Annotated in this window: 82 protein-coding genes, 2 tRNA genes, 1 pseudogene and 1 CRISPR repeat array; of the genes and pseudogenes, 36 read left to right on the top strand and 49 right to left on the bottom strand. The window is 38.7% G+C overall.

From position 1 onward, the window contains the following. Positions 1 to 84 precede the first annotated feature (84 nt). The 20 genes from CDH51_RS17615 to CDH51_RS17520 form a co-directional block, all read right to left on the bottom strand. Positions 85 to 1920, bottom strand: a complete 1836-nt coding sequence (locus tag CDH51_RS17615; protein WP_100629850.1) for a 5-methylcytosine-specific restriction endonuclease subunit McrB — start codon at positions 1918 to 1920, stop codon at positions 85 to 87. A gap of 62 nt (positions 1921 to 1982) precedes the next feature. After that, entirely contained in the window at positions 1983 to 4019 is a 2037-nt protein-coding gene (gene brxL, locus CDH51_RS17610; protein ID WP_100629849.1) for a BREX system Lon protease-like protein BrxL, read from the bottom strand. Between the two features lies 1 nt (position 4020). Further along, positions 4021 to 6441, bottom strand: a complete 2421-nt coding sequence (pglZ, locus tag CDH51_RS17605; RefSeq protein WP_157807161.1) for a BREX-1 system phosphatase PglZ type A — start codon at positions 6439 to 6441, stop codon at positions 4021 to 4023. 212 nt (positions 6442 to 6653) lie between these two features. Continuing rightward, the gene (locus CDH51_RS20215; protein ID WP_198514336.1) at positions 6654 to 7394 is read right to left on the bottom strand and encodes an HNH endonuclease; all 741 of its coding nucleotides are present in this window, start codon (positions 7392 to 7394) and stop codon (positions 6654 to 6656) included. Positions 7395 to 7486: 92 nt separating this feature from the next. Further along, entirely contained in the window at positions 7487 to 10894 is a 3408-nt protein-coding gene (locus CDH51_RS17595; protein ID WP_100629847.1) for a cold-shock protein, read from the bottom strand. A 114-nt stretch (positions 10895 to 11008) separates the two neighbouring features. Further along, positions 11009 to 11488, bottom strand: a complete 480-nt coding sequence (locus CDH51_RS17590; RefSeq protein WP_100629846.1) for a type II toxin-antitoxin system VapC family toxin — start codon at positions 11486 to 11488, stop codon at positions 11009 to 11011. Further along, entirely contained in the window at positions 11481 to 12260 is a 780-nt protein-coding gene (locus CDH51_RS17585) for a hypothetical protein (RefSeq protein ID WP_100629845.1), read from the bottom strand. Before CDH51_RS17585 ends, CDH51_RS17590 begins: the two co-directional genes overlap by 8 nt. 165 nt (positions 12261 to 12425) lie before the next feature. Next, positions 12426 to 13229, bottom strand: a complete 804-nt coding sequence (locus CDH51_RS17580; RefSeq protein WP_100629844.1) for a hypothetical protein — start codon at positions 13227 to 13229, stop codon at positions 12426 to 12428. A 21-nt stretch (positions 13230 to 13250) separates the two neighbouring features. Then, a complete protein-coding gene (locus CDH51_RS17575) occupies positions 13251 to 14267 on the bottom strand; it encodes a PD-(D/E)XK nuclease family protein (RefSeq protein ID WP_100629843.1) in 1017 nt (338 codons plus the stop codon). A gap of 48 nt (positions 14268 to 14315) precedes the next feature. Further along, positions 14316 to 15062 carry a hypothetical protein gene (locus tag CDH51_RS17570; RefSeq protein WP_100629842.1) on the bottom strand — a complete coding sequence of 249 codons (747 nt, stop codon included), beginning with the start codon at positions 15060 to 15062 and terminating at the stop codon, positions 14316 to 14318. Between the two features lie 24 nt (positions 15063 to 15086). Beyond that, entirely contained in the window at positions 15087 to 16055 is a 969-nt protein-coding gene (locus CDH51_RS17565; RefSeq protein WP_100629841.1) for a hypothetical protein, read from the bottom strand. Positions 16056 to 16409: 354 nt separating this feature from the next. Beyond that, positions 16410 to 17336, bottom strand: a complete 927-nt coding sequence (locus CDH51_RS17560) for a hypothetical protein (protein WP_100629840.1) — start codon at positions 17334 to 17336, stop codon at positions 16410 to 16412. Further along, positions 17333 to 17539, bottom strand: coding sequence for a hypothetical protein (locus CDH51_RS20210; RefSeq protein WP_198514335.1), 207 nt, complete (start codon positions 17537 to 17539; stop codon positions 17333 to 17335). The genes CDH51_RS17560 and CDH51_RS20210 overlap by 4 nt, the downstream gene beginning before the upstream one ends. 357 nt (positions 17540 to 17896) lie before the next feature. Further along, on the bottom strand, positions 17897 to 18592 hold the full coding sequence (locus CDH51_RS17550) for a hypothetical protein (protein WP_100629838.1): 696 nt from the start codon (positions 18590 to 18592) through the stop codon (positions 17897 to 17899). Positions 18593 to 18646: 54 nt separating this feature from the next. Beyond that, positions 18647 to 19318: an endonuclease NucS domain-containing protein gene (locus CDH51_RS17545; protein ID WP_100629837.1), complete on the bottom strand. Its 672-nt coding sequence runs from the start codon at positions 19316 to 19318 to the stop codon at positions 18647 to 18649. A 24-nt stretch (positions 19319 to 19342) separates the two neighbouring features. Next, on the bottom strand, positions 19343 to 22888 hold the full coding sequence (pglX, locus tag CDH51_RS17540) for a BREX-1 system adenine-specific DNA-methyltransferase PglX (RefSeq protein WP_100629836.1): 3546 nt from the start codon (positions 22886 to 22888) through the stop codon (positions 19343 to 19345). Between the two features lie 9 nt (positions 22889 to 22897). Next, a complete protein-coding gene (locus CDH51_RS17535; protein WP_100629835.1) occupies positions 22898 to 24529 on the bottom strand; it encodes a hypothetical protein in 1632 nt (543 codons plus the stop codon). Positions 24530 to 24772: 243 nt separating this feature from the next. Next, positions 24773 to 26434 carry a BREX system P-loop protein BrxC gene (gene brxC / locus CDH51_RS17530; RefSeq protein WP_100629834.1) on the bottom strand — a complete coding sequence of 554 codons (1662 nt, stop codon included), beginning with the start codon at positions 26432 to 26434 and terminating at the stop codon, positions 24773 to 24775. Beyond that, entirely contained in the window at positions 26427 to 27017 is a 591-nt protein-coding gene (locus tag CDH51_RS17525; protein WP_100629833.1) for a BREX protein BrxB domain-containing protein, read from the bottom strand. The genes brxC and CDH51_RS17525 overlap by 8 nt, the downstream gene beginning before the upstream one ends. Next, entirely contained in the window at positions 27014 to 27625 is a 612-nt protein-coding gene (locus tag CDH51_RS17520; RefSeq protein ID WP_100629832.1) for a BrxA family protein, read from the bottom strand. Before CDH51_RS17520 ends, CDH51_RS17525 begins: the two co-directional genes overlap by 4 nt. Positions 27626 to 27785: 160 nt before the next feature. Here CDH51_RS17520 and CDH51_RS17515 point away from each other — a divergent pair, with 160 nt between their 5' ends. Together CDH51_RS17515 and CDH51_RS17510 are read left to right on the top strand one after the other, a co-directional pair. Further along, the gene (locus tag CDH51_RS17515) at positions 27786 to 29438 is read left to right on the top strand and encodes a DUF3696 domain-containing protein (protein WP_100629831.1); all 1653 of its coding nucleotides are present in this window, start codon (positions 27786 to 27788) and stop codon (positions 29436 to 29438) included. Continuing rightward, on the top strand, positions 29438 to 30430 hold the full coding sequence (locus tag CDH51_RS17510) for a hypothetical protein (protein ID WP_100629830.1): 993 nt from the start codon (positions 29438 to 29440) through the stop codon (positions 30428 to 30430). The genes CDH51_RS17515 and CDH51_RS17510 overlap by 1 nt, the downstream gene beginning before the upstream one ends. 538 nt (positions 30431 to 30968) lie before the next feature. Here CDH51_RS17510 and CDH51_RS17500 read toward each other — a convergent pair. Then, positions 30969 to 31166: a hypothetical protein gene (locus CDH51_RS17500; RefSeq protein WP_100629828.1), complete on the bottom strand. Its 198-nt coding sequence runs from the start codon at positions 31164 to 31166 to the stop codon at positions 30969 to 30971. A 19-nt stretch (positions 31167 to 31185) separates the two neighbouring features. Beyond that, on the bottom strand, positions 31186 to 31587 hold the full coding sequence (locus tag CDH51_RS17495) for a hypothetical protein (RefSeq protein ID WP_157807160.1): 402 nt from the start codon (positions 31585 to 31587) through the stop codon (positions 31186 to 31188). 403 nt (positions 31588 to 31990) lie between these two features. Between CDH51_RS17495 and CDH51_RS17490 the strand changes: the two genes are divergently transcribed. The 3 genes from CDH51_RS17490 (at position 31991) to CDH51_RS17480 (ending at position 34164) form a co-directional block, all read left to right on the top strand. After that, positions 31991 to 32194, top strand: a complete 204-nt coding sequence (locus CDH51_RS17490; protein WP_100629826.1) for a hypothetical protein — start codon at positions 31991 to 31993, stop codon at positions 32192 to 32194. Positions 32195 to 32491: 297 nt separating this feature from the next. Then, a complete protein-coding gene (locus CDH51_RS17485; RefSeq protein WP_100629825.1) occupies positions 32492 to 33478 on the top strand; it encodes a hypothetical protein in 987 nt (328 codons plus the stop codon). 41 nt (positions 33479 to 33519) lie between these two features. Continuing rightward, the gene (locus CDH51_RS17480) at positions 33520 to 34164 is read left to right on the top strand and encodes an FtsZ/tubulin family protein (RefSeq protein WP_100629824.1); all 645 of its coding nucleotides are present in this window, start codon (positions 33520 to 33522) and stop codon (positions 34162 to 34164) included. A gap of 109 nt (positions 34165 to 34273) precedes the next feature. Here CDH51_RS17480 and CDH51_RS17475 read toward each other — a convergent pair whose 3' ends face one another. Further along, a complete protein-coding gene (locus CDH51_RS17475; RefSeq protein ID WP_100629823.1) occupies positions 34274 to 34711 on the bottom strand; it encodes a hypothetical protein in 438 nt (145 codons plus the stop codon). 231 nt (positions 34712 to 34942) lie between these two features. On the opposite strand from CDH51_RS17475, the gene CDH51_RS17470 reads away from it, so the two are divergent. Further along, positions 34943 to 36271, top strand: coding sequence for an AAA family ATPase (locus CDH51_RS17470; protein WP_198514334.1), 1329 nt, complete (start codon positions 34943 to 34945; stop codon positions 36269 to 36271). Between the two features lie 119 nt (positions 36272 to 36390). Here CDH51_RS17470 and CDH51_RS17465 read toward each other — a convergent pair whose 3' ends face one another. The 4 genes from CDH51_RS17465 to CDH51_RS17450 all read right to left on the bottom strand — a co-directional run bounded on the left by CDH51_RS17465 (position 36391) and on the right by CDH51_RS17450 (position 39984). Next, positions 36391 to 37020 (bottom strand): hypothetical protein, encoded by a 630-nt coding sequence (locus CDH51_RS17465; RefSeq protein WP_100629821.1) that lies wholly within the window; start codon positions 37018 to 37020, stop codon positions 36391 to 36393. A gap of 833 nt (positions 37021 to 37853) precedes the next feature. Next, on the bottom strand, positions 37854 to 39422 hold the full coding sequence (locus CDH51_RS17460) for an AAA family ATPase (RefSeq protein WP_100629820.1): 1569 nt from the start codon (positions 39420 to 39422) through the stop codon (positions 37854 to 37856). Then, on the bottom strand, positions 39419 to 39712 hold the full coding sequence (locus CDH51_RS17455) for a CHC2 zinc finger domain-containing protein (RefSeq protein WP_100629819.1): 294 nt from the start codon (positions 39710 to 39712) through the stop codon (positions 39419 to 39421). The genes CDH51_RS17460 and CDH51_RS17455 overlap by 4 nt, the downstream gene beginning before the upstream one ends. Continuing rightward, positions 39709 to 39984 carry a helix-turn-helix domain-containing protein gene (locus tag CDH51_RS17450; protein ID WP_100629818.1) on the bottom strand — a complete coding sequence of 92 codons (276 nt, stop codon included), beginning with the start codon at positions 39982 to 39984 and terminating at the stop codon, positions 39709 to 39711. Before CDH51_RS17450 ends, CDH51_RS17455 begins: the two co-directional genes overlap by 4 nt. A 233-nt stretch (positions 39985 to 40217) precedes the next feature. Between CDH51_RS17450 and CDH51_RS20475 the strand changes: the two are divergent. After that, positions 40218 to 41447, top strand: a pseudogene (locus CDH51_RS20475) (IS256 family transposase). A gap of 53 nt (positions 41448 to 41500) precedes the next feature. On the opposite strand, the gene CDH51_RS17430 reads toward CDH51_RS20475, so the two are convergent. The 9 genes from CDH51_RS17430 to trxA all read right to left on the bottom strand — a co-directional run bounded on the left by CDH51_RS17430 (position 41501) and on the right by trxA (position 49177). Beyond that, positions 41501 to 42424 carry a hypothetical protein gene (locus CDH51_RS17430; RefSeq protein ID WP_100629814.1) on the bottom strand — a complete coding sequence of 308 codons (924 nt, stop codon included), beginning with the start codon at positions 42422 to 42424 and terminating at the stop codon, positions 41501 to 41503. 36 nt (positions 42425 to 42460) lie between these two features. Next, entirely contained in the window at positions 42461 to 42991 is a 531-nt protein-coding gene (locus tag CDH51_RS17425) for a hypothetical protein (RefSeq protein ID WP_100629813.1), read from the bottom strand. After that, complete coding sequence (locus tag CDH51_RS17420) at positions 42988 to 44208, bottom strand: site-specific integrase (protein WP_100629812.1); 1221 nt, start codon at positions 44206 to 44208, stop codon at positions 42988 to 42990. Before CDH51_RS17420 ends, CDH51_RS17425 begins: the two co-directional genes overlap by 4 nt. A 232-nt stretch (positions 44209 to 44440) precedes the next feature. Further along, a tRNA-Ser gene (locus CDH51_RS17415) sits at positions 44441 to 44525 on the bottom strand. A 202-nt stretch (positions 44526 to 44727) separates the two neighbouring features. Next, entirely contained in the window at positions 44728 to 45219 is a 492-nt protein-coding gene (locus tag CDH51_RS17410; protein WP_100629870.1) for a DUF6691 family protein, read from the bottom strand. 10 nt (positions 45220 to 45229) lie between these two features. Further along, the gene (locus tag CDH51_RS17405) at positions 45230 to 45811 is read right to left on the bottom strand and encodes a YeeE/YedE family protein (protein WP_100629811.1); all 582 of its coding nucleotides are present in this window, start codon (positions 45809 to 45811) and stop codon (positions 45230 to 45232) included. Positions 45812 to 45834: 23 nt separating this feature from the next. Further along, the gene (locus CDH51_RS17400; RefSeq protein WP_100629810.1) at positions 45835 to 47241 is read right to left on the bottom strand and encodes a hypothetical protein; all 1407 of its coding nucleotides are present in this window, start codon (positions 47239 to 47241) and stop codon (positions 45835 to 45837) included. 107 nt (positions 47242 to 47348) lie between these two features. Continuing rightward, positions 47349 to 48770: an MBL fold metallo-hydrolase gene (locus CDH51_RS17395; RefSeq protein ID WP_100629809.1), complete on the bottom strand. Its 1422-nt coding sequence runs from the start codon at positions 48768 to 48770 to the stop codon at positions 47349 to 47351. A gap of 86 nt (positions 48771 to 48856) precedes the next feature. After that, the gene (gene trxA, locus CDH51_RS17390) at positions 48857 to 49177 is read right to left on the bottom strand and encodes a thioredoxin (RefSeq protein ID WP_026947358.1); all 321 of its coding nucleotides are present in this window, start codon (positions 49175 to 49177) and stop codon (positions 48857 to 48859) included. Positions 49178 to 49342: 165 nt separating this feature from the next. Here trxA and CDH51_RS17385 point away from each other — a divergent pair, with 165 nt between their 5' ends. After that, positions 49343 to 52324: a glycosyltransferase family 117 protein gene (locus tag CDH51_RS17385; RefSeq protein ID WP_100629808.1), complete on the top strand. Its 2982-nt coding sequence runs from the start codon at positions 49343 to 49345 to the stop codon at positions 52322 to 52324. Between the two features lie 39 nt (positions 52325 to 52363). Here CDH51_RS17385 and CDH51_RS17380 read toward each other — a convergent pair whose 3' ends face one another. Next, positions 52364 to 53146, bottom strand: coding sequence for a class I SAM-dependent methyltransferase (locus tag CDH51_RS17380; protein WP_100629869.1), 783 nt, complete (start codon positions 53144 to 53146; stop codon positions 52364 to 52366). A 61-nt stretch (positions 53147 to 53207) separates the two neighbouring features. Between CDH51_RS17380 and CDH51_RS17375 the strand changes: the two genes are divergently transcribed. Both CDH51_RS17375 and rlmB read left to right on the top strand, forming a co-directional pair. Then, on the top strand, positions 53208 to 54443 hold the full coding sequence (locus tag CDH51_RS17375; RefSeq protein WP_100629807.1) for a GWxTD domain-containing protein: 1236 nt from the start codon (positions 53208 to 53210) through the stop codon (positions 54441 to 54443). After that, positions 54416 to 55192, top strand: coding sequence for a 23S rRNA (guanosine(2251)-2'-O)-methyltransferase RlmB (rlmB, locus tag CDH51_RS17370; RefSeq protein ID WP_024282956.1), 777 nt, complete (start codon positions 54416 to 54418; stop codon positions 55190 to 55192). Before CDH51_RS17375 ends, rlmB begins: the two co-directional genes overlap by 28 nt. Here the strand turns inward: rlmB and CDH51_RS17365 are convergent. Together CDH51_RS17365 and CDH51_RS17360 are read right to left on the bottom strand one after the other, a co-directional pair. Beyond that, complete coding sequence (locus CDH51_RS17365) at positions 55189 to 56262, bottom strand: mannose-1-phosphate guanylyltransferase (protein ID WP_100629806.1); 1074 nt, start codon at positions 56260 to 56262, stop codon at positions 55189 to 55191. The genes rlmB and CDH51_RS17365 overlap by 4 nt on opposite strands. 8 nt (positions 56263 to 56270) lie before the next feature. Next, positions 56271 to 57239, bottom strand: a complete 969-nt coding sequence (locus tag CDH51_RS17360) for a KpsF/GutQ family sugar-phosphate isomerase (RefSeq protein ID WP_100629805.1) — start codon at positions 57237 to 57239, stop codon at positions 56271 to 56273. Between the two features lie 89 nt (positions 57240 to 57328). On the opposite strand from CDH51_RS17360, the gene recQ reads away from it, so the two are divergent. The 4 genes from recQ (at position 57329) to CDH51_RS17340 (ending at position 62697) form a co-directional block, all read left to right on the top strand. Next, entirely contained in the window at positions 57329 to 59509 is a 2181-nt protein-coding gene (gene recQ / locus CDH51_RS17355) for a DNA helicase RecQ (protein WP_100629804.1), read from the top strand. Positions 59510 to 59524: 15 nt separating this feature from the next. Further along, positions 59525 to 60814, top strand: coding sequence for a phosphoribosylamine--glycine ligase (gene purD, locus CDH51_RS17350; protein WP_100629803.1), 1290 nt, complete (start codon positions 59525 to 59527; stop codon positions 60812 to 60814). Positions 60815 to 60944: 130 nt separating this feature from the next. After that, complete coding sequence (locus CDH51_RS17345; protein ID WP_100629802.1) at positions 60945 to 62255, top strand: PSP1 domain-containing protein; 1311 nt, start codon at positions 60945 to 60947, stop codon at positions 62253 to 62255. After that, on the top strand, positions 62248 to 62697 hold the full coding sequence (locus CDH51_RS17340; protein ID WP_232724849.1) for a gliding motility lipoprotein GldH: 450 nt from the start codon (positions 62248 to 62250) through the stop codon (positions 62695 to 62697). The genes CDH51_RS17345 and CDH51_RS17340 overlap by 8 nt, the downstream gene beginning before the upstream one ends. 3 nt (positions 62698 to 62700) lie before the next feature. Here the strand turns inward: CDH51_RS17340 and pgi are convergent, their stop codons facing one another. Then, the gene (pgi, locus tag CDH51_RS17335) at positions 62701 to 64347 is read right to left on the bottom strand and encodes a glucose-6-phosphate isomerase (RefSeq protein ID WP_100629800.1); all 1647 of its coding nucleotides are present in this window, start codon (positions 64345 to 64347) and stop codon (positions 62701 to 62703) included. A 149-nt stretch (positions 64348 to 64496) separates the two neighbouring features. Between pgi and CDH51_RS17330 the strand changes: the two genes are divergently transcribed. After that, positions 64497 to 65516: an endonuclease/exonuclease/phosphatase family protein gene (locus CDH51_RS17330; protein ID WP_232724848.1), complete on the top strand. Its 1020-nt coding sequence runs from the start codon at positions 64497 to 64499 to the stop codon at positions 65514 to 65516. Between the two features lie 17 nt (positions 65517 to 65533). Here the strand turns inward: CDH51_RS17330 and CDH51_RS17325 are convergent, their stop codons facing one another. The 4 genes from CDH51_RS17325 to CDH51_RS17305 all read right to left on the bottom strand — a co-directional run bounded on the left by CDH51_RS17325 (position 65534) and on the right by CDH51_RS17305 (position 68838). Next, positions 65534 to 66517 carry an MlaD family protein gene (locus CDH51_RS17325; protein WP_100629798.1) on the bottom strand — a complete coding sequence of 328 codons (984 nt, stop codon included), beginning with the start codon at positions 66515 to 66517 and terminating at the stop codon, positions 65534 to 65536. Further along, on the bottom strand, positions 66514 to 67266 hold the full coding sequence (locus CDH51_RS17320; RefSeq protein ID WP_100629797.1) for an ABC transporter ATP-binding protein: 753 nt from the start codon (positions 67264 to 67266) through the stop codon (positions 66514 to 66516). Before CDH51_RS17320 ends, CDH51_RS17325 begins: the two co-directional genes overlap by 4 nt. 2 nt (positions 67267 to 67268) lie before the next feature. Then, positions 67269 to 68066, bottom strand: a complete 798-nt coding sequence (locus tag CDH51_RS17315) for an MlaE family ABC transporter permease (protein WP_100629796.1) — start codon at positions 68064 to 68066, stop codon at positions 67269 to 67271. 409 nt (positions 68067 to 68475) lie between these two features. Beyond that, positions 68476 to 68838 carry a response regulator gene (locus tag CDH51_RS17305; protein WP_024282968.1) on the bottom strand — a complete coding sequence of 121 codons (363 nt, stop codon included), beginning with the start codon at positions 68836 to 68838 and terminating at the stop codon, positions 68476 to 68478. Positions 68839 to 69210: 372 nt separating this feature from the next. Between CDH51_RS17305 and CDH51_RS17300 the strand changes: the two genes are divergently transcribed. Both CDH51_RS17300 and CDH51_RS17295 read left to right on the top strand, forming a co-directional pair. Beyond that, on the top strand, positions 69211 to 70587 hold the full coding sequence (locus CDH51_RS17300) for a TIGR00341 family protein (protein ID WP_100629794.1): 1377 nt from the start codon (positions 69211 to 69213) through the stop codon (positions 70585 to 70587). A gap of 12 nt (positions 70588 to 70599) precedes the next feature. Beyond that, positions 70600 to 71055, top strand: a complete 456-nt coding sequence (locus tag CDH51_RS17295) for a YciI family protein (protein WP_100629793.1) — start codon at positions 70600 to 70602, stop codon at positions 71053 to 71055. Positions 71056 to 71072: 17 nt separating this feature from the next. On the opposite strand, the gene CDH51_RS17290 is transcribed toward CDH51_RS17295, so the two are convergent. After that, complete coding sequence (locus CDH51_RS17290; RefSeq protein ID WP_100629792.1) at positions 71073 to 71987, bottom strand: glutaminase; 915 nt, start codon at positions 71985 to 71987, stop codon at positions 71073 to 71075. A 511-nt stretch (positions 71988 to 72498) separates the two neighbouring features. On the opposite strand from CDH51_RS17290, the gene CDH51_RS17285 reads away from it, so the two are divergent. The 5 genes from CDH51_RS17285 (at position 72499) to CDH51_RS17265 (ending at position 76335) form a co-directional block, all read left to right on the top strand. Beyond that, on the top strand, positions 72499 to 73626 hold the full coding sequence (locus CDH51_RS17285) for a 6-bladed beta-propeller (protein WP_157807157.1): 1128 nt from the start codon (positions 72499 to 72501) through the stop codon (positions 73624 to 73626). A gap of 350 nt (positions 73627 to 73976) precedes the next feature. After that, entirely contained in the window at positions 73977 to 74324 is a 348-nt protein-coding gene (locus tag CDH51_RS17280; protein ID WP_100629790.1) for a PadR family transcriptional regulator, read from the top strand. A gap of 12 nt (positions 74325 to 74336) precedes the next feature. Further along, positions 74337 to 75029 carry a hypothetical protein gene (locus CDH51_RS17275; RefSeq protein ID WP_100629789.1) on the top strand — a complete coding sequence of 231 codons (693 nt, stop codon included), beginning with the start codon at positions 74337 to 74339 and terminating at the stop codon, positions 75027 to 75029. After that, on the top strand, positions 75026 to 75649 hold the full coding sequence (locus CDH51_RS17270; protein WP_100629788.1) for a hypothetical protein: 624 nt from the start codon (positions 75026 to 75028) through the stop codon (positions 75647 to 75649). The genes CDH51_RS17275 and CDH51_RS17270 overlap by 4 nt, the downstream gene beginning before the upstream one ends. Beyond that, positions 75646 to 76335, top strand: coding sequence for a hypothetical protein (locus tag CDH51_RS17265; protein ID WP_100629787.1), 690 nt, complete (start codon positions 75646 to 75648; stop codon positions 76333 to 76335). Before CDH51_RS17270 ends, CDH51_RS17265 begins: the two co-directional genes overlap by 4 nt. A gap of 251 nt (positions 76336 to 76586) precedes the next feature. On the opposite strand, the gene ctlX is transcribed toward CDH51_RS17265, so the two are convergent. Together ctlX and CDH51_RS17255 are read right to left on the bottom strand one after the other, a co-directional pair. Continuing rightward, complete coding sequence (ctlX, locus tag CDH51_RS17260; protein WP_232724847.1) at positions 76587 to 77516, bottom strand: citrulline utilization hydrolase CtlX; 930 nt, start codon at positions 77514 to 77516, stop codon at positions 76587 to 76589. Position 77517: 1 nt separating this feature from the next. Continuing rightward, positions 77518 to 78390 carry a hypothetical protein gene (locus CDH51_RS17255; protein ID WP_157807156.1) on the bottom strand — a complete coding sequence of 291 codons (873 nt, stop codon included), beginning with the start codon at positions 78388 to 78390 and terminating at the stop codon, positions 77518 to 77520. A 64-nt stretch (positions 78391 to 78454) separates the two neighbouring features. On the opposite strand from CDH51_RS17255, the gene CDH51_RS17250 reads away from it, so the two are divergent. The 3 genes from CDH51_RS17250 (at position 78455) to CDH51_RS17240 (ending at position 80032) form a co-directional block, all read left to right on the top strand. Continuing rightward, entirely contained in the window at positions 78455 to 78877 is a 423-nt protein-coding gene (locus CDH51_RS17250; RefSeq protein ID WP_100629785.1) for a hypothetical protein, read from the top strand. An 81-nt stretch (positions 78878 to 78958) separates the two neighbouring features. Further along, positions 78959 to 79816: a hypothetical protein gene (locus tag CDH51_RS17245; RefSeq protein ID WP_100629784.1), complete on the top strand. Its 858-nt coding sequence runs from the start codon at positions 78959 to 78961 to the stop codon at positions 79814 to 79816. Between the two features lie 139 nt (positions 79817 to 79955). After that, a tRNA-Asn gene (locus CDH51_RS17240) sits at positions 79956 to 80032 on the top strand. A 249-nt stretch (positions 80033 to 80281) separates the two neighbouring features. Here the strand turns inward: CDH51_RS17240 and CDH51_RS17235 are convergent. Together CDH51_RS17235 and CDH51_RS17225 are read right to left on the bottom strand one after the other, a co-directional pair. Beyond that, a complete protein-coding gene (locus tag CDH51_RS17235; RefSeq protein WP_157807155.1) occupies positions 80282 to 81394 on the bottom strand; it encodes a hypothetical protein in 1113 nt (370 codons plus the stop codon). Between the two features lie 773 nt (positions 81395 to 82167). Next, positions 82168 to 83043, bottom strand: coding sequence for a DnaB-like helicase C-terminal domain-containing protein (locus tag CDH51_RS17225; RefSeq protein WP_157807154.1), 876 nt, complete (start codon positions 83041 to 83043; stop codon positions 82168 to 82170). Between the two features lie 386 nt (positions 83044 to 83429). Between CDH51_RS17225 and CDH51_RS17220 the strand changes: the two genes are divergently transcribed. From CDH51_RS17220 to CDH51_RS17170, 11 genes are all read left to right on the top strand, one after another. Beyond that, on the top strand, positions 83430 to 84104 hold the full coding sequence (locus tag CDH51_RS17220; protein ID WP_100629780.1) for a CRISPR-associated endonuclease Cas6: 675 nt from the start codon (positions 83430 to 83432) through the stop codon (positions 84102 to 84104). Between the two features lie 131 nt (positions 84105 to 84235). After that, on the top strand, positions 84236 to 85642 hold the full coding sequence (locus CDH51_RS17215; RefSeq protein WP_157807153.1) for a Cas10/Cmr2 second palm domain-containing protein: 1407 nt from the start codon (positions 84236 to 84238) through the stop codon (positions 85640 to 85642). A 10-nt stretch (positions 85643 to 85652) separates the two neighbouring features. Then, positions 85653 to 86204: an RAMP superfamily CRISPR-associated protein gene (locus CDH51_RS17210; protein ID WP_100629778.1), complete on the top strand. Its 552-nt coding sequence runs from the start codon at positions 85653 to 85655 to the stop codon at positions 86202 to 86204. 14 nt (positions 86205 to 86218) lie between these two features. After that, a complete protein-coding gene (locus CDH51_RS17205) occupies positions 86219 to 87670 on the top strand; it encodes a hypothetical protein (RefSeq protein WP_100629777.1) in 1452 nt (483 codons plus the stop codon). 2 nt (positions 87671 to 87672) lie between these two features. Beyond that, the gene (locus tag CDH51_RS17200; protein WP_100629776.1) at positions 87673 to 89226 is read left to right on the top strand and encodes an RAMP superfamily CRISPR-associated protein; all 1554 of its coding nucleotides are present in this window, start codon (positions 87673 to 87675) and stop codon (positions 89224 to 89226) included. Continuing rightward, positions 89223 to 89624 carry a TIGR04423 family type III CRISPR-associated protein gene (locus tag CDH51_RS17195; RefSeq protein WP_100629775.1) on the top strand — a complete coding sequence of 134 codons (402 nt, stop codon included), beginning with the start codon at positions 89223 to 89225 and terminating at the stop codon, positions 89622 to 89624. The genes CDH51_RS17200 and CDH51_RS17195 overlap by 4 nt, the downstream gene beginning before the upstream one ends. Before the next feature lie 19 nt (positions 89625 to 89643). Then, positions 89644 to 92043, top strand: coding sequence for a TIGR03986 family type III CRISPR-associated RAMP protein (locus CDH51_RS17190; RefSeq protein WP_100629774.1), 2400 nt, complete (start codon positions 89644 to 89646; stop codon positions 92041 to 92043). Positions 92044 to 92058: 15 nt separating this feature from the next. Further along, complete coding sequence (locus tag CDH51_RS17185; protein ID WP_100629773.1) at positions 92059 to 93132, top strand: Card1-like endonuclease domain-containing protein; 1074 nt, start codon at positions 92059 to 92061, stop codon at positions 93130 to 93132. 3 nt (positions 93133 to 93135) lie between these two features. Beyond that, positions 93136 to 94293: a Card1-like endonuclease domain-containing protein gene (locus CDH51_RS17180; protein ID WP_100629772.1), complete on the top strand. Its 1158-nt coding sequence runs from the start codon at positions 93136 to 93138 to the stop codon at positions 94291 to 94293. Between the two features lie 6 nt (positions 94294 to 94299). After that, positions 94300 to 94650: a CRISPR-associated protein gene (locus tag CDH51_RS17175; protein WP_100629771.1), complete on the top strand. Its 351-nt coding sequence runs from the start codon at positions 94300 to 94302 to the stop codon at positions 94648 to 94650. Between the two features lie 2 nt (positions 94651 to 94652). Then, positions 94653 to 96065: an ATP-dependent DNA helicase gene (locus tag CDH51_RS17170; protein WP_100629770.1), complete on the top strand. Its 1413-nt coding sequence runs from the start codon at positions 94653 to 94655 to the stop codon at positions 96063 to 96065. Positions 96066 to 96388: 323 nt separating this feature from the next. Continuing rightward, positions 96389 to 97362: direct repeats of the CRISPR family, unit length 37 nt; unit sequence CTCAGAGTACTGCATCCACTAAAACAAGGATTAAGAC. Positions 97363 to 97795 lie beyond the last annotated feature (433 nt).

Raw genomic sequence — 97795 nt, 5'->3', positions numbered from 1 at the left:
TTTTGTTGTGAGGTCAGTAGCTTACGGCCACTGGATGAAAGTCGTGCGTTTTTAATTAAGTCTTCGATCATTTTGTTCCTAAGTTTAGGCAACAAAACTGGTCCAGTTATTTAAGCGGTTAAGAACACATTTTGATTTAATTTCTTCCAAAGTATTATTCGTGAAATCAATCTCCCTTGTAAACCCTAAGGCAATTTTATTCTCACGAATACAGAAATCATAGATATCTGAATCCGCTTTTTTACTCGTATCACCGAGAGATATTTTCCAAAAACTCGCCTGCTTGAATGATTCCTTTGGCCAGTTCAGCATTCCTTCATTCTCTATTTTTGTAGATACCTGATCGGATTCTGCTAATTCACAGATAATTTTAAAAATCCCATCTTCAATAACATACTTTAGGGATTCAGATTTTTCTCCACTTAGCTCTGGTTTTATCCCTTCTACAAAATCTTCATAGCTAAAAGACTGATGAAATGTACAGAATGCTATTTGACCCTGAGGGTTTTGTAAATCCTTTAATAAAAGTGAGTTGAATCTTGACTTTATCTTATCTCTATCTCTATAATTGGATTGATAAAATTCAGGATCTGCAATTTTTACCGCCTCAGAAATGGTTGAAAAAGTTTTACCTGTTCCAGGAGGTCCAAAAAATATCTGATTGAGTTCGGGAAAAGTCATATCAATAGAGTTTTGGGCTGGTTTATTTATTGCTCGATTAGGCCGATTGATCTCTTTAAATTCAAGAAATTTTGATCGATAAATGGGTTCAAATGCGGCCTTTCTAAATGCTGCATTGTCGTAATTTTTTTCCTTTGCATGATTATCCCTGTCAATTTCAACCTGAACTGCATTAGCTATCTCAGGATAATAATCAAGCAAAATTTCACCTGAAGTTTCTTTAACAAAGCCTGCTTTTGGAGATCCATCAAATGAGGAATTCAAACTCTCGGGAACTTCAAACCCTTCAGGTACAATAAAATAGAAGCCCTTTTTATCCAAAACCAGGCAATACCTTTTCCCTACATGGAAACTTAATTGCTTAGAACCAGTGCTAAAAACCAAGTTTTCCAGATCTGCTAATTCAAGATCACTTATTAACCAGTCCAAGACATTGAAAAAAATATTTACATCCTTATCAGAGAAGGATTTAATACGTTTAGACAATTCATTTTCTTCCTGCTGAAGAGAGAAATCAATCTTGGAATTCAATTCCTTCCACTTTGGTATCAAACCTCCCAAGGCATTAAGGTATTCATCCCAAGACTCAAATTGTTCAGGTTCTTTTCTAAAAGGAATGTTAGTGATTTTATGTCCAGGATAAATTCCTCCCAAAACTCCATCTGCATTAAAACTGAAAAAAATTTGAAAAGCATGTTGTACGCTTTGAGCACTTGAGGGGATTACTGCACCCCAAGAAATGTCAGACCCATAGTTTTGAGGGCCATCAAACCCTACTGCATGAACTTGAGCATTTTCAAGGGAATATTTTTGGATAATCTCATTTCCACACTCTTTTAGTTTGTGGATAACCTCTTGTTTTTCTTCATTAGAATAAAAGAATTGATATAAAATTGGAAAGGGCTCTCTCCATTGAGGAAACATCCCCTTATCACTGGTTTTATAATCATTTAAGTTTTTTAAAAATAACTCAGAAGCTTCTGGATAAATTTCCAAAACCCTTCGATTTTGAATGGAAATTTTTAATTCTTCTAACTTATCTCTCGAGATTTTTTCACCCTTTTGAAGTAACCAAGCAACGAGGTATCTTAAGAAGTTGACTGGTCTAAAGATGTCTTGATGATCGAATCTTTGAACCAACTCATCAAGTGTACTTTTATTAAGATTATTGATAGCAGAAAAAAGGTTGTCGTCTGCTTGCAATTGGTTTAGTTCCTTTGCTTTTGTGATTAAGTCCATTTTCAAAACTTGGGTTAATTGTAAAAGAATGATTTTGGATTTGCCAGAAAAAAAATTCTTTCTTAAATCCTCAAATAAGTAACATCACAACCTTTGCACTTTCGCTTTGTCTGATCAAGGTCAGCAGCGTTAAATTTCCCTTCAACTCGATCAAAAATATCTAATCCTCTGCCAAGGCTGATTTTCCAGCCATTATCTGCTAAAATCGACCGGTCATGTACATCTGCAAACTCATAAGTTAGGATAATTCCAAGCTCTGCAACACTTTCTTGAAGATCCTCGAAATTGTGAATGGAGTCCTCTCGATGTTCAGGTGTATTATTTGTGATTACATGAAGACTAACTTCCTCCTCAGGTGACTTAATTTGACTGAGCATTAAACAGAATTCTAAGAGATTTTTGAACTGGTAATATAGCCGGATATAAGGGTCCTGAAGTTGAATCTTAGTTGCTCCTTTGAGGTAATCTCCGAATAAAGCCTCATATGAAACCCCTGTTTGATTATCCTTTAAGCTTATCTGGTGAGGTTCAAGAGTTAGAGTTTTTTGTTCCTCAACTTGATCAGAATTACTGTTTTGGGGATTTTCAGATTGGATAGAAGAAGTGATCGCTTCTGGTTGCTTTAAAACAGCTGCTTTGAAATTTATATTTTCAAGTGCTTCAGGTTCAATCTCTTTCCCAGAAGACTTAACTCGATATTTAAAACTTACTGGCTCATTTCGAAAAGTTTCATCAATTATATAAAGTTGGTCTTTAACTCTTTTTCTTCCTTCTATAGCAAAGTCAATGAGTTCCAACACCTCTGATTCACTAAGCTCCTGATGAGGGTATAAAAGTTTTGCAAGCCCTGAAAAAGATTTCCGGATTGCGGTTTTATCCCGGGTTGTAAGTGATCCATCTAATTCGATATAACGGTCCATTAGACCGCTGTAATCTGATTTCCTAAGCTCTTTTAATATCTCAGCCAAATAATCCACTATGAAGCCAAATTCCTTTGTGAATACTGAGCTTTTCAAAATTCTGACCTCCCATCCCGGAATATACATGTGCATCCTATCCAAAAAGGCCCCTTTAATATATCCTTCTGGAATCGACTCAAAAAGATGGGAGTTTTTTAGCATATATGGAACCGTATGCTTTGTATTTCCTACAAATGCCATAGATGCAGTTGCTTGGTAGGTATCTTTACCGCGGTTAAAAGATTGATTGGCCATGTAGTTTTGCATGATTTTCACCAAATCACCATCTACCTTTTTACCGCCTTTCTCTTGCTCAAACTCATCTAAGGCTACTACATCCCAATAGCCAACTAACCCTATCCGATTCCCTGTGTTATTTACAAAAAGACGGGCTTTGGACACATCCCCCCCAGAAACTAATACACCGTGGGGCGATAACTCTGAAAATATATGTGACTTTCCTGTCCCCTTTGGCCCAAGCTCGATGAAATTGAAGTTGTTTTCAACGTGGGTTATCAGCCTTGATATCTGGATCAATTTCCCTCGTTTATTAAAAAACTCAGGATTCAATCCTATGCTGTGCATCAATAAGTCGAGCCATTCTTCAGAAGAAAAACCCTTCCTTGCTTCCAAGTACTCATCTAATCGCACATTAGCTACTTGAATTGGTTTTATATCCTCTATTATCCATCGAACATCTGCCTCAGCTGCATGGGAATAACCCATGGTTAAAATGCACCAAACCCCTCCCCCACTTAGAAGTTTCTTATGATCCATTACCATCGCATCTGAAATCGGGACTTTTTTTATTCCGAGATTTGCAAATTCAGCTTCATAGATATTTGCCTTATCATTTAAAGAGACATTGATCTTGTCTATAATCTTGTATTGGCCAGTATCTCTAATTTTTGATTTGACGATTTCTGAATCCGATCGATGGACGTAATTGTTCTTAATAACATTTTTAACTTTCTCAATTCCTGCTTCTATGATTTCTTCATCATTAATAGCACAATATTGACCGAGAAGATATTCGAGCACATAGGTCGGAACAACCGCATTCCCCTTTACTTTCGCTGTTAGATCCTTTCGAACAACCTTTCCTTCAAAGTGCTGAAGGATTTTTTCTTGAAGCTCCATATTAAAAATCTGTTGGAATTATGGTTTGATTTTGGACTCTAATCTCAAAAATCGGATTTAGTCTTTCTTCTGAATCAAACCCTTTTAATTTCAAAATACTTTCATTTATTGCAGAACTATTCAATATCAACTCCACTTTTCTTGTCCTGTCAGTTGGTGACTCAGACACAGAGTTGAGTTCTATAGAAAGTTCATTACTAACCAAGTCATTTTCCTTATACAAGCCAATAATCAAAGTCAGTTCCTTTTCGGTTCTTGATACTTTTTTCTCCTGAAGAATACTGACTCTTAGAATATTTGAAACTATTCGAAGTTGGGCCTCATTGGTGACAATTGGCCTTACTTTTTTTGCGATAGCTTGAGTTTTCCTATAGCTATTAATTACTGGAGTTAATACCTCTTGTAATGTTCCTCCGCCATGAACAAATTGATGACCCACCCCTTGTTTTCGATATCGATTTATTGATTCAGGAATAGTAACAAAGACCTCTTTACCATCCTCAAACTTGGTTGTAGCACTTAATGGAAAGCAATACCCTAACTTAAGTTTCTGCTTGGAAGTCGAAAGCTCGTATCGGTTATGGTTACCGATGTCACCATTACCAGGAGCCGGCTCTTTATCTTTTTCTTCAATCTCTTGATCCTGATAGACAAACCCATGATCTGATGTAACAAAGACACGCGTAACATTGAAGGTATGATGAAGCTTATTGACAAACTTTCCTAATTCCTGAACTGCTTCATTAACTGCATTGAAGGTTCCACGTTCACTGGTCTTTTTGTCTCCCCTTGCATCGATAATATCATGATAGACATAGACCACAGGAGCCTTGAATAACTCGCGTGCCTCTTTTAAAGGCATACTCATTACCTTATTGAAAGAAATTGCCACTGCCCCATCCCTATTAGATTCGAGGATTTGTTGACGATTGGACACCCCTTCTGTGGAAATTCCATTTATTGTGATCGTTCCTTTATTAAATGTGATAGACTTATTTGGAAGCAATTGCGCCATCCCAATGCTTGTCTTTGAAGGCATAGATGCTAATTGATAACCTATCTCCGCAATATTTTTATCGTCGCCATGCATGACACCAAGAAGTTCCTTTGCTGCCTCAAATCGGAGTGCATCAGAAATTATCACAACGGTCTTTACATCTGAATCAGCTATTTCTCTAAAGTAAAAATCATATTGTTTCGGAGCTTTTATCGTCTGATAATCGAAATTTTTCTCAGAAAGACATTTGAGCCATTCTCTATTCGAATTCTCTAAAAACGTATCATACCATTTATTTAGAAGCAAATAATACCTGTCAAGATCAAAATCATCCGGTATACTTTGAATATTTCGATACGATTCAATAGCTCTTCTGTAGTATGAATCAATTTTATACCAGTCAATAGTATAGGCAATTAGGTAATCTTCTGGGGTGTTGAGAGTGTAAGAGGAAATGGAATTGATTTGGAATATCATCTCACCCAACCGGATAAAAAAGTCATATGCATTACGCACACCCTCATCTAATTCATGACTTATCAGGATTTTTTCCAAATGTTGAATCGTCCTGTTTGGAGCGAAACCCAAATTCTCACAATGTCCAGCAAGAAGTATCCAAGCCATATCTGTACTTACGAACCCATAATTAGCCTCAACCCCATACAGATCTATAATCTTAGACCCGTGGATTGTTTTTCCTACCCATGCTAAAGCTTTTTCCAAGCGCTCCCCGATTTGAGGATGATTAGAAGCTTCTTGAAGAAGCTGAAACATGGAAGTCAGCTGCCTTTTATCTTTTATCTTGAGGCTCTTATAAGGATCATCTCTATGAGCTTCTTGGATAAAATGTGTTATTTGATTATACCGTACTTTTTGAAGTAAGTGGGTCAAATACTCCTGGTTTATTTCATTGGGTTTTTCGCCGAAATAATAAAAAAGCTTACCAGCTAATACGTCTCTTAATCCATTATCAGTGAGTTTTTTCCAGAATCGCTTCCAGTCTGACTCCTTTTCAAGAAAGGCCAAAAGAAGCATCTTTGCAATGATATTTTCCCAACTGGTAACCTTGCTAAATTTCAGAAAGGCAGAGATTAGACCAACCTGAAGTGATAATTCGTCCAACTTATCAGCTGCCAATATGGGGCTACAAACTTCTTGAATAGATGAATACTGAAGCTCTTTAATGTATTTCTTTACAATATTTTTCTGGGCTCGATTTAGTCCAAACTCCTCTATAAACGCTTCCTCATCATCCATTACCAACTCCATATTAGCTTCTAACAAATCAAGAAGGGGAAACTCTAAGAATTTCTTACTTTGATGGGGAGATGGGATCTGGAAATAAATTAAAACTTTTTCGGTAGACCAATCAGAGAAAAGTTTATTCTTAAGGCCAAAAAAGTTGTTTTGAAACTTAACTTTCATGAAGTCAGAGGATTGAAGCCCAGCGAACTCTTCTTCAAAATTACCATTTGGGTCAAACAAAAAAAGGACTCTGACAGCAGGGTTTTTTTCGAAGGATCTTTCAACCTTATTCTTTAGCATTTCCTGATTTCACTTGTTTTAATTCCTAATCTATTGTTCAAAATGCCTATAAGAAGACGGATAAGCAAGAATAACTTCGTGATTCTATACCTTTATTTTATCAAAATTGAAGTTAAGTCAGACTTTGGGATAGGGTGCGGTAGACGATGAACCATCCTGTGACAATTTGAGCAAAGCAAAGCAATATCCTCGGGGTTTGTATTTTTATTTTTAGTTCTTTTGCTCAGGGGTTCGATATGATGACCTTCGATAAAGTTTTTACCCAGGTCCCCATAAACCTTGTAAAAGTCAAAACCGCAGGCCTCACAGAATAACTTTCCGTACTTCTTTAAAAAATTTTCTTTTGCCAATTTCACAACTTTTGGGTTTCTTTCTCTAATCAGATGTGTTCTTAGTGAAAGTTGGCCTTCTTCAAATTTTTGTAAATAAGCAACTTCATGAAGTTCTAAATTTGTGTCCCAGAATTTTCTCTGATTTCCATGAGAACCAGTTTTGTTAGGTTCTATATTAATTTTAGAACAGTATTCAAGGTACATCTTTTCCAATTTCTTATTTGGCTTTGGAGCATAGCCCAATATCCTGTTTATAGCCAGGTTGGTTTTGCCTCCATGTAAACTATTGTTCAAATGCTTCTTTTTAGAATTGTTGGAATAACCAACAAACCGGCTTGGAGCAAAAAAGTATTGATCTTCAACCTTATAGGCAAAGAAACATTTTCCTCTTTTTATCAATCCAGCACTGAATTCAAATTCCTCATCAGTCCCTTCAAATAGATAATATTCTAAGGTTTGGAGGTTTTCTTTAAGGTTTTCATAAGACTGGATTAATTTCATGCTCATTTTCTTTATTAAAATGAATCTTCATTGCTTTGCCTTAATCTGAAAGTTAAAATACCTAATCAGAAACCACTTTTCATAAAGGCAATTTATTTCGGCTTTCTAAGATGCTTATGCTCCCTTTTGAAATTATATTTTTCAGTGTGATAATAAACATTACAAGGCTGACAATGAAAAGTCTCTTCTTCAATTTCACTCATCTCTGATCCACACTTGTAGCAGAAATATTCGGCTCTCTCCAAGTGCCCCAATTTTTCATTTACTATTCTTCTCAATTGAGGGTGAACATATCCTCCTACTTCCTCAAGGGCGGATAACCTCCTGGCCATTTGATTATGAGAGCAGCAGCTTCCGCACTTTTCACAAATAAATAAATCATGTGGGCATTTTTTGGACCGTCGACTGTCTATGATGGCATTACATTTTCCATTAAGGCAGTGGTTTAAATAAATTTCGTCCCCTTTGCAGCTGCAATTAGAATTTACACAATGAAAACGAACTACAGTCCTTGATGCATAATGAGAGGTATCAACCGGATGTAGAATCTCGCCGCATTCCTCGCAATAAAGCCTCTCAAGCATTCTATTAAATCGATTTACTAAGGAAATAAAACGATAGTATATCCCATTTGGGATAAAGTCACCCATCCGGTTCGTTTCATCTAAGTTATAGCCCAATATTTTGCAAAAATCCAGGAGTTTGTAATTCCTCCATTGCTCTGGACTATGAATTTTTTCACATCTCTGAAAACATTTGTCTCCAGCACACCAAAAAAATTCTTTATTGAGATAGTTGTCAAGTTTATTTGCAACTCTTCCTTCGCAATATTGAATGCCATCTGGAATATCTTCTCGAGTATATTCTACAAAGTGAGGGTTATTTTTATAGTTGCTGCCTTCAAAATCCAAAAAGAATTTTTCCCGTTTGGCAAACTCAATTACTTCGATTTCATATTTGCTTGGAACACCCCAATGTTCAGCCTCTGGATTCCATTTTCTTCCAGGAAGTCTTTTAACTTTTTCGACTAATTCTTTGAAACTTGAATTCCACTCCTCTCTTCCATGTGAATTAGATAAAATCCTTGGAAAAGAAATTGAAAAATAAAATTGGTTTTGGCCAAATGGAATTTTTTGAATTTTTCCTTCTGACTGTTTCCAATTGAATTCTCCAACCATTCTTCCTCCACATTCTTCAAAATATTTTTCAAACTTGAATCTCTTTGACCTATTAAACTTTAAATCATTTAGAACCATAGAAAGAATTTCTGATTGACTGATTATTTCGCTTTTAGAATCTAATGATTCCAAAATTTGGATAACCAGATCTGTAGAAATATCTACCGGAACATCTTTGTGATGAAGGATGTGAGTTTCAAAAAGATCCAAATCGAAGCGATTGATTTCTTTTAGATCCTTAATGGTTATTTTAACTTTTGATTTTGCTATTTCAGAGAAAAGTTTTTTAAACAATAAAGCCTGATCTTCAGGGTTGAAATAGATGAATTTTTGTTTGAACACTTCTAAGTTAAAGGTGTCAAAATCCTTATGATACCAAAGAAGAAGGTTGTAAAATGGGATTTGAAGTTTTTCAATTTCAGTGGCTTTTTCTGGATCCAGTTCTAAAATTGCCCAAAAGCAATTTGTCGCAAACAAGAATTCATGGAAAGTGGAAATATTGCTCCTTTGGACAAGTAATTTCAGGAGAACCTTAACAGTCCCTTTCTTAGGCGATGAAGAGTATTTTACACTTGAGATTAGTTGTTCGAAGCTTTCATGTGTTTCATTTAAAGATTCAATAATATTTTTTTCAGGAGTTATTTTAACATGACCTTTTTTCCAAAGTTCAAAATAATCATTACCATTTAACTCTTCTCTTAAATTTTGATCAACTTCTTTGAAGTTTTCTTCATCCAAAACGGATAGTGTGATAGAAATCAATTCACTTAACGATTTGTTATCAATTCTTTTTAAAATATTAAACCATTCTTTGATTAGTTCGGGTGAGTCTTTAAATTGAATAAAAATATTTCTTATCAATTCGTAAGAGAAAGATTCAATATTATTTCTAACATAATTCTCTGAAATAGTTGGATAAAAACCCTTGATATACAAGAGGTCTTTTTCCCTTTGTTCTACATTTTTTTCAATGAAATCATTAAAATTTTTAAGCAATATTTTAGCGTTTTCATTTAAGTTGATTTTTGCCAAATATTCTTTATTGAATAAAAAATCCTTTGGTTTATTATAACCAATACTGTTATTTATTTTATTTAAATAATTTATTAAAAGAGTATAAGCTTTTTCAGAACCTTCCTTTTCATAGAACATTTTCAGGAATTCATCCTGTTCCTCAAAATCAATCCTAATAAATATTTTCAATACTTCATTTGAATCCTTTGAGAAATCCAATAAATATTTAAATATCTCTTGTGAAATTGGTTTATCTACCAACCCTTCAAACCAACTGTATATTCTCAATTCTATATCAATACTTTCATTTACTTTCCCATAAGCATATTTCTCAATTTCTTTCATTAAAGGTTTTGGGGTCGACTTTAATCCATATTTCAGAAAATCACTTAGATCACGTAATCTATATTCAGCTCCCTTTTTCTCTTCAATAATATTATTAATATCTTTTTCAAAATGACTAATGTAAATCGGGGTTAATTTCCCAATTAGCAATTCTTTTAATTCTGGGTTCACTTGTACTAATATCTCAAATATCTTGGGTAAATCTGAAAACTCCCTGTTTTCAAGATTACCTAATTGAAAGTCAATGTATTTTTTCTTTAAATCTTCATAAAAGTCAAACTCATTTTCAATTCTCTTTAATTCTTCAACTGAAAACTCTTCAAAATATCTCTCAAATAAATTCTGAGTAAGAGGAAGATCTTTGGGATTAAAGGTATTTAACCATTCATAAGTTTTAGACTTCCATACTTGAAAAACAATTTCTTCAGTTTGATTTTTTTGAAAAAAAGAGTAAAGTTCATTTAAATATACTTCTGCATCATCCTTTTCAACATTTTTAATCACTACATTGATAACAGAACAATAATTATTAAAAAAAACCTCTGTTGGGGCTTCATGAAAAGTATCTTTAATGAATTTCAGAAATACTTCCCTTCCTACAGATCTGTAAATTTGGATACCAGTTTTACCTCTTAAATAACCTTTATATTTATTTCTTTTCCCGATATAATTATCCGATTTTTCGTATATAATTGTATCGTCTAATCCAAAAAAATTCCAAATGAGTTTGATATCCTCAATCTGGTTAGCCAATCTACAGTTCTTAGCTTCGGTTCGTTTTTTATCTTGATTATAATCAGTCTCAAAAACAACAGGTTCCCCTCCAGCAAGAATAGCTACTCCTCTTATTTTGCTTCCATGAATGAATATTTCTCCTTTCTTCAAAGTCGCTATCACTCCAAATCCCTTCTCCTGATCAAACCATTTAACTAAACCTAATTCATTTCTCTCATTTGTGTTCATTTGTAATAATCTGATTTTTTAAAATCTTGGTAGAAAACTCTATCAACGGTATGAAATTATAGATTGTTGTTTCCTTGTCAATCAATTGGTGGGTGATTTGAAAAAGACTTTAAATCAAAGATCCAAAATCCCAAATGCTTCGTGATAAGGTATATTTAAATCAATGAAGGCAAAATTAACTATACCATTTTTTTGTAGGAGATGATAAATTTTTTTGGACTCTGAATCGGAAGTTAGATAGAAGGCAATTCCTTTTTCTTGATTGGCTTGGGCAAAAAGCTTGGTGTCGTTTGGAATGATGGCTCTTTGGATTATCTCCATTTTCCCTTTTTCTTTAAAAATTATCTCGGCGAAAATTCCGGACCTTCGTGCATGTTCCAAATTGAAGGGTAGGACCCTTAAGTTTTTCAGTGGAAGTTCATCGATTTCTCCTCGGACACAGTATTCTGCGATCGCAATCGTGCTGATAAAAAGTTCATAGTCATTTTCCAAAAAGTACTTGAAATATCCTAAAGCATTAAGGTGTAATGGATCGCGCTCGTCCATAAGTCTGATAAAAAAACTGGTATCCAATAAAACCCCTTGCTTAGTCATAGCTACCTCTTATTTCTCTAAGCCACTGATCTTTGTCTTTCACATTTGACCACGTTAGGGATGCCTTAGAAATCAACTTATTGAGATATGATTCATCGAATTTTGGCTGATAATCTACCAACTCCATGAATTTCAGTGAACTGGTGTCAATTTCACCGGTTTCGGAATGCTGTTTTCCAGCAGCGCGAATCCCAAAGCTTTTATACAGTAAATTGTCCTCGTACTCTTTTAGAAATTCAATAGGAGTTTGGATTCTGATTGTCCCCATTTCATCGGTGGTTAAGTGCAGATTGGCTTTATCTTTACCTCCAGCATTAGTCACCTTACCATAGAAATAGAACTCTGCATCAACCCACACCGGCTCTGATCTCTTAAATTGACTGGATCTGGTGATGGTCAATTCATGGGTTTTAGCCATAGAGGTCTTTAGGGAAAAAGAATAATCATGCTTGAGTGCAAGTTCCTGAAGGCTCTCAAATGCTTTGGCAGAGTTTAGTTCCAAGAAATCGATACGACCTAAACTACCGATCTCTCCCAGAAGTGCATTGAATCCAATGACATATTGCATGGAAGTTTTGAAGAGATGGCGAACTGAGCCTTCTTTCATTTCATAGCTGACTATGGGGCGATCTTTTTTACCTTCTGGGAAAAGAAGTTTCTCAGCCGTTTCAAGTACCTCCTTGAGCTCTCGAATATCATAGGTATCCGGAGAAAGATCAAGATTGCCTTTCTTTCCTTGAATTCGGATTTCTATGTAGCCTATGTTTTCCACTTCGTAAATCTATAAATTTTCTGACAGGATGTTTTCGATATTTTACGAGGAAAAACTTAAAGACACTATTTGGGGAAGTATCTTTCACGGTTTTATGAAAAGGTCATTATAAATGTTGGTTTAATCTGCCCCATTAATTATTAAGTTTTTATCAATTCACTCGAATCAAAAATTCTCCGGATTGACTCCCTTACTTCTTAGCCAATCGTGATCCAGATGTCCATATCCAGGTCGATTTATTGGAATTTGATGTTCCAGACTATTCCAAACCCAGCAATGAGTTAAACTCCAAGGTTTTTTATTGAATGGAGCCCCGAGATTTAGGCCGAAGCCATTTCCTGTGGGAGTAAATATCGAAGCAGAACTAACATCTTTTCTGATTTCATTTTGAATTTCCTTAAGCTTTATTTTCAACCATTCTCCAGATTTAAAAGTGAAGTAAACATGCTTAATCGATGGAGTCTGGTTTAAATACTGAACGATTGCTTCTACATTATCATCAAGCCATCCCTCTTTTCCCATAAAATCCAAATGACCATCTGAGTAGGCTCCAAAATCTGTTTTCTTCCTTTTTTTACCGCCCCAGCGGTACTGATTATTGACTAAAACATGTTTTTCATTTTTAATTTCCTGAGCTGGTATTTCATTCTTGATACCTTTTACGATGTCAGCAAATACAATTTTGCCTTTCTTGCAAATCTCAAAAATCTCTTCCTTTGTCGGTTTGTTGTTATTTGCGTTTCTGGTTTTGGTCAAATGATTTTTACCATGAATGAAAAGATTGGCAAGAATCGTCCACATATACATGTCTCTGCCATAGTAAAAATCTGACTGGTTCCAGGACCAACCGTGATTATTGGTACCGATAAAGATTACTTCCGGCTCATAGGGAACAATATCCAAGATGGAATGATGGGTCTCAAATCCGTTTCCAAAATTGTGTTGCTGGTATTTGTGTAAAAATGGCATTTATCGAAATGAATTAACCTTTTAAATAATAACACTTAATAAGAAGCTTTTATAAAACATCAGGTTTTCTAATACTTTTTCTTTGTTAATTAATTCATCATTCTTTCCAAGCCAGTTTTCTCCTTCAACAATTGCAACGGTCATATATTTTCCATTACCATATCGGTTAGGGCGCTTTATCGAAGAAATGTTTTTCTCTCTGGCAGATTTTAAAATTAACTCACTAAGCTCATTCCTGACTTCTTTTCGATTCACATTGGCAAACATACTATCCTCAGCTGGATCCGTAGACAGCTTGAAGCATAACTTGTATTGTTCGGTCTGTAAGTATGCTGGGTAATTGCCCCAATAGCTCCAATTTATTACTGCGTTCCAAAACCCTCCATTTGGATTGTTGACATATTTCCAATCAATTAAATCAATTTGTTTTTCCAAATATTGATAAAATCCCTGCCAATCACTTCCATTCCAATCTTGGATGAGCTTTTCTTCCCAATCATTATTTGCTTCCTCTATTCTACTCAACCTTTCTTTGAAATCATTAAATATTTCATTTTTAATGGAATAATTGTTTATCAAGGTTAGCAAATCTTGTCTTTTAAAAATCTCGAAACCATCCTTGACAACTGATTTAAGGCTATTAAGGCTTTCGTTTCCAGTCTTGAGATAAATACAAATTGGAGGAAAATATAGAGGAGTTTGTTTTTTGCACCAGGCTTCTGCTAACTGCTTATACTTCGGCAACTGACCAGAATGCTTTTCTGTATTGGTCTTGTCTTCTATGATTATCAGATATTTGGAATTGACCTTAGCTAAGACATCAATGTTGTTCCACTGCCTATTCACAGAGACGGTTTTGATCTTTTCGTTAAAATTGGAGTATTTCTTCTTTATCATTTGGGTGATGAAATCCGTACCACATTTGTTGAGTTCAAAATCATAATCCTTATTTTTCTCGTCTGCCCACATCAGTAACCAAGTTAAAAAAGCGTCTTGGCTTAATTCTTTTGTAGAAATGTCAAAAATGTTTGGTTTCATATTTACTGTTTTTCGTATTAAAATATTCAATCTTCTTTTAGTTACTTTTCAGATTTCATTAAAAGAGCTCAATTTGATGAACTTTGCAGAGGGTATTTTTTCATATACTCTGCCTTCAGCAAAAATGTATGGCTCCAACTCACCAGTCATAGTATTGATTCCAAAATTGATTAGCTCATCTGTCAAATGTGAGATTTGATAAGATGCGATATGCTTTAATTTCACTGGAAACTCAAGTAGATATGGTTCTCCAACTTTTTTGAGAAAAGGCAGATATTCTGGCAGCTCACTTTCGATCACTTTTCTTAAGGCTTCTCCACCAAAAAAATCAAAAAATTCTCTACAACCGATATCTGACCACATTTCTCGATTTAGAAGAAACCAGAGTTGGTTACTTCTGCCATCAAAGAGGCCAGATCTGTTATGCTTATCGATTTTCTTGAGGATCAGGTCTTGCTCTTTGACAGAGAAAATATGACTTAAATCAAACTTGATAAGTTCCTTAATCAACTTCACCGAAAATGGACGTAATCCCTCTGACCTGATCCTTTCCGGATTAACCAACTTAGTACAATGCCAAGCCAGAGCTGAAGAGCCGATTAGAAGCTCTTCAATCTCTGACTTTACCCTATCAAAAGTTGGCATAGGAATAATATTGTAGTGGGCTTTCCCGGCAAGAATATTCTCCCAATCTGCTTTTTTCTCCGAAGAGATCTCCTCCGAAAAATCAAATACAAGTCGCTTGAGGTTATCTGGCCAAGTTTCGATTATTCCAAAGTCAATATGCTTTTTCAATTTCAGTTACTCTAAATAGCTTGTTCACTCAATAAATTCTATTTCGTATTCGTATCTTCTACGTACAATTGCTTTAAGTTCTTCAAATTCTCGAAGATCACAGTAAGCTCCTTTCTCGATCCTAAATAACTTAAATTTTATCACAGGATTCTCAAAAGGGACAATTACATAGGATTGACCGTTATCGTGTTTTTTTAAATCAAATTTATGAGTGTCATTGATTCTATCATGGATAAATCTGTACTCATCCTCAAAGTCTAATAACCCTGAAATGTAAAAAGCACCTGCTTTTGAAATTTTATATAGCCTCAAAGTCGTTCCGAATTCATTTTTTACAGCTTCAGAAAGATCCTTGAGTAGTTTGATTTTTTCTTTTGGTTTTGAATAACGAATTTTTCTGAATGCAAACGACTCACTTTCAACTTTGAAAAAAAGCTTTACTCCTTTGTACCCATTACCGAAGCTTTCCCACATCGCTTCTGAATTATTGTTCTCAGAAGTAAAGCTTAATGAGAAAATCGACTTTCTGTTATCTTCATAGCTTGTTTTTAAACCAATGAATTCTTTCTGTTCTCTAAACCCAAAGAGTCCATGGTCTTCATAAAATTTTTGGTATTCAGCTTCTGCATTTTTCGCAAGATTGAATACCCAAAATGATTTTGAACCTACTATGCTTTTTGCAGTGTCAACCGATGTGAAATGCGCAAATTCAATCTGCTGAGGCTTAGGAAAAACGTGGTTGAAAAATATTTCTGTAAGTTTTTTGTCTTCCTTCCCACAATAGTTATTTCCAACAGCATTCGGCTCAAAGTTGATGTGTGCTGAATTAATACTTTCTGGAATATTATTTTCTTCTAATACAGAATTGACACAATCGACTAACTGATTGATCTGAGTCCTGTTTTTTTCATTAGCCACTCTTTTGGCTTCATCAAATTCTTTTTGTTTGGCTTCATTTTCCTGGATTAATAAAATTATTTGATCTTCATCCATAGTTATCTTTTATTATAAATACTTGTTGATGGATAAAAAAATCATTGAAACCAAGAATTTTTCAACTTTTTTTCACGCTTACTATACCTTCCCCTTACTCCCTCAAGTAGCGTATAATTCTTCATCACTCGATCTTCAAATTCAAAGGCGATTTGATTGTCTATTACGCTTTTGATTATCCGGTTGTGGACTTCGGTAAATAAAACTTGGATCTTTTTGCACTACTCAAATGTTTTTTCGTATCTCAATTGAAGCTAATCCAAGAGATATTAAAAAAGATCATTTTATGATCCATGTAAATGGATTAATTGAGAAGGGGATTTGTGGTTAAAAAAGGGAAAATTCCAAAATCCATCAATTTCCTTTTTCGGGGATTTTTTTTGAGTCAATTAATTTTTCAATTTTTTTATCAATTTCTGATTTTGAGGTGGGTTTTACATTTTCTTTGGAATAATCAAAAATTGGTAAAATGGAAGTCGATATTCCGATGGCTATACCCACTGTCCGAGGAAAATAATTATTGAAATTAGACTTTTTTATTGCCTCTTTTAAGAAACCTTTCGGAAGAGAAGTGTCCAATGAAGATGTGCCCACTTTTATAGCAGAGGTTTTTAAATAATTATTTAGTTCTAACCCTTCTCTATATGAAATTTTCTTGGGTAATCCCGGATTCAATGAACAGTCTCCTGATAAGCAACTTAAATGAGTGATTCTACTGTTTTTCGAATCTAAATCCTGAATTGAAATTTTTCCATCTACCAATTTATATCCTCTTAATTTAGAATTGGATCCGTGTCCCATTTTTTCACTATGACCAATGATATTTATTGGATAATTTTTATTGTCATTAATAAAATTCTCCAGTTCTTCAACTGTTTTTACTGAATGGATCTCACTCTTTTCGACCAAATTCCTAATTTGAGTTATCTCGTTTTTCTTTGATGTAGTGATTTCGAATCCAAATATCTCTTTAAAATCCTGATCTGAATCCGGAAATATTATTACGGGTTTGATATTAGAATTTACTGGTAAGTTATTTGAGTAGATACTTAAAATCTGTTTTGTTGTGTATCCGCTTACAGTCCCAGCAATTCCGCCTTTGAGTAAATAATCTTTTTTGATAAAACCATTTTCATCGAATTTTGACGCCTTTTGATTCATAATTGAATCAACTTTAGAATATTTTTTAACCTCCTGTGGTGGTACTTGGGCCAAAGAAGAAGAGGTAGCAGTAAAAATTAATAGCCAAAGAATCAAAAATACTTTCTGCCAGCATTTCATGAGAGATAAGAATTTAGAACTTCCCTAAAAGACATTTTTTCATCGGTTGCTCCCAATTCGGTATCCGGATTTGGAATTATTTTTTTAATTATCATGGGCAAAGCCATTCCTGTGATGAATGGGATTTTTGCCCTAAGTTCTCCTTGAAGAAATTCTTCTTCAAGTAAAAAATAGGTTACCGGACCTGATGCTAAAATGAACAAAAGGGTGATAATCCAATACCCTTTAGAGCGAAGCAGTTTCTGGTATTTAGACTGCGGTAGGAAATTGCGCAAATGAAACCAATGAAGAAGTTCTTGAAAGAATGATCCAAAACATCCAACTAAGATGACGTTAAATAAATTTTCCATATTTCAGCTATTAAAAAACAAGTGAAAATACACTTAATAATCACATTATCAAACATTTTCGAATTTTTATTCAATTAATTTCATAATTCTAAAAAATCATGGCTCTTTTTTCTTTATCAATTTAACCAAGCCCTACTTGCTACCGATGTTTAGCCGTCGACTATAAGCTTTACCCTAAAATGAACATCTGAAGTCAATCCAAATAACACTTCAAAACAAGTTGATCATCCTACCCGTGGACTTATGAGGAAACAACTTCTCAAGCTGGTCTTTTTTTGAACAAGAAAAATGTTCAACTTCCTTTGGAGTAAGGACGTTTAGTTCTTCAGGAAGATCTTTCATTTCTACCCATTTTTGTTGGGAAATCCCTCGGTTTACATATCCTTTCTCTTCCAAAATTTGAATACCTTTTCTCGCACCAGCATGCAGATAGACTTTTTCAGGTTCGATACTCAAGAAGGAAGATATTCTTAGTGATGTATCATAAATGGAAAGCTCGCCAAAGCCCTTAACCTTGCACTCAGTTACAATCTCAAAAATCTGATCAAATGAGTCGGAGTTCATTATCTCCTGAATCCGTTTGACAAGATTATTTCTAACTGCTTTTGTGATTTCTGGAGACACTCCTCTTTGGTTGCCTTCTTTATCTATAAAAACTTCCTGATGACTATGTCTGATAAAATGCTGAACTCCTTGATTGGTGAGCTTAAAAACCCCATCAGAAGCCATCACAATTACTTCTGTCAAATCATCTAAGGTTTTATAAAAACCTAAATATTTATCTAAATAATCCTTATGCGTTTCAAAAACGAAATGTGTCTTTATCTCCTTTCCTTCGCGATCCCTGTATTTGAAAAACTGATATTCCTCTGTTTGGTATTCTTGGATGATTTGATCTAAAGTCATGTTTTAAATAGGTTTAATTGAAAAGCTTTGAAAAAAATTGAATTTCTTTAATGATTAAACATCCTCAAAATCAATCTTAACCGAATATTTTTTAAATCGAACTTGGTTAACTTGATCTATTGTTTTTTTCACTTTTTCATCAATAGCTGGCGCTACTAACAGGCCTCTCACTCTTGAACCAGTCTCGATCACCAAATCGGCAATAATTGTATTTAATACTATAAGGTCATCAATTTTTGCTTTCTCTGTTTTTATTTTCACAGGAATAAGTGATCCTTGATGATCCTTGCAAAGGATATCAACTTTAAAACCACTTTTTACTGATCTCTCCAGACTTAGTATTTGCAACCCTTCTTCTAAAGCTTCAATATTCAATTTTAAGGCCTTGATTAAATCTTCCTTGTTACTTATTTCTAATGGAGCTTCCGAAAAATATTCTACTAATTGATCTAATTCTTTCTCAAACTCCTCCCCGAATTCCTCTTTTTCAAATAATGAATTGGCATAGCTTGTATCACCGTTCTCATCTGGTTTCACTCCATAAACATTTCCATTGAAATCAACCTTTTGCCAGCCCAATTGCAATACTTTTCTAAATGGTGAATGTGTATTTGGTGTTTGAATTGGAGGGTTAAACAAATTTTGATTTGCTCGAATCCAAACAAGAAAAGGGCTAACCACCGGGTTACCTTCTTCGTTTTTAACTACTGCATAATACTTGGCCATATCTGTAGCTTTAAATAATTAAGATCACTTCACCTTCTTCACCACTCCCTCAAATAACTCATAGTTCTTTTTCACTCCGTCATCCAAATCAAAGCTGATCTGCTTATCTGCAACATCCTTAAGTTGGAGATCATAGGCCTCGCATTCGGTCAAGGCTTTCTGAAGTCGGTCAAGGGTACGCGGATCTTCCTTGCTGGATTCAAGTCGGTCGATTTGGGTGCGAAGGTGTTTTAAGTGAGGCATCAGGTAATTACTTCGGATCTTCTCAACCGTGAAGGCATTCATCCGGTGCATGTAGGTCAGTACCTGGAAGGCTCCCTTTTCGGAGCTGAAGAGCCAGTAGATCGGCTTTTTCTTATAGGTCTTGCAGTGATCCGCCCAGAACTTCTTCACCAGATAGGATTCCAGATCTTCGTCCAGGCATTCCTGCAGGAAGTTTAGATTCTGGGTCAGGGTATCGGCACCCCAGATGACTTCGAGGAAGTACTTCACCCGCTGCAGGGCATCGTCGGCGAAGGTGCTGGCCGATCCCATGATCGGGATGATAGCATCCTCATCGATCTCGATACGATAACCATCAAAGGTATAGGATGCAAGCTCCTCGGGGGTAGGATCGGGATGGGCGATATGTAATCCCGGAAGATCTAATCGATAGCGCCCCATACTAACACCGATCAGGTAGGAGATCAACTGTTTCATTACCACATCCCGCTTGATCGGTAACTTCAAACTTCTTAAATCTTCCGTCTCCAGTCTTCGGTCTTCCAGCTTCTGCAACTTCTTCTCATCTAACTCCTCCTGCAGGATGGTGATCTCGGTCAGCGGTACTTCTGGAGTCAACTCTTCCTCCAAACCATAGATCTCGATAAAGATCCTGTTCAGTTCTTCCTCATTCCGGTGTAGGGCAAAGAAATCAGCAGTTACTTTTTCCTCCCATGCCTGGTAAGCTGACTTAAGGTTTCTTTCCCTTATGAGCGGAGAACCTTCAAAATCCCAGGAGGTTTCTCGGGAGTTCCAATCAGATTTTCCTATTTGGATTGCCGATTGCGAAAGTTTTTGAATTTCACTACTATTGGAAAAATTTTTTACTGGTACTTTTTTTACATCCCCGATTTGATAGTGTAGTGTGGGATTTGTGAGCTTTAGAAAAAACCTTGATACCGTTGAATTAAAGAAACCAACATCCGAACTGGAAATTTTTGGATCTACAATAGCCGGAGAAACATCATCAAACCAAACGAATTCATCACTTATACGAAAGGTTGGGTCACCTGAACCAAGTCCACTCCAAACCAAATGCGGTTTTGAGAAGAACTTCATTGCTCCTAAGCCAGAACCACTAAATGATTTTAATTCCGATCCTTCATTTTTCCAATTGATGACGTGATTCGCTAAACCAAACCATTTTCTTTGTCCTCCGGCTTTATCATACTTTTTCCAGTATTTATGTTTTTTTCCGACTTCATGCCATATTCTTAAAAATCTCGAGTTATCGCCTGTAAAAACCCCTTTAGTTATCCTGAAATATTTTGATTCAGCATTGTCACATTCGCTATAAATATCAATTATGTTTTGACTTACCCAGTATGCAATAGGATTACCTGGGATTTTGGAAAAGTTGGTTTGGAAGATTTGAGGGTAGTAAAGACGAATGCCGGTAGGCGTTCCTTTTTCAGGTATTTCGGTGATTCCTTCTTCTCCTCGGTATTGTCCAAAGTCATATCGATAGCCAACATTTCCTTTGCTATACAGGAAAAGCTTCTCAATGTCTTCGTAGTAGATATGCTGGAAGTTCCGCTCGTGCAATCGGAAGTAGGTTCCTTTCGCTTCTGGATTTTTTCTTTTTGCAATGCTGAAGGTCACCGAACCAAAGTCTATCCCAAAGATTCCTCTTCCCATATGAAGAAGGGAATCAAACTGGTACTTGGAGATGTAGGATTTTCTGAGTTTTTCGAAGGAAGAAAGGAAAAGCCAGGAAGGAAGATTGATCATGGCAAATTTTCCGGACTCCTTGACGATCGCCGGAATTACTTCCATAAACACGGTCATTAGATCCGACTTGGCTTCCGGGTAAAATTTAGCTACGTAGGAGCTAAGTGTTCCATTCATATTCCCACTCCCCATATAGGGAGGATTGGCAGCGACTGCTTCATATTGATCAGTCAGTACCGCCATCACCTGGATATAAGGTCGGATTCGATTCAGGACGGATTGCAGCCCAAGGTCGGTTTGGGCCAGTTTTTCGAGTTCTTGGATTCTTTGGATCAGGAATTTTCTTCCTTCCTTGTTCAGGTCGATGATCATGGTCGAGCCCAGGTTTTGGGCATCCCGCATCAGTTTCAGGGCATCGGTCAGTTCTTCCTCATAGTCGAGTCCCTCTCGGCCCAGGAAGTCCAGGATCTCCTGTCGGGTAAAGAAGTACGGCTCAGGCATGGCATAGATTCTCGGCATCCAGCCTTTTTTCAGGACCTCAGGATAGTACTTGGCAGCCTTCAGCAGCAGGGCGAAGCGGGCCAGTTGCACCGCCCGGGTGTCGATATCCAGCCCGAAGAGGTTCTGTGATAGGATCGCCTGCACGGCATCCTCAGGGGTATAATACTCCTCCTGATACATGGCATAGAGCAGGTCGAAGCCCTCGACCAAGATATGACCGGATCCTACTGCCGGATCGAGGAGCTTGAGTTGGGCCGCCTCGGAGATGATGGGAGGCTGCTTTTGCTCTGGATCATCAATCAGGTACTTCATCTCTCCCCGAATCGCAGAGTCAGGATTCAGATCCAGCCAAAGCTTTCCGGCGGTATTTTGCACCATGTACTTCACGATCCAGTTAGGCGTGAAGATCTGCGTGGCAGCAGGAATATCCTTGGCTTCCGCTTTCTTATTCTTCTTGAAGGATGCAAAGACCTCATCTTTTTTCTCCGAGATGTAGAATTGGTAGAGCCAGCCGATCAGTTCCACCTTCCGGTAGTCCTCATCGGAGATGGCATCCGTAGTATTGAGCAGCTGAATCAGTCCGCCTTCTTCTAAGATATCATCCGGGAGTAGCAGCTCAGTGTAGTCATCCAAGCGTCCAAATACTGCACTAAGCAACTCATGATGCTCACAATAGCCACAAAGCAGGATTGCAAATGATTCCTTGTCTTTACTATAATCCGTCAGCGTTTTTTGAAGACGGTTTTTTTCTGCGGTAGATAAAAAATCGAGCTGACCCCGTCTTGCTCGCGCAAGTAGGGTTGGTGTTTTGCTTTCTCCCTCATATTCAAGTTGAGGCCGATCGTAGCCATTTTTTGCCAAGATTCGGATCGCCATGATTCGGTTAAACCAAGTATAGGCTGCCTCCTCGACCACTGTTTCTATTCCTTTTCGGGAAACTGCCTCTTTTAGGGCTTTCCATTTACCGGGAACTGTCGGATCATCATAAGATTCCCCCCGGAGAAAATACCCTCCTTCTACGGCTTGTGGTTCGTCCAGCACATTTCCTTTCGGATCAAATCCCCAAAACAGTAATTTTTGGGCTACTCCTTGAAGGAGAATTCTTCGCGCTTGCTGAGAAAAAGTCTTTAAATTCATAAAAAAAGGCTATTTGATAATGATGGTTTTGTTGTTTCGGATCAGGTCCAGCATATCTTTTTTCACTTGCTCCAGGTAAGCCTCGAGCTCCTCCTCCGTAGAAATGGTAGCCTTGACTCGCGTCAGATAATATTCTTTGGGTTCATTGACCTTTTGACCTACTCCCGAACTGCTCTGCTTTTTACTGGCAAATCGGATGGTTTTCTCCAATTCATCAGCCTTGAATGCATTCGCTTGAGATTGTCGGAGCTTCAGTTGAGTAATGGAGGAGATTTTTCGGATTTGAGCAAGATGTGTATCCCGATCAGCGTAGACAGCAGATTCGGTGATGCCCATAGATTGAGCCTTTTCTTCCAGCTCCTCAAAGATTCCTTCATAGAGCTGCACCACTTCATTCCGCAATTGATCCATCCAAGCATTCAACTCATCCTTCAGCTCGCGATAGGCCTTGATAATATGACGCAAGTCATGCCGGGGATCATCGCTTCGTAGAAAGTCTGCGATTTTTTCCCCTTTCTCCATTGCCTCGGGAGACAGCTCTCGGATATTTTCCTGATTGTTCTTATGAAATTCCCGAATTGCATCGTAGTCCCCTTTAGCCCGTGACATCAGTTCGGCCATTCCTTTGGCCAGATCAAAAGCTTGTTTCAGATCTTCTTTTTGATCCTCCAGGCGTTTGAACAGCGTCTTAGGTTCTCGGGAAGTTTTCAGATCCTCCAGCTTTTTTCGTAGCTGATGAAAAACAACCCCAAAAGGATATGCTCCATAGAAGGTGTCCTCGTCCTTTTCGTAGGAAATATAAATTCTATCCAGCTCTGCTTTGAGGTAATCAAATAGCTCTCCTCCATTAGTACTCCGTGTTAGGTCTTTGTTAAAGACATATTTGAAATGATCCTGTACTGCATCGAGGGTACTTTGGGGAATTTCCTCGCCAGCCCGAACGATACAAACCGCTCGCTCGGAGGTTTTCATGGCATGCTCAATAAAGTCTCTGGACGGATAGCGGGGACTGTTTTGGTAGACGAACTCCCGTTTCTTCTTGGCCTCCAATTGGAATAGCGCCTGAAGCACTGCTTCAAACTTCCATCCAAAAGGCGCTTTTTCGAAGTGCTTAATGATATCTTCAACGCTGAGCTCATCCCCTCTCGCTGTGATAAAGTCGTTGACCTCCTGCTCGGCGGCATCAAGTTCCAGACTACTCTGAACCCCACGCTTCATCAGGTCACGGAGCTCACTTTGGTTTCTGACGTAGTTTTGAGTCAGGTGATTCTTACTGTATACCCGCTCCAGGTGTTTGGTGATCGCATTTTTCAGCCGTTCCTGAGGAGAGGTTCCGTTGATTTCGGAGGGGTCTACCACTCGTTGTCCCAAAATAAATTCAGTATCAGGGAATAGCGCATTGATCCGATTCTCTATCTTAATTCGAAGGGCATCATTGCGAACCTTAAAATTATCTATGGTTTTGGCTCGTTCGCCAGTTGCCGAGTCAGAATTGAATGCAAAGAACTTCTTGGTTCGCACGTACCATTCGAAGTCACGCTGCAACTCCTTGTCGGCCATAAACCAAATACTTACTCCCACCATCATATCATTTTGGGAGTTGATCAGAGCTTTGGAATGGTAGTCAGCTTTATCCGTCAAAAGGACCTTGAGTTGGAAATCCCCATTACGGAAGATCTCCTTATCATCGATCCAATAGGAAAGTTTGTAGTCACTTTGCCCAAAGCTAATCTTATTGGAAAGATTGGTAATTCGACGGAAAATCGTGTCAAATTCTGACCATCGATCTTCTAAGCTGAGACTTTGGTTTTTGATGTAGTTCTGTACATCGATTTCATCCTCATTGAAAAAGAAGAAGGCGCTTTTTTCCTCTCTTATAATGCTTTATTCTACCAAACGGTCTAACACCTCCTTGATTTTAGTCTGGAGCTGAAGTTTATTCTGATCCAGTGTATCCATCATCAAGATGGCAAGATTGTCCACATTGGAAGGGAAAGTCAGCTTGATCGAGTCAGGAAGATTAGAGATCATAAAGAGCGTCTTCACTACTCGCTGAGCAAAATCATTTTGCTGCACATAGGGTAACTGAAGTGCGGTTCCGATCGCTCTAAGACCTCGTTGAGTCAGATTTTGCTCCAGTTGCTGATTGAAAAATTTATCAAAAGGAATGAATTCACCTACCGGAAGCTTTTGGTTTTGTCTGACTGTAAAATGAGTGATACCTAATAGGGAACGCTCGTTATCCTTGACCTGCTTGATTACATAGCCCAGATTTTGGAATGCCTCGAAGACATGAGAGATCAGCTTGAACTGATAAGGAACAAAAGGATAAGCAAGCTCAAAGGACTTAAGATCGACGTAACCTTTGTAAAGTTCATGTTGAACTTTAAACTGATTGTGGATATAATCGGTATTGTCGCGATAGATCTTTCCCAGGACTTCGATCCCTTTTGCGTTCTTATCCAATATCCGCTTTTGGGTAATGTATGAAGCATCATTGCTCTGCAAAGAAATCCGGGTATCAAATCGGCCCAGGATTTTACCAAATTCATCTTTAGTATCCTCAACTCCATCAATGCTCTCTGATACCTCTTCCAAAGTCTGCTGAGCAGTACAAGCTATCCAGACTTGGTTATTTAAGTCTTGGCTAACCCGCTCAATGATATTTTGAAAATTCAATAAGATCTCCTTATTACTTCCGATGTACTGGGAAATCTCATCCACCAAGAATAGAAGTCTATACTGAGGACCTTTATCTTTGAGGTATTCCTTGAGCTCAGGAATCAAGACACCTTCTATGTCTATTTTGAAAGCTTCAGGATCGGTCAATCGATGATGCAGGGAGACAGTATCCATTTCCGGAACCAATCTTTTCCCCAGTTCTAAAATGGACTCCAATTCAAAAGAAGCAATGCTTGCCGCCTCTGATGTCCAGTCCTCATGTCCGAGTTCTTCCGCTACCAAGAATTTGAACTCATCCAGTTTGCCCTTTTTATCCAGGTATTTTTCGAATAAAACTGCAAGCTTGATATCATTCGCATTATAGCCACGGGCTTTATTGAGCATATCGAGAAATACACGAGTCAATCGCTGCTTGTATTGATCATCAGAGGTGACATCTTCTACGTTGAACAGGATATCCTCAACCTCTATGCTTTGGATCTTTTTCTCGAGAAGCTTGATGTTACTGACCGTGATGTCCTCCTGCTTTCCGGCCTGAGTGGTGTCATACTTTTTTGCTGCTTCTGCAAAGTGAGCAAATGCATCTTCGGAAGTCTCGGAATTCAAACAATAGTGGGCGTATTTAATAAAGTGCGACTTACCTGAGCCATAGTATCCATTGATCCAAATGCCTGTTTTTCCCAATCGCCTATTTACAACAGTATCGAGCAGTAGGTAAAGTTTTTCTAAAATTTCATCAGTGAAAATGTACTCCCGAATTTCCTGGTTGACAGTTTCGGCGTTTTGGTTACTGACGACTACAGCGGAGTTGATTTCCCGGTCAATCGACTTTTCAAAAATCTCATTGATAATCATATCACTCATTGATTAAAGTGGTGGCCCGGTAGAGATTTTCATCGTCTACCAGTCCGAAAAGATTATAGCGTGGTTTCACTTTTCCGGGGTAAAAGACGATGATCTTATACTTCCCGACATTTTTTTCAAAATTGTTCAAAAACTTACTGGTACGGAGATAAGGGAAAATTGCCCCCCAACCGTAAATAAAGACGTAGGCTACTTCAAACTTTTCAGAAGCTTCCAAGTGAGCTGTAATCCTTTTATGAATCCAATCTAAAAATTTGGAATCATTTGCATCTTTCAAAAGAGCCTGGTGAACCTTATCCGGTTTGCTTGATTCAATTTCCAGATAGAATTCTAATTTGTTCTTTTTCCCAAACTTCTCACTATCCAAAAAGGCTAAAAACTCCTCGAATATATCCAGAGTAAGGACATTCAGATAATTGTTTGGTCGATGAAGTCGATCCCTGATATCCAAAATTTCCTGGCGTATTTTATACTCGTCCTTTGGATCATAGCCATACATATAAACCGGCCAGAAAAGCTTGGCTGTATTGTAGTCTTGAAAGTCCTTGTTAGAAAGCTTTTCGTAAAGTTCGGCTACAGTCATCTGATCAGTTCACGTTCATTTTTTGATAATAAGCATGCATCAAGAAACCAAGCTTCACCGATTTGGATGAAGAATTCCCAAAATCCAGAGGATTGGGCTGGTAATTTTTGAAGTTTGCCTCTATTTAAAATTCCAACTTCTCGCAAGCATCTCAAAAAGACAGTAATTACTTTCAACCGAGTAGAATCCGACCATTCCATAATATCTTCTTCAACAGATGCCAAAACATCCAGTCTCATTTGCAGATCAAAGGTATCCAAGGTCGTTTCCAATCTTTTCCACTTAGCAAGCACTACTTCAAATTGAAAATCCTTTGTGATTTCATAGTTCTTAAGTACGATGAAAAATAACAAAATATTTCGTTGGTCAAAAGTAGCAGTTTCGTAAAATGACCAAAACCCTGATGGTAGGTTAGCAATCCGGCGCTTGATTTCAGTGATGATTCTTTTGCGAGCAGATTCAGTTTTGATTCGCATAAACTGATTAGCCTTAGATTCTTGGTTAAGGAGTTCTATTTGGTTTTCCTGCTCAAGAATTGGAATCAGCTGTTCGAACTCATTGAAAAGCAGCGCTCCAGAGGTAAGGGCTATGTATTTTGGAGTTTTCATGGGTGGATTGAGTCTTAAAAATAGAATTTCTAAAGGGAAAAGGAAGGCTAAACTCTACTTCATTTTCAAACGATTTGACATTTCGGATAAGAATGCATTTTGCCAATTCTTAAAAAGGCAGTAGTTTTCACTTTCAAAATTTTATAACCACGAATCAAAAATGCCCTACCTCCATACTATCGGATTAGAAAACTTTCGACTTTTTAAAGAAAAGACTGTTTTTGAATTAGCCCCAATTACGATATTGACAGGGATCAACAACTCCGGGAAAAGCAGCCTAATTAAGGCTTTGCAATTAATGCAAAGTAGCTTAGAGTCCACTAAAGAGTTGAATGAATTAAACTTTGTTGGAGGAAGGCATAATTTGGGGACCTTTTCACAAACAAAAAATATTGATTCAGCGGATAATTCAATTCGACTCATTTTTGATTTTGATTTACGAAGCATTGATTTTCAAACACTATTAGAACTTGAGTATTCGGTTACAAAAAACGAACAAGAATCGGGGGTACTTACAGGTTTAAGGGTTTTGGTTGAAGGGGAAACCCCAATCATTTCAATGAAATTTGACCTATTGGATGTGAAATGGAAAGTGAAATTGGATCTGGAGTATCTAATTGGCTACTTTTCTGAGAAATTCAATCAGCAATACTTTTCTGATAAAAGAAAAAGTGAGGAAGAGCTTCAAGATGAAGAATCAATTTTATCTAATTTATTTCCAAACCCAAACGAAGAAAGAGCCAATATTTTCGAATCATTTTATTCAAACAACCATAAATCAACATATTTTCCATATGAGGAATTTTCTTCAAAAGAATTGATTAGAGGGTTTTCCTCATTAAATGAAGATGTCAAAAATGCAATTCTTGAAAGAATAAAAGGAATGAGAGAAATTGGAAATTCTCTTGATATGGCAGGGGTAATTGGGACAGATTTAAAATTTATTGAAGTTGCTGAAATGCTACTTAATGATCTTGACCAATGGTTTTTATTGTATGACAAAAAATTAAACTTGGAATTAAGCACTCTTGGGGAATTCATTTTTAAAGATTTTTTGAAAAAAGAATTGATCACCTCATTGAGTAACTTCAATGAGAAATTCAAATTTGTGAATTCACTTTCATCAATAAGAGCTAATTCAGAAAGGCTTTATGCCAATAATTCCTCGATAGTCGACATTAATTCTTTATTAATTAATTACTCCAAAATTGATTTCGATAATACTCCAGACATTAAAAGGTTTGTAAAAAGGTCTCTGGAACATTTCAAAATTGGTGAAGGTTTAGAGGTGAAGAGACATCAAGGAGTTGCAACTGAGATTTTTATTTTAAAAAATGGCCAAAAAGTTTTGTTGGCTGATTTAGGTTTTGGATTTACCCAACTGGTTCCCATAATTGTAAAAATCGCATTAATAGCACATCAGTGCAGGGGATTGGATTTGCCTTGGGAAGATAAAATTGAAAACACCTTTCTTTTGGAAGAACCTGAAAGTAATCTCCATCCTTCATATCAGTCCAAACTGGCTGAACTAATTATTGATGCAGCAAGGACTTTTAATATCCAGTTCATTATTGAAACGCATAGCGAATACATGATTAGAAATTTCCAATATTTGACAGCTACCAAGAAGATCCCATCGAATGCAACCAAAATTTATTATTTCAATCAACCTGGTACAGAAGATTTTGAGGAGGCTCCTTATCGGGAAATTGAGATCATGAGAGATGGCAGGCTTTCGAATGAATTCGGTGAAGGATTCTTTGATGAGATTCCGCGGTTATTGGCATTTTTGTATAATTCAAATTCCAATTGATGAACACTATACCAAGTCACGTAATCATCAATGAAAAGGACTTTTCAAACCTGGAAGAAATGTATAAACACGGTCTTTCGGATGATGAAATTGCTTTATTACGAATTGAATTCACGAAGTTTCTCAAAGGTGCCTATGCAACGATTGAAGGCTTAAACGTGGAAGTGAATAAAGAGGATATTGAGAAAAGCTTCTTTTTACGTTTAGTTTTAGACAAGTATGCCACTCAGGGTTTTAGAACAAGGAAAATATCCGATTTGAACCAAATTTCAAATGATCCTTGGGACAGAAAAATACATTTTCATTTAAGTCTCGATTCATCCTTGAAACCAAAATCAGAAAAACCATTTTTTAGCCTTTCAAAACTACCCGGTGACTGGAAAAAACTATCTAATCAGAAAAGAACCATCTATAAGGTAGGTGGTCCTGGATCAGATTTTTCAGGTTGGAAAGGTCTTAACCTACAAAAAATTCCGATCAAAAATATACTAATAGTGGATCCATACTTTTTGGAGAGATTGGATCAATCAAAACTAAATTTGACCAGAATAATCGAAGGTCTGATAGATCCTAAAATGGCAGCTGAAGTTTCTTTGATGTTATTTGTGAGATACGATCAAGAAACTAAAGATTATTCCAAGAAGAAGGTAAAAGATTCAACAGAGATTCAGAGCATATTGGGGGCTAAATTTCCAAAAATTCGATTTCGCACCTCAATTGCCTACATAAGAAAAACCTTTACACATGATCGGTATCTTTTTACCGATTTCTACTATATGAGTTGCCAAGGCGGATTTAATTTTTACAATTTATCGGAAAAGCTGGATGGGAATAGATCAATAGATTTGAATATTTACTTTCTATCGGATCTGGATGTCGCAAAGGCCTATTCAAAGCGTTTAATTGAGATTCAAAGTTGGCTTAAATCAAGCCGTTCCTTATTTGATTCTGTGGGTGAGCTGGAGAATGGCCTTTTTGAAATTGAATACTAAATTTTATTTTTTAAATGAATTAGATATTATGATTTTCAAATGAATGATATCGAAAATACTGAACATCAAACCAGAATAACGTTTAGCTACAGCGCTTCAGCTACAAGTAGCAAAATCCTTATTTTATTATCTCAATTAATTGAAAAATCAAATCATATCATTTACAGGTTAGATTCCACTGATCCGAAATTTGAGATGGTTGTTCAGGGAAAAGTCGAAGGCAAGAATGAATTAACACCAATTCTAAAAAAAATATTTGGTAAGCATTGGCAAGCCGTCTACAAATACATTTCTATTCAGTACGAGGTCTTAGACAATACTGAGAACATTCATGGATCAATCAAAACAAAATCAAGTATTCGGACAATTTACACTCCTATGAAGGGCTAAGCATCATATTCATCCTCTATAAATAGGGGTTTTTTCTGAAGTGAAGTTTGAATTCAATTTCGCGCCGAGTTTAGTCTGGAAATAAAAAGTTGTGTTAGTATTTCTTCTAATAAGAAACTGTTTAAATAATTAAAATTCCGGAGCTTTATTAGATTTCAGATAGCCTCTCAGCAAGTCTTTCTTTCATTTTCTGATACCTTTCTTTTCCGTACATTTTCTCAAAAAAACTTTCATCGACAACGGGTATATGCTCGTCGTATTCAGGCGAGAGAAAGGAATTGATGTAAGCTCTACGATACTCCTTGTCTAATTGCTCTTTTAGAGACGGTTCTACTTTTTTGGTCATGGTTTCATAGTTTAGTTGATTACTTCTTTCCTTGCTTCTTGGCATTTTCTACAGCTCTCACTCTTTCTTGCATTCGTTTTTCTTCCCTTCTCCAATACCATCCACCCGTGACTGCAGGATTATAACCTCGACTTTTCCAGTCGTCATAATTATTCTGCCAAATTAAATCAAATGCACACCAAAGCTTCCAGTGTGGGTCATAGTCCAACTCTTCCTTGTTTTCAGGATTGACAATTTGTCCAAGTTCTTCAACCTGTTCTTCAGTTGGACCGACATCATAAAAATGATTCAACCATTCCCAGAGCTGATCCTCAGTCAAATCCCCAATCAGGTTATCCATCCAATAGAAGACAGGCCCAAGTAAAGGGCTTTTTACCAATTGGGTTTTGCCGTCATTAAATGTCAGGTCGCGGATGTTCATGAATGATTTGGTTTTTATCTTAAGGATCTCTTTATCTCCTACTCTCTCTTTGTAATAAGTAGATACCGGCAATGATCAAACCGATCCCGTAAATCACAGCTAAAAGTCCCATATGATATAATTTTCTGATGAACTGATTGATTCTCAAAAGTCATTTTGGCCTGCCCTTGTTCGATACTTCTTGTGAGGAAATTTTTAATCTGAGATCAAGATCGAACGAAATAAATAGAAATCCGAGTAAGAATAAGGAAGGTCTGACAGTTTGCGTCAGTCATTTCATCGGTTAGGAATGATTTACTTTTTTTAAGGTGTTTTAGGAAATGAAATAGATCATTTTACCGCCAGTTCCTATTGGGAAATAGCATGAATTTTAATCATAATGTAAAGTTTAAACATTGAAGAAATGAAAGATCAAAAATTAGGTGATGATGGATTTCACCTACAAGAAACGGCTAAGTCAGAAAGATATTCAACGTATTTTGCGATTAGAACCCTTATCAAAGAGTGTGGATTCACAGTAGAGAAAGCTCGCAAAACCTATGATGTAGATGAAGGAGAATACAAATCCTTACTTGAAGAATTCGAATCAATAGCGAAAGATGAATAGCCGCTGGCTTTAATCAGTAAAGAGAGAAGCCAGCATCAATAATCCAAAAATAATGAGCAACAAGAATTGAATGGATTTGAGTCTTTGCTAATCAAATAACTTATCCCGCGTAAATAATTCTTTATTGGCAAGTTTGAAAATTTCAAGTTTAAAAAGCAAGAATGTTAGTTTGCTCATAAATGTGTATTGTTTGAAAAACGGGTGCCTCGACCAAATCAAAACTGGGGTAAAAACTAATTAAAATTTTATCCACCCCCACCCCCTGAATTCACATTCAGGTGGTTTAGATTATATTTTATGAAAGCAAAAGAGATTGATCCGGTTTTTGAGCTCCTCCAACGAGCCACTGCGAAAATTTATCCCAACTACAGCCTTTTTCTGGAGGAGTTTTTAGAAAAGCTAAAGCCCTTCATCTATAATGAGCAGTCAAAAGCCAAAGCTCATTTTATTCATTTAGTAGGATTTGAGCAAAGAAAGAGGGCAAGAAAAATAATAACCGATGTTTTGGAGCTGCTACAGTGGCAGAACGAAACGATTTTCCTTTGGGAAAGTCAAGACCTAAATGGACCTTCCTTAGTATCTCAAGCTGTGGCTATGCAAAACACCTATGCCGAATTTCCAAAGGTGATTGTAACAGATGGACTTTATGAATTCTTTTATGAATTGCAATATGAGAATCTAAGACTATGCGAAGAAGGAAAGCCTGTGATCAATTTTCTCCAAGAAAGAGAATCATTGAATTTTCCTTCGTCCAAGTCAAATCCTCTTCGAGCGAACGGAAATTTGATAATCAGTTTCATCCCAAGCTTTGAAATGTTTGAAGCTGAGTATATCGGAGGGATGTTCAATTTTCTTTGGGAGAACCCTGCTAATAACTTTGAAAACTTCCGAAGAAGTTATTTTCCTAATGAATTGAAAAATTTGGTCGAGAAAGGTTTACTGAACCAGAAAGAGTTGATTTTTTTCTCAAAGGATGAGAGTATAACCATTCAGACAGTAATGAATGTAATTTCCCTCAAACCAATCATCGAATCACAAGGAAGGCAAATCTTAGCCACACAAGTAGAGATAACCTCTCGTACCTTATCCTATTTTCACCTATATGTGATATATAAAAAACTAAGCTACCCCAAGCTAAAAAAAGAAGCTCTTGCTTTTTTTGATCCGGTTTTTAGACAATACCCAAGATTGGCCAGCAACCTTCCAAAATTGGAAAAGCCAGAAAAAGTAAAACTCGATTTTATCGGAGGATGGAGGTTTTCAGTTGAAGGAGAATTGCTATAAAAAAATTAAAATCTCTAACGGTTATTAATTCTATTGATTCAATGGAAAGAAGAAAATTTCTTAAAACACTCTCCTTGGCAGCAGGGTCCACATTCGCGATAACGCATTCTTTGGCAAAAAGTGAAAAAGAATCACGTCATTTAATCGCGTTGGGAACAGCCGCCTGCCATTTCGCAGCAAAGAACATAAAAGAGCTTCCTTTTCAATCCGTTACGCTTATGGATGGGGAAAGACCAACATTCCATAATCAAGAAGGAGAATTCATCGAGTTTTCGCCTCCAGATTCTCTTTTCGAGTCAATTGGTTCAATGAAAATTCTAAAAAACGGAAACCTTCCCATTTTGCCTATTTCATCGGAAATCGATGACCATTTAAGGAGTCTGCAAGGTGATTTGGTCTTTTTGGCTGGTTTGGGGAAAGCTACTGGAACATTGCTGTTTCAGTCGATTGGATTGTACTATCAAAACCCAAAGCAAAATTTAGAATGGATAGGAACTTTACCCTTTGAATTTGAAGGAAGTAGGAAAAGTGCCCATGCCGATCTTGCTATACACCTTTTGGCAGAAAATGGCAAGGAACCTTCGGTAATCTATAGTGAAGAAATCAGAAAAACTTTTGGAAATATCTCTATCCGAAAGGCTTATGAAATGTTAGATCAGCGGGTTTATAAACTATTCAAAGGTTAATATTTCGTCCTGAATCCAATTTGATCTTTTTGAAGGGTTGATCGATGCCAGTGAGCTGTCAGAAACCGATTTTCATAGATATTTTTTGAATTTAGAAAATCAGCAAGGCCTAATACAAAAAGTCATCAGCTTCATTTTTCCAATCCAGATCTTTAACTGCTTCCTCTATGATTTGAGGTATTGAACGATCTTGTATTGAATCTTCAAACCAGTGCACTACGAGTTCTGAACCATCCGCAAATGGATCTCCTGCCAGTATATCGCTGGTCAAATATGCGTAGCATGAAAATAAAGGTAATAGAGAGTTGATCCCATCTTCTTTCGCTGAAATACTGAAGAGTTTCCGATCACCCCAGTTTTTTGGCACTCGTATCTCATCTTGGATAAATTCAAAAACACTTTCTTTTAAAGGATTTCCCTCCATCAGCCCTCCATAGGTGAAGGCCAAATGAAAGCCCTTTAGGGTTAGCTCAAGTCCTGAATCCAAAGTAACCTGAACAGGGTGAAAATTGTAATCCTCTTTATTATCGTCGAAGTCGAATGTCATGGTGAGTTTGGGTTCGAAAGAAGAAAGAATCTGATAGAATCAATTGTTTCAATCATACAAAATTCATTTTGATAATTTATTCTTTTCTCCAATCTGTATACGACAATTAGTGTCCCGTTGAGATTAAAAATAAACCCTAAAAAATTTTGAGCAACTCATAGCAATTAGCAAAATGATTCGGCTTTCTTTAAATGAAACGGTTTAAATGAGATCGCCATGAAGAAAAATGAGATGACAAAAAAAACTGGTCAATTAACTGAAATCAGATACAAACTTGCTGAAGAGTTTCCATGGTCCAGGAACATTCCAAGAGAGTTTATCAATCGGCTTCAATCGTGGTATTGTTTACCAGAAAGCAAGGCTAAGCCAACTATCATCAACCTTTGGGGTATGACTGGTGTGGGTAAGACAACTTTTGCCCGAGAACTTGTCAACATGCTTGAAATGAAAAAGTGCTTTTTTGAATTCGACGCAAGGCAAAGCAATATCCATTCTGATTTGATTTCAACAATCAAAAGCTTAGCAACGATAAGTCAGCCTGTTCGAGGAATATTTTTAATAGATAACTTTCATTACTTTTTGAAGAACCAGACTCCCCCACCCTTTGAATCTCCATCATCAAAAAGTCCTATTTGGAGAATTTTTGATGATGGCAAATTGACTTTGCAATACTCTGAAATTGGCTACAGGAAAATTAGAGAAGTCTATGATGAGTTTATGTATTGGTTCAAGAAAGGTATTTTGATCGAAAAAGGCTTGGTTTCAGATGCCTGTAAAGACTTCTTCATTGAAAAGCAGATTCCAACAGAAGCCAAACCCAAAAGCTTTCAACTTGCAAATATCGCTGAAGACCAACCGCCGCAATTTATTTTCTCCCGTTATGAGGCCAAAACTCTTTATAACTCAAAGCTACACGATTGCCACTCCTATCACGAATTCCTTTCCAAGATACGAACCATGGATGGTGATCAAATAAAGGCATTTTTAGATGAAATGATGATGAACGTATTGGAGCCAGAAACTATAGAGCTTTCTCAATGCTTATTTATTTTGGTTGGATCATTGGATGAGTTAGCGAATGAAGAAAGTCATCTGGATTTTGAAGAAATGACAGAAGAATTTGAATCTTCCTCAAAAAAAATCACTCAAAAGGATATTCAAAGGTTTCTTACCAAGTCAATAGGAAATCATCAACTATCCAGATTAGGATCGCATTACCTTTTCTTCCCTTCTCTTCCTACCATGGCATATTATAAAGTCATTGACAAAGAGCTAAGTAAAATTTCTACATACTTTGAGAAAAAGACACAAATACCGTTAAGGTTTGAAAATGGAGTTTTAGAGCTAATCTTTGAAAAAGGTGTTGAACCCTCGCTTGGACTACGACCATTATTGTCAACCATAGACCATTTGATTGGAAATTTTATTCCCACCATAATTATGTCACTGGAAATCTACAATTCAATCAAGAGTATTGAAGTTTACAACTCGGATAATGGTCTTGAAGCACACTTCATCATTGAAGGAAAGAACCCCATAAAGCTGTTTTACCCTATTTAGGTTTCTCCAGTAAAGTCAAAGAACAATTGTAGTCTAATCTCATTTTCTTTGATGTAGTTCTTCTCTGGCTACCGGAAACTTGCTAATCAAAGAGGTCCTGCAGGAAAAATCAGGGAAGTCTAAACTGACTTCCCTCTAAAGACCCAAGCATCGGTTAAGTTATTCTTGAAAATCCTCGGTTCAGGTTCTGGATGGATAATCTGATACGTTTCTACAAGATATTTCATTACCTCATGCTGGAATACACTGCCATCAAATAGATAAATCTTCTTATCTCCTCTTAAATTATGCCTAAATACATAAGAAAGATTGAAGTGGTCTTTTGGCATTTCAGGATCACCTAATGGTAACTTGCCTTTAAACTTTTCAGAGGCCTTGTACTCATGAGTATAGAGACTTCTGAAATGAATTATTGCACTTCGGTAATATGCATAGACTTTCATACCCAAAGCAATCCCAAGAGATTTTTTTTCATGATCCGTATCGCTCCCCTTTAATGACTCAGACATGAGCTCACAGTATGACGGAAAGAAACAATTCAAAATCCCTCTGATTTCGTCTTTAATCATGTATTCATGATTTTTATGATCATAAGCCCTGAGGTGATACTCCTCATTGCCCTTTCTAACTATTAGACAGGACAGATTTAAATCCGGATAACATTTTATAACCCTTGCAGAGTCAAGGAAAACATAGTTTCCATTTGGTGCTTCAAAGTCTAATTCGAAACCTTTGTTGTTGATCGACATAATTTTCTAATGGTATAGTTTGGAATTGTTTACTGGAAAAATTGGAGAAAATACCGAGAACAGAAACCTGGCTTTTTGAAGATCTGAACCTTCAGGTTCAATTTCCTTTTTTGAAATTCAACTAAAATCAGACAAATCACTTTTTCGGGTATTAATTCCCATTTCCAAACCATAGGGGGGTATACTGATCCATGCTCTCCCGTTCAGCCTTTACATCCAAGAAAAAGGGCATGGGGGGCCTTATTATTTCGGGTGGGATATTGTATTTTCTTTTTCTGCTAATCCTTGGCTTTAGTCCATTTTTTTAATGAGGTCTTACCAGGGGGTTAGTGATGGATAACTATTAATTGACTTGCTCCTAAAGAAAATAGAAAATGACAGAATTAGGCACCTAAAATACTCAGAGTATTGACTAATTCACGAACGTTTCTGTGTGATGGAGCTAAGGCATATCGCCCAGATAATTTTATAGAAAAGGTTTAAAAAAGTATTAATCAGTTCCAATGCAAAAGACCGGATTTTATTAAAAGATCATGTCAATTCTGAATATTGTTTTCGATTTAATTAAAGCGTGATTGACTAGGAAAGGCTTTGATCTTTTAAAAAGCTCCTAAACGTTCAATCTTTTTTTCTTTCTATTTGAATTTTGTTTATCGAATTTGAATTTTCCCATTTCCCCCTCCTAAGGGAGGGGGAGGGAAAATAAATTCGAATTGATTTCAAAACTTGAATTAGTTTTTTTCAAGTAGTTAAAAATCAATAATGTAGCTTCTATTATTTCACAGTAATATCAGAACCTAAGAAAGGATGAATTTCCCCAGTTTTGATTGGTTTTAGGCTGCTGTCCCGTTCGCACTGCCCTTATCAATTTTTGGATGCCTGTAAATTCCATGACTAACCTTGAAGCTACTCAATTGGTATTCTATTAATTTTCGGGAATGTTGTTCACATAAATCGTATTCTGCCTCCAGCCGTTTAAGTATTTCCTTTGCTTTCATTTCTCTGTTTTCGCCAAAGACCAATCCCCAATCAATTTCACGCTTGGACAATGAATTTGGGCTTTCAATTTCGATTTTTTCGAAACAAAGAGTATCTTTATTTAATTGGATTTTAAGGGTCCTGGATGAAGATTTATAGTGTTCATCCACATCATTGCCTTTAACGATTCCGATTTCGGTGTAGGAAGGAATTCCACTGGATCTCTTCTTCATTTCAATCATTAGCCTTGATTTTGCCTCTATAGCTTGACTTCCTAGGGAATTAGATTTGTTCAATTTCCCAGACTCTTCAGATGTTTTCGTAATGTGATGACAGAATATTACGGCAACCCCATATTTTGTAGAAGCTTTTTTAAGAACCTGCATTTGCTGTCTAATAGAAGTCGAACTATTAATGTCCGCTCCATTTAATATCTCTGTAAGTGGATCTATGATTATTAACCCAGTATCAGAGTGTGCTTCCATATGGTTCTCTATTTTTTGTTCTATATCCTCAGGATCAAACTCAAACAGAAGATTTTCGCCAATTTGATTTTTTGAATCTGGTGATAAACAACTCAGCATTTTTCTTAATCGGCCTTTGAGTGAGTTACAATCATCTTCGAAAGAAAAGTATAGCACTTTCTTATTACCCACAACGGTTAAGCCAAGAAAAGGCTTGTTCAAAATATAACTGATACCGAACTGAAGTAGAAAAAGAGATTTACCACTATCAGACCCTCCAATCAATGCACACAAGTTTGATTTTGACAAAATTCCTTCAACGATAAATTCCAAAGTGCTATTGGAATCCAATACTTCTTTGGCCGTCATGAAAGTCTTGTTATCTACATGATTTTTTATAGAGTAATCAATAAGTTCCATCAATTCCTCTTTGGTTCTTCCTTGAGAGTGAAAGTCATAAATATCTTTTCCGTTTAAATCATCCGGTAGTTCAATTCGAGGTATACCAAATATCTTTTCCCACTTCTTTGAAACCTTCGCACCGGTTTCATCGAGATCATAGCAAATCAATACATGCTTAAACCTTTTCTTTAAATCTGTGATTAATTCTGGTGGTATTGTAGCATTTTCACTTTGCATTGATATAGCAGGTATGTTAAACATATCAAATGCAAGCACATCTTTTTCTCCTCCAGTAAATACGACAATATCTCCTTGCAAAGGGAGTTGCAAAAATCCAAAAGGAGGTTTTGGCCCTTTAGCATTGCCACTCCAATTCCATTTTGGTAAAGACCCCAGCCTTCGCTCTTTGAATCTTCCATCACCGTAGGGATAGCGTATTAGGATTGGATCTTTTTCGGTTCTAATACATTCCACCCCATATTTGATCAAGGTCTCAACAACTATATGGTAATCCTGAAATTGTCCTTCTGATACCTCTTGTCTAATGTCAATTTTCATTTTAGAATATCAATTATAGTTTTTACCGCGTCCTGATAGTTTGTATTCTTTATCCTCATCACGAAAGTGATAACTGAACCCCTATCTCCTGTAGCATAGTCATTAAATAAATAACTACCATCCTTAGCTTTGAATACATTGAAGGAAGGCGTTCTCTGCAAATGGGATAGAAATGGGTTTGAAATGTTTTTTCCTGGAATCAGCTTCCCTTTTGGGTATTTGCTCGCAAGAAAGTGTTCAAATACCCTAAGAGAATTCCGAGAGATCTCCTCTGATAGCTTTCCTCTCATCTTCCTGAATAGTTTTCTTCCACAAGTGAATTAATATCTTCCAGTTTGTAGTAGATTGTACCTGCAACTTTTGAAAAAGGAAGCGTCCCATTACTTCTTAAAGTTGCAAGAGTACTGTCTTTGATTTTGAGGATCTTTTTTACCTCCGAGGTTCGCAATAGGATTGGTAGACCTTCCGTACTTTTTTCTTGAAGTACCTTCTCGATTTGGATTAATTTGGCCTGAATTTGATCAAGCTTTTCGCTTTCGATCAGAATGAATTGATTCATCATAATATTTGATTTAATTATGATGCAAATGAAAAATATACGGTTTACTTATTTCGAGAATAATTGGTGGTTAAATTGGTTATTAATTAAGTTTCTGATAATCAATAGCTAACTCATAGAAAAAAAAGGGCTGAAAATCACAGCAAAAAAAAGAGGTACATTTCAATTTTAATGAATATGGCTCATTGAGACTGTTCAATTAACTGTGTCAAAATTTAACTTACTAAATTTTGATTATGAAAGATGACAAAGAAAAGTTTGACTTCAAGGCTTTTGCCAAACAGGCGGGAGATGCACTCCGTTCAGGCAAGCCTTTGGCGGGTAAAGACGGAGTTTTTACCCCATTGTTGAAGATGATTATAGAATCTGACCTTGAAGGAGAGCTGGATGATCATCTCTATGAAACCCAAAAAATGAATAGGAATAGGCGGAATGGATATGGAGCCAAAAACCTTCAAAGCTCGCTGGGCGGCTTTGAAGTTTTGGCTCCCCGTGACCGCAATTCCAGTTTTGAGCCGCAGATTGTAGGCAAACGTCAGCATAAGATCAGTTCGGATATAGATCAGCAGATCATTGCCTTATTCGGTGGGGGGGATGAGTTACCGTGACATCCAGAGCCATGTCGGGGAGATGTATGGTATAGAGGTTTCAGAAGGGACCCTGACTGCTATTACTGACAGAATTTTCCCATAGATTCTCGCCTGGCAAAACCGCCCGTTGGAGAGTTTATATCCAGTCATCTGGTTGGATGCCATGCATTTCAAAGTCAGAGAAGATGGAGCAGTAAGAACCAAGGCTGTTTACTCCATTCTGGGAATGACTACCCGGGGAGAAAAGGAGGTGGTCGGGGTTTATTTTGGCGATCATGAATCCAGTAAATTCTGGCGTCAAGTACTCCACGAATTCAAACAGAGGGCATTGAAGAAATTCTGATAGCCTGTATCGATAATTTAAATCGCTTTGCAGATGCTATAGAGGATGTTTTTCCACAAACTGATGTCCAACTTTGCTTGGTCCATCAAACGCGCAACTCCATGAAATGTATCAGTGAAAAGGACATGAAACCTATGGTAAGCGACCTAAAAAAAATTTATAAAGCAGACAATGAAAAGCTGGCCTTTCACCTGCTTGAGGAGGCTGAGTCCATCTGGGGAAGCAAATACAAAGTGGTTTTCAGATCCTGGCATCGAAACTGGGAAAGATTGACCAACTTCTATAAATATCCTCCCCAGCTAAGAAGGTTGATTTATACCACCAACCCAATCGAAAGTTACCATCGAATGGTCAGGAAAGTCACCAAAACCAAAGGGGCTTTCAGTTCAGAAAATGCTATCCTAAAACAAATTTATCTGGCTACAATGAATGCCCAGACCAAATAGCAAGGAAGTATATTCGCTTGGCCGTCTATTCGAAAAGATCTAATCGCTTACTTTGATGAACGTTTTAACCAGACTGACACAGTATAATGAATACTCCTGGCTCATTTAAAGAATGAAGTTTTTTTACTTTTACTTAATCCTTAAGATTTATTTAATCTTTTATTTTTCATTTTGCCTTTCTTCTTCTCTTGAAGGAATTTTTTCATTTCTTCAAATTCTTCTATCATTTCAGTTAAATCAATGATAAGCCCTTCTAAATCAGAATCATTCACCTCTTCTAATATTCTTTCCTTTAGCTTACTTTTGATTGTGCCACTATTAATTTTAGTTTCTACAACTTTCTTATCTTTAATTTTAACATTGTAAAATGTATTCGAGATTATTTCAGCAAATTTTTCCTTTGATATGGCTTTTGATTTTAATTCTTTAGAAATTTCATCGCCATATTTTTCATAGAACACATGATCAAAATCCTCATTAGCCAAAAGAAATTTATGTTTAATTAAAAGTCCAAAAATACCTGCCGTCTTATTTATAGATCCCCAAGTTGGGATTTTATTGATATTGGAATAATTAGGCTTAAATGGCGGTGTCCCTTCTTTTTCTTTGTAGTATTTCAGGTTTATCACCAGTTCTTCTTTAAAAATGATGACTTTCTCTAATTGCTTTTGGTGTCCAATGAAAAGGTCAAAAAAATTATTGCAGTTAGAATCCTCAATTTTCCAATCTTGACCAAAGATATCAATCCGCTGAATGGGATAAGTCCACGTCTCTTCATTTAGAATGCCTATTTCATCAGAAATCGTTTTCTTATTGATGTCTAACCCCGACTTCCAAGGATAATTTTGAAGCTTGTCTTTAAAAAAATCAAGTTCCTCTAAAATTACTGAAACAAGATCTTCAGAAGAGGCTAAAAGAAAGTCCAGGTCTTTTACCCAAACACGGTCACTTTCCTTTAGCCAATCTTCTATAAACTCACTTTTTTTGTAATGTAATGAGATATCCAAATTTCTGGATTCCTCAAAACTCTGAAGAGAAATTAAAGCTTTATTGTAATGGGTCATTTTTTTTCTTCAAAAAAAACAGACCTATATCAAAGATCAAAGCTTTGGAGGGACTGAATATTCTGCAACTGTCAAATCCTCTAAATTAAAACCAGAATATCGGAATTCTTCAGGGTGACTCAAGAATTCCAAGATGTCCATTTTATCTTCTTCCAAAAATTTAAAATTAAAATAACCAGTGTAATCAAAATAGTTGATGTCACCAGTGAAGGTTTGATTAAATCCTAAAAGAACGCAAGGATAGTCATATTCGTCGTTCATTGTCCCAAGAGGAACAGGAATACGATTCGCCTTATAAAATTGGAACCAAAGGGTACTTTCCCTAACTATGAATGAGTCTGCATTACACCTTTCATCGATTAAGTCAATTTTTTCGAAATCTCTGGAATTAACCTCTATCATCGAATATGGAGTTGTTTTAATTCGAAGAAAATCTTGATCCAAGTATTTGGATTTATTTTTTACCCAGTCCATGATTTGTTCTTTTGTCCACCAAAGTTTAACAGGTTTAGCGATACCAGCTATTGACAATTCTCCTCTGAAGACAGTAAATGAATTATTTTTCATAATACTTTTTTGTTTAAGTTGATTTCCAATTTTTCAAATTCTTCTCTTATCCTGTCATTTTGCAAATCAGCATAAGACTCTTGAGTGATGCGGATATTGCTATGTCCTAAAGCTTTACTGACGACCTCCATGCTCATTCCGTTTCTAAGGGCTATAGTTGTAGCAAAGGTTTTTCTTGCCGTATGTGTAGTAATTGGTTTTTCTATTTTAGCCAGTATAGCCAGTTCTTTGAGGTAAGCATTGAAATTTTGATTTGCAGGAATAGGAAATAGTTTTTTCTCAATTATCCTCTTTGGGTGATTTTCATATTTCGAAACCAATTCCAAGGCAAAAGGAAGCAGAGGTATCTCCGGTATGTTTTTATTGGTTTTTTGGCGGGTCATTACTATCCCGTATCCTCCAGAGATCTTTTTGGAAAGATTTTCTTCTTTGAGCCTCTGAATCTCATTAAAGGCTAACCCGGTGTAACACATAAATAAAAATGCATCCCTGATGATTTCTAATCGCTCCACAGTCCTAATCGACTGAAGCCGATTAATCTCTTCCTGAGTAAGAAAAATGATTTCCTTCTTCTGCTTTTTGGTCTTGTACTTTTTGCTCAAGTCCTTTTCACAGTAATCCATATTATATGCCCACTTAAGCATAGCCTTTACCCGTTCGATTTTTTTACAGACTGTATTGTGTTGATTTTGCTTTTTCTTCTTCAGAAATTGCTCAAACCTCAAAAAGTGTTGGTTATTAAATTCTTCCAGGTTTAGCTGAGCCTTACCTTCGAGTTTTAAGAACTCGACCAAATGGTCAAAAGTAGTTTTGTTGATTTCCAAAGAAGCTGCAGAGTAATCTGTTCCAAGTCGGCTTTCTAAATTTTCAATAAAAAGTTTGTATACCTGAACAACAGAATGGCTTTGGAAAAGCTTCCCAGACAATCCAAGTTTCAAGTTATTGGCAGTAATATCGTAGCGCTGGATTTTGACCTGCTCTAATACTTCATAGACTTTTAATTTAAAGTCTTGTAATTGCTGGTTCAACCTGATTGTTATTGGCTCTTTCCCTCGGATCAATTCCTTCTTGGAATCCCATTTAGAGGGTGGGACAGCTATCTTGGTAGATACTTCCGATCGGGTACCATTGATGGTGATTCTTAGATAGATCGGTGCCTTCCCATCCTTTTTAATCTTTTTTTCCTGTAGCAGGAAGGTAAGTGTTGGTATGTTCATAGCTCATCGTTTGATTGATGACAAAGCTATTTGGGTTAACCCACAGAGCCCAGCGAATTTCCATAATCACCAAAAAGGTCACCAAAAAATAGGTCTCGATTGGAATTGCAATAGGTCTCGATATTTCCGTAAGAAATCAGAATATTATGATTAAAAACGAGGCAAGTGAAAAATAAAAAAGCCCCAAACTGATAAAATTTGGGGCTTTTCGAAAGATTTGATTAACTAAAAGCAGAGGAGGAGGGATTCGAACCCCCGGTACCTCGCGGTACAACGGTTTTCAAGACCGCCGCAATCGACCACTCTGCCACTCCTCTATTCAACCGAGACAAATATCTCTGTTTCGGTTTGCAAAAGTAAGACCTTTCTCAATTTTGCAAAAGGCTTTTGCACATTTTTAATCAGGAAATTTTAGGGTCATCAAAGCTTACTTTTTGAGAAAAACCCTATCCCCTTGATTACTTGGACAAAAGGAGGCTGTTGCCCTGCTAGCAACAGCCTTCTAATCTTGAAATATTTTTAATTCGGAAGCTTATGAGCGAATTTCCCATAAACCCAAGTTCCCGCCAAGGCAGAAATCAAAGTCACCAAGATCACGGTATATCCACTACCAATCTGAGCAAACAATGGTCCTGGACACGCTCCGGTCAAAGCCCAGCCTAATCCGAAGATAAATCCTCCGATCACCTGCCCTTTTCTAAATTCCTTATTTGGAATATTGATAGTCTCACCATGGATGGTTTTAATATTAAACCGCTTGATGATTTGAATCGAGATAATCCCCGTTATCACTGCAGACCCAATCACTCCATACATGTGGAAAGATTGAAGTCTAAACATTTCCTGAATTCGAAACCAGGAAATAATCTCTGCTTTGACAAAGACGATTCCGAAAAGAACACCCAAAATCAAGTATTTCAGCAATTCTAGTCCTTTGTCTTCGTGCTTTCGCAAGTTGGGAGCCTCACAATGAGGATCCTGTATCGTTGTTGGCTTTTCTGCTACTTTCATCATTTATCTATTAAAATCCTACCAATTTCATTAAAGGCTCAAGCAAAACGTGCGTCATCAGGAAACCACCGATCATAAAGAAAACTGTGGCTAGCACTGACTGCCATTGCAGGGAGCTGATTCCCATGATTGCATGGCCTGAAGTACATCCACCCGCATAGCGAGTTCCAAAACCTACCAAAAATCCTCCAATCACGAAGAACAGAAGCCCTTTGGCAGTAAATAGATTCTCCCAAGAGAAAATGTCAGCCGGCAATAAGTTGCCAAAATCAGTAACACCTAATGCTTTCAAATCTGCCTGAGTTGCTTCTGAGACAATAATTGAATCAGGGTTGGCCAGGAAGTTGGTTGCTACAAAGCCTCCTATCAACACACCGAGTACAAAGAGAAGATTCCACATTTCCTTCTTCCAGTTGTAGGAAAAGAAGGGTATCCCTGCTGGCACACAGGCCGCGCAGACGTGTCTAAGTGAAGAGGAAATACCAAAGGTTTTATTTCCTAAGATCAATAGCGCCGGCACTGTCAGTCCGATCAAAGGACCAGCCACATACCAGGGCCAAGGTTGAGTAATCCATTCCATAAGTTGATTCATTTTTATTTATTCGTTTTTCTTTTTTAAAATCTGTAATCTAAAATCAATGAGGTATTTACCATGTTCACCCGATTGATTACGTATTCAATAGGCGTGATTTGATTGGCATATTGCCTTTTCCCCACCACCAATAATTGTAAGTCCAATCCCTTGAAGAATCCATCAAACCGATAATCGATCAATCCGCTGAAGTGATAATAGTTTGGAATTCCATATTTATTCAACCTTACATCTTCAAAATCAGCAGTATCCGTATGGGAAGCCCCTACGCTTACCTTTAATTTGTCATGGATAAAGGTATGATCATACTGTACCATAAAGGAGTTTCCTCCACCCAGGCCTTCAAATCGCTCTCGCTGAAGGCTTACAAAGAACTGCTCTCTTCCCCATTCCCTTGGAAATAGAAACCGTCCGTGGTCGGATATTCCCATGTAATTAAAAGTAAGAAGTGCATGTGGCCATTTCAACCCTGCCCTTAAACCCATTCCAAATGACTTTTCATTTGGGAGAATGTAAGCTTTTTCTGGTTCTGGATTTCCACCATTTCCAAGAGCTGTTTGAGCAAAACCTTGAACACCCCAAACCCAATCAGTAGCTCCAGAGCTTTTTGCAGAACCAGTGGCTTGCAAAAAGGAAATTCCAAAGACACCTTCAGCAAGGTAATTCCAAGATTGGATATGTAATGAATTATTTAAATACTCCACTCCAAACACCCCTATTCCCTTAGACTCGATATGATGCTTGTACGAATCATCCGAACCAAGAGGATTTCTTCCTGTACTGTAGAATCCAAAGGACTCCTCCACCGGCAACCACTCTAAGGAACCTCGGGATATCACATGGGAAAACCAAGCTCCATTGAAATGGAATTTACCTGGAGTATAATCAACAGACAGTCCACTAAATAAATTTGGACGCAATCTATTGTCTGAGGCATTCAGAAGGGGACTCTCAAAGTGATGTCTCCCTACCCAGACTGAGAGATCTTCTTTCTGATAAGAGAGAAATAATTCCTCCAATCGATCCATGTCCTTATGGTTTTCAGGATGATGAACATCATAAAGCAGGATTTCATAGCGATTTCCTACTCCGGTAATCGGATCTAGCTTTTGAATATTATTTTCATAATGTCTGAAAACAAAGAATCCACTGAAGCCCAATCCAAAACCTTTCCATCTTGGACTAAAGTAACCTAGTCCTGCACCCGTTCCCCAGGTGCTGTAATCCATCAAGTCCCCTTGATTGACGGTACTCATAAAGAAAGAACGAAGGTGGAACTCGAATGAACCCTCACGAAGGACTTTTCCGAATAATTTCTGATCTGAAGGAGATTCTACCTCCTCTGCATGACCATGCTGAGCTGCCACATCAGTAACTCCATATCCTATACCAACTAGGCTCAGCAAAAGCACTGCAAAATTGCGTTTCATTCTTGACATAAAATTGTGACTTTGATCACATCAGATCGGGTGATATCAAAAATGGCAAGCCTTTCGGCCTGCCATTTTGGGATTAAGCAACTTTTCTACACTTATCTTTAGAGTAAAGTAGTTGGGCAGACATAGTCAGAAACTTTCAATTTTCCTGACTCTTTGATTGCAGTAAAACCGCCTGCCACATCAATCAAATTATCATAACCTCTCGCCTTCAAAATTGAATTGAAGATCATGGAGCGGTAGCCTCCTGCACAGTGTACATAGTAGGTTTCATCCTTCTTCACTTTGAGCATGGAATCATTGATGTAGTCCAAAGGAGCATTTTCAGCATCAATTACATGCTCTGACATGAATTCAGAGTTCTTTCTCACATCTAGAATGTGGATACCAGGATCTCCTTCCTTGATTTTCGCCAATTCGTCTACAGAGATAGACGTGATGGAATCTACTTCCTGACCACTTTCTTTCCATGCTTTGAATCCTCCCTGGAGGTATCCAATGGCAAAGTCATATCCTACTCGTGCCAATCTGGTAATTACTTCCTCTTCACGGCCTTCTTCTGCGACTACAAGAATCTCTTGCTTCAGGTCAGGAATCATCGCTCCAACCCATACAGCAAAACTTCCGTCGATTCCGATATTAATGGAATTAGGGATAAATCCTTTAGCAAAAACCTGAGCATCTCGAGTATCCAAAATCATCGCTCCCGTCTCATTTGCAGCAGCTTCAAATTCATTTGGACTCAATGGTCTGATACCTCGCTCCAATACCTCATCAATACTGTCATAGCCTTGAATATTCATCAGAACGTTTTGAGGGAAATAAGCCGGAGGAGGAGTCAATCCAGTCAATACTTCTTTGATAAACTCTTCTTTGGTCATCTCCTGAAGCGCATAATTGGTCTTCTTTTGATTGCCCAAAGTATCAGAAGTCTCCTTACTCATATTTTTACCACAGGCAGATCCTGCACCATGTGCCGGATAGACGATCAAGTCATCTGAAAGAGGCATAATTTTATTTCTCAAGGAGTCATAAAGATGAGCTGCCAGTTTCTCTTGCGTCAGGTCTTTTACGACTTTCTGAGCTAAATCCGGACGGCCAACATCTCCGATAAATAAGGTATCACCCGTAAACAAAGCTTCTTCTTTGCCATCTTCATTGATAAGAAGGTAGCAAACGGACTCCATTGTATGTCCTGGAGTGTGAATGACTTTGATTTTAGCCTTACCTAGTTCGAAAACCTGATTGTCCTCAGCTACAATGGCGTCAAAACCCATTTTCATTCCTGTAGGACCATAAACGATCTTGGCACCTGTCTTTTCGGCCAAGTCTTGGTGACCAGAAACAAAGTCTGCATGGAAGTGAGTCTCCAATACATACTTGATTTTTGCGCCTCGGCGCTCAGCTTTTTCAATGTAAGGTTGTACCTCTCTTAGGGGGTCAATTACGGCTGCTTCGCCGTCTGACTCGATGTAGTAGGCTCCTTGAGCCAAGCATCCGGTATAGATTTGTTCGATCTTCATAGGTTCTGTTTATTAAGTTTCTATCAAATAATAATCAAATTTAAGAAGTGATTAAAGCCTATTAAATGACTTTTGTCACATCAGAATCAAGCATTTACCATCAATTGGGATTCGATGACTTTAACCAATTGATGAGCAGGCACCACACCTGACTCTCTCCAAAGGACTTTTCCCTTTTGGAATAAGATCAAAGTTGGTACTCCTCGTACTTGGAAAGTGGAAGCAGCTAAAGGATTTCTATCCACATCTACTTTGACAATTTTGATCCTGTCACCCAATTGACGGGATGTATCTTCGAGAATCGGCTGCATCATTTTGCAGGGACCGCACCAAGTGGCAAAGAAGTCTACTAATACAGGAGTGTCCCCGTTTATCAGTTCTTGAAAGGTTTTTGGTTGTGCGCTCATAAGACTGCTTGTTTTTAAATTACTCTACAAAAGTAAAGGCAGGTCAAAAGCAAATCAGTAATATTTATCACAGGAGCAGTTCCCCTTCATTTTTTTAAAAAGTGCTAAAAAAAATTCTCTTGGGAATAAATTTCCTATTTTCGTCCGTCTAAAATTACCGTATTGATGCTCAATTTTAAGCAACTCAACAACATCACCGGCTGGGTGGTGTTTGTGATAGCGACATTAGTCTATATTCTTTCAGTAGAACAAACGGCCAGTTTTTGGGATCCGGGAGAATTCATCGCCGTTTCCTATAAGCTCCAAGTACCCCACCCTCCCGGTGCGCCTTTCTTTTTGTTGGTGTATCGGATGTTTAGCTTTATGGCCTTTGGCAATGAACTGGAGATCGCTTATTGGATGAATGTGGGATCTGCAGTTTTCTCCGGATTGACCATTTTATTTTTGTTTTGGTCCATCACTCTTTTTGGAAGAAAGCTCTTTGGGGTCGTTCCGGGTGAAGAAAGCAAAGGACAGACCATCAGCCTTTTGGGAGCGGGGATCGTTGGTTCCCTGATTTACACCTTCTCAGATAGCTTTTGGTTTTCAGCTGTTGAGGCGGAAGTTTACGCCATGTCATCTTTCTTTACGGCCATTGTCATTTGGGCTTTCCTCAAGTGGGATGTCATCAAGGACCCTAGAGAGGAAAATAAGTGGATGATCTTCATCGCCTATTTGGTAGGTCTTTCCATCGGTGTTCACTTGCTCAACTTGGTAGCTTTGCCCGCATTGGCACTGATTTATTATTTCAAAAAATATCCTAATCCAAATCTCAAAGGTGCTGCAATAGCATTTGTGCTTGGAGGAGTGGCTTTGGTCATTATCAATAATATCATTATCCCTGGTCTTCCAAGTCTAGCCGGCTCGACGGAGATATTTTTTGTCAATAGCCTTGGTCTTCCCTTCGGATCTGGAATTATTTTCTTTATCGCTGCATTCTTCACTGCCCTGTATTTTGGGTATCGCTATTCTTATAAGAAAGAGATGGCGGGACTGAATACCATCCTGCTTTCCTTGATCTTCATCCTGATCGGTTACAGTTCTTATACACTGATCGTTGTTCGGGCAAATCAAGATCCTGTTATCAACGAAAATGCACCTAAGGACATTATTAGCTATGTCTCTTACCTGAAGCGTGAGCAATATGGCTACCGCCCCCTACTCCATGGGCAGTATTTCACCGCCAAGCTCACAGATCAGGTAGAAGGTGATCCCATTTACCGAAAGGGAAAAGACAAATACGAGATTGCTGACTATCAACTCGTAAATACTTACGAAAAAGAGAAAACGACCATTCTTCCTCGAGTCTATTCTACTCAGGAAAATCATAAGCGGATTTACCGACAAAAATTAGGACTTCGGGAAGGACAGGATCCAACCTTTGGTGACAACCTGCGCTTTATGTTCAGCCATCAGCTGGGACATATGTATTGGCGCTACTTTATGTGGAATTTTTCTGGACGAGAAAGTGACTTTACCGATGCTCCTTGGATAGGGATAACCGATGCTTTTTCGGATAAATTTCCGGACTATATCAAAGAAAATAAAGGGCACAACAATTACCTGATGCTTCCCCTACTTTTGGGAATCATCGGCTTGTTTTTCCAAGCCAAAGTCGATCCCAAATCCTTTTATGTGAATCTAATGCTCTTCCTAATGATGGGAGTGGTCTTGGTACTTTACCTGAATTCACCTCCGGTCGAACCTCGGGAGCGAGACTACATTTACGTGGGTAGTTTCTATGCTTTCGCTATTTGGGCTGGCATGGGTGTCTTAGCTATTGCACATGGTTTGGGAAAAGTCACCAAAAACTTGGCAACAGCTGGAATCATTGCTACTCTCCTTACTTTGCCGGTAGCGGGTCTGATGGCAGCTGAAAACTGGAATGATCACAATCGAAAAGACCGCTATTTCTCAGTCGATGCAGCGAGAAACTTTCTTGCATCCTGTGCTCCGAATGCTATCCTTTTCACGGGTGGCGATAATGACACTTTCCCGCTTTGGTATGTGCAGGAAGTAGAAGGTTTCCGTACGGATGTACGGGTGATTGTACTCAGCTATTTTGATACGGACTGGTACGTCGATCAGATGACTCGACCAGCCAATGAATCTGAGCCACTTCCCTTCTCACTTTCCCCTGAGCGTTACCAAAAAGGAACCAATGATGTCTTGTATGTCATGGAAAGAGAAGGCCTCGATGCGATTTCAGCCCGAGAATATATTAAACTCCTCAACTCCGGTTCCAATCTGCTCAAAATGCAGACGGGAGGAAAAAGCGAGATCAATATGGTGCCGTCCAGAAATCTGATTTTGGAAGTGGATAGTGCGGCTGTGTTCCAAAAAGGAATCATTCCTGAGGAATTCGAACCGCTATTTACCCCGCAAATCAACTTGCAAATCAAAGGTCAGTATGTGACAAAAGGAACCATGATGTTGATCGACTTAATCGCCACCAATAATTGGGAGCGTCCGATCTACTTCAACAATACTTCCCTAGCCACTATTGGAATCAACGTATCCGATCACGTGGTGATGGAAGGGTTGACTTACCGACTGCTACCCATCCGCAAGCCATCTTTCATACGGGAAGAACTGGTGAATGCAGACTTGGCCTATGAAAATTTCATGGAGAAATTTGCCTTCCGTGGCATGGACAATCCAGACGCTTACTTAGATGAAGAGTATCGTAGATTCGCCTCCAACCATCGAAGTGCGGTCAACAGCATTGCTATGGCACTACTCGACCGTGACCAAATTGACCGGGCAGCTGAGGTGCTAAACAAAGGGCTCGAAGTCATGCCGGATGAGGCTATCCCATACGACCTTTCCAGTGGGCAGTCTGTACCGCTTTTCTTTGAAGTAGGTGAAGACGACAAGGCATTGGATATCGTGGATAAAGTTTCCAAGCGCTCATTGGATATGATCGAGTTTTATCTGGAAGAAAACCGCGATTATGACCGAGATATGATGATCTCGATCGAAATGATTCGCTACTTCATCCCACTTTTGGAAGAGCGGGGATACACCGAAAAAGCAGAAGAATTACAACTCAGAATGGACTCCTTATTAGGCCCCCAAGAATCAGGAGGCTTACGTCCGACGAGATAAAAAAAGAGGCTGGGTTATAAATCCAGCCTCTTTTGTATTTTACTTTTCCTTCTTCCAAAGCACATAAAACAAATCCAATCCCTCAGAAGCATTTTCGACCAATGGATAGTCTTCATGGGTGATTTGCACGACTGAATCCCCTTGTTGCTGATGAAGTTTATTTCGGTTCATCCGATTGAGGATTTCATAAGGCATACGGAGAATCCAGGCAGGAAGTCTATGCTGTAAGTCCAGGACATCGAATCGCATGATTTTCTGAACCGACTTCCGATTGGCCTCATGATAATTCCATACTTTTTCATTGCCACCGATTCCTTTGGCTTCCACCCGGTCAAAAATACTCCCTGCCAAATCTATGAGCTCCTGAGGGACATATTCCCGGACATGCCAGGGGTTTCGGGAAAGGGTATGTTTATTATTCGGAGTAGAAATAACTGCCTTGCCACCGGGCTTTAGCATCCGATAGATTTCCTGAAGAAAAAGTCGGTCATCCTGAATATGCTCAATCACCTGAAAGCTCACAATCGTATCGAAGCTTTCATCCCCAAAGCCTTCAAAAGGCGGTATCACAGCCTGTCGAAAATCCACTCCCGGAAAGCGCTGACGCAAGTCTGAGATCACTTCTCCGATTTTATCAATCCCAACATAAGAGTTTGCCAGAGGCAATAAAGTCTCCACTCCTCGTCCTTCTCCGCAGCCGATTTCGAGCAAATCTCCCTTAATCCAGGGCTTGGCTGCAATGTATGCTTTGAGTAGTCGTTGATGAATAGGATTGTCGCTCACCAACTTATCTGAGGCGATTTCCGTTGTGTAGGTAGCCATGTAAAATTTTACTATTTTGGCAAAAGTAAGTTTAATTTTTAAAACCCTAGAATTTGAACCCATGATGCAGAAAAACCTCCTTGTTCGGATATTTTTTCTACTGATTATCTCTCTCCCATTTCAATCGCTAGCGCAAAAGTCCCTCAGCAATATCAACCAAGCTCTTCGATATTCCCGCTATTCCCGTTTGGGCTTGAAAATCATTCCTGTACAGATGAGTGAGACGCAATTCAAAGTGCAGTTTATCGCTGAGAAAATTGAAGAAAATCCCGAATACAATGCCTACAGCTTTTCCTATGCGCTTTTGGATAGCTATGACATCCCCATTGAGCCAGAGGATACGCAGCTTTTCGGTCCGGCTGATTTGGTCTATGACACAGACCGGCATTGGGTTTTTGAGAAAACCATTACAATCGAGGAGGGAAAAGAGCAACTCATGGTGCTTTTTACGGCCTTAGACACGCGGCAAGGTGATGAATATCATTATCATATTGATCTGAAAAGTGCTTTTGTTGAATCCCATCCAACCTTCGGGGCCTACTATGCAAATGAAGTCCCTTTTGACCAAAATTACCTGAATGCCGGAGAGGCCCTACTTTTCAAAACCACCCAAGGACCTACTCTTCATTCCTTTTATTATCCCATGAATTTCGATGTACCCTACCCTCCTATGGAAACCAAACCAGCACCTGTGCCAAAGGAATTGGAAGTAGTGGATCAGGGAGATTTTCTGGAAAATATCCCCAAGCAACTCGACCAATTGGGTTATTATTTCTTTCAGCAGGACACAGCTGAGGCTTCAGGCCTTTTGCTTAAAACTACGCATGAAGCCTTTCCGAAAGTGAAGGATTGGGATGAAATGGTAGAGATGGTCACTTACATTTCGACAAGAAAGGAACACGAAGATTTACTGGCAGCTTCCGACAAAAAGAAAGCTCTTGACGAATATTGGCTTAAGCTTACTAGAAACCCAGAAACGGCCAAAGAATTGATTCGGGAGTATTTTCGTCAGGTGGAATTTGCAAATATTCTCTTCACCGATTTCAAGGAAGGGTGGAAAACTGACAAAGGAATGGTCTATATCATCATGGGGCCTCCACAGGAAGTTACTTTTTCTTTGGATCGAGAAATCTGGAGCTATCAGGGAATCGGTGAAAGTTCGAAAATTCGCTTTACCTTTGCCCGGGTAAAAAATATACTCACCCCACACTATTACACGCTGAACCGATCCCGTGCCTACCAGCCAGTTTGGTTCAAAAATATATCCCAATGGAGAAGCGGAAAGATGGCTTTTTGATCGAAAAAGGCGAACACGATAAAGATTTTATTTTTGGAACTCGAGCTGTGATGGAGGCAATCCATGCAGGGCGGGAAATCGACAAGATACTCGTTCAGAAAGAGTCCAATAATGACCTGATCAAAGAGCTTTTGAAAGAAAGTAAGCAAGCAGGAATCCCGATCGTCCGAGTACCTGAGGGTAAGCTAAACCGCATCACCCGAAAAAACCATCAGGGAGTAATTGCTCATCTCTCTTCGATCACCTACGCCTCCCTGGATCATGTCATTGACAATTGCTATGCAGTAGGAAAGTCTCCCCTGCTATTGGTATTGGATCAAATTACCGATGTTCGAAACTTTGGAGCTATAGCCCGGACAGCCGAATGTGCTGGAGTCGATGCTTTGGTTATTCCTGAGAAAGGTAGCGCCCAAATCAATGCTGAGGCGGTCAAAACTTCTGCAGGAGCTTTAAATTTCCTTCCGGTGGCACGAGTTAAAAACCTTTTCTTTGCTTGCCGTGACCTTCAAAAAATGGGACTTTCGCTGGTGGCCGTCACAGAAAAGTCTGAAAAGGAAATGTATGAAGCGGATTTTTCAGGACCGGTTGCAATGATTCTTGGCTCTGAAGAAAACGGAATTTCAGAAGAGATTCTGAATATCGTAGATGAGCGAGTCAAAATACCGATGAGTGGGAATATTGACAGCTTGAACGTGTCCGTATCTGCGGGAGTAGCGATCTACGAGGTCATCCGTCAGCGCAAAGGCTAAACGTAATCTTCGCCTTTTTTCCGGGCATTACTTACAAACTGACGGAAGCGCTTTTCCCCATCTAGCGGACAAATCAATAGCACATTATCTGTATCGCTAACTAGGTAATTTTCAAGACCTTCGACTACAATTAGTTTTCCGGAGTCAGACTTGATGTAGCTCTTTTTAGTACCGTAAAGCATGACGTTGCCTTCGATGACATTTTCGTCCTCATCCTGCTCTCTAACCTCGTGCAGGCTTTGCCAGGAACCCAAATCTGACCACAAAAAATCGCCGAGAATCACGTAGACATCTGACGATTTTTCCATCAAACCATAGTCTACCGAGATATTTTTAAACTGCAAGTAGGCCTTGGTGATAAAGTCTGCTTCACGTTCCGAACCAAAGTGCTCCTCCCCTTCCTGGAAAACCTCAGCGAGATCCGGCATGTGTTTTTCCATGGCCTGAATAAGGCTCGCACACTTCCAGATAAATATCCCTGAATTCCAGACAAAATCACCGCTATCAATAAAAGCTTTTGCTAATTTGATATTGGGTTTTTCGGTAAAAGTCTTGACTTTAAGCGCATCCTTTCCACTACCTTCTACATATTGGATATAACCGTATCCTGTCTCGGGACGATTGGGCTTGATACCAAGTGTCACTAAGCGACCCGGTTCATTGGCTGCCGCGAGCGCTTTTTTGATAGATTTAAAAAACTTATTCTCCTGCTGAATCAAGTGATCCGAAGGAGTGATAATCATCGTGGCATTGGGATCAATGGAATGGATTTTATAGCCTGCATAGGCGATACAAGGCGCGGTATTTTTCCGGTTCGGTTCGCTAAGAATCTGATAATCTTGAAGTTCAGGTAATTGTTCCTTAACCAAGTCCACGTATTTCCGATAGGTAATCACAAAAAACTGCTCGGGACTTGCCAACTGTCTAAATCGATCGTAGGTCATCTGAAGGAGTGTCCTTCCAGTACCCAAAATATCCAAAAATTGCTTTGGCCGCTTTCTGCGGCTATAAGGCCAAAAACGGGAACCTATTCCCCCGGCCATGATGACTATGTAGGGTTTATTGTGCATGAATCATTTTAGACGATTCCTTCTTTCATTAGTTCGTGAATATGAACAAATCCTGCGATTTTTTCCCCATCTAAAGCTACCAGCTGTGTAATATTGTGTGCTTTCATGACATTCAAGGCCCGAATAGCATACTCTTCTTTTGCAATAGTCTTGGGACTTTGAGTCATGATGTCAGAAGCTTTGAGAGACTGAATATTCAAGGTCTTCTGAAGCATTCTTCGAAGATCTCCATCGGTAATTATACCTACCAGTTTTCCTTGAGAATCCTCTACTGCAGTAGCACCTAGTCTTTTCCCAGATATTTCTACGATCACTTCCGGAATGCCGGCATCTTCTTGCACAACCGGAATTTCGTCCTGACGAATTACATCTTCTACTTTCAGGTAAAGCTGCTTTCCTAATGCTCCACCCGGATGATATTCAGCAAAATCGTCCGAGGTAAAGCCTTTTGCTTCAAGCAAGCAAACCGCCAAAGCATCACCTAAAGCCAAATGGGCGGTGGTACTACTGGTCGGTGCTAAATTAAGCGGACAGGCTTCCTCCTTGATGGTTGCATTCAAGACAAATGTGGCCTGCTCAGCGAGATAGCTTTGAGTGTTGCTCACCAAGGCGACTAGAATGGAACCTCTTTTCTTCAGTAAGGGAACGAGGACTTTGATCTCAGGCGTATTGCCGCTTTTGGAAATGCAGATTACCACATCTTCTCGCTGCACCATTCCCAAGTCGCCATGAATAGCATCAGCAGCATGCATAAAAAGTGCTGGGGTGCCGGTAGAATTCAGCGTAGCTACAATTTTATTAGCAATGATGGCGCTCTTTCCTACTCCTGTAACGACTACACGCCCTTTGGATTCTAAAATAGTGGAAACACAGGCCTCGAAGTCCTCATCAAGCAATGAAATCAAGTTTTTGATCGAATCTGCCTCATTTTGCAAAACTCTCGTGGCAGTATTTCTAATATTTTTCGCTAAATTCAATTTTACCTGCGTTAATCACTAATTTTGAACAAAGGTATAAAACTAATCGATCAATCCCGTTTTCAGATTACTGTAAAGCACCCGTTCCTGTGGAAGAAAAAGTCAAATCGGATTTAAAAGAAATATTTGGTTTTAGCCAATTCAGAGGCAATCAAGAACCAATTGTAGATAACCTCCTGAAGGATCGTAATACCTTCGTCATCATGCCTACCGGAGCTGGTAAGTCACTCTGCTATCAGCTGCCTGCCGTGGTCCGTGATGGTACTGCCATCGTGATTTCTCCACTGATAGCCTTGATGAAAAACCAGGTGGATCAGTTAAATGCCATTGGTATCAATGCCCACTTTCTGAACTCGACCCTCAGTAAGTCAGAGTCCAATCGAGTCAAATCGGAGGTTTTGGCTGAAAAGACCAAGTTACTCTATGTCGCACCTGAATCCCTTACGAAGGAGGAAAATGTAGAATTCCTAAAATCAGCGAAGATCAGTTTCGTGGCTATTGATGAGGCACACTGTATCTCGGAGTGGGGACATGATTTCCGACCTGAGTATCGAAGAATCAAATCCATTGTCTATCAAATCGCCCCCAATCTTCCCATCATTGCTCTGACCGCGACTGCTACTCCAAAAGTACAGCAGGATATTCAGCGAAATCTGCAGATGGAAAGTGCTGATATATTTAAGTCCTCATTTAATCGGACAAATCTTTTTTACGAAGTACGTCCAAAATCAAAGAATGAGACTAAAAAGCAGCTGATCAAATTCATCAAGTCGCATAAAGGGAAATCAGGCATTATCTACTGTCTAAGTAGAAAGAAAGTAGAGGAAATTGCAGATCTCCTTCGTGTGAATCAAATCAATGCAGCCCCATATCATGCTGGATTGGATGGAGCTGTACGGATCAAAAATCAAGATGATTTTCTAAATGAGGAGGTCGATGTAATCGTAGCGACCATTGCTTTTGGAATGGGGATTGACAAGCCCGATGTACGCTATGTCATCCATTATGATGTACCCAAATCACTAGAGGGCTATTATCAGGAAACAGGTAGAGCAGGAAGAGATGGTCTGGAAGGTCACTGCTTGATGTTTTACCGATATGAGGATATCGTCAAGCTTGATAAATTCAACAAGGATAAAGCCGTCACGGAGCGTGAAAATGCCCGAATTCTTCTTCAAGAAATGGCGGCATACGCAGAGACGGGCGTTTGTAGAAGGAAATTCATCCTAAACTACTTCGGGGAGACCTTAAATGAAGACTGCGGATATTGTGACAATTGTAAGCGAGACCGCGAAACTTTCGAGGGAATGGATTTCCTTCAAATTGCTTTGGAAGCTGCCATTCAGACTAAAGAGCGATTTGGTTTAGAACACCTCGTGGATGTGATTACCGGTCAAATGAATGACTACATCCAAAGCTACAAGCATGATAAGCTGGCCGTTTACGGAAAAGGCTCTGAAGAAACCGCAAAGACCTGGACCTCCATTTTACGACAGGCATTGGTTTTTAATTTTCTAGAAAAAGACATCGAAAACTACGGAACGCTGAAAGTTTCTAAGAAAGGAAAGGCATTCCTAGAGGCTCCTTACTCGGTAGATTTCTTCAAAGATCATGATTTCGAGCGAGAAATGGAAAACGAGCAGCCGGAAGTCGAGGTGAGTTCGGGAGGAGTAGCCTATGATGAAAAGCTATTTGAACTGCTCAAAGCAGAAAGAAAAAAAGTAGCCCGAGCCAAAGGACTACCTCCTTACGTCATTTTCCAAGATCCTTCCTTGGAAGAAATGGCCACCATCTACCCTACCACCCGCGATGAACTCGCGCAGATTAACGGGGTTGGTATGGGAAAAGTAGCTAAATTTGGTGGGCCCTTTCTCAAACTCATCGCCAACTATGTAGAAGAGAATGAGATTGAGACAGCTTCGGAAGTGGTAGTGAAGACTGCCGGTTCCCGGTCCAAAGTGAAAATCTCCATCATCCAACAAATCGACCGTAAAATCGACTTGGATGAGATTGCTGAAAACCTCAACCTCAGTATGAATGAACTGCTTCAAGAGATTGAACAGATCATCTACTCAGGTACCAAGTTGAACATCGATTATTACATCGAGCATATCATGGACGAGGAGCGCGAGGAGATTCTCCATGATTATTTTATGACCGCAGAAAGCGATCATATAAAACCTGCCCTTGAAGAACTTGAGGATGAGGACTTTGCAGAGGACGAACTGCGGGTCTATCGAATCAAATTTATTTCAGAGCACGCCAATTAAATTAGACATTACTCAATGAATATACTCTTGCTAGGAAGCGGAGGCCGGGAACACGCCTTCGCATGGAAAATTGCACAAAGCCCAAAATGTGATCAACTTTTCGTAGCACCCGGAAATGCAGGGACTGCCCAAATCGCTACCAATCTTTCCATTGGAGTTGCTGATTTTGAAAAAATCAAAGAGGCCGTCCTTCATCATAAAATTAACCTTTTGGTGGTAGGACCCGAGGAGCCCTTGGTCAAAGGTCTGGTAGACTTCTTAGCTCAAGATGATAAAACCAGAAATCTACCGGTCGTAGGCCCCTCCAAACTGGGAGCCACACTCGAAGGAAGCAAGGACTTTTCAAAGCGATTTATGCAAAGGCACCGAATTCCTACCGCTGCCTACGAAACCTTTGACGCCAACCAAATTGAAGAAGGACTGGCATATCTGGAAAAACAAAACCTTCCCATCGTATTAAAGGCCGATGGATTAGCTGCCGGAAAAGGGGTATTAATTTGCCAAACGCTGGAAGAGGCTAAGGACTCCTTAAAGGAGATGCTGCTTGACCAAAAATTTGGCGAAGCTTCTGCAAAAGTTGTCGTGGAAGAGTTTTTGACAGGAATCGAACTCTCTGTATTTGTGGCAACAGATGGTAAAAGCTATCGAATTTTGCCGGAGGCCAAAGACTACAAAAGAATAGGAGAAGGTGACACAGGACTGAATACAGGAGGCATGGGCGCTGTAAGTCCCGTGATCTTTGCAGATCAGGAGTTTATGTCACTGGTAGAAGATCAAATCGTCAAACCCACGATTGCAGGATTGGCAATCGAAGATATTCCTTACAAAGGCTTCCTTTTCATCGGATTGATGAATAAGGCAGGCAAACCTTATGTAATCGAATACAATGTACGGATGGGCGATCCCGAAACGGAAGCTGTCCTGCCACGTATCGAAAGTGACTTTCTGGATTTACTTTGGGCTATAGGCACTGAAAACTTGAAAGACTATAGCTTAGAGATTTCCCCTGACTATGCTACCACGGTAGTGATGGTAAGCGGTGGGTATCCGGGAAGCTATCAAAAAGGGCACCCAATCAGCCTTCCCGATGATGCTCAGAATGCAATTATTTTCCATGCCGGTACAGGCAGGAAAGAAACTGGTGAACTGACCAATCAAGGTGGAAGAGTCATTGCTGTCACGGGAAGAGGAAAAGATTTAGAAGAATCCCTTCAAAACACCTTCCAAACGGTCAATAAGATCTCATGGAAGGATCATTACTTCAGAAAAGATATCGGGAAGGATATCTTAAAATTGATCAAGTAAACCCAAAACTAATCGGAGTTTAAAGACTCTGTATACATATATGTCAGGATGTAGTAGCTGCTCCACCTCCTCAGGAGGTACCGGCGGCTGTCAAAATAACGGCAGCTGCGGCACGAGCGATTGTAATAAGATGAATTCTTTCGACTGGCTTGCCCACATGGGCATCCCGACAGTCGATAATTTTGATATAGTTGAGGTAAAGTTCAAAGGTGGCAGAAAGGAATACTTTCGAAACGTGGATTACCTCGATCTTCACACCGGTGACCCGGTAGTCGTGGATGTCCCGAGTGGACACCACATTGGCTATGTGTCCCTACAAGGTGAACTGGTACGGCTTCAAATGCAAAAAAGGAAGATTCGTGATGATGACAACATCACCCGAATCTATCGAGTTGCCAATGAAAAAGACATCGAGAAATGGGAAGAAGCCAAAAATAGGGAGGTTCCCTCTCTCTATCGATGCCGACAAATCATCCAAGAACTAGGCTTGAAAATGAAACTCTCCGATGTTGAGTTTCAGGCAGACAACAGCAAGGCTACTTTCTATTATTCCGCAGACGAGCGGGTTGATTTTAGAGAGTTGATCAAATTGCTGGCTGGAGAATTCAAAATCCGGGTAGAAATGCGCCAAATCAGCCTTCGACAAGAAGCTGGAAGACTAGGTGGCATCGGGGTTTGTGGTCGGGAGCTTTGTTGCTCGACTTGGTTGGTTGATTTCAAAAACGTAAGTACCTCAGCAGCCAGATATCAGCGATTAAGTTTGAACCCAGCCAAATTAAGCGGACAATGTGGCCGCTTGAAATGCTGCCTCAACTATGAGCTCGACACCTATATTGAGGCTATCAAACACATCCCAAATGTAGAACGTCCGCTACAGACTGAACAAGGTCCTGCCAAGTTGCAGAAGACGGATATTTTCAGGAGAATGATGTGGTTTAGCTACAACAATGATAATGATTGGCACAGTATCACCTGTGATCGGGTAAATGAGATTTTGGAATTAAATGAGCAAGGTAAAAAGGTCTTCAATCTTCAAGTAAATGAATCTACAGAACTCGAGGATATGGCTGCTAAAAGCACCCTAGAGCTTGAGCTTTTGGATAAGAAGTTTGCCAAAAAGAAAAAGAAGAAGAAAAGCCGTAATCGCCCAAGAAACCAAAATCAATCAGGCGCCAATCCGAATCCTCAAAAGGAAGCTTCCAAACCACAGAATACTCCTCAAAATAAAGGAAATCAATCTGCTGGACAAGCTGGACAAGGTCGAAGAAAAAATCCTAGGAGAAAGCCAAAACCGAGACCGGATAATAGCAATCAAGCCAATACTGCTCCAAAAGCTCAGCAAAAATCATCTGAGAATGGAGGAAATAGCGGGAATTCTAAACGAAAGTTCCCGCCTAGGAGAAATCAAAAGCCAAATGATAAAGGGAACAACAATGAGTAAACGCATCATTGCTGGGCTGATTCTTCTTTTGGCTTTTACATCTTGCGTGGATGAGAGGGTCTATGAGGATTTTCAAAAGCTACCCAGCCAAGGATGGTCTGCACAGGACAGTTTGATTTTTGAAATTGGTGAGTTGCCTGAGAGCTTTGGGCCAAATCTGATCGGAATCAGGTTTAAGGAGGATTATCCCTACGCCAATATTTACGTTAGATTGATCACTCAAGACTCTTCCTTACAGACTTTGGAGAATCAATTGATCAATCTAACGCTATTTGACATAGATGGAGAACCAATGGGTGAAGGCTTTGGCAGTACTTATACCCTTTATGACACCCTTCCTTTCAAAATCCAGTCAGGGACAAATCAAGTCATTCTGCTTCAATACATGCGTGAAGCAGAACTCAAAGGAATAGAGGCTATTGGACTGAAGATCTTAAAGTAAAATTTAAGATCTCATTTTTTTGTAGGCATTGATTAGTCCATTTGTCGAACCGTCATGTGAGCTGACTTCTGCATCAGATTGTAATTCCGGCAAAATGCTACTGGCCAAAACTTTTCCTAGCTCTACCCCCCACTGATCAAAACTGAAGATATTCCAAATGACACCCTGAACGAAAATCTTATGCTCATAGATGGCAATGAGCATTCCTAGATTATAGGGCGTGATTTTCTTGACCAAGATCGAATTGGTAGGTCTATTTCCTTCGAAAACCCGATGTGTTGCCACCCTGTCAATTTCCTCCACTGATTTGCCAGCTTTATTCATTTCTGACCGGACTTGCTCCAATGACTTTCCATTCATCAATGCCTCAGTTTGTGCAAAAAAGTTGGAAAGGAGCTTCACATGATGATCACCGATCGGATTGTGTGAAATCGCAGGGGCAATAAAATCACAAGGAATCAGGTGCGTACCCTGATGAATGAGCTGATAGAAAGCATGCTGACCATTGGTCCCAGGCTCTCCCCAAATGATAGGCCCTGTGGAATAGGATACGCGCTCTCCATCTCTTGAGACATATTTGCCATTGCTCTCCATGTTTCCTTGCTGGAAATAGGCGGCAAAACGATGTAAATACTGATCATAAGGCAAAATCGCTTCCGAAGTGGCCCCAAGGAAATTTGTATTCCAAATCCCAATCATCGCCAAAATCACCGGAATATTTCGATCAAACATGGAGTGACGGAAATGCTCATCCATGCTATGGGCCCCGGCTAGAAGCTTTTCAAAGTTGTCAAAGCCTATCGCACAGGCAATCGGCAAACCAATGGCGGACCAAAGTGAGTACCTACCTCCTACCCAATCCCAAAACTCAAACATGTTTTCAGGATCAATTCCAAAGGCCTCAACGCCTTTTTGATTGGTAGAAAGAGCCACAAAATGCTTTGCTACGGCTTTCTCATCTTTAGCATGATCCAGAAACCAATTCCTTGCAGTATGAGCATTGGTCATGGTCTCCTGTGTGGTAAAGGTCTTTGAAGCGATGAAAAAGAGGGTAGTCTCAGGATCTACTTTTCGAAGCGTCTCTGCGATATGAGTACCATCAACATTGGAAACGAAAAAGATTTCGATGTTTTCGGATTGGTAGGGCTTCAAAGCCTCCGTCACCATGACAGGACCAAGGTCTGAGCCACCGATTCCGATATTTACCAAACTTTTGATAGTTTTTCCGGTATAGCCCAACCACTCTCCTTTTTGGATTTTAGTGGAAAAGACTTTCATCTTTTCCAAGACACGGTTGATTTCCGGCATCACATCTTCTCCGTCAACATAGACTGGATTACCTTTTTGATTTCTAAGGGCTGTGTGGAGTACAGCCCGGCCTTCGGTACCATTGATGGCCTCACCGGTAAACATGGACTCAATCGCCTTGTGTAATTCACACTCCCGAGCCAAGTCTAAAAGCGTATCAAAAATCTCCTTATTCAGTCGATTTTTAGAGTAATCAACAAGGGTGTCTTCTAGAGAAATACTAAATCGTTCAAACCTTTCAGGTTCCTGAAAAAGCTCTGAAATGGAAAGATTTTTATATTTTTCGGATAAGTCTTTAAGTCTTTTCCAAGCGTCGGTTTGAGTTGGGTTAATCTGTCTCATGATAGGTTTGATAGCGAGTGACAAAAATAAGAGATATCCTTTTGGAATGAAGTAAAAATAGGAATAGACTTAAATTCTAATTTAAAAAACACTATTTCACCAGAATGATTCGATAATCTATAATGAGCCTTCTCCTTAAAATTTTTAGTTTGCTTATCATCTTCCTTACTTTTTTGCCGCTACTCAAGTCTGTAAAATGGTGGATACGTGTCTTTGATTACCCAAGGCTTCAAAAGTTGGTTTTACATCTACTCCTCATCACCCTATGGATTGCCTTGAGCAAAGAGCTGTCTTCTGAAATATGGCTTTGGATAGGGGCTCTGATAATCTCTGCAGCCTACCTGACCTATCAAGTATGGCCATTTACACTTTTTGGCAAAAAGATGATAGAATCTGTAGAATTTGATGAAAATAGCGGTTTACACGTCCTAGTTGCCAATGTGTATCAAGACAATAATCAATACCATAAAGTTTTGAACCTTGTTCAAAAACAAGATCCTGATATTGTTTTTTTGGTGGAGACAAATCAAAACTGGGCCGATTCTCTAGAAAAGCTAGATCAGATTTACGATTATTCAATCAAAATCCCGAAGGAAAACACCTATGGCTTACTTTTCTACAGTAAGCTAGCCATTGCAAGAAAAGAAATTCACTATCTGGTAGATCCTGATATTCCATCCTTAGAACTGGATTTGGAGCTCAAAAATGGGAAACTAATTACCCTGTATGCCATTCACCCTACACCTCCTGTCCCGGGTGAAAATGACGAAAGCACTGAGCGGGACGCTGAAATTCTGATTGTAGGCAAAAAATCCAAAAATAATCCAAAGCCATCCTTTGTGATTGGGGATTTGAATGATGTGGCATGGAGCTATACGACTGAATTATTTCTCAAAATCTCCGAAATGGCCGACCCTAGACGAGGAAGAGGAACCTTCAATACTTTCCACGCGAAAATCCCGTTTTTACGCTGGCCTCTAGATCATGTATTCCTGAGTAAGCACTTTGGCTTAGCTGCATTGGAAGTACTTCCAGGGATAGGGTCTGATCATTTTCCCATTAAGCTAAAAGCCGTACTTACCAGCGAAAATACAACTGAGGTCCTTTCGGCAAATGGGGATGAAAAAAAAGAAGCCCGTCAGAAAATATCCAACGGGCGAAACTCTTAAAATACCTTTTTAGCTTATCAATTGCCTTCTGCTTCCTTAGCTTCTGCTTTGGCTTTTCGCTTGAATCCCTTTCTGAAAGGCCAGGTATATTCCAATGCCTCCATTCCTCTATTTAGGTTGTAAGTAGCGGAATCTGTGTTTTCCAGCGTATTTTTTAAGGTCTGAGCAAACTCAGGATCATTAAGCAATAGTCCTAATGTATTATCCTTATCATTTAGCTTCTCAGAGATTTCAGTCAATTTCTGCGTCAAAACCTCCGTATTTTCCGCTGATGTCTTGAAGCTTTCAAGCGTAGCACGAAGATCTTTGGCTATCTGCTGATCTGTGGCTAGATCGTTGAAAAGATTTCCCTCTTGGTTGATCTTAGAAGTAAAATCGTTTAATCCTGCGAGCATCTGATTGCTGGTTCGGCTAGCCCGATCCAGATTGGTCAGAATAGAACGGAAATTCTCAGCTAAAGTACTATCAGTCATCACAGCGCCTACAATCCCCTCTCCTTGGGCCAATTTCCCAGTTAAGAGTTTAAGGTCATTTGTGATCTCTACCAAGTTTTGATTGTTTTCCTGCAGGGTCTCCATCATCTTATCGGTATCTAGCGGCATAACTGCCTCCAGTCTGTCTCCATCCTCGACGGGTGGAGCAAGGGTCGTACCTCCATAGATGACAATAATCTTATTACCAATCAATCCATCCGAACTGATCGTGGCTTTGGAGTCTTTGCGAATGAACTCCGCTACGGCCTCTTCCACATTCATCTCGATTTCCACTTGGGAGTCCCCGTAGAAATTGATTTTGCGAACGGTTCCGATTTTCACCCCTGAAAACCAGATGTTATTTCCTGTCTGAAGTCCTCCGATATCGTCAAATACAGCCTTGAGGCCGATCGATTTGACAAACTTTTTCTGCTGACCTCCTAAGGTCAATACGCCAGTTACCAAAATGGCGATACCCAGAAAAACAAAGATTCCGACGATTACGGAGCGTTTATTTTCGCCTCTCATGTTTCTGTAAAATTATAATCGTAAAATGATTTAATACGCTGGTCAGTCGCACGTGGGAATACTTCATCAAAAGTTCCCATCGCCTTAAACTGTCCGTCAAGCAATACCGCCATTCGATCCCCAGTCATTTTTGCACAGGTCAAATCATGCGTGATCACAATGGATGTGGTTTTGTATCTCTCTCTTACCTCATTGATAAGGTTGTTGATTTCCACACAGGTGATCGGATCCAAACCAGCTGTCGGCTCATCATAAAGCATGATTTCAGGATTAAGAATAAGCGTACGGGCAACACCGATTCGCTTCTTCTGTCCTCCAGAGAGCTCAGATGGCATCTGATTGATAGTCTGCGGAAGTCCTACAGCATCCAGGAGTTCCTCGATACGGTAGGTAATTTCCTTCTTCGTGAGATTCTTGATATTTCTGACCAATGGAAACTCCATATTCTCTCGCACAGTCATGGAATCATACAAGGCTGAGTTTTGGAAAGAGAATCCAATTTTTAGCCTTAATGAATTCAGATCTTTGGTGCTCAAGGTAGAGACTTCCCTGCCTAGCACTTCCATGATCCCTTCGTCTTGCCGCAGCAAACCGACCATGATTTTGATCAAAACGGATTTACCCGTACCAGATCTACCTAATACAACCACATTTTCCTCCCGGAAAAGATCCAGGTCAACGCCTTTGAGGACATCCAGGTCACCAAAGCTTTTATGCAAATTGCGGATATGTACTACTCTTTCTGACATGCCTACATTCCCCTTATTGCGTTTACAATCTGAAGAGCAAGCAACTCTTCAATAAAGATCAAGAACATGGAAATTACCACCGCTGAGTTGGCTGCACGCCCTACTCCTTCGGTACCTTTGGATGAATTATACCCCTTGTAGCAGCCGACAATACCAATTGTGAAGCCGAAAAGGAGTGATTTCAGTACAGAAGACCAGATATCAAGAAAGGAAACAGATTCGAAGACCTGCACGAAAAAGGTGGATAAACTCACCAGTTCATTGGCGTTTACATTGAGAAAGGAACCAATCAAGGCCACAAAATCAGTATACATCACCAAAATCGGGATCATGAAGGTAGTTGCTATAACTCTGGTAACTACCAGAAACTTGAATGGATTGGTCGCCGAAACTTCCATCGCATCAATCTGCTCCGTCACTTTCATAGAGCCGATTTCCGCTCCGATGCTGGATCCCACCTTACCCGCAGCAATCAAAGCGGTTACCAATGGACCCATGGCACGCACCACTGCAATAGAAATCAAAGATGGTAACCAAGAAGTCGCCCCAAACTCTGAAAGAGAGGGTCGAGACTGATTGGTAAATACAATCCCCACAATGAAACCTGTCAGGGAAATCAATGGAAGAGACTCCACTCCAATGCGATAACACTGATGAATAACCTCTTTGAATTCGTACGGAGGAAGGAAAACCTCTTGCCAAAAACGCTTGACAAAGTTCCAGGCATCTGCTAGACCCTTGAAAAACTTGTCAATCTTTTTTGAAATAAATGGTTTTCGGTCGCTTGCTTCTCCAGCCATAGGAAGCTTAATCTATAAGTTTTTACAAAAATACCCGCTAGGAGTAGTGCAAAGAAAACAAAAATCTAACCAAGGGGCGTAAGAATGTTTGGTTTTTTATGAAGGGCGAATAGACTTGACAATAATTAACATCGAAGAAAAATCCATTGTCAATGAATTCAGAAATTGATTGCTGAGGTGAAAGTTTCTAGAACCATTATCAGTAAAGCCCAAACTGATTTCAAATTTCAAAGATTAAAGAGGGCTTTGATGGTCTTTCTATCGGCCAATAAAATCACTAATTCGAGGATGGTTTTTGGGATAGGAAGGAAAGCAAAACACTACTCAAAAAGGATGGATATTGGACAAGAATTAAAGGTGAGTTTTGGATGAAAAAAATAGGGTGAAAAGGATAAAATCCTTTTTTAAATCAACCTCCAATCATAGACAAAATTTCCTGCCATTTTTCCTCCGAAAGTGGCTTTTCGAAAAGGCCTTTTACCTGAGGAAAATCTGCTGTTTTTAATCGATCTTCAGAGGTGGCATGTCCAGTCAAAAACACAATTGGTGCCTGAGAAAGTTTTGCGATTTTAGATAAGATTTCCCAGCCTGTTTCCTCCTCCAAATTGAGATCTGAAATGATCAAATCTACTTCATTATTTTGCAGCCAGGTCATTGCTTCAGTAGGGGCGAGGAAAGCGTTAAACTCCCAAGAAGGAGCGTACATCATTAGCTGTTTTTTAAAAAGTAAATGCTGAATTCGATCATCATCTATCAAAATAAGCTTGGGCATTCTTTGTGATATTTTATTAAAAAAGAGAAGATCCGCAGATCCGAACTGAGTAGGGACAAAATTATTCTGAATTTTTTAAGGAAAAAGAGAAATCAACATAATTTTTCATTTTTAGATTTATCTAAATTTTTTAGCCTCATTTAATTTTGAATAGCCTAAAAGTATTTTAAAATATTTAAATTCAATTATTTAAGATTTCTAAACAAAAGTGATAATTGAAGTGAAAAAATGAAGTAATTCTCAAAAAACTTATCCGAACTGGATGAAACTAATTACATCCATGTCAAGGATCAGGCCAAAATTCGAATAAAAAATATCCTGATAGATTTCTCCTATAAACCGTATTTTGTGCTCGAATTTAAATTGAACTACATGGAGCAAGTAGCGCCGAAGCCTAAAAGAAGAAACCAACTCATCCGCTTTTTGATCTATCTCAGAAATCGATTTGACCTGCAGGAAGGTAAGGAAGACGAGCTGGAAACAATCGAGTATATCCGTAAAAACGTAGAGTTTAAAGGAGCTAATTTATGGATCCTGATCTTCGCTATTTTTGTGGCTTCCGTAGGTCTCAATGTCAACTCCACTGCGGTGGTTATTGGCGCCATGCTAATCTCCCCTTTGATGGGTCCAATCATGGGTATCGGGATGGCTGCAGGCATCAATGATTTCGAGCTATTGAAGCGCTCTCTCCGCAACTTAGGGGTAGCTGTTTTTATCTCCATTTTGACCTCTACCATTTACTTTCTTTTCACTCCGCTAGATACTGCCCAATCCGAACTTTTGGCACGTACAGAACCCACCATTTGGGATGTGCTGATTGCACTCTTTGGCGGGCTCGCCGGAATCATCGCAGGCTCCCGAAAAGAGAAGAGCAATGCCATTCCCGGAGTTGCCATTGCCACCGCTCTCATGCCCCCACTCTGTACCGCAGGCTACGGGTTGGCCACCATGAATTTTTACTACTTCTTCGGAGCCTTTTACCTCTTTTTTATCAACTCGGTATTCATCAGTCTTTCCACCTATCTGATTGTTCGCTTTATGCGATATCCGAAAAAGGAGTTTCTTGACGAGAAAAAAGAAAAGCGGGTTCAGACCTACATCACAGTTTTCACTTTGCTTACCATGATTCCCAGTGTCTTCTTGGCCTATGGTATCGTCGTCCGCACCATCTGGCAAGAGCAGGCTAGACGTTTTGTGGAAGTTGAGATGAAATTCCCAAGAACTCAGGTACTCAATGCCGAATATGATTTTTCTACAAAGACTCGAACCATCGAAGTAATGCTAATCGGGGAAGAGCTCAATCAAGAAATCTTAGATATCACCACTGCGAAGGCGAGTGAATACAATCTTGACAACACTGAGGTAATCATCAAACAGAGCGGCAACTCCCCTACCGATATGAATTTGCTTCGCTCTGATATCCTCAAAGATCTATATGAGCGAAATGAGGAAATCATCAAAAACAAGGATGAACGGATCGCGCTTTTGGAAAAGGAGGTCGCGAACTATGGTCAGATTCGAGCTTTGGGCCCAGAAATAGCTCAAGAGGCTAAAGTTAATCATCCCAATTTGCGTAAATTCACCTTAAACCGAACCGTATTGAGTGATTTGGATTCTGCTAAAACTGATACCCTGTTGATGGCTTTTGCGGAATTTGGAAGGAAGCCAACTAAGGCAGAAACCGACAAACTTCTAGCCTGGCTGAAAGTCCGTACAAAATCAGATACCGTAGCACTTATACTCCAATAACCCAACTCTCCCATGAAAATGCTTTTATTCGCCTTTGCCTTAATTCTGGCTACTGCTTTTGGAGCTTTCGCTCAAAACAGCCAATATGATGAGAAACTTGCCCAAGAGCTCGGAGCAGATGACTATGGCATGAAAAAATATGTCATTGCTTTCTTGTATCGGGGAGAGCGAGTTCAGGAATACAGCCCTGAGAAACGGGCAGAACTTCAGCGAGGACATTTAGACAATATCACCAAGTTGGCGGAAGAAGGAAAAATGGTTCTGGCAGGCCCTTTCTTTGGAAATGAAGACCTAAGAGCCTTATTTTTCTTCAATGTGGATAGTCTGGAAGAAGCGCAGAAGCTTTCCGAAAGCGACCCGGCTGTTCAGGCTGGTGTTTTAAAAATGGAACTGAAAGAATGGTACGGTTCGGCCGCTCTTCCCATGCTTTTGGAAATGCATGCCAAGATAGCTAAGCAGGACATTTAAAAATAGGCGAAAACTGCCTAAAACAAGGAGAAAGACAACTTATCAGTCAAAAGCTCCAATGCCTTGATAGCCTTGACGGAATTGCCTTTTTCATTTAACTCCGGACTCCACACGGCTATGCTAAACTTATGGGGCATGACAGCCGCTACACCGCCTCCCACACCACTCTTACCGGGCATTCCTACCCGGTAGGCAAATTCCCCCGCCTCGTCATAAAATCCGCAGGTAAGCATAATAGCATTGACCCGTCGGGCATGACTTTCGGAGAGAATTTGTCTATTCGCAAAAATCGAAAAGCCATCATTTGCCAGAAAAGAGAAGGATTTGGCGAGATCGACGCAGTTCATCTCAATCGCACAATGCGAAAAATAAACGTCCAACACCTCCTCGACGGGATTATCGAAGTTTTTGTATGATTTGAGAAAATAGGCCAAGGCAGTATTTCGCTCCCCATGGCTTTTTTCGGAGTTTTTCACTTGCTGATTGATGCTTACGCAGTTTTTACCCGATATCTCATTGATGAAATCAGAAATCTGCTCTGTGGGCCTTTCAAATTTGCTGCAAAGCGCGTCCGTTATGACCAGCGCACCCGAATTGATAAAGGGGTTTCTTGGAATACCCTTTTCATACTCCAACTGTGCGATGGAATTGAATGGATTACCGCTAGGCTCCACATTGACTCGGTACCAAAGCTGGGTGTCAAACTTATGAAAGACCATGGTCAGCGTATGAACTTTACTGATACTTTGGATGGAAAATGGCACCTGATAGTCCCCTACCCCATACACGTTTCCCTTCAGATCTACCAAAGCAATCCCAAACTGCTTAGGATCTACCTCGGCAAGTTCAGGGATATAGGTGGCGACATTCCCCTTAAGATTAAGATTTTGAACTTGATGATATACCTCTTCGATGATTTCTTGATAATCCATAAAAGCAAAATTGGGGATATCCTAAGGAAATGGAAGTATTAGTCACTATATTTTATCCTAGGCACTTTTAGCGTTTGTCTACGTTAGACAGGTCTCCACCTTTAAATTAAATCCACGTGAGTGAAGACACTTACGTGGGCGAAAGTTAGAAACACTCACGTGGGCTTAGAAAAGTACTCCTAGAATTTTAGCGGTAAACTTTTTTTTCGTTGTAAGTGTATAGATTTACGTAATCAAAAAATATCATTAGGAAAAAACATCTTGCTTTTATCATCCCTTTATTTGTCAGTCTTTCAGGTTTTGATTCTCAAGCTCAAGTAGTTTCAAGTGGCTACATGGAGAAAAAAGAGTGGTGTTCAGAATTTTCCTTTCAGATAAGATGCAGACCTGCGGACGACAATTGCAATGTATCCGACCAAACCTCCTGCGAAAGTCCGATTCTTACTTGAGTTTACCTTTATTGAGGGAATGGTTTGAAATTTTGGTTTTGAAATCTAGCATCCATAAGATTATGCGTAAGCTTCTGTTTTTTATTTTGATTCTTTTCTCTTGCCAGCCCGATGAGGGTATTGAAGAAAATCTCATTCAAATTGACTTATCTTCAGCAAAAGAATCGGTAAATAATTTATCGGATTTCTTTAGCTCCATCGAATATGTGATGCTAGAAGACTCGGATACTAATCCCCTAGTCCAACCTTATAAGATTGTTTCCTATGACAGTCTTATCTTTGTGGAAGATCAAGAGCTTGACAACTTACTGATATACAACCGTTTCGGCGACTTTCTTTTTGCACTGAAAAGTTCTGGTAGTGGGCCCAAGGAGTTTAATCAAATTGAAGATTATCAGGTATCTGAAAACTCCATTATCATCAAGGACAATATCCTAATGAAATTTATTGAATTTGACTTTTCAGGAAATTTTGTCCAAGAGTCTAAGCATCAATTATTGTCAATGAATTTTGCAAAGGGCAACAGTCATGAGATTCATTTTTTCAACAATGTCATTCCGAATGAACCTTACAATTTTCTAACGATCAACGGTTCGGATAGTAGCTACTCGATCCCTATCAAAAAGGGATTCGAGGGTATAGTTTTTGTTCACCAAAGTGGCTTTACCCTAAATAGGAAAAGCAGTGAGAATTTTCTGAGTTTACCCTTTTCTTACGATGTTTTTAATTTTGGTTATGAAGGAGAATTAAAAAAGAGAATACGATTCAATTTGAATAGTCTAGGGCTTTCTGAGGAAGAAAGATTATTATTCGAAAATCAAAGGCAGGAACCTTCTCAAAGAGAATTCTCATTGATGATTCGCTCCTTTTATCCAGTCGGGGAAAATTTCTTTTTTAACTATACCTCAAATCTTCAAAATTCATATTTAGGCCTTTTAGATTCTGATTATTCATTATCCAAAATCGGAAAAAACCCGACAAATGATTTGGATGGGGTTCCATTGATTTTAGTGCCTTGGAGCTATCATAAGGAAGGGCTAATCCTCAAATTACCTAGTCGAAGAATTGCCGCCTATATATCGAATCGTAGCCCAGTTGAGGAAATTAAATCGAACTTAGTCTCATTTGTTAAGACTCATAGTGATGAACTCAATTCAGATCGACATGTACTAGTTTTTTTGAATAGATGAGGTTAGAATAAATTTGATTTTTTCGAAAAAGGGTTTTCCCTGCTCCCAACCTTTTTTCTCCGCCGCTGTGAGTGCCTGCCTTCGGTAGACAAGGTTCCACTAACAGCAGATAATAGGATGAAAAATTAACGTGAGTGAGGACACTCACGTGGGCGGTTTTGGCATCGAACCAAAAATCCCAAACACGTCGCCGCTGTGAGTGTCCCCACTCACAGCATGTCTTATGGCGAAATAAACATGTAAGAAATACCCACTTGGGCTTAAAAAAAATTCCCAAACACCAAATTTTTTCATACATCAGTTTCTTATGTATATAGTCTTTTTATATATTTGAACAAATCAAAAAATCCATGTCAAACAATAACCTGATAAAAGGAAGTCTTCAGACCATTATCCTCAAGCTTTTGGAGGAAAATGAAAAGATGTATGGCTACGAAATCACACAAAAGGTAAAAGAACTCACCGCCGGCGAAATCAAAATCACAGAGGGTGCACTTTACCCAGCCCTGCACAAACTGGAAGCCGAGGGCCTACTCAGCACCGAAATCCAGCAAGTAGATAATCGGGTGAGAAAATACTACAGCCTGACCAAGGACGGACAGAAAGAAGTGCATTCGAAAATGTCCGAGCTCCAAAGCTTTGTGGAGAATTTGCAGCGGATCATTAACCCTGGCCTAAATCCCGAATTAAAATTTTAATTTTTTGACAAAATGAGAAAACTCACTGATAAAGAACTTCAAGCTATACAAGATTCCATTCGGAAGAAGGAAATCCATGCCGCCGAACTTCTTGCAGAGATTTATGACCATTACATTAGTCATTTAGAAAATTACAGCAAGAAAGAGTTTGAATCTGAACTGGAAAACTTGGACCAAAAATGGTCCTATGCTTATTGCCATAAAATCCAGCATGAACTCAACAAGAATATCAATAAGACCATAAGAAAAACCCAATGGTCATTGATCAAAAGCTATTTTTCTTGGCCCAAGATGGCTTTTACACTGCTCTTGGTGGCAATTTTGGCTTTGATCGTCAATACGCTCACTTGGCATTTACAGGTCCTAATCCTCTTTATCCTCCCCTTGGTCTACATTGTGGCTTTTTCTATCATTTTAATGGTCAGAACTCGAAAAAAAACAAAAGGAATTCGTGCACTATTCGGGTTCAGCAAGTCAGGCATTTTGGTGAGGTCGGTATTTAGCAATCAGTTTCTGAACTATGTCGCATTACCCCTTCATTTTTACAACCTATTTCTGAATCTTCCCCGGGTTTTAGGTTGGGATAAATATGTACCGGATTACTTAGTCAATTATCTATCCATCGCTTTTTGCTTTATGCTTGTCATTCATTCACTATCCAGCTATGAAGCATGGAAACTCAAATCCAAAACTGCTTTTGTATGAAATTGAACCGCAGTCAAATATCGGAGATAGTGCAGATTTCGAATCAAAAGGATATCTACTACCGGGACATTCAGGCTGAATGGGTAGATCATATCGCTTCTGAGATCGAGGCCGAACTGGATTCCCCTGCGGAGTTTGAGACTGTATTGAAGGAAAAAGTGAGAGCCCTTCCTCCACGAAAATTTCAGCAGTCCGTACTTATAAACATACATTGGGGAGTAGTGAAGGAGTTTTTTGCTGGAATCTTACATTGGAAAAGCTTTCTTCCGGCTATATTCCTAGGTTTTGGACTGTTTGCAGGTTTTTCAGTTTATGGAAACTTGGAGATAAAAAGCCTAGAGAAAATCCTCAAAACCACCTTCCTGATCCTGATGTACGGAACCATTTTGATTGGATTCTGGAAGAATAAAACACGCAGGAATGCTCATATTTTAGCTACGGTGAATACCATCTTTTTCCTTTCCTCCATGTTGGTACTCGGGCTGCAAAAAAGCTGGTTTGAGGGTCTAGGAATTGATGAAGCCAGTTTTCTCTATTGCTTATTGGCTTGTATCAGTATTTTTCTTGTCAGAGGCTATACCTTACTTTTTCAAAAAATAAAAAAAGTACAGTGGAGATGAAGTTGACCAAAGAACAAATCGATCTGCTTAAGAAGATGATCTCCAAAAAGGGCTATGTGCATATCGATGTGCAGTACGAGATCTTGGATCATGTGGCCTGTAAAATAGAGGAGCTCTTGGAAAAACGCCCAACCTTAAGTCTTGAAGATGCCTTCAGAAAGGTTCACAGCAGTTTTGGGATTTTTGGATTCAGTACCCTAGAGGAATCTTACACGAAGAGCATTCAGGCCCGGGTCAAAAAATATTTTTTGCAAGAGATGAGCGCATTCCTTAGCTCCTATCGAATCCTATACCCCATTCTACTAGGACTTTTGATTTACCAAGTTTCGGTTATTTTGAACGATCCCAAAGCTTGGGTTCTTATTTTATCCGGCTTTCTAATCTTGACCTCATTGGCTTTCATTGGTTCTTATTGGCCCAAGTATCAAAGGCTTAAAAACTTTGCCTCCTTTTCTACCTCCAGCAACCTTTTCCAACTGGTAAACTTTGGAATTATATGCTGTTTATATTCCTATCAATGGGTCTACAAGGTACCACAGGGCACCGATTCCCTGTTTTTTCACATTTTCCAAGGAGGAATTATTCTAGTAATGGTCTGCTTTGCTCTCAGCATGTTTGTTTTACCTCGTGTCCTGGACCAAAGCATTGAAGAAACCGAGGCTTTGAAAAGGGTTTATGGAGAGTGATTGGTTAAAAAGTATTGAATTTCATGTGAGTAAGGACACTCACGTGGGCATTAGATCCTTGTTGCCGCTTTGAGTGTCTCCACTCACAGCAGATCCTTTGACAAAATATACACGTGAGTGAAGACACTCACGTAGGCAGAAAGTCTCCACTCACAGCAGGTAGTAGGATGCAATATTCACGTGAGTGAGGACACTCACGTGGGCGAAAGACAGCCTACCTTCGGTAGACAGGTCTCCAACCCCAGTCCCAATCAACTTCTCGGCAAAAAGATCTCAGCCAACATACAACGAGCCGAACCCCCTCCCAACTTCTCAATCGTAGGAATCTGAGGGCTGATAATGGTCGTATACTTCTCAATTAATTGAATTTGACCTACATTCAAAGAGTCATAAGCAGCCTGTGACATCACCGTGAATTTTTCCCCTCCATCATTACATACCTCCAGCATATTTCCAGCAAAATGAAACTTCTGCTTGGCTGTAATCGGAATGACTTTTTTCCCGGATTGAGTCAGGCTCTGTTGCACCTTGAGTTTGTCGGAGGCTTTCACGATGCTTTCCAAGCAAACTACTGCCAAATCAGTACCCACATGCATCATCACATTGGTGTGATAGATGGGAACCACCTTACCTCCAGCCTCCTGAACCGCATCAAAGGCTATTACCTTGTATCCAATCAGCTTGGAGAGGTAATCCAAAGGAACCGGATGGGTACGCTCAGAAAGGCAGGCATAAATGATTTTTTGATCATGATCCATCACCATACTGCCCGTCCCCTCGAGATACTGTCCATCCTGCTCAAAAAAGCTTAAATCAATGATTTCTTTTACCTGAAATCCTGAATTCATCAGCAGCTCGATCAGGTCCTTCCGACGCTCTAGACGGCGATTAGGCGAAAACATAGGATAGAGAATGATTTTCCCATCAGGATGTGTTGAAAACCAATTATTGGGAAATACAGCGTCTGTTTTCACAGGCTTTTCCGTATCCTCAACCACCACCACTTGAACACCTTGATCCTCTAGCAGTGCCACAAATCCATCAAATTCCTTTCGAGCCAATGCTTTGATCTCGGTCGGAGCCCGCTCATCTTGCTGCTGATAAATATTATTCTCCGCCGTATCGGTATTGAAACCAAAATTGGCGGGACGAATCATGACTATAGTTTGGCTGCTTTGCATTTTAACGGGTAGATGGATAACAGTAAAGAACGGGCACGATGGAGAATCGTTTTTCGGAAAGGGTGTAGAAAGTAGCTCCCGATGGTCCGAAACCAATGGCTTCACCCTGAGGCTCAGGATTGTAAGGGAGTTCGATTGGATCTCTTTTCAAAACATCCAATAAATCTTCCCCTTCTTCCCGCTCCCAATAAAATATGGACTGGTAATTCTTAATCAGAATTTTGCTGCCATCAGCGGAAATATCCCCTGCTGTGGACATGGTAAAAGGCAGGTTGAAATGGTCTTTCATCTCAGTTTCTCCAGCCTTCTCAAAAGCCTCCTGATCAAAGCTGTAAAGAGAATTCTTATCATCCCGCTTGGAGAGTATATAAATCCGGCCATCAAGGGGATCCACCATCATCGTTTCAGCATCCCGTGCACCTTTGGGATAGGTCAGGATCGCTGCTTCCACTGCGACTTTACCAGATTGAATTCGGTTGGGTTCGGGAAAGCGATAGACAATGACTTCGTCATGCTTTGCCAGATTATCCCCAATTTCACCCACATAGACGTAAGATTCCCCATTAGGCCCCGGACCGACGGCTATCTCTTCCCAATCCCGATTTTCTACCCCCTCCAATTCCAATTTGCCCAATTCATTTCCTATAGAGTCCAAAAGGTACACAGCCGCTTCTCCCCCACTATCCGTATGCACATAGATCAGATTGGGATGCTTTCTTGAAAAAGCCAAACCGCTGATTTCTTCCAACAGCGGATTGGAAATGGTAGCGACGGCCTGACCCGCAGCGTAGGGTGAAGGGGTTTTATCAGACTGCTGCGCAAAAAGGAAAAAAGGCAAACAAGCCAAAACAAGAGCATAAATAATCTTTCGCATGCTCAAAAATAGGGATTCATATGGGCAATGTTTTGAAATACTGGTAAATTGATAGAAAAAAATCATGGATCCGCTACTCAAAAAATTAAACTTTAAGGAGGGGATGAAAATTCAAATCTGGAACTGTCCTGAAGAATTAAAAGCCCTAGAGAAAGAATGGAAATCTATGGGTTTATTGGCAAAAGACTCTGATCACCCGGACTTTCTTTTAGGTTTTGCCCTAAGCGAGGAGGAGATACGGGTACTTTTCGATCAAATGAAACCACAGCTGCGGGAAGATGAAATCTTCTGGATCGCTTATCCGAAGAAAAGCTCCAAACGCTATCAGGTATCAATCAATCGAGACAAAGGTTGGAAAGCTTTAGGAGATCAGGGGTATGAGGGCGTTCGTCAGGTTTCTATCAATGAGGACTGGTCGGCCCTACGCTGGAGAAACGTCAAATTCATCAATAAAATGACTCGAAAATTCAGCGCAAAAAATCAATGAATGGAATCCCTTGGTGACCAAAGTCCCCAAAGGATCCCTGCGAATTCTCCTTTTTAGTTCTGATTTTAAATTAACTCACCCTTGATCAAAAACTTCTTTAAGTGGCAAATCCGGATTTTCGACCAACTCGATGAGCATTGGGAGAGTCCCCGAGTCAGTAAAATGATCAGCAATCTGGTGGTAGCCTTCTTTGTCGGCGGCCTGATCATCGGTTTGCTGAATTACCTGGGCATCGCCAATCCACTTGCAGGAGTATCGGCTTTTTTTGCAATCGAACTCGCATTTACCGTTTTACTGATTTTTGAGATTCTCGGCTTGATCTTTCTGATTCCGCACTCGGTAGCTGATTCCGTAGGGAAGCAATTTGAGATTATTTCCCTACTGCTGCTTCGGGATGCCTTCAAGGAGTTTGGACATTATTTAGGAGAAATTCACTGGGATGTGGACTTCCTTTGGGAATTGGGACCAATAATCTCCGATGCTTTTGGAGCTATTCTGATCTTTTTGATCACGGGATTATTCTATCGAGCACAGCGACATATTCGTATTACCGGCAACTATGAAGAGCAATCCGGCTTTTCCAATATAAAGAAGCTGATCTCCACATACCTCGCTCTCACTTTTCTTGGCTTGGGTATTTATGATCTTTTTACCGCCTACCAAACCAATCATTTCAATTATAGTCTGGAGCTTTTCTATACCCTGTTGATCTTTGCAGATGTATTTATATTGCTCTTTTCCCTACGATATACGACCAAGTACCTCAACTTATTTCGCTATTCTTCATTTGCCTTGGCGACAATCTTCCTTCGACTGACACTTTCCGCTCCTGCATATTTCAATGTTTTGCTGGCCGTAATTGCTGGTTTGATGGTCTTGGGAGTGACCTTTATCTACAATGGGATGCTTGACAAGCGAAAAGGAGAAATAAAAGAGTAGATTTAAGTGACTGAGGGCGAAGTGGAAAGAAAAATTTATAAAATTTAGCTAAGTTTTTTTTGTGGGGGTATTTGGAAAAAATAACACATCCCTCTACATTTGCATCACGTTATCCGAAAGGGATGACGTAAAACAAAATTCCTCCTTAGCTCAGCTGGTTAGAGCACATGACTGTTAATCATGGGGTCCTTGGTTCGAGCCCAAGAGGGGGAGCCAGTTTAAAAAAGAGGTCAGAAACGACCTCTTTTTTTGTTTTAAACCTTTCCAGTTTCGTTTAAATGGACTTTTTCAACGGCTGCAGCTTTTTTATAACTCACAACTCAAGAAAAAGACCGAGCTGCAGCTAAAAATTATAATTGATTGATTATCAATCAAACACTGAGCTAAATGAAAATAGAGTCTTTTCGTTTTTTTACGTAAAGAGTGAGCTTTTTAAACCGAGATCGTCTTTTTAAGATCTTCTAATTAATCATTCCCGAACGGATCTCTAAGGCTAACACCCAAGTTATAAGGAATGTAAACACCTTCTTTCCGAAACCTTTCCCTGTTATCAAGATGAAAAGACAAAAGTCGCTTCACTCGATATTCAAGATCAGGGTCTGTATTTTGATCCATAAATTCATCCAATTCAGACTGCGTCAATGAGAAATAGTGTAAAACCAATTTTTTTCGCTCAATCTCAAACCAGGTTAGAAATTCCTCTGCAACTGCAATCAAATTATCTTCTATTTCAAATGAGAGACCTAACGGGCGGCACAATTTCCATTCAGTAGGAAAAAACTCTATGGAAGTCATCATACCTTGCAATCTCCAGTATTGATTTCTCTCAATTTTTTCTTCAATTTCCAATACCCAATCCATAAGGCTCTCTTCCAATATAGGTTCTGAAACTATTAACTGAAATCGTTGAAAATCATGCTGAAAATCCTTAATTAAGTGTATTAGTAAATCTAAAAAGGAATACAAGTTCAAAAAATCATCCCACCTACGCTTTATGTACCTGATTTTTGGATTAGGCATATTATCTAAAAAGTAAGCCATTTCTAAATTTTCCTGAATATTAAAATAAACGGGTTGATAATGGTTCAGCCAGCCCCGAAGGTCGGATAACGATACCACCTCTTCCTCATATTCTTCTTTCCAAAACGCCACTCCTTGTTTCGCTTTTTCAACTAGAAGAATGTATTCAGGGGTTTTTTGAAAAGATTCTTGATCATCCTCATAAACCCAAAAATGGTGATAATCCCCTAAACCCTCCTCTTTTTTAAATGTTACAAAACGATTACATGCAAAAATATCTTTTACTGTTTCAATACCCCCTTCATCCATTTCTGTAGCGAATCTCAAATCGAAATGAATCCCTGAGAAACCTATGAACTTATAGCCAGCTCTTCCTAGATGGGGTTCACAAGATTGATGACAGCAAATTCCCGGAAGAACAATAAGTCCACTATCCTGCGATTTATCTGGATTTTTGAAATCTTCAAAATGTTCCTCTAATCTTTCCAAGAACAAGTCTTTTGGAACATCCGAATAAGTTTGTTCATTCAACAGAATCCTTAGCCCTTCGATATCCATTCTTGCAAAGCAATCGAGAATCTTTTCAAGATGAGAGTTCATTCCAAATAGTTAAGATTTATATAAATGATTTAAAAATAAAATTCATAAATGACGTAATGGGAGCCCTAGAAATAATATTCAGCCTTATTCAATTACTTAAGTAGTTGACCTGATCAGCTAACTGCTTGTAATGTTTTTTTAGCAATTTAATTTCTTTTCCCAACCGATAAACTCGATATCCTAGGAATAGTCCAATCCAAAAAAGCACTCCCCCAAATTTGAGAAGACCCCGAGCATTATTGAAACCAGACTCCGAAATTTCAGAACTTATATAAGAATCTTGGAGTGGAATTATGATGAGTATTGTCAAAATAAAAAGCCCAAAAAAAATGATGGCCTTCTTTTTAATTCTTTCTTTTTCTAGAAGAGCATACTCAATCTCTTGTCTCTTAATTCGAAGACGTTTTAACCCAATAAATTCATGCATAATCATTTAAAAATCAATTTTATTTTCTATTTCCAATTAGAAATTAGAATTCACCAAACAACCTAACAGCAGGAAATTCAATCCATTGAAAGAAACCTTTATTAACGTAGGCAATCTGGGAGGCGTATTTGTAAGATCCATGAATAATTTCTTATAATTCTTAAGCCAACCAGAAAAATCCTTATACCTATTTAACGAATCAATCGCCTCTTATCATTAAATTTCTTTGATAAAATAATCAATTCTCCACTTGGGTCTCAAGTTTGGGACTTCATTCAAAAAGACTCTTGTGATATAAAAACAATTAAATGAAATCAGGAAAAATGCTACTTCGGGAAGGTGCCCCTTCAAGCTTAGTTCTAAATGCCCCTCCTGGATCTTCCAGCATTCTTCTAGGTGCTAAATGAAAAAATCGGGTCGAACCAGTTCTTCCTTTAGAGTTTTGTTGAATCAACATTTCCATTAAACCTAAAGAAGTATACCCATCTTCACACATTGTGATCCCATATACTTCCGGGCGATATAATTGAATCACTTTATGAGAATAAGTACTTACCAAATCACTCCTGTAAACATCACAGAGCCTTGGACTCATATCTCCTCCCCTTTTTTCAGCCATCCTGGAAGTCAAAATTGTCACAAAAACGGAGATTTTTTTCTTTTGAACAAAGTCCTGAATTTTAGAAAAATCCTCCGCATACTTTTTTACATCATATTCCCAAGTATAACTTCTGAAATAATCATCTAGCAATATGTAATCCGCATTATGCAGTTCAGCCAAAGTGAAAATCTCGTCTAAGGAAAGAATTTGATGAACAACCTTCACTCTTTTTGAAGTAAGCAAATTGTAATGTGGATAGATTTTCTCTAATGTCTCTTCAGTAGGCTCTGCTTTAAAAAAATCAGTATTTGTGATCCAAGAAGAGAAATAAAAAATAAAGTCCCGCTGCGTCATTCGTGTGAAAGCTACGATTCCTTTAAATTCCTGTCTGATTGAAAAATTCATCATCAGGTTGAAAAGCAAAGATGTCTTTCCATGTGCTGGTCTACTTGCGATTGTTACTATTTCATTCGAGAAGCCACCATTGACCAACACATCCAGATCTTTAAATCCACTCAACAGGGACTGTGTCAGGCTCCCTTCTATCCCTAATCTTTTTAAAAATTCTTCCTTATTCATTTCAATTATTTTTTCTTCAGTCACTTGGGAATAAGTTTCATAAAAAATTTCATTATATGATTAAGCTGAAAAAAAATTGACTCAAAATGTCAGGTTTTGATTATTTCCAATATTTAAAATGTTTAAGCCTACAATTATTTCCAAATAAAAATTGATGCAATCAAACCTTCTTAAAACAATTTAACGCAAGAATTTCATCAAAATCTGTGGTTCATCCGAATGAATTAAAAAGGAAAAACTACTACATGCTAGTTAAATAGCTTCGTTTCCTGTCAAACTACATTTTCAGAATTTCATCATATTAAGATTTTAAAAATTGAGAATTTTTCATATTATCGAAAAGTGATTTTTAAAGTAACGGTTGAGTCAATCATTATCCTTTTTCAATGAAAACAATCAGAGTAATCAAAATTTCTTTTAATACTCCTCTGAAAAACAGTGAAATACTAGCTTTTCGAGGTGCTATTGTTGACTTGGTGGGAAGAGATCATATAATCTTTCACAATCATATTGAAGGCAACAAATTTGACTACACCTATCCACTGATCCAGTATCAATCGAAAAAAAATAAAGCAGAAATCATTAGCATTCATCATGGGACTGAGGAGATACATCATTTATTTCTAAAAAATCTTGGTGAGATTAAAATTGGGAAAAACCCTCGCCCCCTCTTTGTTGAGAATATAAAAATCAATCAATTCAACCTAGGGGTTAACGGAACCTATCATAGATATAGATTGCAAAATTGGCTGCCTCTAAATGAATCAAACTATCGCAGGTATCAAGATTTAAGCGATTTATCAGAGAAGGTTGAGTTTTTGGAAAAAATTTTAATTGGCAATATTCTGTCTTTCGCAAAAGGGGTATCCTGGAAGATTCAAGAAAAAATCGAAGTGAAAATATCAGATATTCCAAAAGTGAATAAAGTCCGGCGCAAACAACAGGACTTGATGGCTTTCACAATTGAATTTAAATCAAACGTCCTTTTACCACCTGACATCGGCTTAGGAAAAAGCGTAAGTGTGGGATATGGAAAAATAATTAAACATTCAACTTTATGAGCAAATACCTATATGGTGCCAGTATTCAGGGCATTCAAAGCTTCATTTTTCAGACCAATAAGCTTAAAGAGATTGTAGGAGGCAGTGAGTTGGTGGAAGAGATTTGTACTACGGATTTTACTGATTTTATTTTGGAAAGCGGAATTCAATTTGAATATGATAGTGTGATTCTTCAAGCTGCTGGAAATATTAAATATCTCTTTTCAAGAAAAGAAGACTGTCAGAAAATCGTTGAGAAGTTTCCTCGCAGGGTAATGGAAAAGGCTCCGGGAATAACGGTAAGCCAAGCAGTGATAGAGCTAAAAGATAATATCTCTTTCAAGGATGCATTACAAGGCTTAGAGGATAAACTTAGAATTCAACGAAATAAAGCTAAGTATACATCAAGCCAGATCAGTCACTTTATGTATGGAGAGACAGCTAGAAGAACAGGTGGTATAGGGGTAAAGTATAATAATAAAACAGAAGTCATAGATGCAACACAAGATGCAAAATTAGTTTTCAATAAGCGTGCAAGCAAAAGGTTATACGAATCTCTTACAGGTGTTGATTATATCAAGGACAATCAAAAGATTTTTGATATGGAGGATCTCACAGGTAATAATCAAGGTGAACTTGAAACCCTTTCTTCTAAAAGTAACTGGATTGCAGTTATTCATGCAGATGGCAACAATCTTGGTAAAAAATTGATTTCCATGTACGAGAATTTGCCAGAAGATCTTGTCAGAACCACGGTAAGAGAATTTTCAAAGACTCTTGATAAAGCAACAAAATTAGCTGTCCAGGAAGCGTATAAGGAAATAATTGCTCCGCAAATAGAATCCGGTAAATTGAAGAAAATCCCTATCCGTCCAATTGTAATCGGAGGAGATGATGTAACAGCTGTTTTAAGAGGTGATTTAGCAGTTCCTTTTACAAATACATTCCTAAAGGCTTTTGAGAGACTCACCAAGGAACTATTTTCCAAATTTGAAGACGAATTAAAGCTTAAAAAATTCAATCTTGGATTTTCTGAAGGCTTAACAGCCTGTGCAGGCATTGCTTTTATCAAACCAAAATACCCATTTCACTATGGCGCCGATTTGGCTGAAGAACTCTGTGCCAAAGCAAAAAAAGTTTCCAAAACCATTGATTCAGATTTCTCTCCTTCTTCCCTATTATTTCATAAGGTTCAGTCCTCTTTTATCGATGATATGAATGAAATCGAAAAACAGGAACTTACAACTAAAGAAGGGCTAAAATTTGATTATGGCCCGTACTTCTTAAAAGAGCAAACCGGATTTGATACTGTGGACACACTTCTTTCACGTGTAGGAAAAATAAACAGACCTTCTGCACCAAAGTCAAAAATAAGAGAATGGTTGGGAATAATCAGGGATGATGAAACCCAAGCCTCATATTTAATGGCAAGAATCAAAGAGATTTTAGGTCCAAATTCTACCTACTTAACAGAATTAAACTTGAATCATCCAAAAGTAAAAAGAGGAAATTTTGAATATACGCACCTCTATGATTTGATATCACTATCCAATATTTAATCGAAAAGTTATGAAATCAATTATTTATAAAATAGAATTTTTCACCTATTGGCATATTGGATCAGGAATTACCGGAGGGACATATGCAGATAATTTAGTTTTGAAAGATTCCAATAACTTACCCTACATCCCAGGCAGAACTATGAAAGGGCTATTTAGAGAAGCTTCAGAAGAAATCGCCAGGTTAAATAAGGAAATGATTTCGTCCAAAGAAGTAGAAATCATATTTGGAAAACGAGAAGGGCATGGAATGCAGGACGAGTCTTGTGCTTTTTTCAAAGATGCGGTTATTTCTAGATCATTAGCTGAAAAAATCCTAGAAAATAGTCAACAAGAGACTTTGTATGAGGTTATTTCATCCACGAAAATAGACTTGAATGGTCTTGCAGATGACGGTAGTCTGAGGCAAATGGAGGTTACTGTTCCTTTAACACTTTTTGGCACTATAGTGCTTTTCAAAGATGTTGCCCCCCATCTCTTAACACAATCAGTAAATTGGGTTAAAAGTCTAGGATTGAATAGAAACAGAGGCTTGGGTAGATGTCAAATTTCAATACTATAATCAGGTAAAAAGCTATGAAAAAATATGAATTCCACATCCGACTTTTATCGGACTTAGTATTGACTAGCAGTGCTGCAACAGAATCGCATTCATCCTCCTTAAACTACATTCCGGGATCAAAATTTTTGGGGATAGTAGCCAAAAGCCTTTACAAGATGGATGATGAAAAATCCACTTTGGAAATTTTTCATTCGGGAAAGGTGATTTTTAGTGATGCGCATCCCATTATTGAAAAGAAGAGATTCTACCCTTCTCCTGCTAATTATTATTTCAAAAAAGGTGAAGGATTAGGAAATGAGATTTTTCTGCATCATAATCTGGATAAGAAAACCCAAAAGAAATTAAGAACTGAAAACATTCAATTGAAGCAATCCAGGACAGGGTACATTCAACCTGAGTTAAAGAAATATTTGGCTATAAAACAAAATTACAGGTTAAAATCAGCTTATGACCCAACCTTAAGAAAATCTAAAGACAGTCAAATGTTTGGGTACTTTAGTGTTCCGGCACATACTGAGTTTGTTTTTACTGTAGAAGATCAGACTGGGCAATATATTGAAGAAATAAAGAAAGCTTTAATTGGAAAAAAACAGATTGGAAGATCTAAATCTGCAGAATATGGATTGGTAGAAATAGAGTTCAATGGGGAGTTGAAACCCATATATCAAATCAATTTGACTGGAAGAACAGTTATTTACGCACAAAGCAATCTGTGCTTTATTAACAATTTTGGCCAAACTACAGCTTTACCTGAGGCAGAACAGCTAACAGGAATTTCTGAAAGCGAAATAATTTGGGAGCAATCACAGATCAGAAGCAGGAAATATCAAAGTTGGAACGGGACCAGAAACAGCAAAGATGCAGATCGAATAATTATTGAAAAGGGATCTGTTTTTGTCGTGAATTTAAAAAGGCCTATTGACTCTGATTTTTTTGAAGGTGGTGTAGGTTCTTATAAATCCGAGGGATTTGGAAAAGTGTTGGTCAACCCTGATTTTTTACCTGTGGAAGGTGTCAATCTAGGCTTTTCATTTTCATCTCAAAAAAAAGCAGTCTCAAGTTTTGAGCTATATGCTGACGTGGTAGATGAAGCTATCGATGTTGTAATCAAAACTTTAAAGAATAGAGAAAATCTACATTCATTCGATCAGGAAGTAAAGTCGGAGGTCAAAGGATTTCTGGAAAATCACCGTCATTATTTTAAAATGGTGAGTAAGAGCCAATGGGGGACTTTAAGAGCGTATGCGAAACAATGTCTAACCCTTCAGGCATTTGATGCATTAGTCTTTGGTAATTCTGATGTAAAAGGATTAGAAGGATTTGTTTATAAAGGATCATCCCAAAATCAATGGAAAGTTGGTGGTGATTTTTTAAGAAAAGAGCTGAAAAGGATTGCAGAAAATAAAGGGGAGAAATTTGCCCTTTCTTTCATTCAGAAACTATCTTCAGAAATTAAAACCCAGTAAAGATGAATTATACCTATAGATATATTGCGCAAATTACCATTGAGGCACAAAGCGCATTTGCCATTAATTCAGGCAAGGTGGGTTTGCTGCATGACAATGTTGTGTCTAAAGACGCCAATGGTCTTCCATACATCCCCGGGACATCTTTGGCAGGTATCATCAGACATGCCGCAATTAAAAATGGAATTGCGGAAGAAATTTTCGGAAACGGAGGAAGCGAAGGTTTTGGCAGCAGGGTTTTGTTTTCTCCGGGCCTGATGGTCGGGGAGAATGGTAAAGTAGTGGAAGGCTTGAAGGATTTAGACTTTAATGATGGATTCTACAGCCATTTCAAACAACTTCCTTATCGTGATCATGTTAAAATAAATGACAGGGGAACAGCTGTTGATCGTGCTAAATTTGATGAAGAGCTGGTTTTTAAAGGGACAAGATTTGTGTTTGAAATTGAACTCGTAGGAAATCAAGATGATCAACAAAGCTGGGAAAAACTATTAAAGTTGATAAACAGTCCAGAGTTCAGAATCGGCTCAGGAACAAGAAAAGGACATGGAAATTTTTCACCTATTGAGGAGGTTTGTTTTCAAGTAATCTATGATTTAGCGCAAAAAGAAGAACTTGAAGCTTATTTAACCAAATCCGCCTCCTTGAATCAAATTTTACCTAAAAGTTCTCCTCTCAAATTTGAAGATACTGCTATTAATAATTGGAAGAGGTACGGTTTAAAATTGACTCCAAATAATTTCTTTCTTTTTGGAGCAGGTTATGGTGATGAGGAAGCAGATCGAGTCGGTAAAAAAGAAAAATATATTCGGTGGGAAGATGGAAAGCCTAATCTACTCGAGGAGGACTTTATTTTGATACCTGCTACATCAATCAAAGGAGCCTTGTGGCATAGAGTTGCTTTTTATTATAATAATGAATCCGGTAATGTGATTGGTGAGCCAACAAATGCGCAGCCACCAAGTAAAGAATTTCCAATAGAAACGTTTTTGGATCAACTTAAAGGAATAAGAGAAAAAACCAACATCGAAGTGACCTCGGAAGATGAAGTTTATGAAAACTTAATCAAGGAGATAGAAAATTTCAATTTTGAGGAAATAGATGCGTGGAAAAAATACATGGAATACCTCGAAGATGAAGGAGTAAAAATCAGTAAATCTTCTACTTTATCCAATGATGAAAATAAAGGGGTAAATGAGCTTTTTGGTTTTGCTAAAGATTCAGAAAGGAAAGTTTCCGGAAAACGAGGGGCTGTACTTTTGAATGATCTTTACATTCCTTATGATAAAAAGAAAGAAAAAGTTTTTAATCATGTTAAAATCGACCGCTTCACCGGTGGTGCATTAGACGGTGCTCTTTTTCAAGAAAAAGCTTTCCATTCCAATGAGCCAATTGAATTGGAGTTATGGGTTGAATCTTCTGTTTTGAACGATGATCAAATCAAAAAGGCTTTTGAAAAAAGCTTGGATGACCTGGTTTCAGGAAATTTACCTTTGGGCGGGATGACTACCAAAGGTCATGGTTTTTTTAAAGGTGAAAAATTAGAGAAAAAATGAAGAAAATAGATATATCAGCGATAGACCTTAATCTAGAATATGAAGGTTATTTATGGCAGTCAGACTCCAAAAAACCTTTGATCCTTAAAAACAGCAAAGTTCCTCAGGATATTTTCACAAACCTCCCTTTTGTAATTGAAGGCTATCTATTTTGTGCATCACAAAATGGACTCAGTATAAAAATCTCTCATTTTGATGGGGCATATCATGTCTTTGCAGTGGAACTGAATCAGATTTCAAATGATCGTCTTACATCAAATTCATTTGTAGCAAGAAATTTTGATCAGGACATCAAGTTCATCAATAGTGTACAGTTTTGGGAGTCAGTTCCTGATGAGCTATGTGAAAATATGAGTGTATTAGAGCCCGCATGGGTAGCATTCTCTGGATTTAATTAAGACTTTAAATTTGAAAAACATGATAACTGCACCATATAATTTTGTTCCTCTTAATAAGAAAGTAGTAGAAGCTTACTGGGCTGACCAAATCAGTCATGATAAGCCATTCAAAGAGTTTCAATCAGGGACATTGGAGGTTGAGATGACTGCCGAAAATCCTATTTATATTAGAAATGGAGGTAAAACTATTTTTATTACCAATAATAAAGGCGAAAAAGAAGAAATCCCTGATCCAGAGTTCAATAATTTCAACGGCCGTTATTTTATTCCTGGATCCAGCATCAAAGGGATGCTACGAAGCGTAGTTGAAATCATGTCATTTGGTAAACTGGAGGATAAAGTAAATGATGTCAGGCTTTCTTTACGGGATTTTCAAAATAATTTTTTATATCCAAAATCAGATCTTTCTAAAGAATCTCAGGCTGGATGGTTAAGGTTTGACGGTGTATCCTACTACCTAAAGCCATGCGGAAGACCAGGAAGAATTAAACATGTTGATTTGGATGTTTTGACAAGACAAAAACCAATTTCAAAATATTATCAAGATTCCAGGAACGTTTCAAATGACAAGCAGAAATCTGCAAAATCTAAATACGAACTTTTTCAAATCACAAATGAGACCTTAACCTTTTCTGAAGAGGGTGAAGAAGATGGGATCGGTAGAAAGAAATTCTTGATAGATGCCAATGGACCCTATAAAGGTAAGATTGTCTTTACAGGACAGCCAAGTGTCAGAAAAGAACCCAATAGAGGCAAACAATACGAGTTCATATTTTTTGAAAGGGATTATGAAGAAATCAAAATTTCAAACGATGATCCGGAATTTCAAATCATCAAGAACTTCTTTTTTGCTTACTATGACCATGATAGAAACCAACAAAAAGAGGACTGGAAGTGGAGAAAGAAGCAATTGACATCAGGGGAATCTATACCTGTTTTTTTCAGATTAAAAGATCAAAACAAACCTGTTTCCAAACCCAATATCAAGGATATTGGCTTATCGTTACTTTATAAAATCACTTACAATAAATCAATTGTTGAATCTATAAGATCATCTCAAGATAATGTTAAAAGAGATCTTTCTGAAACCATTTTCGGATATACTGTAGGGGATAAAGAAAAAAAAGAACAATCACTTAAGGGAAGGGTTTGGATCAGTCATGCGTTTGCAGAAGGCAACCCTGTGTCCCTCGGCCTGAAATTAGAAGTTTTGGCTGGCCCAAAACCTACTTATTATCCCAATTATATTAAACAAAATGAGACCAATGGAAAGGTGGTTGGCAGGTACTCCACCTTTATGGATAAAGAGTCTGAGATTAGAGGATATAAACGGTATCCAGTCAGATTTGCTGAAGAAATTGCTACAAACCCTCCTCCTAAAAATGAAAGAACAGGAGAGATTAATGAAAAAGTAGCGACCAGGTTTAAACCCTTGGACAAAGGCACAAAGTTTAAATTTTTGATCACCTATCACAATTTAAAAAAAACAGAATTAGGGGCATTGATTTCTGCCATTACATTTCACTTGAATGATGGTTACAGCCATTCTATTGGGATGGGGAAATCCCTAGGATATGGAAGAGTCAACCTAAGAATTGTCAATAAAACCCTAGAAGAACTAAAGCCACTCTCCTCAGAATTCGAAGCTTTCATGAATTGGTCATTGGGGCTTCCTGGTTTAAACTGGCATCAATCTGAGCAAATTAAGGCCTTGTTCACTCTGAGTAAACCTTTTCCAGGGCTAAATAGTAAGTTGAAATTCATGGCAAAACCTGCTGATTTTGCTGCGGCAAAAGGTAAAAAAAAAGAGGACCCAAAATATGCGCTGCAAAAGTATACAGATATCGTAGGTCAATCCATTGAAATAAACTCCTTGTTATCGATAGAGTCGTTAAATAAATTTTTTCAAAGATTTGAAGATGATAAGATTCAATCCCAATCGTTATCCGATAATGATCCAGGAAGTGAATGGGTCGAGTTTTATTTGAATAAATTAAAGGGGGAGGTAAACAGTTTGATAAATGAAAAAAAGGGCAAGCTGATTGAAGAAATTCATCGACTACAAAATGAAAATGAAAGACTTAAAGCAGAGATGCTCATTGAGAAAGCAAAAGCAATTGATGAAGAAAACAGAAAAAAACAAATGGAAGCTGGACTCGATTTATCATCCGTAAAAATCAATTCACGGGCTTTTGATGAAATTTCAAAAAAAGTGAATCAATATATCAAAAAGCTTCCAAATGAACTTCTCACGAGAGAAGATGATATCGCAACTTTAAAATTGAAAGTTATCGAAGTCCTAGAAAAATTTACACAAAAAGAATTGGATAAATGGAATGGCAGACCTTTGGAGTCCAATCCATATTATCAAAAGATAGCTAGGTGGGTAGGTGAAGAAAGTGCAGAAAGTTTCTTTTAAAATCAATCTTCTAACATGACCCACCTTGTCTGCATTATTTCCGATCAAGCCGTACCTAACCTTTTATTTATCAGGCAATTTAAACATCCCGATTCAGAGTTTTTCTTTATCTCCAGCAAAGAAATGGAAGAAAAAAACTCGACCAAAAACCTGATAGTTTCATTAAAGCTCAACCAAGACAAATTTCATACAATACTGATAGATGCAAATGACGCCTTGAATATTTTTGATCAGCTCAAAGCTTTTCCATTTCCTGAACAAGCAGCCTATGCTGTAAATATCACAGGAGGAAATAAGCTGATGTCCCAAATGGTTTTTCAGCATTTTTTGAATTTCGAATCGAGAATGTATTATGCCCCTATCGACTCACCAGAATACCAACAACTCTATCCGGAAATAAAATCAATTCCAAAAAACACAGAAGTAAAAACCTCCTTGCAGGATTACCTGATGGCTTATGGTTTTTTGATTCACGATAGCCTTCTGTATTACGAAGAGAAACCTTCGCCTGAGGCTCTCATGAACAAAATATTAAAAACAAAACATCCCGGAAAGGTCAAAGAAATCACTGAGGCTCTAGATGAAGAAAACACCAAAGAGTCAAAATCCTATTTAAGCGGGGAGTGGTTTGAATTGTATTGCTATAAATTCTTTAAAAATGCTTTTCAGCTTAAAGATAACCAAATTGCCTGTAGCGTGAAAATTAAGCGATTGGGCAGTGATTCACAACATGAAAATGACAATGAAGTTGACCTGATGTTTGTTCACCAAAATGATCTTTATGTGATGGAGTGTAAAGTATATAAATCAGACAAAATAAGGGCTGAAAAATTTACGCGTCCAATGTATAAACTGGCTTCCTTATCTCAATCAAAAAACTTCGGACTGAAATCAAAAAAGTACCTTGCCGTACTTTGCAATAAACCTAAGGACCCGAAAGCAATAAGTCAGATAGAAAACGCAGTGCAAACACTTGGTATCGATAAAATTCTTGATATAGAGGCATTTGCCAATTATACTGGTAAAGATATTTTGAGAGTGGATCAGGAATTCAAGGTAGCACAATTATTAAAAAAGTTTAATGATTGAATCATGAAAAATAAAAGAGTAGTGGTGTCTCTTGTCAGTCTGCAGACAATTCCCAATGTATTATTTATAAAAGAAAAAGGACCGGTAGACCTTCATATCTTCATCACCACTAAAGGAATGGAAAAAAAAGGAGTGACTTCGCAAATCCTAGAGGCTTGTCAAGCAGAAATCAAAGAATCTACGACGATTGAGGTAGATGAATATAATCTAAAAGGATTTGAATCGAATATTTCCAGTAAACTCCAACTAGAATCTGGCATAGAGATTTTTTTAAACCTCACCGGTGGTACGAAAATCATGGCATTAGGAGCTTACAATTTTTTTCTCTCCAAATTTCCAAATAGTACCAAAGTATTTTACTTGGATGGAGGAAAGAATCAGTTTCGACAGATTTTTCCTGAAATCACTGAAAATATCATTACTCATCAGTACAAAATTGATTTGGCTACCTATCTAAAGGCAAATGGAGTGAAGGATGGAGCTAATAGGTATTATGAGACAAAAGATATTCTCAAAAGGAACAAGACCCATCGGGATTATCAGCATTCTGAAAAAATTCTTGACATATTTTTGAGTAGCAAAGATCATAAAGTAATTCAAGCTATTAATTTTTTACATAGCAATGGATTGCGCGAAAAACTAGTTAAGCTCGAGGAATACCCTGGTTTTAACAATCATTATGCTGAGCTAATCCGCTTTGGATTTGAACCGACTAACAAAGCAAAGGGCTGGCTATCAACCAAAGAAACCAAATATTTGACGGGTGATTGGTTTGAAGAATATGTTTTATTCACCCTAAAGAAAATATTTGGTTTTGAAGGACCGGAAATTGGAATGGGAGTCCATATCTATAGAGAAGGAAGTCCAAATGAAATCGATATTCTATTCACGTACAAAAACTCTCTCTATTTTATCGAGTGTAAATCTACCATATCGATAGATGATAAAATAAATAATTCGCTTTATAATGAAACTCTCTACAAAGCTGCCGCATTGAAGAAAGATTTTGGACTTTACGTCCACACGTATCTTTTTTGTACAGATGATTTGGACCAGTTGAATGCTAATCAAAAAAATAGAGCGAAATATCTGGGGATTACACTTGTGGGAGCAAATTATTTAAAAGATGAGTCTAAACTCAAAAAGCTCTTTGATCTCTGAACCGTAATGCTCCTCAATCTCTCCAACCACCCATCTGCAGCTTGGTCTAGTGCACAGGTTCAGGCAGCAATTAAATCCTATGGTAGCATAGAGGATATGCCCTTCCCTCCTATTGATCCGAAAGCTGATGAGTCCGCGATACAGGAATTGGCTATTATATATCTGGAAAAAATTCGGGACATCAATCCAAATGCTGTGCATATAATGGGTGAATTAACTTTCACATTTGAATTGGTTCGCTTACTCCAAACTCACGGAATAACCTGTATTGCCTCCACCACCCACCGTAGTACTATCGAACTGGAAGATGGTACCAAAAATGTAAAATTTGAATTTGTGAGATTTAGAGCCTATTGACTATGAACGATCATTTGCAACTCACCCCGCAGCAACAGGAAGCAATCGATCAAATAAAAAAATTCCTTCAACTTCCTGGACAAGCTTTCTTCATTCTTAAAGGCTATGCAGGAACTGGAAAGACTACGATGCTCCAAGAGCTAGCGCACTACCTCGAAGACTCGCAAATTGAATTTTCACTGCTAGCTCCTACTGGTAGAGCTGCGGCAGTCCTCAGCGCCAAAACAGGCTTCTCGGCAAGAACCATCCACTCAGAGCTATATCACTTCAAAGATATCGATGGTGATGCGCCTGCCGAGAAGGAAAGCACCGAGGTAGAAGACTATGGTCAGATGCGACTTCTTTTTCAAATTCGCCAAGCAGATGAAAATTCAGAAAAAGTATATATCGTCGACGAAGCCTCGATGATCGGGGATGAACGTAGCGATGAGACTTCATTCGCTTCTTTTGGTTCTGGCCATCTTTTGACTGATTTCCTGACTTTGGTAGGCAGCAATAAAGTGATATTTGCAGGGGACCCCTGTCAGCTACCGCCTGTCGGCAGTGATGACAGTCCTGCCCTGACGGTAGATTTTTTTAAGAATCTGGGGAAAGAGGTCCATTCTTATGAACTCACCCATATTTTGAGACAAAAACAAGACTCTGATGTACTAAAACTCGCTACTCAGATCCGAAGGATGACGAGCATCACATTCAAGTCTAAATGGGTCAAAATACCTGCAAAAACTACAGAAAACATTCAATTGGTTGGATTTGACCAAATGAAGGAAATGTATATCGAAGACCTCTTGGCAAACGGGACCGATCAGATCACTGCCATCAGTCAGAGTAATCTGAATTGCCATCATATCAATCTCGAAGTACGAAAGCACCTCTATGGCAATGCACATAGCCCATTACAAGCGGGCGATTTGCTCATGGTCACCCAAAACAACTACATCGTCCCACTGACAAATGGTGACTTTGTCGAAATTCTAGAAGTAGGCAATCCACTCACTGTCAAGGGAATCAACTTTGTAGAGGTGACTGTCAAAGCCAGACTTACAGGCAAAGCACATCAAATCATTCTTTGTCTTGAGCCTCTTCACAATGGACGGACCAATCTCAACCTGGAACAGCAAAGGCTGCTAATGATTGACTTTAGCCAGCGAATGCGTACGAAAAAGATCAAACCTAAGACAGATATTTATTTTGCAGCCATGCAAAAAGACCCAATCTTAAATAGCCTTCGAGCCAACTATGGCTATGCGGTCACCTGCCACAAAAGTCAAGGTGGAGAGTGGGAAAAAATCTATTTCTTTTTGCAAAAGGGCATGTATGTGATGAATCCTCCTTCGCTGACGCGATGGTGGTATACCGGCGTCACCCGAGCAAAAGAGAAGCTAGTACTCGCTCAGGATTGGTGGATAGGGTAAGCTACCCTTTGGGGTTTCCAAAAGCTCAGAAGTTTCAAAATCAAAGTATGATGCAAATTTCTAAACTTGTAAAAGTTAAGCTTCAATAGATTTTAAGAAAAAGGAATTGCAGTGCTCCAATCCGTCAAGGGTAAGAAAGAATGGGGTTGGAAACTAATCCGGGTCAAATCAAATTGAATAAAAGAAAACCTTTAAAACCATAAAAAAGAATTAAATTAGAATCAAACAAGAAGAAAATTGAGTTTTATTTTCGTAAAACTAAAGATATTATCCCGAGATTTTGATCATAAGTCATTGAGAAACAGTAAGAATTGGATCTAGGTCTCAGAGTACTGCATCCACTAAAACAAGGATTAAGACATCACTCTCACGTTATCAATTTTCTAACAAAACACTCAGAGTACTGCATCCACTAAAACAAGGATTAAGACAAGTCGTACTCCGTTCCAACGATTCCAACTGTAGGCCTCAGAGTACTGCATCCACTAAAACAAGGATTAAGACCACTTACGTATTTTTGTTACAACTTAATGTTTTTTCTCAGAGTACTGCATCCACTAAAACAAGGATTAAGACTATTTCGTTTTGTTCATTTACAGCCAGTCTGACTGGCTCAGAGTACTGCATCCACTAAAACAAGGATTAAGACAATTACCCCAAGGATCTTCTATTTTACCATTGTTTCTCAGAGTACTGCATCCACTAAAACAAGGATTAAGACAAGAGTTGAGTTGATTGCTCCGTCAACCACACGACCCTCAGAGTACTGCATCCACTAAAACAAGGATTAAGACGTCTGAAACATAATGGGTTACGCGTGGACTACCAACTCAGAGTACTGCATCCACTAAAACAAGGATTAAGACTTGGGAACATTTTCTTTACGTCTGAACATATAATCTCAGAGTACTGCATCCACTAAAACAAGGATTAAGACTTAAAATCATCAACCATTTTCATAGTTTGCTCAACTCAGAGTACTGCATCCACTAAAACAAGGATTAAGACGGTATTATACCAACCAGAAAGATCTCCATTAGGCACTCAGAGTACTGCATCCACTAAAACAAGGATTAAGACTCTTCTTCAAAAGAAGTACGAGAATATGATCTCTTCTCAGAGTACTGCATCCACTAAAACAAGGATTAAGACTCTCTAAGTCAGATTCTGTTACCCAAACGCATATGTCTCAGAGTACTGCATCCACTAAAACAAGGATTAAGACGTTGACTTGTAGATTGGAGCTTCAGCGTTAAACGCCTCAGAGTACTGCATCCACTAAAACAAGGAGGGACGAGCGTTAAGAAACAGTCCAGTGGACTGGTTTAGCGAGTAGCCAGCTTGCAGGGTGGGCTAATCGTACATCTAGTATCTTTACGAAAACATCTGCACCCGCCTCGGCGGGCAGGTCCACTAAAACAAGGATTAAGACTTTCATATTCCTTTCATCAATCCAATTCATTGTTCTCAGAGTACTGCATCCACTAAAACAAGGATTAAGACAATTTCAGGTTCCAATGTGCAGGACGGCTGTGTACGGCTCAGAGTACTGCATCCACTAAAACAAGGATTAAGACTCTGGCAACCCCTGAAGTTCTGCTTTCTCCTCAATCTCTCAGAGTACTGCATCCACTAAAACAAGGAGGACGGAGCGTTTAAAAATCTGCCCTTGGGCCGATTTTAGCGACGGGCCAGCTTGCAGGGAGGGCTAATGGTATATCTCGTATCTT

Source organism: Algoriphagus formosus (assembly GCF_002807035.1).
Classification (GTDB): domain Bacteria; phylum Bacteroidota; class Bacteroidia; order Cytophagales; family Cyclobacteriaceae; genus Algoriphagus; species Algoriphagus formosus.
This window is presented reverse-complemented; position numbering and strand designations above follow the sequence as displayed.

Bases quoted from the DNA above. Each gene is read 5' to 3' on its own strand.
- CDH51_RS17615 (WP_100629850.1), bottom strand. From the start codon at position 1,920: ATGGACTTAATCACAAAAGCAAAGGAACTAAACCAATTGCAAGCAGAC.
- brxL (WP_100629849.1), bottom strand. From the start codon at position 4,019: ATGGAGCTTCAAGAAAAAATCCTTCAGCACTTTGAAGGAAAGGTTGTT.
- pglZ (WP_157807161.1), bottom strand. From the start codon at position 6,441: ATGAAAGTTAAGTTTCAAAACAACTTTTTTGGCCTTAAGAATAAACTT.
- CDH51_RS20215 (WP_198514336.1), bottom strand. From the start codon at position 7,394: ATGAAATTAATCCAGTCTTATGAAAACCTTAAAGAAAACCTCCAAACC.
- CDH51_RS17595 (WP_100629847.1), bottom strand. From the start codon at position 10,894: ATGAACACAAATGAGAGAAATGAATTAGGTTTAGTTAAATGGTTTGAT.
- CDH51_RS17590 (WP_100629846.1), bottom strand. From the start codon at position 11,488: ATGACTAAGCAAGGGGTTTTATTGGATACCAGTTTTTTTATCAGACTT.
- CDH51_RS17580 (WP_100629844.1), bottom strand. From the start codon at position 13,229: ATGCCATTTTTACACAAATACCAGCAACACAATTTTGGAAACGGATTT.
- CDH51_RS17575 (WP_100629843.1), bottom strand. From the start codon at position 14,267: ATGAAACCAAACATTTTTGACATTTCTACAAAAGAATTAAGCCAAGAC.
- CDH51_RS17565 (WP_100629841.1), bottom strand. From the start codon at position 16,055: ATGGATGAAGATCAAATAATTTTATTAATCCAGGAAAATGAAGCCAAA.
- CDH51_RS17560 (WP_100629840.1), bottom strand. From the start codon at position 17,336: ATGAAATGCTGGCAGAAAGTATTTTTGATTCTTTGGCTATTAATTTTT.
- CDH51_RS17550 (WP_100629838.1), bottom strand. From the start codon at position 18,592: ATGACTTTAGATCAAATCATCCAAGAATACCAAACAGAGGAATATCAG.
- CDH51_RS17545 (WP_100629837.1), bottom strand. From the start codon at position 19,318: ATGGCCAAGTATTATGCAGTAGTTAAAAACGAAGAAGGTAACCCGGTG.
- pglX (WP_100629836.1), bottom strand. From the start codon at position 22,888: ATGAATTTAAAGACTTTTTCTCAGCAAGCGCGAAGAATTCTCCTTCAA.
- brxC (WP_100629834.1), bottom strand. From the start codon at position 26,434: ATGAGTGATATGATTATCAATGAGATTTTTGAAAAGTCGATTGACCGG.
- CDH51_RS17525 (WP_100629833.1), bottom strand. From the start codon at position 27,017: ATGACTGTAGCCGAACTTTACGAAAAGCTTTCTAACAAGGACTTTCAA.
- CDH51_RS17520 (WP_100629832.1), bottom strand. From the start codon at position 27,625: ATGAAAACTCCAAAATACATAGCCCTTACCTCTGGAGCGCTGCTTTTC.
- CDH51_RS17515 (WP_100629831.1), top strand. From the start codon at position 27,786: ATGCCCTACCTCCATACTATCGGATTAGAAAACTTTCGACTTTTTAAA.
- CDH51_RS17510 (WP_100629830.1), top strand. From the start codon at position 29,438: ATGAACACTATACCAAGTCACGTAATCATCAATGAAAAGGACTTTTCA.
- CDH51_RS17500 (WP_100629828.1), bottom strand. From the start codon at position 31,166: ATGACCAAAAAAGTAGAACCGTCTCTAAAAGAGCAATTAGACAAGGAG.
- CDH51_RS17495 (WP_157807160.1), bottom strand. From the start codon at position 31,587: ATGAACATCCGCGACCTGACATTTAATGACGGCAAAACCCAATTGGTA.
- CDH51_RS17490 (WP_100629826.1), top strand. From the start codon at position 31,991: ATGAAAGATCAAAAATTAGGTGATGATGGATTTCACCTACAAGAAACG.
- CDH51_RS17485 (WP_100629825.1), top strand. From the start codon at position 32,492: ATGAAAGCAAAAGAGATTGATCCGGTTTTTGAGCTCCTCCAACGAGCC.
- CDH51_RS17480 (WP_100629824.1), top strand. From the start codon at position 33,520: ATGGAAAGAAGAAAATTTCTTAAAACACTCTCCTTGGCAGCAGGGTCC.
- CDH51_RS17475 (WP_100629823.1), bottom strand. From the start codon at position 34,711: ATGACATTCGACTTCGACGATAATAAAGAGGATTACAATTTTCACCCT.
- CDH51_RS17470 (WP_198514334.1), top strand. From the start codon at position 34,943: ATGACAAAAAAAACTGGTCAATTAACTGAAATCAGATACAAACTTGCT.
- CDH51_RS17465 (WP_100629821.1), bottom strand. From the start codon at position 37,020: ATGTCGATCAACAACAAAGGTTTCGAATTAGACTTTGAAGCACCAAAT.
- CDH51_RS17460 (WP_100629820.1), bottom strand. From the start codon at position 39,422: ATGAAAATTGACATTAGACAAGAGGTATCAGAAGGACAATTTCAGGAT.
- CDH51_RS17455 (WP_100629819.1), bottom strand. From the start codon at position 39,712: ATGAGAGGAAAGCTATCAGAGGAGATCTCTCGGAATTCTCTTAGGGTA.
- CDH51_RS17450 (WP_100629818.1), bottom strand. From the start codon at position 39,984: ATGATGAATCAATTCATTCTGATCGAAAGCGAAAAGCTTGATCAAATT.
- CDH51_RS17430 (WP_100629814.1), bottom strand. From the start codon at position 42,424: ATGACCCATTACAATAAAGCTTTAATTTCTCTTCAGAGTTTTGAGGAA.
- CDH51_RS17425 (WP_100629813.1), bottom strand. From the start codon at position 42,991: ATGAAAAATAATTCATTTACTGTCTTCAGAGGAGAATTGTCAATAGCT.
- CDH51_RS17420 (WP_100629812.1), bottom strand. From the start codon at position 44,208: ATGAACATACCAACACTTACCTTCCTGCTACAGGAAAAAAAGATTAAA.
- CDH51_RS17410 (WP_100629870.1), bottom strand. From the start codon at position 45,219: ATGAAAGTAGCAGAAAAGCCAACAACGATACAGGATCCTCATTGTGAG.
- CDH51_RS17405 (WP_100629811.1), bottom strand. From the start codon at position 45,811: ATGAATCAACTTATGGAATGGATTACTCAACCTTGGCCCTGGTATGTG.
- CDH51_RS17400 (WP_100629810.1), bottom strand. From the start codon at position 47,241: ATGAAACGCAATTTTGCAGTGCTTTTGCTGAGCCTAGTTGGTATAGGA.
- CDH51_RS17395 (WP_100629809.1), bottom strand. From the start codon at position 48,770: ATGAAGATCGAACAAATCTATACCGGATGCTTGGCTCAAGGAGCCTAC.
- trxA (WP_026947358.1), bottom strand. From the start codon at position 49,177: ATGAGCGCACAACCAAAAACCTTTCAAGAACTGATAAACGGGGACACT.
- CDH51_RS17385 (WP_100629808.1), top strand. From the start codon at position 49,343: ATGCTCAATTTTAAGCAACTCAACAACATCACCGGCTGGGTGGTGTTT.
- CDH51_RS17380 (WP_100629869.1), bottom strand. From the start codon at position 53,146: ATGGCTACCTACACAACGGAAATCGCCTCAGATAAGTTGGTGAGCGAC.
- CDH51_RS17375 (WP_100629807.1), top strand. From the start codon at position 53,208: ATGATGCAGAAAAACCTCCTTGTTCGGATATTTTTTCTACTGATTATC.
- rlmB (WP_024282956.1), top strand. From the start codon at position 54,416: ATGGAGAAGCGGAAAGATGGCTTTTTGATCGAAAAAGGCGAACACGAT.
- CDH51_RS17365 (WP_100629806.1), bottom strand. From the start codon at position 56,262: ATGCACAATAAACCCTACATAGTCATCATGGCCGGGGGAATAGGTTCC.
- purD (WP_100629803.1), top strand. From the start codon at position 59,525: ATGAATATACTCTTGCTAGGAAGCGGAGGCCGGGAACACGCCTTCGCA.
- CDH51_RS17345 (WP_100629802.1), top strand. From the start codon at position 60,945: ATGAATTCTTTCGACTGGCTTGCCCACATGGGCATCCCGACAGTCGAT.
- CDH51_RS17340 (WP_232724849.1), top strand. From the start codon at position 62,248: ATGAGTAAACGCATCATTGCTGGGCTGATTCTTCTTTTGGCTTTTACA.
- pgi (WP_100629800.1), bottom strand. From the start codon at position 64,347: ATGAGACAGATTAACCCAACTCAAACCGACGCTTGGAAAAGACTTAAA.
- CDH51_RS17325 (WP_100629798.1), bottom strand. From the start codon at position 66,517: ATGAGAGGCGAAAATAAACGCTCCGTAATCGTCGGAATCTTTGTTTTT.
- CDH51_RS17320 (WP_100629797.1), bottom strand. From the start codon at position 67,266: ATGTCAGAAAGAGTAGTACATATCCGCAATTTGCATAAAAGCTTTGGT.
- CDH51_RS17315 (WP_100629796.1), bottom strand. From the start codon at position 68,066: ATGGCTGGAGAAGCAAGCGACCGAAAACCATTTATTTCAAAAAAGATT.
- CDH51_RS17305 (WP_024282968.1), bottom strand. From the start codon at position 68,838: ATGCCCAAGCTTATTTTGATAGATGATGATCGAATTCAGCATTTACTT.
- CDH51_RS17300 (WP_100629794.1), top strand. From the start codon at position 69,211: ATGGAGCAAGTAGCGCCGAAGCCTAAAAGAAGAAACCAACTCATCCGC.
- CDH51_RS17295 (WP_100629793.1), top strand. From the start codon at position 70,600: ATGAAAATGCTTTTATTCGCCTTTGCCTTAATTCTGGCTACTGCTTTT.
- CDH51_RS17290 (WP_100629792.1), bottom strand. From the start codon at position 71,987: ATGGATTATCAAGAAATCATCGAAGAGGTATATCATCAAGTTCAAAAT.
- CDH51_RS17285 (WP_157807157.1), top strand. From the start codon at position 72,499: ATGCGTAAGCTTCTGTTTTTTATTTTGATTCTTTTCTCTTGCCAGCCC.
- CDH51_RS17280 (WP_100629790.1), top strand. From the start codon at position 73,977: ATGTCAAACAATAACCTGATAAAAGGAAGTCTTCAGACCATTATCCTC.
- CDH51_RS17275 (WP_100629789.1), top strand. From the start codon at position 74,337: ATGAGAAAACTCACTGATAAAGAACTTCAAGCTATACAAGATTCCATT.
- CDH51_RS17270 (WP_100629788.1), top strand. From the start codon at position 75,026: ATGAAATTGAACCGCAGTCAAATATCGGAGATAGTGCAGATTTCGAAT.
- CDH51_RS17265 (WP_100629787.1), top strand. From the start codon at position 75,646: ATGAAGTTGACCAAAGAACAAATCGATCTGCTTAAGAAGATGATCTCC.
- ctlX (WP_232724847.1), bottom strand. From the start codon at position 77,516: ATGCAAAGCAGCCAAACTATAGTCATGATTCGTCCCGCCAATTTTGGT.
- CDH51_RS17255 (WP_157807156.1), bottom strand. From the start codon at position 78,390: ATGCGAAAGATTATTTATGCTCTTGTTTTGGCTTGTTTGCCTTTTTTC.
- CDH51_RS17250 (WP_100629785.1), top strand. From the start codon at position 78,455: ATGGATCCGCTACTCAAAAAATTAAACTTTAAGGAGGGGATGAAAATT.
- CDH51_RS17235 (WP_157807155.1), bottom strand. From the start codon at position 81,394: ATGGATATCGAAGGGCTAAGGATTCTGTTGAATGAACAAACTTATTCG.
- CDH51_RS17225 (WP_157807154.1), bottom strand. From the start codon at position 83,043: ATGAATAAGGAAGAATTTTTAAAAAGATTAGGGATAGAAGGGAGCCTG.
- CDH51_RS17220 (WP_100629780.1), top strand. From the start codon at position 83,430: ATGAAAACAATCAGAGTAATCAAAATTTCTTTTAATACTCCTCTGAAA.
- CDH51_RS17210 (WP_100629778.1), top strand. From the start codon at position 85,653: ATGAAATCAATTATTTATAAAATAGAATTTTTCACCTATTGGCATATT.
- CDH51_RS17205 (WP_100629777.1), top strand. From the start codon at position 86,219: ATGAAAAAATATGAATTCCACATCCGACTTTTATCGGACTTAGTATTG.
- CDH51_RS17200 (WP_100629776.1), top strand. From the start codon at position 87,673: ATGAATTATACCTATAGATATATTGCGCAAATTACCATTGAGGCACAA.
- CDH51_RS17195 (WP_100629775.1), top strand. From the start codon at position 89,223: ATGAAGAAAATAGATATATCAGCGATAGACCTTAATCTAGAATATGAA.
- CDH51_RS17190 (WP_100629774.1), top strand. From the start codon at position 89,644: ATGATAACTGCACCATATAATTTTGTTCCTCTTAATAAGAAAGTAGTA.
- CDH51_RS17185 (WP_100629773.1), top strand. From the start codon at position 92,059: ATGACCCACCTTGTCTGCATTATTTCCGATCAAGCCGTACCTAACCTT.
- CDH51_RS17180 (WP_100629772.1), top strand. From the start codon at position 93,136: ATGAAAAATAAAAGAGTAGTGGTGTCTCTTGTCAGTCTGCAGACAATT.
- CDH51_RS17175 (WP_100629771.1), top strand. From the start codon at position 94,300: ATGCTCCTCAATCTCTCCAACCACCCATCTGCAGCTTGGTCTAGTGCA.
- CDH51_RS17170 (WP_100629770.1), top strand. From the start codon at position 94,653: ATGAACGATCATTTGCAACTCACCCCGCAGCAACAGGAAGCAATCGAT.